General features: G+C 73.9%; 105 protein-coding genes, 1 tRNA gene and 4 riboswitches (2 of these 110 only partly in view). Of the genes, 34 read left to right on the top strand and 72 right to left on the bottom strand.

Going from position 1 to position 112,899, the window contains the following annotated elements:
* Positions 1-177 carry the beginning of a hypothetical protein gene (locus NP048_RS01305; RefSeq protein ID WP_227577168.1) on the bottom strand. The gene continues 462 nt to the left of window position 1, outside the view, so 177 of the gene's 639 nt are visible here — the first part of the coding sequence; the start codon lies at positions 175-177; its stop codon lies beyond the left edge, outside the window.
* A 76-nt stretch (positions 178-253) separates the two neighbouring features.
* On the opposite strand from NP048_RS01305, the gene NP048_RS01300 reads away from it, so the two are divergent.
* Positions 254-1,357: a GNAT family N-acetyltransferase gene (locus NP048_RS01300; RefSeq protein ID WP_227577167.1), complete on the top strand. Its 1,104-nt coding sequence runs from the start codon at positions 254-256 to the stop codon at positions 1,355-1,357.
* A 60-nt stretch (positions 1,358-1,417) separates the two neighbouring features.
* Here NP048_RS01300 and NP048_RS01295 read toward each other — a convergent pair whose 3' ends face one another.
* From NP048_RS01295 to NP048_RS01280, 4 genes are read right to left on the bottom strand one after another with little or no spacing between them, the layout of a single operon-like run.
* Complete coding sequence (locus tag NP048_RS01295; protein WP_227577166.1) at positions 1,418-2,179, bottom strand: SRPBCC family protein; 762 nt, start codon at positions 2,177-2,179, stop codon at positions 1,418-1,420.
* Positions 2,180-2,233: 54 nt separating this feature from the next.
* Complete coding sequence (locus tag NP048_RS01290) at positions 2,234-3,325, bottom strand: ABC transporter ATP-binding protein (protein ID WP_227577165.1); 1,092 nt, start codon at positions 3,323-3,325, stop codon at positions 2,234-2,236.
* Entirely contained in the window at positions 3,322-5,052 is a 1,731-nt protein-coding gene (locus tag NP048_RS01285) for an ABC transporter permease (RefSeq protein ID WP_372456816.1), read from the bottom strand. The genes NP048_RS01290 and NP048_RS01285 overlap by 4 nt, the downstream gene beginning before the upstream one ends.
* A 2-nt stretch (positions 5,053-5,054) precedes the next feature.
* Positions 5,055-6,155 (bottom strand): thiamine ABC transporter substrate-binding protein, encoded by a 1,101-nt coding sequence (locus tag NP048_RS01280; protein WP_227577164.1) that lies wholly within the window; start codon positions 6,153-6,155, stop codon positions 5,055-5,057.
* 77 nt (positions 6,156-6,232) lie between these two features.
* A riboswitch (TPP riboswitch) is annotated at positions 6,233-6,356 on the bottom strand.
* Positions 6,357-6,501: 145 nt separating this feature from the next.
* Here NP048_RS01280 and NP048_RS01275 point away from each other — a divergent pair.
* Together NP048_RS01275 and NP048_RS01270 are read left to right on the top strand one after the other, a co-directional pair.
* Positions 6,502-6,771 (top strand): DUF4235 domain-containing protein, encoded by a 270-nt coding sequence (locus NP048_RS01275; protein WP_227577163.1) that lies wholly within the window; start codon positions 6,502-6,504, stop codon positions 6,769-6,771.
* A gap of 17 nt (positions 6,772-6,788) precedes the next feature.
* Complete coding sequence (locus NP048_RS01270) at positions 6,789-8,249, top strand: phytoene desaturase family protein (protein ID WP_227577162.1); 1,461 nt, start codon at positions 6,789-6,791, stop codon at positions 8,247-8,249.
* 19 nt (positions 8,250-8,268) lie between these two features.
* On the opposite strand, the gene mnhG is transcribed toward NP048_RS01270, so the two are convergent.
* From mnhG to NP048_RS01240, 6 genes are read right to left on the bottom strand one after another with little or no spacing between them, the layout of a single operon-like run.
* On the bottom strand, positions 8,269-8,655 hold the full coding sequence (gene mnhG, locus NP048_RS01265) for a monovalent cation/H(+) antiporter subunit G (protein ID WP_227577161.1): 387 nt from the start codon (positions 8,653-8,655) through the stop codon (positions 8,269-8,271).
* Positions 8,652-9,203, bottom strand: coding sequence for an MrpF/PhaF family protein (locus tag NP048_RS01260; protein ID WP_227577160.1), 552 nt, complete (start codon positions 9,201-9,203; stop codon positions 8,652-8,654). The genes mnhG and NP048_RS01260 overlap by 4 nt, the downstream gene beginning before the upstream one ends.
* Positions 9,200-9,775, bottom strand: coding sequence for a Na+/H+ antiporter subunit E (locus tag NP048_RS01255; protein WP_227577159.1), 576 nt, complete (start codon positions 9,773-9,775; stop codon positions 9,200-9,202). Before NP048_RS01255 ends, NP048_RS01260 begins: the two co-directional genes overlap by 4 nt.
* Positions 9,772-11,373, bottom strand: a complete 1,602-nt coding sequence (locus NP048_RS01250) for a Na+/H+ antiporter subunit D (RefSeq protein WP_227577158.1) — start codon at positions 11,371-11,373, stop codon at positions 9,772-9,774. Before NP048_RS01250 ends, NP048_RS01255 begins: the two co-directional genes overlap by 4 nt.
* The gene (locus NP048_RS01245; protein WP_227577224.1) at positions 11,370-11,897 is read right to left on the bottom strand and encodes a Na(+)/H(+) antiporter subunit C; all 528 of its coding nucleotides are present in this window, start codon (positions 11,895-11,897) and stop codon (positions 11,370-11,372) included. Before NP048_RS01245 ends, NP048_RS01250 begins: the two co-directional genes overlap by 4 nt.
* Before the next feature lie 11 nt (positions 11,898-11,908).
* Positions 11,909-15,037 carry a Na+/H+ antiporter subunit A gene (locus NP048_RS01240; RefSeq protein ID WP_227577157.1) on the bottom strand — a complete coding sequence of 1,043 codons (3,129 nt, stop codon included), beginning with the start codon at positions 15,035-15,037 and terminating at the stop codon, positions 11,909-11,911.
* A 400-nt stretch (positions 15,038-15,437) separates the two neighbouring features.
* Between NP048_RS01240 and NP048_RS01235 the strand changes: the two genes are divergently transcribed.
* From NP048_RS01235 to NP048_RS01215, 5 genes are all read left to right on the top strand, one after another.
* Positions 15,438-17,741: a (Fe-S)-binding protein gene (locus tag NP048_RS01235; RefSeq protein WP_227577156.1), complete on the top strand. Its 2,304-nt coding sequence runs from the start codon at positions 15,438-15,440 to the stop codon at positions 17,739-17,741.
* A 288-nt stretch (positions 17,742-18,029) separates the two neighbouring features.
* Positions 18,030-18,836 (top strand): hypothetical protein, encoded by an 807-nt coding sequence (locus NP048_RS01230; RefSeq protein ID WP_227577155.1) that lies wholly within the window; start codon positions 18,030-18,032, stop codon positions 18,834-18,836.
* Positions 18,837-19,026: 190 nt separating this feature from the next.
* Entirely contained in the window at positions 19,027-19,998 is a 972-nt protein-coding gene (locus NP048_RS01225) for a squalene cyclase (RefSeq protein ID WP_227577154.1), read from the top strand.
* Positions 19,999-20,113: 115 nt separating this feature from the next.
* On the top strand, positions 20,114-20,494 hold the full coding sequence (locus tag NP048_RS01220) for a helix-turn-helix domain-containing protein (protein ID WP_227577153.1): 381 nt from the start codon (positions 20,114-20,116) through the stop codon (positions 20,492-20,494).
* A gap of 4 nt (positions 20,495-20,498) precedes the next feature.
* A complete protein-coding gene (locus NP048_RS01215) occupies positions 20,499-21,074 on the top strand; it encodes a PIN domain-containing protein (protein ID WP_227577152.1) in 576 nt (191 codons plus the stop codon).
* 36 nt (positions 21,075-21,110) lie between these two features.
* Here NP048_RS01215 and NP048_RS01210 read toward each other — a convergent pair whose 3' ends face one another.
* Positions 21,111-21,629 (bottom strand): SRPBCC family protein, encoded by a 519-nt coding sequence (locus NP048_RS01210; RefSeq protein WP_227577151.1) that lies wholly within the window; start codon positions 21,627-21,629, stop codon positions 21,111-21,113.
* A complete protein-coding gene (locus NP048_RS01205; protein ID WP_227577150.1) occupies positions 21,626-21,952 on the bottom strand; it encodes an ArsR/SmtB family transcription factor in 327 nt (108 codons plus the stop codon). The genes NP048_RS01210 and NP048_RS01205 overlap by 4 nt, the downstream gene beginning before the upstream one ends.
* A 149-nt stretch (positions 21,953-22,101) precedes the next feature.
* Here NP048_RS01205 and NP048_RS01200 point away from each other — a divergent pair, with 149 nt between their 5' ends.
* Complete coding sequence (locus NP048_RS01200) at positions 22,102-22,959, top strand: alpha/beta hydrolase (RefSeq protein WP_227577149.1); 858 nt, start codon at positions 22,102-22,104, stop codon at positions 22,957-22,959.
* Here the strand turns inward: NP048_RS01200 and NP048_RS01195 are convergent.
* The 7 genes from NP048_RS01195 to NP048_RS01160 form a co-directional block, all read right to left on the bottom strand.
* Positions 22,956-23,570, bottom strand: coding sequence for a GNAT family N-acetyltransferase (locus NP048_RS01195; RefSeq protein ID WP_284439715.1), 615 nt, complete (start codon positions 23,568-23,570; stop codon positions 22,956-22,958). The genes NP048_RS01200 and NP048_RS01195 overlap by 4 nt on opposite strands.
* The gene (locus NP048_RS01185) at positions 23,567-25,753 is read right to left on the bottom strand and encodes a penicillin acylase family protein (RefSeq protein ID WP_284439714.1); all 2,187 of its coding nucleotides are present in this window, start codon (positions 25,751-25,753) and stop codon (positions 23,567-23,569) included. Before NP048_RS01185 ends, NP048_RS01195 begins: the two co-directional genes overlap by 4 nt.
* Positions 25,753-27,627 carry an IucA/IucC family protein gene (locus NP048_RS01180; protein ID WP_227577148.1) on the bottom strand — a complete coding sequence of 625 codons (1,875 nt, stop codon included), beginning with the start codon at positions 27,625-27,627 and terminating at the stop codon, positions 25,753-25,755. The genes NP048_RS01185 and NP048_RS01180 overlap by 1 nt, the downstream gene beginning before the upstream one ends.
* A complete protein-coding gene (locus tag NP048_RS19335) occupies positions 27,624-28,253 on the bottom strand; it encodes a GNAT family N-acetyltransferase (protein ID WP_227577147.1) in 630 nt (209 codons plus the stop codon). The genes NP048_RS01180 and NP048_RS19335 overlap by 4 nt, the downstream gene beginning before the upstream one ends.
* Positions 28,250-29,620 carry a lysine N(6)-hydroxylase/L-ornithine N(5)-oxygenase family protein gene (locus NP048_RS01170; protein ID WP_227577146.1) on the bottom strand — a complete coding sequence of 457 codons (1,371 nt, stop codon included), beginning with the start codon at positions 29,618-29,620 and terminating at the stop codon, positions 28,250-28,252. The genes NP048_RS19335 and NP048_RS01170 overlap by 4 nt, the downstream gene beginning before the upstream one ends.
* Positions 29,617-31,071: a pyridoxal phosphate-dependent decarboxylase family protein gene (locus tag NP048_RS01165; RefSeq protein WP_284439713.1), complete on the bottom strand. Its 1,455-nt coding sequence runs from the start codon at positions 31,069-31,071 to the stop codon at positions 29,617-29,619. Before NP048_RS01165 ends, NP048_RS01170 begins: the two co-directional genes overlap by 4 nt.
* Before the next feature lie 152 nt (positions 31,072-31,223).
* Positions 31,224-32,183: a helix-turn-helix transcriptional regulator gene (locus NP048_RS01160; RefSeq protein WP_227577145.1), complete on the bottom strand. Its 960-nt coding sequence runs from the start codon at positions 32,181-32,183 to the stop codon at positions 31,224-31,226.
* An 81-nt stretch (positions 32,184-32,264) separates the two neighbouring features.
* On the opposite strand from NP048_RS01160, the gene NP048_RS01155 reads away from it, so the two are divergent.
* Positions 32,265-33,017, top strand: a complete 753-nt coding sequence (locus NP048_RS01155) for an alpha/beta fold hydrolase (protein WP_227578781.1) — start codon at positions 32,265-32,267, stop codon at positions 33,015-33,017.
* A gap of 294 nt (positions 33,018-33,311) precedes the next feature.
* Here NP048_RS01155 and NP048_RS01150 read toward each other — a convergent pair whose 3' ends face one another.
* From NP048_RS01150 to NP048_RS01140, 3 genes are all read right to left on the bottom strand, one after another.
* On the bottom strand, positions 33,312-34,079 hold the full coding sequence (locus NP048_RS01150) for an alpha/beta hydrolase (protein ID WP_227577143.1): 768 nt from the start codon (positions 34,077-34,079) through the stop codon (positions 33,312-33,314).
* A gap of 135 nt (positions 34,080-34,214) precedes the next feature.
* Positions 34,215-35,300 carry a DNA glycosylase AlkZ-like family protein gene (locus NP048_RS01145; protein WP_227577142.1) on the bottom strand — a complete coding sequence of 362 codons (1,086 nt, stop codon included), beginning with the start codon at positions 35,298-35,300 and terminating at the stop codon, positions 34,215-34,217.
* 20 nt (positions 35,301-35,320) lie between these two features.
* Positions 35,321-35,773, bottom strand: a complete 453-nt coding sequence (locus NP048_RS01140; protein WP_227577141.1) for a VOC family protein — start codon at positions 35,771-35,773, stop codon at positions 35,321-35,323.
* Positions 35,774-36,034: 261 nt separating this feature from the next.
* On the opposite strand from NP048_RS01140, the gene NP048_RS01135 reads away from it, so the two are divergent.
* Entirely contained in the window at positions 36,035-36,265 is a 231-nt protein-coding gene (locus tag NP048_RS01135; RefSeq protein WP_227577140.1) for a hypothetical protein, read from the top strand.
* A gap of 61 nt (positions 36,266-36,326) precedes the next feature.
* Here the strand turns inward: NP048_RS01135 and NP048_RS01130 are convergent, their stop codons facing one another.
* The 5 genes from NP048_RS01130 to NP048_RS01110 form a co-directional block, all read right to left on the bottom strand.
* Positions 36,327-36,974 carry a hypothetical protein gene (locus NP048_RS01130; RefSeq protein ID WP_227577139.1) on the bottom strand — a complete coding sequence of 216 codons (648 nt, stop codon included), beginning with the start codon at positions 36,972-36,974 and terminating at the stop codon, positions 36,327-36,329.
* A 105-nt stretch (positions 36,975-37,079) separates the two neighbouring features.
* Positions 37,080-37,649, bottom strand: a complete 570-nt coding sequence (locus NP048_RS01125) for a small multidrug efflux protein (protein WP_227577138.1) — start codon at positions 37,647-37,649, stop codon at positions 37,080-37,082.
* 209 nt (positions 37,650-37,858) lie between these two features.
* On the bottom strand, positions 37,859-38,221 hold the full coding sequence (locus tag NP048_RS01120) for a hypothetical protein (protein WP_227577137.1): 363 nt from the start codon (positions 38,219-38,221) through the stop codon (positions 37,859-37,861).
* A gap of 19 nt (positions 38,222-38,240) precedes the next feature.
* Positions 38,241-38,999, bottom strand: coding sequence for a MerR family transcriptional regulator (locus NP048_RS01115; RefSeq protein ID WP_227577136.1), 759 nt, complete (start codon positions 38,997-38,999; stop codon positions 38,241-38,243).
* 133 nt (positions 39,000-39,132) lie between these two features.
* Positions 39,133-39,717, bottom strand: a complete 585-nt coding sequence (locus NP048_RS01110) for a hypothetical protein (protein ID WP_227577135.1) — start codon at positions 39,715-39,717, stop codon at positions 39,133-39,135.
* A 273-nt stretch (positions 39,718-39,990) separates the two neighbouring features.
* Between NP048_RS01110 and NP048_RS01105 the strand changes: the two genes are divergently transcribed.
* A complete protein-coding gene (locus NP048_RS01105) occupies positions 39,991-40,866 on the top strand; it encodes a metal-dependent hydrolase (protein ID WP_227577134.1) in 876 nt (291 codons plus the stop codon).
* A gap of 53 nt (positions 40,867-40,919) precedes the next feature.
* Here the strand turns inward: NP048_RS01105 and NP048_RS01100 are convergent, their stop codons facing one another.
* Positions 40,920-41,528: a MarR family winged helix-turn-helix transcriptional regulator gene (locus NP048_RS01100; RefSeq protein ID WP_227577133.1), complete on the bottom strand. Its 609-nt coding sequence runs from the start codon at positions 41,526-41,528 to the stop codon at positions 40,920-40,922.
* Positions 41,529-41,674: 146 nt separating this feature from the next.
* Here NP048_RS01100 and NP048_RS01095 point away from each other — a divergent pair, with 146 nt between their 5' ends.
* Together NP048_RS01095 and NP048_RS01090 are read left to right on the top strand one after the other, a co-directional pair.
* Positions 41,675-43,534, top strand: coding sequence for an ABC transporter ATP-binding protein (locus NP048_RS01095; RefSeq protein WP_227577221.1), 1,860 nt, complete (start codon positions 41,675-41,677; stop codon positions 43,532-43,534).
* A 52-nt stretch (positions 43,535-43,586) separates the two neighbouring features.
* On the top strand, positions 43,587-44,558 hold the full coding sequence (locus tag NP048_RS01090; RefSeq protein WP_227577132.1) for a carboxylesterase family protein: 972 nt from the start codon (positions 43,587-43,589) through the stop codon (positions 44,556-44,558).
* A 36-nt stretch (positions 44,559-44,594) separates the two neighbouring features.
* Here the strand turns inward: NP048_RS01090 and NP048_RS01085 are convergent, their stop codons facing one another.
* The 5 genes from NP048_RS01085 to NP048_RS01065 form a co-directional block, all read right to left on the bottom strand.
* On the bottom strand, positions 44,595-44,924 hold the full coding sequence (locus NP048_RS01085; RefSeq protein ID WP_227577131.1) for a DMT family transporter: 330 nt from the start codon (positions 44,922-44,924) through the stop codon (positions 44,595-44,597).
* 12 nt (positions 44,925-44,936) lie between these two features.
* A riboswitch (guanidine-III (ykkC-III) riboswitch) is annotated at positions 44,937-45,008 on the bottom strand.
* A gap of 62 nt (positions 45,009-45,070) precedes the next feature.
* Positions 45,071-45,538, bottom strand: a complete 468-nt coding sequence (locus tag NP048_RS01080; RefSeq protein WP_227577130.1) for a ribose-5-phosphate isomerase — start codon at positions 45,536-45,538, stop codon at positions 45,071-45,073.
* A complete protein-coding gene (locus tag NP048_RS01075; RefSeq protein ID WP_227577129.1) occupies positions 45,535-47,328 on the bottom strand; it encodes a dihydroxyacetone kinase family protein in 1,794 nt (597 codons plus the stop codon). The genes NP048_RS01080 and NP048_RS01075 overlap by 4 nt, the downstream gene beginning before the upstream one ends.
* A complete protein-coding gene (locus tag NP048_RS01070; RefSeq protein ID WP_227577128.1) occupies positions 47,322-48,209 on the bottom strand; it encodes an NAD(P)-dependent oxidoreductase in 888 nt (295 codons plus the stop codon). The genes NP048_RS01075 and NP048_RS01070 overlap by 7 nt, the downstream gene beginning before the upstream one ends.
* On the bottom strand, positions 48,206-49,171 hold the full coding sequence (locus tag NP048_RS01065; protein WP_227577127.1) for a sugar phosphate isomerase/epimerase family protein: 966 nt from the start codon (positions 49,169-49,171) through the stop codon (positions 48,206-48,208). The genes NP048_RS01070 and NP048_RS01065 overlap by 4 nt, the downstream gene beginning before the upstream one ends.
* Positions 49,172-49,355: 184 nt before the next feature.
* Here NP048_RS01065 and NP048_RS01060 point away from each other — a divergent pair, with 184 nt between their 5' ends.
* On the top strand, positions 49,356-50,381 hold the full coding sequence (locus NP048_RS01060; RefSeq protein WP_227577126.1) for a LacI family DNA-binding transcriptional regulator: 1,026 nt from the start codon (positions 49,356-49,358) through the stop codon (positions 50,379-50,381).
* Between the two features lie 22 nt (positions 50,382-50,403).
* Here NP048_RS01060 and NP048_RS01055 read toward each other — a convergent pair whose 3' ends face one another.
* On the bottom strand, positions 50,404-50,955 hold the full coding sequence (locus tag NP048_RS01055; RefSeq protein ID WP_227577125.1) for an NUDIX domain-containing protein: 552 nt from the start codon (positions 50,953-50,955) through the stop codon (positions 50,404-50,406).
* A gap of 20 nt (positions 50,956-50,975) precedes the next feature.
* On the bottom strand, positions 50,976-51,431 hold the full coding sequence (locus tag NP048_RS01050; protein ID WP_227577124.1) for a hypothetical protein: 456 nt from the start codon (positions 51,429-51,431) through the stop codon (positions 50,976-50,978).
* Between the two features lie 189 nt (positions 51,432-51,620).
* On the opposite strand from NP048_RS01050, the gene NP048_RS01045 reads away from it, so the two are divergent.
* The 3 genes from NP048_RS01045 to NP048_RS01035 all read left to right on the top strand — a co-directional run bounded on the left by NP048_RS01045 (position 51,621) and on the right by NP048_RS01035 (position 53,349).
* A complete protein-coding gene (locus NP048_RS01045; protein WP_227577123.1) occupies positions 51,621-51,848 on the top strand; it encodes a DUF6458 family protein in 228 nt (75 codons plus the stop codon).
* 190 nt (positions 51,849-52,038) lie between these two features.
* Positions 52,039-53,079 carry a chymotrypsin family serine protease gene (locus NP048_RS01040; protein WP_227577122.1) on the top strand — a complete coding sequence of 347 codons (1,041 nt, stop codon included), beginning with the start codon at positions 52,039-52,041 and terminating at the stop codon, positions 53,077-53,079.
* 42 nt (positions 53,080-53,121) lie between these two features.
* Entirely contained in the window at positions 53,122-53,349 is a 228-nt protein-coding gene (locus NP048_RS01035) for a hypothetical protein (RefSeq protein ID WP_227577121.1), read from the top strand.
* Positions 53,350-53,417: 68 nt separating this feature from the next.
* On the opposite strand, the gene NP048_RS01030 is transcribed toward NP048_RS01035, so the two are convergent.
* Positions 53,418-54,590 carry a lytic polysaccharide monooxygenase gene (locus tag NP048_RS01030; protein ID WP_227577120.1) on the bottom strand — a complete coding sequence of 391 codons (1,173 nt, stop codon included), beginning with the start codon at positions 54,588-54,590 and terminating at the stop codon, positions 53,418-53,420.
* A gap of 228 nt (positions 54,591-54,818) precedes the next feature.
* Between NP048_RS01030 and NP048_RS01025 the strand changes: the two genes are divergently transcribed.
* A complete protein-coding gene (locus NP048_RS01025; RefSeq protein ID WP_227577220.1) occupies positions 54,819-56,258 on the top strand; it encodes a GGDEF domain-containing protein in 1,440 nt (479 codons plus the stop codon).
* Positions 56,259-56,333: 75 nt separating this feature from the next.
* Here the strand turns inward: NP048_RS01025 and NP048_RS01020 are convergent, their stop codons facing one another.
* The 3 genes from NP048_RS01020 to NP048_RS01010 form a co-directional block, all read right to left on the bottom strand.
* Positions 56,334-58,256, bottom strand: coding sequence for an NHL domain-containing thioredoxin family protein (locus tag NP048_RS01020; RefSeq protein WP_227577119.1), 1,923 nt, complete (start codon positions 58,254-58,256; stop codon positions 56,334-56,336).
* 217 nt (positions 58,257-58,473) lie between these two features.
* A complete protein-coding gene (locus NP048_RS01015) occupies positions 58,474-59,559 on the bottom strand; it encodes a lytic polysaccharide monooxygenase (protein ID WP_227577118.1) in 1,086 nt (361 codons plus the stop codon).
* Between the two features lie 304 nt (positions 59,560-59,863).
* Positions 59,864-61,165, bottom strand: coding sequence for an MFS transporter (locus tag NP048_RS01010; RefSeq protein WP_227577117.1), 1,302 nt, complete (start codon positions 61,163-61,165; stop codon positions 59,864-59,866).
* A gap of 98 nt (positions 61,166-61,263) precedes the next feature.
* Here NP048_RS01010 and NP048_RS01005 point away from each other — a divergent pair, with 98 nt between their 5' ends.
* Entirely contained in the window at positions 61,264-62,460 is a 1,197-nt protein-coding gene (locus tag NP048_RS01005) for an ROK family transcriptional regulator (protein WP_227577116.1), read from the top strand.
* A gap of 107 nt (positions 62,461-62,567) precedes the next feature.
* Here NP048_RS01005 and NP048_RS01000 read toward each other — a convergent pair whose 3' ends face one another.
* Both NP048_RS01000 and NP048_RS00995 read right to left on the bottom strand, forming a co-directional pair.
* Positions 62,568-63,719 (bottom strand): class I SAM-dependent methyltransferase, encoded by a 1,152-nt coding sequence (locus NP048_RS01000; protein WP_227577115.1) that lies wholly within the window; start codon positions 63,717-63,719, stop codon positions 62,568-62,570.
* 119 nt (positions 63,720-63,838) lie between these two features.
* On the bottom strand, positions 63,839-64,444 hold the full coding sequence (locus tag NP048_RS00995) for a TetR/AcrR family transcriptional regulator (protein ID WP_227577114.1): 606 nt from the start codon (positions 64,442-64,444) through the stop codon (positions 63,839-63,841).
* Between the two features lie 169 nt (positions 64,445-64,613).
* Here NP048_RS00995 and NP048_RS00990 point away from each other — a divergent pair, with 169 nt between their 5' ends.
* The 3 genes from NP048_RS00990 (at position 64,614) to NP048_RS00980 (ending at position 67,698) form a co-directional block, all read left to right on the top strand.
* Positions 64,614-65,936 carry a GAF domain-containing protein gene (locus NP048_RS00990; protein ID WP_227577113.1) on the top strand — a complete coding sequence of 441 codons (1,323 nt, stop codon included), beginning with the start codon at positions 64,614-64,616 and terminating at the stop codon, positions 65,934-65,936.
* A 239-nt stretch (positions 65,937-66,175) separates the two neighbouring features.
* The gene (locus NP048_RS00985) at positions 66,176-66,733 is read left to right on the top strand and encodes a DinB family protein (RefSeq protein ID WP_227577112.1); all 558 of its coding nucleotides are present in this window, start codon (positions 66,176-66,178) and stop codon (positions 66,731-66,733) included.
* 56 nt (positions 66,734-66,789) lie between these two features.
* Positions 66,790-67,698, top strand: a complete 909-nt coding sequence (locus tag NP048_RS00980; RefSeq protein ID WP_227577111.1) for a hypothetical protein — start codon at positions 66,790-66,792, stop codon at positions 67,696-67,698.
* 33 nt (positions 67,699-67,731) lie between these two features.
* On the opposite strand, the gene NP048_RS00975 is transcribed toward NP048_RS00980, so the two are convergent.
* The gene (locus tag NP048_RS00975) at positions 67,732-68,658 is read right to left on the bottom strand and encodes a transglutaminase family protein (RefSeq protein WP_227577110.1); all 927 of its coding nucleotides are present in this window, start codon (positions 68,656-68,658) and stop codon (positions 67,732-67,734) included.
* A complete protein-coding gene (locus NP048_RS00970) occupies positions 68,655-71,288 on the bottom strand; it encodes a circularly permuted type 2 ATP-grasp protein (RefSeq protein WP_227577109.1) in 2,634 nt (877 codons plus the stop codon). The genes NP048_RS00975 and NP048_RS00970 overlap by 4 nt, the downstream gene beginning before the upstream one ends.
* 255 nt (positions 71,289-71,543) lie before the next feature.
* Between NP048_RS00970 and NP048_RS00965 the strand changes: the two genes are divergently transcribed.
* Entirely contained in the window at positions 71,544-73,787 is a 2,244-nt protein-coding gene (locus tag NP048_RS00965; protein ID WP_227577108.1) for a fibronectin type III domain-containing protein, read from the top strand.
* 62 nt (positions 73,788-73,849) lie between these two features.
* On the opposite strand, the gene NP048_RS00960 is transcribed toward NP048_RS00965, so the two are convergent.
* On the bottom strand, positions 73,850-74,551 hold the full coding sequence (locus NP048_RS00960; protein WP_227577107.1) for a hypothetical protein: 702 nt from the start codon (positions 74,549-74,551) through the stop codon (positions 73,850-73,852).
* Between the two features lie 353 nt (positions 74,552-74,904).
* Positions 74,905-74,992: riboswitch (glycine riboswitch) on the top strand.
* A 1-nt stretch (position 74,993) separates the two neighbouring features.
* Positions 74,994-75,086: riboswitch (glycine riboswitch) on the top strand.
* 47 nt (positions 75,087-75,133) lie between these two features.
* Here NP048_RS00960 and NP048_RS00955 point away from each other — a divergent pair.
* Entirely contained in the window at positions 75,134-76,291 is a 1,158-nt protein-coding gene (locus NP048_RS00955; RefSeq protein WP_227577106.1) for a DMT family transporter, read from the top strand.
* On the opposite strand, the gene NP048_RS00950 is transcribed toward NP048_RS00955, so the two are convergent.
* The 21 genes from NP048_RS00950 to NP048_RS00850 form a co-directional block, all read right to left on the bottom strand.
* Positions 76,278-76,811 carry a hypothetical protein gene (locus NP048_RS00950; protein ID WP_227577105.1) on the bottom strand — a complete coding sequence of 178 codons (534 nt, stop codon included), beginning with the start codon at positions 76,809-76,811 and terminating at the stop codon, positions 76,278-76,280. The two genes, NP048_RS00955 and NP048_RS00950, sit on opposite strands and share 14 nt — an antisense overlap.
* Before the next feature lie 350 nt (positions 76,812-77,161).
* Positions 77,162-78,655 carry a vWA domain-containing protein gene (locus NP048_RS00945; protein ID WP_227577104.1) on the bottom strand — a complete coding sequence of 498 codons (1,494 nt, stop codon included), beginning with the start codon at positions 78,653-78,655 and terminating at the stop codon, positions 77,162-77,164.
* Between the two features lie 227 nt (positions 78,656-78,882).
* Positions 78,883-79,779 carry a TolB family protein gene (locus NP048_RS00940; protein ID WP_227577103.1) on the bottom strand — a complete coding sequence of 299 codons (897 nt, stop codon included), beginning with the start codon at positions 79,777-79,779 and terminating at the stop codon, positions 78,883-78,885.
* A gap of 77 nt (positions 79,780-79,856) precedes the next feature.
* Positions 79,857-81,254 (bottom strand): GH1 family beta-glucosidase, encoded by a 1,398-nt coding sequence (locus tag NP048_RS00935; RefSeq protein ID WP_227577102.1) that lies wholly within the window; start codon positions 81,252-81,254, stop codon positions 79,857-79,859.
* Between the two features lie 40 nt (positions 81,255-81,294).
* Positions 81,295-81,759 carry a VOC family protein gene (locus tag NP048_RS00930; protein ID WP_227577101.1) on the bottom strand — a complete coding sequence of 155 codons (465 nt, stop codon included), beginning with the start codon at positions 81,757-81,759 and terminating at the stop codon, positions 81,295-81,297.
* Complete coding sequence (locus NP048_RS00925) at positions 81,756-82,118, bottom strand: tautomerase family protein (RefSeq protein WP_227577100.1); 363 nt, start codon at positions 82,116-82,118, stop codon at positions 81,756-81,758. Before NP048_RS00925 ends, NP048_RS00930 begins: the two co-directional genes overlap by 4 nt.
* A 37-nt stretch (positions 82,119-82,155) precedes the next feature.
* On the bottom strand, positions 82,156-83,118 hold the full coding sequence (locus NP048_RS00920) for an aldo/keto reductase (protein WP_227577099.1): 963 nt from the start codon (positions 83,116-83,118) through the stop codon (positions 82,156-82,158).
* Positions 83,115-83,894, bottom strand: a complete 780-nt coding sequence (locus NP048_RS00915) for a VOC family protein (RefSeq protein WP_227577098.1) — start codon at positions 83,892-83,894, stop codon at positions 83,115-83,117. The genes NP048_RS00920 and NP048_RS00915 overlap by 4 nt, the downstream gene beginning before the upstream one ends.
* Before the next feature lie 110 nt (positions 83,895-84,004).
* On the bottom strand, positions 84,005-85,237 hold the full coding sequence (locus NP048_RS00910; RefSeq protein ID WP_227577097.1) for an ROK family transcriptional regulator: 1,233 nt from the start codon (positions 85,235-85,237) through the stop codon (positions 84,005-84,007).
* The gene (locus tag NP048_RS00905; protein WP_227577096.1) at positions 85,234-86,046 is read right to left on the bottom strand and encodes a substrate-binding domain-containing protein; all 813 of its coding nucleotides are present in this window, start codon (positions 86,044-86,046) and stop codon (positions 85,234-85,236) included. Before NP048_RS00905 ends, NP048_RS00910 begins: the two co-directional genes overlap by 4 nt.
* Positions 86,047-86,127: 81 nt before the next feature.
* Positions 86,128-86,916 carry a carbohydrate ABC transporter permease gene (locus tag NP048_RS00900; RefSeq protein WP_227577095.1) on the bottom strand — a complete coding sequence of 263 codons (789 nt, stop codon included), beginning with the start codon at positions 86,914-86,916 and terminating at the stop codon, positions 86,128-86,130.
* Positions 86,909-87,886: a carbohydrate ABC transporter permease gene (locus tag NP048_RS00895; RefSeq protein ID WP_227577094.1), complete on the bottom strand. Its 978-nt coding sequence runs from the start codon at positions 87,884-87,886 to the stop codon at positions 86,909-86,911. The genes NP048_RS00900 and NP048_RS00895 overlap by 8 nt, the downstream gene beginning before the upstream one ends.
* Before the next feature lie 35 nt (positions 87,887-87,921).
* Positions 87,922-89,313: an ABC transporter substrate-binding protein gene (locus NP048_RS00890; protein WP_227577093.1), complete on the bottom strand. Its 1,392-nt coding sequence runs from the start codon at positions 89,311-89,313 to the stop codon at positions 87,922-87,924.
* A 225-nt stretch (positions 89,314-89,538) separates the two neighbouring features.
* Positions 89,539-90,873, bottom strand: coding sequence for a hypothetical protein (locus NP048_RS00885; protein ID WP_227577092.1), 1,335 nt, complete (start codon positions 90,871-90,873; stop codon positions 89,539-89,541).
* A complete protein-coding gene (locus NP048_RS00880; protein WP_227577091.1) occupies positions 90,870-91,937 on the bottom strand; it encodes a zinc-binding dehydrogenase in 1,068 nt (355 codons plus the stop codon). Before NP048_RS00880 ends, NP048_RS00885 begins: the two co-directional genes overlap by 4 nt.
* Positions 91,934-93,016: a Gfo/Idh/MocA family oxidoreductase gene (locus NP048_RS00875; RefSeq protein WP_227577090.1), complete on the bottom strand. Its 1,083-nt coding sequence runs from the start codon at positions 93,014-93,016 to the stop codon at positions 91,934-91,936. Before NP048_RS00875 ends, NP048_RS00880 begins: the two co-directional genes overlap by 4 nt.
* Positions 93,013-94,557 carry a xylulokinase gene (locus NP048_RS00870; RefSeq protein WP_227577089.1) on the bottom strand — a complete coding sequence of 515 codons (1,545 nt, stop codon included), beginning with the start codon at positions 94,555-94,557 and terminating at the stop codon, positions 93,013-93,015. Before NP048_RS00870 ends, NP048_RS00875 begins: the two co-directional genes overlap by 4 nt.
* Positions 94,544-95,452 carry an SIS domain-containing protein gene (locus tag NP048_RS00865; RefSeq protein WP_256769395.1) on the bottom strand — a complete coding sequence of 303 codons (909 nt, stop codon included), beginning with the start codon at positions 95,450-95,452 and terminating at the stop codon, positions 94,544-94,546. The genes NP048_RS00870 and NP048_RS00865 overlap by 14 nt, the downstream gene beginning before the upstream one ends.
* A gap of 2 nt (positions 95,453-95,454) precedes the next feature.
* Positions 95,455-96,387, bottom strand: coding sequence for a phosphoglycerate dehydrogenase (locus NP048_RS00860; RefSeq protein ID WP_227577087.1), 933 nt, complete (start codon positions 96,385-96,387; stop codon positions 95,455-95,457).
* Positions 96,384-97,340 carry a shikimate dehydrogenase family protein gene (locus NP048_RS00855; protein ID WP_227577086.1) on the bottom strand — a complete coding sequence of 319 codons (957 nt, stop codon included), beginning with the start codon at positions 97,338-97,340 and terminating at the stop codon, positions 96,384-96,386. The genes NP048_RS00860 and NP048_RS00855 overlap by 4 nt, the downstream gene beginning before the upstream one ends.
* The gene (locus NP048_RS00850; RefSeq protein WP_227577085.1) at positions 97,337-97,942 is read right to left on the bottom strand and encodes a glucose-6-phosphate isomerase family protein; all 606 of its coding nucleotides are present in this window, start codon (positions 97,940-97,942) and stop codon (positions 97,337-97,339) included. The genes NP048_RS00855 and NP048_RS00850 overlap by 4 nt, the downstream gene beginning before the upstream one ends.
* 187 nt (positions 97,943-98,129) lie before the next feature.
* Between NP048_RS00850 and NP048_RS00845 the strand changes: the two genes are divergently transcribed.
* Positions 98,130-99,083, top strand: coding sequence for a phosphotriesterase family protein (locus NP048_RS00845; protein WP_227577084.1), 954 nt, complete (start codon positions 98,130-98,132; stop codon positions 99,081-99,083).
* A gap of 222 nt (positions 99,084-99,305) precedes the next feature.
* Here NP048_RS00845 and NP048_RS00840 read toward each other — a convergent pair.
* Positions 99,306-99,379, bottom strand: a tRNA-Gly gene (locus NP048_RS00840).
* 125 nt (positions 99,380-99,504) lie between these two features.
* Here NP048_RS00840 and NP048_RS00835 point away from each other — a divergent pair.
* Positions 99,505-100,104, top strand: a complete 600-nt coding sequence (locus NP048_RS00835; protein ID WP_227577083.1) for a GNAT family N-acetyltransferase — start codon at positions 99,505-99,507, stop codon at positions 100,102-100,104.
* A gap of 328 nt (positions 100,105-100,432) precedes the next feature.
* A complete protein-coding gene (locus tag NP048_RS00830; protein ID WP_227577082.1) occupies positions 100,433-100,798 on the top strand; it encodes a YibE/F family protein in 366 nt (121 codons plus the stop codon).
* 73 nt (positions 100,799-100,871) lie between these two features.
* Here the strand turns inward: NP048_RS00830 and NP048_RS00825 are convergent, their stop codons facing one another.
* On the bottom strand, positions 100,872-101,879 hold the full coding sequence (locus NP048_RS00825) for an aldose epimerase family protein (protein WP_227577081.1): 1,008 nt from the start codon (positions 101,877-101,879) through the stop codon (positions 100,872-100,874).
* A gap of 46 nt (positions 101,880-101,925) precedes the next feature.
* Entirely contained in the window at positions 101,926-104,394 is a 2,469-nt protein-coding gene (locus NP048_RS00820) for a glycoside hydrolase family 94 protein (protein WP_227577080.1), read from the bottom strand.
* Positions 104,395-104,760: 366 nt separating this feature from the next.
* Between NP048_RS00820 and dcd the strand changes: the two genes are divergently transcribed.
* Together dcd and NP048_RS00810 are read left to right on the top strand one after the other, a co-directional pair.
* Entirely contained in the window at positions 104,761-105,336 is a 576-nt protein-coding gene (gene dcd / locus NP048_RS00815; RefSeq protein WP_227577079.1) for a dCTP deaminase, read from the top strand.
* Positions 105,336-106,484 carry a hypothetical protein gene (locus NP048_RS00810; RefSeq protein WP_227577078.1) on the top strand — a complete coding sequence of 383 codons (1,149 nt, stop codon included), beginning with the start codon at positions 105,336-105,338 and terminating at the stop codon, positions 106,482-106,484. The genes dcd and NP048_RS00810 overlap by 1 nt, the downstream gene beginning before the upstream one ends.
* A 51-nt stretch (positions 106,485-106,535) precedes the next feature.
* Here NP048_RS00810 and NP048_RS00805 read toward each other — a convergent pair whose 3' ends face one another.
* A complete protein-coding gene (locus NP048_RS00805) occupies positions 106,536-106,865 on the bottom strand; it encodes a PadR family transcriptional regulator (RefSeq protein ID WP_227577077.1) in 330 nt (109 codons plus the stop codon).
* Positions 106,862-107,848, bottom strand: coding sequence for a hypothetical protein (locus NP048_RS00800; RefSeq protein WP_227577076.1), 987 nt, complete (start codon positions 107,846-107,848; stop codon positions 106,862-106,864). Before NP048_RS00800 ends, NP048_RS00805 begins: the two co-directional genes overlap by 4 nt.
* A 236-nt stretch (positions 107,849-108,084) precedes the next feature.
* On the opposite strand from NP048_RS00800, the gene NP048_RS00795 reads away from it, so the two are divergent.
* A complete protein-coding gene (locus tag NP048_RS00795; protein WP_227577075.1) occupies positions 108,085-108,978 on the top strand; it encodes a hypothetical protein in 894 nt (297 codons plus the stop codon).
* 25 nt (positions 108,979-109,003) lie between these two features.
* Here NP048_RS00795 and NP048_RS00790 read toward each other — a convergent pair whose 3' ends face one another.
* A complete protein-coding gene (locus tag NP048_RS00790) occupies positions 109,004-111,115 on the bottom strand; it encodes a S9 family peptidase (RefSeq protein ID WP_227577074.1) in 2,112 nt (703 codons plus the stop codon).
* A gap of 156 nt (positions 111,116-111,271) precedes the next feature.
* Here NP048_RS00790 and NP048_RS00785 point away from each other — a divergent pair, with 156 nt between their 5' ends.
* The 3 genes from NP048_RS00785 to NP048_RS00775 form a co-directional block, all read left to right on the top strand.
* Positions 111,272-111,709: a VOC family protein gene (locus NP048_RS00785; RefSeq protein WP_308054105.1), complete on the top strand. Its 438-nt coding sequence runs from the start codon at positions 111,272-111,274 to the stop codon at positions 111,707-111,709.
* Positions 111,706-112,086, top strand: coding sequence for a VOC family protein (locus tag NP048_RS00780; protein WP_227577073.1), 381 nt, complete (start codon positions 111,706-111,708; stop codon positions 112,084-112,086). The genes NP048_RS00785 and NP048_RS00780 overlap by 4 nt, the downstream gene beginning before the upstream one ends.
* Before the next feature lie 62 nt (positions 112,087-112,148).
* A protein-coding gene (locus NP048_RS00775) for an ABC transporter ATP-binding protein (protein WP_227577072.1) crosses the window boundary here: on the top strand, positions 112,149-112,899 show its 5' portion. Its footprint extends 158 nt past the window's final position; the window shows 751 of its 909 coding nt (coding positions 1-751); it begins with the start codon at positions 112,149-112,151; the stop codon falls past the right edge of the window.

Genomic DNA, 112,899 nt, shown 5'->3' with positions numbered 1-112,899 from the left:
GACGGCGATGGCACCGTTCATCGCGGCGAACGCCCAGATGCCGAACATCGCGTTGTACGCCGTCGCCAGGACGGCACCGACGAGGTTCATGACCCGGAACCGCCACACGCGTGCCTGCATCAGCGACACGACGACCAGCACGGACCCGGCCCACCCGACGACTTCCCACCACGGCATGTCCGCAGGCTAGGCCCCGGCCGTGGAACGTCGAAAAGACGTCGACGTGCGGGTGCGCACCACGGATCGTGGGGGCATGACGACGTGGTCGATCCGTGAGCTGCCCGTGCCGACGTCCCTCGACTCCCCCGGCGCGTGGCTGCTGCACGGCATGGTGGACGCCCAGAACGAGGCGATCCGCGCGGCGTGGGGCAGCGACGACTTCGCGACCACGCCGCTCCGCGCGCTGTCCCAGCTGCAGCACCAGGTCGACAGCCGGCGGCTGCGGTTCGTCGCGGTCGACGAGTCCGCGGACGCCGCCGACCCCGGCCGCGTCCTGGGCTTCGCACGGCTGGACCTGCCGCTCGCGGACAACACCCACAGGGGCTGGCTGGAGATGGGCGTGCGGCCCGGGCACCGGGGCCGTGGCATCGGCGACGCGCTGCACACCGCGGCGTGCGACGCCGCCCGCGCCGAGGGTCGCACGCGTCTGATGACGGAGACCGAGCAGGCCGTGGAGCCGCCCCCGGGCCCCGGGACGCTGGCCGCGCCCACCGGCGAGGGGCTCGTGTCCGGCACCGACGTGCCGGTGCGGTTCGCGCTCGCGCGCGGGTGGACCCTCGAGCAGGTCGTGCGCCACTCGCGTCTGGACCTGCCGCTCGACCTCGCGGTCCTCGAGGAGCACCGCGCCCGTGCCGCCGCGGCCGCGGGCCCCGACTACCGCCCGGTGACGTGGGTCGACGCGACGCCCGCGTCGTTGGTGGAGCAGATGGCCGCGCTGCACGTCAGCATGAGCGAGGACGAGCCGTCCGGGGCGCTCGACGTCGAGCAGGAGGTGTGGGACGCGGCCCGCGTGCTGCGGGACGACGCCCAGACGCTCGGCCGCGGCGAGCACCTGCTGACCACGGCGGTGGAGCACGTGCCGTCGGGCCGGCTCGTCGCGTACTCACAGCTGATGATCCCGCCGCACACCGACGAGTTCGCCGGGCAGGGGGACACGCTGGTCGACCGGGAGCACCGCGGCCACCGGCTCGGCATGCTGGTCAAGGCGGTCCAGCTGCAGCGGCTCGTCGAGCAGCGGCCGTCGGTGCGGCGCATCAGCACGTGGAACGCCGAGGAGAACCGCTGGATGCTCGCGATCAACATCGACCTGGGGTTCCGGCCCGCGGGCGGCTGCGGGGTGTGGCAGCGCAGCCTGTGAGCCGTGGGGTCGGTCGACCCGTGGGGTCGGTCGACCCGTGGGGTCGGTCGAACCGTGGGGTCAGTGCGCGGACGCCGTCGGGCGGCCCAGCGCCCACCAGCCCGACCAGCGCTGCCGCGCCTCGCTGAGCACCGCCTCGTCCAGGCCGTACGTGGACAGCGTCGCGTCGACGGTGCCGTGCGGCGGCCGTTCGACGGCGGGGCGCATGACGAGGACCAGCAGCGACTGCGCGATGCCGTGCAGGTGGATCCCCACCTGGTACTCGCCCTTGTAGAACACCGTGCCGCCGACGCGCGACCCGTCGGGGCGGGTCGCCGCGACGTGACCACGGACCGGCAGGCCGCGCACGCCGTGCAGGCCCGCGCGGAACAGCAGCGGGTCGCTGCGCGTGCCGGCGTCCATGCCGTGCGACACGAGCGTCACGCGGTCCTGGCCCGGGTGCACCTCGAGCGCGAACGCGAGCTGGTGGACGAACTGCATCCAGCCCTCGTCCACCTCGTCGAAGACCCCGTCGAACGTCGACAGCCCGTCGTGGCTGGGCCGCGTCACCGCGACGTGCGTGCGGGCGGGCTCGTCGTCGCGGGCCGTGACGGTCAGCCGGTCGTGGTTGCGCCACGACAGCGAGCGCGTCGTGCGCCCTTCGGCGTGGTGGTGCACCTCGTGCGCGTCGTCCACGAAGATCTCGCGGATCTCGGCGTCCAGCCCGTCGTGGTCCCAGCCGAACCACCTGCGGACGAGGCGCGGGTCGCGCAGGTGCTGCCACACGGTCGCGACGGGGGACTCGATGTCGACGGAGACGACCTCACGACGCTCGAAGGCCATGGCGTTCACCTCGCTGCTCTCGGTGGGACGGGACTCCGCTGTCCCTTCCCGACGTTAGCCGGGCAGCCCCGCCACCGCAGCGGAATCGACGCGCAGGGGGACGCGTGTACCGGGTGCGCACGTCCACCCGGCGGGCGCGAGCGCGCTCAGGCGTCCGACCGCGTCGACGTCGACGACCACCTCGGTCCGCCCGCGTCGCGAGCGCAGCACCTCCACGACCCCCGTGACGCCCGGGCCGGCGTCCCCGGACGCCGCGAGGCGCGGGGACGCCTCCGGGGACAGGTCCGGGGCGACGACGAACGCACCCGCCGCGAGCGCGAGCACCCCGCCGGCGGGCAGCAGCGCGACGCCGGCGTCACGCGCCGCGTCGACGAGCGCACGCACGGCGGTCGGCACGTCCGCGCCGGGCGCGGGCACGTCGACGAACGCCTCGTACCCGAGGAACGCCGCGACGCGCCGGGACGCCGGGCGCGCCCACAGCGCACCGGGTGCGGCGACCTGCAGCAGCCGGCCCGCATCCATCACGGCGACGCGGTCGGCGACGGCGAACGCCTCGTCCTGGTCGTGCGTGACGAACAGCGCGGTCGTGCCGGTGGCGACCAGGACGTCCCGCAGGTCGAGCGCGAGCCGCTCGCGCAGGGCGCGGTCGAGCGCGGACAGCGGCTCGTCGAGCAGCAGCAGGCGGGGCCGGGGCGCCAGGGCACGCGCGAGGGCGACGCGCTGGCGCTCGCCACCGGACAGCGTCGCGACGTCCCGACGCTGCGTGCCGGGCAGACCGACGAGGTCGAGCAGCTCGGCGACGCGGGCCTCGCGCGCCGCGCGGTCACGCCGCTCGGGCAGGCCGTACGCGACGTTGCCGGCCACGTCCCGGTGCGCGAAGAGCTGCCCGTCCTGGAACAGCAGGCCGAACCCGCGCCGGTGCACGGGCACGTCGACGACGGACACCCCGTCCCACGCGACGTCGCCGCCGCTCAGCGGCTCGAGCCCCGCGACGGCGCGCAGCAGCGAGGACTTGCCGCACCCGGACGGCCCGAGCAGGGCCACGACCTCACCGGTCGGCACGGCGAGGTCCACGCCGTCGACGGCCGGCCCCGCCGCACCCGCGTACCGCACGACGACGTCGGCGACCTGCAGACCGTCGCTCACCACGCACCTCCGATCCCCGGGCGGCGCAGCCGCTCGCACACGGCCACGACACCCGCAGTCAGGGCGGCCAGCAGCACGGACGCCGCGAGCGCGGCCCCGTAGTTCTCGGCGCCGGGGCGGCCCAGCAGCCGGAAGATGACGACGGGCAGCGTCGGCTCCTGCGGTCGCGCGAGGAACGACGTGGCACCGAACTCCCCCAGGGACACCGCGAAGGCGAACCCGAGCGCGAGGCCCACGGCCCGCAGGGCGACCGCGAGGTCCACGGTGCGCAGCACGCGGCCGGGCGCCGCACCGAGCGTCGCGGCGACCTCCCGCTGGCGCGGGTCGATCGCGCGCAGCACGGGCAGCACGGTCCGCACGACCAGCGGCACGGCGACGACCGCCTGCGCGACGGCGACCAGCACGGGTGAGGCGCGCAGGTCCACCGGCAGGCCCAGCGGCGCGTCCATGGACACGAGGAACCCGAACCCGACGGTCACGGCCGACACCCCGAGCGGCAGCATGAACAGCGCGTCGAGGCCGGCGACGGCGCGGCGGGCCGACGGGGTGCGGGGGCGCCGCGACACGACGAGCGCGACGAGCCCGCCGACGACCAGGGCGATGAGCGTCGCGTCGACGGCCGTGCGCACGGACGTGCCGGCGGCCTGCCACGCGGACACCGCGAGCGTGTCCTGCGGGACGCCCAGCGCGGCGTAGTTGTCGAGCCCCCAGCCGCGCGGCGTGCGCAGGGAGCGGATCACGAGGTTGAGCAGCGGCAGCGCGAGCAGGCCGCCGGCGGTGACGACGGTGACGACGACGGCCACGGCGTCGAGCGGGTCGCGCAGCCGCACCGGGTGGGCCGTCACGGACGGGACCCCGAGCGTCAGCGCACGCTCCGTCCGGGCGCGCGCGCGGCCGGCGAACGCCAGGGCGCCGACCACGACGACCAGCTGCACGACCGACAGCACGGCTGCGGCCCGCAGGTCGAGGAACTGGGTGGTCTGGATCCAGATCTCCGTCTCGACGGTCCCGTACCGGCGTCCGCCGAGGACGAGGACGGTCCCGAACGCCGTTGCGCAGAACAGGAAGACCAGGGACGCGGCCGACGCGATCGCGGGGCCCAGCGCCGGCAGGGTGACGGTCCGCAGCACGCGCCACGGGGACGCCCCGAGCGCCCGGGCCGCCTGCTCGGCGCGGGGGTCGAGCCTCTCCCACATGCCGCCGACCGTGCGCACCACGACCGCGTAGTTGAAGAACACGAGCGCCAGGACGATCGCGGCGAACGTGCCGTCCAGGCCCAGCCCGCCGAGCAGGCCGCCGTCGACCAGCAGCGAGCGGAACGCGACACCGACCACGACCGTGGGCAGCACGAACGGCACGGTGACGAACGCGCGCAGGGCGCCGCGCCCCCGGAACCGGCAGCGGTACAGCAGGTACGCGCCGGGGATCCCGAGCAGCACGGCCCCGGCCGTGCCGAGCGCGGCCTGCGCGAGCGTCTGGCCCACGACGCGCCACGTGCGCGGGCGCGCGAACACGTCACCGAACCCGCCGAGGTCGAGGCGGCCGTCGGTGAGGAACCCCCGCCCGACGATCTCCAGGACCGGCCACACGAAGAACGCCGTGAGGAACAGCAGCGGTACCCCGACCGCGAGCGCCCACCCCGCCCGGCCCGGCCACCGCCGGGGCGGGCGCGCCGACGGACCCGCCGCGGTGCGCGCGGCGGGTCGGTCGGCGAGGGCGGTCGGCACGGTCAGCCGATCACGGTGTCGGACCACTGCGTGAGCCAGCGCTCCCGGTGGGTGGCGATGTCCGCGGGCGCGACGTCGAACGGCGCGTCCGCCAGCGGCGCCCAGCGCGTCCAGTCGTCGGGCAGCTCGACGGCCGAGCTCACGGGGTACATGTACATCGACGCGGGGACGTCCGCCTGCACCTCGTCGGACAGCAGGAAGTCGAGGAGCCGTGCGGCACCCTCGGGGTTGGCCGCCCCGGCCAGCACCCCGGCGTACTCGACCTGCCGGAAGCACGTGTCGAGCAGGGCACGGGTCGTGGGCGCGTCGCCGCCCTCGGGGACGGTGAACGGCGGCGACGACGCGTAGGACACGACCACGGGACGCGGCCCGTCACCTCCGCCGGCGGTGAAGTCCGTGTAGTACGCCTCGGTCCAGCCGTCGGCGACCTTCAGCCCGTTGTCGCGCAGGCCGGCCCAGTAGTCGACCCAGCCCTCCTCGCCGAACGCCCCGACGCTCGCGAGCAGGAACGCCAGACCCGGGGAGGACGTCACGGGGTCCGGCACGACCACGAGGTCGCGGTACGCCGGGTCGAGCAGCGAGTCCAGGGTCGTCGGCTCGGGCACGCCCTGCTCCGCGAACCACGCGGTGTCGACGTTGAGGCACACGTCACCGAAGTCGATCGCGGTCAGCGCACCGGCGTCGTCACCCGGGACGGCGTACGCGGCCGCGTCGGTGGCCGCGGGAGCGGTGAGCTCGGACGCGACGACGACGCCCTCGTCGAGCGCGCGCGACGCGAACGCGTTGTCGATGCCGTAGACGAGGTCGCCCAGCGGCGCGTCCTTGGTGAGGACGAGCTGGTTGACCAGCGCGCCGGAGTCGGCCTGCTGCACGACCTGCACGTCCAGGCCGCTGTCCTCCTCGAACTGCTCGAGCAGGCCCTCGGAGAGCGCGAACGACTCGTGGGTCACGAGCGTCACGGACCCGGCGCCGCCGGGGGTCGCGTCGGGCGTCGCACCTCCGGTGGCGGAGCACGCGGTCAGCGTCAGGAGCGCCGCGCACGTCGCCGCACCGAGCGCAGCGCGGCGGACGTCCGGGGACCTGCGAGGGCTGGGGGTGGCCATGTGGTGGTCGTCCTCCGTCAGTCGTCGGAGGGGTCCCGTACCGCCACCCGTGGCGCAGCCACAGGTGAGGGCACGGGAGGAGAGAAAGCCCGACTCCCTACGCCGGTATCACCCGGATCAGGTTCGAGGGTCTGCGGCGGTCCGCACTCTCAGCGTCCGTCCCGCCGTCACCGGCGGGTCGACGCTCCCCTGTCGTTCGCGACGATCCTAGCCCCGGACCGCCCTTCCCGAGGGCGGTCCGTCGACGGCGCCGCGGAGCGGGTGGACCGATCTCGAACGCCCCGTCGACCTGTGCGTTCGGCTCGCGACCGGTAGCGTCGTCCCGGACCCACACACAGGAGGTGCCATGTCGGACGACGGGCAGAAGCAGTCGATGACGGCGAAGATCGTCGGTGCGGGTGTCACCCTCATCGCGGCGTGGGCCGTGCAGAAGATCATCAACGCGGCCTGGAAGAAGGCGAAGGGCCACGAGCTGCCCTCGCCCGACTCGACCGCCGACGACATCAAGTTCAGCGAGGTCGCCGCCGCCGCCGCGATCAGCGGTGCCGCCATCTCGCTGTCCCGCGTCCTCGCGACGCGCGGCGCCGCGAAGCTCGCCGGGCGCGCTCGCCACTAGCGCTCCGGCGCCCCGCCATGGACGTCGTCGTCGTCGGTTCCGGCCCCAACGGTCTTGCCGCTGCGGTCACGATGGCTCGTGCGGGCCTGTCGGTCACGGTGCTCGAGGCCCAGCCGACCGTGGGCGGCGGCGCCCGCACGCTCGATCTCGGCCTCGCCGACGGCGTGGTCCACGACGTGTGCTCCGCCGTCCACCCCATGGCGTGGGCGTCGCCGTTCTTCCAGGCGTTCGGGCTCGAGCGGCGCGTCGACCTGCTGGTCCCCGAGGTGTCGTTCGCGCAGCCGCTCCCGGGCGGCCGCGCCGGCCTCGCCTGGCACGACCTCGACCGGACGGTCGCCGACCTGGGTGAGGACGGCCCGGCGTGGCGCTCGCTCGTCGGTGAGCTGTCGCGACGCAGTCCCGACGTCGTGCGCGCGGCGCTGTTCGACAAGCGCACCCTGCCCGCCGGGCTGCTGCCCGCCGGGCTTCCCGGTGCGCTGCGGTTCGGCCTCGGCGTGCTCGAGCAGGGGACACCCGCCTGGGGCGCACGGTTCCGCGGCGACGTCGCCCCGGCCCTGCTGACCGGGGTCGCCGCGCACGCGATCTCTCCCCTGCCCAGCCCCGCGGCCGCCGGGACCGCGCTGCTGCTGGCGACGCTCGCCCACGTCGGCCAGGGGTGGCCCATCCCGCGGGGCGGGTCGGGTGCGATCGTGCAGGCGCTCGTCGACGACCTCGCCGCGCACGGCGGCACGGTCGTCACGGACCACCCGGTGCGCTCGCGCCGGGACCTGCCCCCGGCCGGCTGCTACCTGTTCGACACGACGCCGCGCGGTCTCGTGGAGGTCCTGGGCGACGAGCTGCCCGCGCGCCGTCGCGCGGCGCTCGAGCGTTACCGGCACGGGAACGCCGCGGCCAAGGTCGACTTCGTGCTGGACGGTCCGGTGCCGTGGGCGCACCCCGACGTGGGCCGGGCGGGCACCGTGCACGTCGGAGGCACGCGGACGGAGATGGCCCGCGCCGAGGCCGACGTGCACGCGGGGCGGCACGCCGAGCTGCCGATGGTGCTCGCGAGCGACCCGTCCGTCGTCGACCCGGGCCGCGAGCACGCCGGGCTGCGGCCGCTGTGGACGTACGCGCACGTGCCCGCCGGGTCGGACGTGGACGTGACGGAGGGGGTCACGCGGCACGTCGAGCGCTACGCGCCGGGCTTTCGCGACGTCGTCGTCGCGTCGCGGTGCGTCCCCGCCTCGCAGATGTCGCACCACAACGCCAACTGGGTGGGGGGCGACATCGCGACGGGGGCGGTCGGCCTGCAGCAGATGTTCGCGCGGCCCACGGCCGCGCTCGACCCCTACGCGGCCGGCGTCGCCGGGGTGTACCTGTGCTCCGCCGCGACCCCGCCGGGTCCGGGCGTCCACGGTCTCGGCGGGTGGTTCGCCGCGAGCCGCGCGCTGCGCCGCGAGTTCGGGATCCGCGTGCGATCGGTCTTCGCGAGCTGAGGCTGCTCGGACGACCCGCTCAGACGTCCTCGTCGCGGCGCGGTCCGCCCGACTGGGTGTCGTCCAGGTCGCGCGACAGCTCGTCGACCACCAGCAGATCGTTGCGGACCTTCCCGGTGCGGAAGCCCGCGCGCCCGACCATGTGCGCGGCGACCGGCGCCGTCAGCATCTGGAAGACCGCGACGAGCACGAGCGCCCACACCGCGCCGCCCTCGCGCAGGCGCAGCGCCAGCCCGATCAGCACGAGCACCAGGCCCAGCACCTGCGGCTTGGTCCCGGCGTGCATGCGCGCCAGCAGGTCGGGGAAGCGCAGGGCACCCACGCCTGCGGCGAACGCGAAGAACGCACCGCCCAGCAGGCAGATCACCGAGACGACGTCCGCCGCCGTCTCCCACACCGGCGTCATCGCGCCTCCTCGTCGGCCGGACCACCGTGGTGCTCGTCGTCCGGCTCCGCCTCGATGGTGTCCCGCGAGCTCGGGGCCACGGCGTCCTCGGCCGCACGGTTCTCGTCCTCGACCGCCCGCCGCTCGTCCTCAGCCGCGCGCCGCTCGTCCTCGGCCACGCGCACCTCGTCCTCGACGGCCCGACGACGCCGGCGGCGAGCCTCCTCCTCCTGCTGCTCGAGGCGGCGCTTCTCCGCCTCCTCGGCGGCGACCTCCTCGCGCGTGCGGACGCGGCCCTCGCCCTCGGGCTCGACGGCCGCGAAGCGCGCGACGGTGACCGACCCGACGAACCCGACGAGCGAGAGCACCACGAGCAGCGGCACGACGTCCGCGCGTCGGAAGTACGCGGCGTACAGCGCGACGCCGGCGATCATCGTCGTGACGACGATGTCGAGCGCGACCGTGCGGTCGAGGATCGACGGGCCCTTCTCCGCCCGCACGATCGCCAGGGCGGCACCGAGGGTCAGCAGCACGCCGCCGACCACGACGACCACGTCGATCGGGCTCATCGTGACGCCACCTCCCGGTCACGGCCCCGGCGCTGCAGACCGGCGTCCGCCAGCTCCTCGTCGGACGCGAGCGCCCGCAGCACCCGCGCCTCCTGGTCGAGGACCGACTGCCGGGCCTTCTCGACCCCGCCGCTGGTCTCCACGTCGAGGACGTGCACGTACAGGCGACCCGTGAGGCGGTGCGCCTCGACGATGATCGACCCCGGCACGAGGGACACGAGCTCGGCCGTCATGGTCAGGTACAGGTCGGAGTGGCTGCGCAGCTGCACGCAGATGACCGCACCCCGCGGCGTGTACCGGGGGCGCAGCGCGACGATGCTGACCTCGAACGACGCCCTGACCAGGTCGAGCGCGAACCGTCCCAGCAGGACCAGCAGCCCGAGCGGGTGCACGCGTCCGCGGAAGTCGACGGGAGTCATCCGCAGGCCCACCGTCACGAGCAGGCCGAGCAGGGCGCCGTTGACGATGTTGCCCCAGGTGACGTCGCCCCACAGCAGCACCCACACGACGGTGAGCCAGGCGATCGTCGCCCACTGGAAGCGCCAGCCGGTGCGGCGCGGGTGCAGGCTCATCCGCCGACCTCCGCGTCCTGGGGCGCGTCCTCGGTGGTGTCCTCGGTGGCGTCCTCGGTGGCGTCCTCGGCCGCGCGCTGCGACTCGCCCTCGCCGCGCTGACCGTCGGGCAGGACGGCCTCGATGTACGGCCAGCGGGACTGCAGCGTCTGCGCGGCGCGGCCCGTGTACGCGTACAGCGGACCGGCGAAGACGGTCAGCGCGAGGCTGAACACGACGAGCGCCGCGGTCGGCGCGACCATCATGACGGGCACGCGGTTGGCCGGCAGCTCCTCGGGCGGGCTCTGCCAGAACGCCTTGTTCCACGCCTTGATCAGCGCGTACAGCGTCAGCAGCGACGTGACGACGGACCCGGCGACGAGCGCGTACGCCACCGGCGTCCCCACCTCGACACCCGCCTCCAGCAGCCCGACCTTGCCGAGGAACCCGGAGAACGGCGGGATCCCGCCCAGGTTCATGGCGGGCACGAAGAACAGCACGGCCAGGACCGGCGTCATCTTCGCGAGGCCGCCGAGGCGGTCCAGCGACGTCGTCCCGCCGAAGCGTTCGACGAGGCCGACGACGAGGAACAGCGCCGTCTGCACGGTGATGTGGTGCGCGACGTAGTAGATGGCCGCGGTCCAGCCGTGGACGCTGCCGAGCGCGATGCCGAACATCATGTACCCGATGTGGCTCACCAGGGTGAACGACAGCAGACGTTTGACGTCGTCCTGCGCGACGGCACCGAGGATGCCCACGAGCATGGTCGCCAGCGCGACCCACAGCAGGATGTCGTCGAGCTGCCCGCCGGGGAACAGCAGCGTCTGGGTGCGGATGATCGCGTAGACGCCGACCTTGGTGAGCAGGCCCGCGAACACGGCCGTGACGGGTGCCGGAGCCGTCGGGTAGGAGTCCGGCAGCCAGGACGACAGCGGGAACACGGCCGCCTTGATGCCGAACGCGAGGAGCAGCATCGACTGCAGCACGAGCCGCACGCCCGGGTCGATCTCCTGCAGCCGGATCGCGAGCTGTGCGAGGTTCACCGTGCCGACGGCCGCGTAGATCGCGGCGATCGCGACGAGGAACAGCACGGACGACAGGATCGCGACGACGACGTAGATCGTGCCCGCGCGGATGCGCTCCGTCGTGCCGGACAGCGTGATGAGCACGTACGACGCGGCCAGCAGGATCTCGAAGCCCACGTAGATGTTGAACAGGTCCCCCGACAGGAACGCGTTCGCGACGCCCGCGGACAGCACGAGGTACGTGGGGTGGAAGATCGAGATGGGCGCGAAGCGCTCGCCGTCCTCCCGGCCCTGTGCCAGGGAGTAGACGAGGACGCACAGGATCACGACCGACGACACCGTGAGCATCAGCGCCGACAGGCGGTCCGCGACGAGGCTGATCCCGACGGGCGCCGCCCAGTCGCCGACCTCGACGACGACCGGCCCGGCGTCCGCGATCACGAGCAGCGTGGCCGACACCGCGGCCACGAGCGTCAGCGTCACGAGCGTGACGATGCGCTGCAGGCGCGGGCGGCGGTACAGCGCGAGCGCCAGGCCCGCGGCCGACAGCGGCAGCACCACGGGCAGGGGGACGAGCCAGCTCCAGTCGGTCATCGTCCCTCCTCCCGGTGCGTGTGGTCGGTGCGTGGCGGCGGCGGCTCTGACGGTGCGTCGTCGAACGCGCCGCCCTCGTCCATCTCGTCACGCGCGGTGGCGGCCTCCTCGTCGAGCGTCTCGCCGTCGGACTCGGTGTCGGCGTCCTCGAAGGCGCGCTCGTCGCGCGCCGCGAGGCGCACGATGCGGCGGTCCTCGACGTCGTCCTGCACCTCGTCGTGACGGTGCAGCTGCCACGACCGGTAGGCCATCGCGAGCAGGAACGCGGTCAGCCCGAGCGTGATGACGATCGCCGTGAGGATGAGGGCCTGCGGCAGCGGGTCGCTCATCGGCCGGTCGGACGCGACCCCGATGATCGGCGGCGCCCCCGCGGCCCCGCCCGCGACGAGGATCAGCAGGTTCGTGCCGTTGCCGAGCAGGACGATGCCCAGCAGGATCCGCGTCAGGCTGCGCTCGAGGACGAGGTAGACGCCGACGGTGAACAGCACGCCGATCGTCACGACGAACACGATGTTGGGGCTCATGACGACGTCGGTCACGGGACCACCCCCGCGTTCGTGCCGCCCCGGTCGGTCGGCGGGCCGGAGCCGTCGCCCTGCCCCCGCGCGACCACGACGTGGTCGTAGCCGCTGACGGCGTGCTCGGCGACGTCGTCCTCCCCGGTCTCGGCGCGGCGGTCGATCTCGGCGCCCACGCTGCGCAGGATGTCGAGCACGAGCCCGACGACCACCAGGTACACCCCCACGTCGAAGAACAGGCTGGTGACGAGCTTGACCTCCCCCCAGATCGGGAGGTGGAACTCGAGGATCCAGGACTCCAGCACGTTGCCGCCGACGAACAGCGCGACGAGGCCGACGCCGGCCGACAGGAACAGGCCCGTCCCGAGCAGCACGCCGGGCTGCACGGGCGCGGCCTCGCCCAGCTCGTAGCGCCCGCCGGCGAGGTAGCGCACGGCCAGCGCGATGCCCGTCACCAGGCCGGCGGCGAACCCGCCGCCGGGCTGGTTGTGCCCGCTGAACAGCAGGAACGCGGAGTACACGATCATCGTGTGGAACAGCAGCCGTACGACGACCTCGAAGATGACCGAGCGACGCTGCGGCGCGACCGTGCGCCCCGCACGCAGCCACTCGCGGGCGCGTGACCCCACGGCCCGGTTGGTGCCACGCACCGGCGTCGTGGGTGCCTCGACGTCGGGGGCGGCCTGCGCCGGCGCACTGCTCGGGCGGCGCAGCGAGGCCATCGGGTCCGGCGTCCCGCCCCACACGGCGCGGTCGGCGGGCGCCTCGCGCTCGCGGAAGATCCGGCCGCCGCGGGCGGACAGGAAGACCAGGGAGGCGACGCCGGTCGCGGCCACGAGCAGCACCGAGATCTCACCCATCGTGTCCCAGGCGCGGATGTCGACGAGCGTCACGTTCACGATGTTCTTGCCGCCGCCGAACTCGTAGGCCTCGGTCGCGAAGTCCGCGGACACGGGCGCGTGGATGCGGGCCGAGGGTGCGACCAGCGCGACCCCGGCGACGACGAGGCCGACGGCCAGTCCCAGCCCGAGCCGCAGCCACCGGGACGTCGCCAGCGGGCGGTCCGAGAAGTACGGGGGGAGCCGGCGGAGCACGAGCACGAACACGACGAGCGTGATCGTCTCCACGAGCACCTGGGTGACCGCGAGGTCGGGGGCGCCGTAGAGCAGGAACATGCCGGCGATCGAGTACCCGCTGATGCCCGCGAGGATGACCGCCTTGAGGCGCCGGCGGGCGCGCGCCACGAGGATCGCCGAGACGATCGCCGCCCCCGCGAACACCGTCTGCGCCGCGTAGTCCCACGGGCGGACCTCGGTGGGCAGCGACGTGCCGACGATCAGCGCCGACCCGACCGACACGACCCAGGTGAACAGGATGACGCCGAGGTACAGGGGCAGCGAACCACGCTGCGTGACGGCCGTGACGTCGGCCGCGAGGTCGTCGAGCTTGCGCATCGCCCGGCGGTAGGTGTGGTCGGCCTCGAGCAGGTGCGGCACGCGCGCCTGCCACCGCTCGACCTTGTCGCGCACGAGGAACAGCAGGCCCCCGGCGCCGAGGATGCCGACCGTGAGCCACAGCACGAGGCCGAAGCCGCCCCACAGCAGCAGGTGCCCGGGCTCGCCGACCGGGTACGTCGCCGCGTACGGCGCGAGCAGGTGCTCACCGAGCTGCGGCAGCAGCGCGACGGCCAGCCCGAGGAACGACAGGATCAGCGCGGGCCACGTCAGCACGAACGACGGGCGCGTCACGGGCGCCGGCTCGACGGACTCGTCCCCGCCGGCGGCGAGCGACGTCGTGGTGGCGATGCCCTCGGAGTCCTGCGTCTTGGACTGCGGCACGAGCGCGTCCTTGGTCGCGAACGCGCCCCACCAGAACCGCAGCCCGTACGCGACGGTCAGCGCCGACCCGACGACGACGGCCGCCAGGACGATCCAGCCGACCGTGCCGTCCTCGAGGTGGGCGACCCCCTCGAGGCCGGCCTCCTTGGCGACGTACCCCGCGAACGGCGGCAGCCCGATCATCGACGCGGTGGCCAGGCCACCGGCGAGCGCGGTCCACGGCAGGGCACGCCCCACGCCGGACAGGCGCCGCAGGTCACGGGTGCCGCACGCGACGTCGACCGTGCCGACGACGAGGAACAGCGCCGCCTTGAACATCGCGTGGGCGCCGAGCATCGCCAGGCCCGCGAGCGCGGTCGCCTGCGTGCCCAGGCCGACGAGCAGGATGATCAGGCCGAGCTGGCTCACGGTGCCGAACGCGAGCACGAGCTTGAGGTCGTGCTGGCGCAGGGCGCGGTACCCGCCGAGCAGCAGCGTCCCGCAGCCGAGCACCACGATCGTCCAGCGCCACACCGGCAACTCGGAGTACGCGGGGGCGAACCGGGCGACCAGGTAGACGCCGGCCTTCACCATGGCCGCGGCGTGCAGGTACGCGCTCACGGGCGTCGGCGCGGCCATGGCCGCGGGCAGCCAGAAGTGGAACGGGATCAGCGCGGACTTGGTCGCGGCGCCCGCGAGCAGGCACGCGACCGCGGCGACCACCGCGGAGGACGCCGCCGGGGGGTCGGCGATGACCGCCGACATCGAGTACGTGCCCGCCGCCTGGCCCAGGATGACGACGCCGACGAGCATCGCCAGGCCGCCTGCGGTGGTCACGATGATCGCCTGCATGGCGGCGCGACGGCTCGCCTTGCGGTCCGCGTAGTGCCCGATGAGCAGGTACGACGTGACGGTCGTGAGTTCCCAGAACACGAACATCAGCAGCATGTCGTCGGCGGTGACGAGGCCGAGCATCGAGCCGGCGAACGCGGTGAACACCCCGCCGAACCTGCCGAGCCCGGACGCGGTCGGCGAGAAGTACGCCGCGCAGTAGACCAGGACGAGCGCGCCGACGCCCCCGACGACGACCGTCATGAGCCACGACAGCGTGTCGAGCCGGAAGCTCAGGTCGAGGCCCAGCGCGGGCACCCACTCGACGAGCTCGGCCGGGCCGTTGCCGGACTGCACCTCCCCCGTCCACGACAGCGCCCACACGACCGCCGACGCGGGCGCCAGCGCCAGCGCCCAGAACGCGCGACGCCCCCACCAGCGGAAGAGCACGGGCGCGACGAGGGCCGCTGCGAGGTGAATCGTCAGCAGCAGCAGCACGTCCGGCTCCGTCCGTGTCGGGGGCGGGTGGTCGGTCGGTCAGGTCCTGTGTGGTCCGACCCGACGACGACGACGGGCCGGGGGCGCGGTCCGAACTCGCTCACGCGAGACCCGGGGCCGCGGCCCGAAGTTGGGAAGGTGCGACCACGCGCGGCGCCGTCGACCCTGCAGGCGGACCCGGGGCGCTGGCCGTCGGGTTCCCGCTGGTCGGGAGCGTCGTGGTGGGTGCTGGGAACGCGTCGATATTACCAACCGCTGAGCGTGCTCCCCGGTCACGGCCCGGCATGACGCGGTGTGCGCGACACCACGCGCGCCGCGGCCTGCCGATCCCGCACGGGTCGTCGTGACCGCGGTCCGGGCGACCCACGTGCGCGCCGGGCCGGGACGTTAGGTTGGCCGCGTGGACGCGTTGCAGGTGGTGGCGGTCGTGCTGGCGGCAGTGGCGACGGTGGTGGGTGTGGCGGTGTTCGCCCGGGGCGTCGTCGCCATCGTACGGACCGTGCGCACGGGCCGTCCGCTGCCGGGACGCTGGGCGCCCGTCGGGCCGCGGCTCGCGACGCTCGTGCGCGAGGTGCTCGGCCACGGGCGGTTCCAGCAGCGTCCGGCCGTGCGGGCGGCGCACTGGGTCGTCATGGTGTCGTTCCCCGTGCTGGTCGTCACGCTGCTGACGGGCTACGGGCAGCTCGTGGACCCGCGGTACGGGCTGCCGCTCGTCGGCCACTGGGCGCCGCTCGAGTGGGCGGTCGAGGCGTTCGCGTGGCTGGGGCTGCTGGGCATCGGGTACCTGATCGTGCTGCGGCAGCGCGTGCGTCCGCGTGCGGACGAGTCGGAGGTCACGCAACGGCGGTCCCGGTTCTTCGGGTCCAACCAGGTGTGGGCGTACGTCGTCGAGGCGACGATCCTGCTGGTCGTCGTCGCGGTGCTGGTGCTGCGTGGGCTGGAGTACGCGCTCGGGGTGCAGGACGGCGAGGCGTGGGCCACCGCGCTGCACTTCCCGCTCACCGCGTGGTTCGGGTCGGCGTGGACGTCGGCGTCGCCGGACGCGCTGGCGACGGCCGTGGTCGTCGTCGCGCTGGTGAAGATCCTGGTGTCGATGGCGTGGTTCGTCGTCGTCGGGATGCTGCCCACGATGGGCGTGGCGTGGCACCGGTTCCTCGCGATCGTCAACGTGTACGCCCGCCGGGAGCCGGACGGTGCGCCCGCGCTGGGCCCGCTCGTGCCGCTGCGGGACGCCGCGGGCGAGCCGCTCGACCTCACGGCCGTCGACGACCTGCCCGAGGACCTGCGCCTGGGCGTCGGCGCCATCGAGGACCTGCCCTGGAAGGGGCTGCTCGACGTCGCGACGTGCACCGAGTGCGGCCGCTGCCAGGACCAGTGCCCCGCGTGGGCGACCGGCAAGCCGCTGAGCCCCAAGCTGCTGACGCTCGCGCTGCGCGACCACGCGGCCGCCACCGCGCCGTACGTGCAGGCGGCGCGCGCCGCGGGGGCGTCGGCCGACGCGCTGGCGGACCCGCACCTGGGCGTCGACCTGGTCGCGTCCGGCGTCATCGACCCCGACGTGCTGTGGGCGTGCACGATGTGCGGCGCGTGCGTGCAGCAGTGCCCCGTCGACATCGAGCACGTCGACACCATCGTCGACATCCGCCGCTACCAGACGCTCATGGAGTCGGCGTTCCCTGCCGAGCTGGGCGGCACGTTCACCAAGATGGAGCGGCGCGGCAACCCGTGGGGCCTGCCCGCGCGCCAGCGCCTCGACTGGGCCAAGGGCCTGGAGTTCGACGTGCCGGTCGTCGGGGTCGACCTGGAGTCCACCGCCGAGGTCGACTGGCTGTTCTGGGTCGGCTGCGCCGGAGCCTTCGAGGACCGCGCCAAGAAGACGACGCGCGCGGTGGCCGAGCTGCTGCACGCCGCTGGCGTCACGTTCGCGGTGCTCGGCGACGGCGAGACGTGCACGGGCGACCCCGCCCGGCGCGCGGGCAACGAGGCGCTGTACCAGATGCTCGCGGCGCAGAACGTCGAGACCCTGAACGAGGTCGGCGCGCAGCGCATCGTCGTCACGTGCGCGCACTGCTTCAACACGATCTCCCGCGAGTACCCCGCGATGGGCGGCCGGTACGAGGTGGTCCACCACACGCAGCTGCTCGACACGCTCGTCGGCGAGGGGCGGCTGCGGTTCGCGCCGGGCGTGGGCGAGGACGCCGACGGGACCACCGTGACGTACCACGACCCCTGCTACCTGGGCCGTCACAACCAGGTGTACGAGCCGCCGCGCGAGCTGCTGGCCGCGGCCGGCGTCACGCTCGCCGAGATGCCGCGCAACCGCGAGACGTCGTTCTGCTGCGGTGCGGGCGGCGCACGCATGTGGATGGAGGAGACGATCGGCGAGCGCATCGGCACGGTCCGCGCCGCCGAGGCCGTCGCGACAGGTGCGAGCGCCATCGCCACGGCGTGCCCGTTCTGCACGGTCATGCTCAGTGACGGCGTCGCGGCGCACGCGCGGGCGTCGCACGACGACGCGCCGCAGGACGGGACGACGCCCGTCAACCGCGGCACGCGTCCCGCCCCCGGCGCTGCGACGACCGGTACGCAGGAGCCCGCCGGACCACGTCGGGCTGCTGCCGCCCCGGCGCAGCCGCAGGTCGGGGTCCCCGAGGTCGCCGACATCGCCGTCCTGCTGCGCGACCGGCTGGCCGACCGCCGCTGACGTCGGCCGTCGACGGCTCCGTCAGAACCCGTCGACCGTGATGGACCACGTCGACTCGGCGGGCACACGCACCGTCGTCGCCCGCGCGGACGTCACGGCCGGCGTCGACACGACCGTGCTCGACCGCCTGCGCGGGATCGGCGGCGTCGAGTGGGCCGCGGCGGCTCCCGCCGCCCGGACCGGACCGTCAGCCCACCCGGTGCTGCCCCGCGCCCCTCGACCGGCTCGTGCTCGACAGCAGACCACTTCACCACTTCTGCGGGTCGGTACGGTCGCTACCGTTTCACGATGGAGCCAACCGTGACGGACTGGATCGGCGCAGCGACTGGAGTACTGACGTTCGTGGCGGCCGCGGTCGCGGGCTACTTCGCAGGACGCGCTGCCCACTGGACGAAGAAGCAGGCTGAGGCCTCGACCAGACAAGTCCAGCTCACAGAGGGTCAGCTGGATGTTGCCAGACAAGAAGCAGACCGGGCGCGCGCGCTAGGTGAGGAACAGAGACGCGACGTCACTCTCGCTGTCCGTCGCGCCGCGGAGCAGCGAGTCGACGCGACGATGCCGACCGTGCTCATCAGGGCAACCCCGGGGGCAGCCAAAGAAGCGTTCATCCAAGAACTCCTTCCCCTGGACGCCGGTCGACGCCGATGGGGCGACCTCGACGAAGCGCAAGACGTCTCGGATTTCCAGCGCGAAGGCCAGGTCTTCCGAGTCCACGTAACGATCCACCTGGAGAATCCGTCGGACTACATTGCCCGGGTCGCCCTGGTCGACGGAGCAGGTGGCGAGTTGCACGGCCTCGATGCGGACGGAGTCGTGGTCCGCCCGCGCGCCGAGACGACCTTGACATGGACCAAGACACTCCCAGCACATGAACTCGGCACCCCGCGTGCGGTTCATCTCCTGACAGGCAACGTCAGGTTGAGGTGGCGGGTGCGCGACATCGCTCTCAACGCGTACGACGAGGTCGACCTCGTGCTGAACCTCAACAACTTTCTCAGGGACAGCTTCTCCCTGCGCGTGCACCCGCACCCCACGTGGCAGGAGAGTGTCGGAGTGCTGGTTCCCGGGCGGGTCTACGACCGTCTCGATGGCTGAACTGTCGAACTCAGGGTGTGACGTGCCCCGCGGACACGCGGACGGGCCACGAACTCGGGGCTCCCGCACCACCCGGAGGCCGCACCTGATCAGTGCACCAGGTGCGTGGCGGGTCGTCAGCCTCCAGGTCTGATGTGACGCCGCTCGGGTCCTCACCCCTCCGTGTCACCGTCCCTCGCTACCGTGGACCATGGCCCTCGAACCCACCTTGCTCGACTGGCTCCTCGACTCCGATCCTGCGTTGCGGTGGCAGGTCGAGCGTGACCTCGTCGGTGCGCCCGAGGAGGTCTGGCGGGCGACCCGGGCGCGCGTCGCCACCGAGGGGTTCGGTGCCCGGCTGCTCGCGCTGCAGGACGACGACGGCCAGTGGGCGGGCGGTGCGTACTTCCCGCGCGGCTTCGACTTCGAGGGGCCCGAGGCGCAGCCCGGCGCGGGTCAACCGTGGACCGCGACGACGTGGACCCTCAACACGCTGCGCGACTGGGGGCTCGACGCCGGTGTGCTCGCGGGCACGGCCGAGCGGCTGCAAGCGAACAGCCGCTGGGAGTACAACGACGAGCCGTACTGGGTCGGCGAGGTCGACTGCTGCATCAACGCCTTCACGCTCGCGAACGGGGCGTGGCTCGGCGCGGACGTCAGCGGGCTCGCGGCGTGGTTCCCCGAGCACCGGCTGCCCGACGGCGGCTGGAACTGCGAATGGGTGGAGGGTTCCACGCGCTCGTCGGTGCACTCGACCCTCAACACGGTGAAGGGCCTGCTGTCGTACGAGGCCGCGACCGGCTCCGACGCGCTGCGCGCTGCCCGGCACGCCGGTGAGGAGTACCTGCTCGAGCGCCGGCTGCTGCGCCGTGTGACCGACGGTGAGCCGCTCGGCCCGTGGGTCACGGTGTTCTGCTACCCGTTCCGCTGGCGGTTCAGCACCCTGAACGCCCTCGACCACTTCCGAGCGGCGGCGCTGCACGACGGCACCGCGCCCGACGCGCGCCTCGCGGAGGCGGTCGAGACCGTGCGCGCCGCCCGGCAGCCCGACGGCACGTGGCTGCAGGAGCACCGCCTGCCGGGGCGCGCGTGGTTCGAGGTCGACGTGCCGCCGGGCGAGCCGTCCCGGTGGCTGACGTTCCACGCCGCCCGCGTCCTGGCGTGGTGGGACGGCGAGGCCTGAGGAGCTCGGACGTCGACGTGACCGTGTGCGGCGCGGTGTCTGGCGGTCGTGGGCACCCCACTCACAGCACGCACCACGTGGTTGCTGTTATTGCAGATGCGCCTACAATCGACGCATGGCGGCACACGCGCACTCCACGACTCTCGACCCTGCGGACCCGGTCATCCGGTCCGGCGCCAGAGAACTGGCGGACCGACTGGTGGGCGACACTCCGGTCGAGGCGGCCATGCGCGCGTTGCTCGATGATGTCGCGCACGGTGCGCGCGTCGTGGTGCTGCGCGCCGAGGACGAGGTCAGCCCCGCGAAGGCGGCACAGATACTCGGTGTGACACGGCAGTTCGTCGACCGCTTGTGCGAGGACGGCGTCCTCCCCTTCCGCCGCCTTCCCGGCAGCCGACACCGCCGCATCCGCGTGCAGGACGTCGTGGATGTCGCCACCGAGCGCGAAGAGCGCCGGACCGGCGCCGACGCGATCCGCGCAGCTCTCGGGGCATAGGTAGGTGGCCCGCCTCCCACGGGTCTTCATCGACACGAGCGAGCTGTTCCCGTTCACGATCATGGACGTCCTGCTCACCCTGGCCGAGGATCTCCTGTTCACCTGGGTGTGGACCGATGAGGTCCTCGCCGAGTGGGAGGACGTCATCGTCCGTGAGGGCCGACGCACGACAGAGTCTGCGGCGTCGGTCAGCGCTGCCGTGCGCCAGCACTTCGGGAGGTACCGCATCGACCCTGCCCTCTACCGGGACAAGATCACCGACGACCTCTCACCCGACCCTGACGACCGCGCGCACGCAGCGGCAGCGATCCACGGTGACGTCGACGTGCTGCTGACCCGCAACATGAAGCACCTGCGCACGGAGCCCGTCCTCGCCGCCGGCGTCGCGGTCATCACCTCGGACGAGTTCCTGGTCGACCTGCTCGCGCGCCGACGCCGCGACGTCCTGGAGGCGTTCGGCCGCACCGCGGCGAGCAAGAAGAATCCGCCGGTCACCGCCCATGACCTGATCGACAGGATCGCTACTGCGGGCGCACCCGAGTTTGCCGAGCGTCTGCGCTCGCTTCGTGCGGGAGAGTGATGGCGGGACTGGGCATCGAGCCGATGACGGACCGGATCAGCCGGCCGTTGCAGTCGCAAAGTCCTCCAGCAGGCCGCCCCACCCGCCGGGCGAACCGAGGGACGCGCGCATCTCCACGGCCCGCTTCGCGTACGCCTCGAGACCGCAGTGCTCGAAGTCGACACGTGTCGTGACGGCGCCGTCCGCGCCCGTCATGCCCGTGAACCGCACCTCGACCTCGGTGAGCAGCCCGGGGTCGTACGCCCAGTCGGAGCCGATCTGCCACGCCAGCACCAACCGACCCGGCGGCTCCCAGGCGAGCACGCGGCCCCACGTGCACTCGGCCCCGTCGGCGTCGCGCTCGTACCAGCGACCGCCCTCGCGGGGCTCGACGACGACGTCGACGAACGGCTGGTCGCCCAGGTGGTAGTCGCCCTTCCACCAGCGCGCCATCCCGGCGGTGAAGACGTCGAACGCGCGCTCGGGGGACGCGGCGACGGTGAGGGTCCGGACGATCGGCGCGGTGTCGCCCGCGGGGACCGGGCTGGTGGTGCCGACCTGCTGCTCGGTGCTCATGGTCTCTCCTCGGGTGCGGCGGGGTCCTGCTCGACTGCACGGGCGTACGCGGCGAGCGAGTCGTCCCAGAACCGGTCCAGGTAGGCGCGCAGGGCCGCGACGCCGCGGGTGTCAAGCCGGTAGACGCGCTGGGTCCCGACAGCGGTGTCGGTGACGAGGCCGGCGTCCTTCAGCACGCGCAGGTGCTGCGAGACGGCCGGCCGACTCACGGGCAGGCGTGCGGCGAGCTCGCCGACCGGCTGCGGCCGCTCCGCGACCAGCTCCAGGACGCTGCGACGCGTCGGGTCGCCCAGCGCGTCGAGGACCGTTCCGTAAGTCGTCACGAACGGTAAGTTACGACTGACGGAGAAGCCGGTCAAGAGGGACGGAGCCCGCCAACCGCGATCAGGTGGTGCCTCCTCTCCTTGCCCCAGGAAGCACCCGTCCAGCACGCTAGCGTCGAACCCGTCGCCGCCGATCGAGGGAGGCCGTCGTGAGCCGCGTGGGTCGACGTCAGGGGTCGACCGAGGCAGGCCGGCGCCCGGCCTGGCTCCTCCTGACGGTGCTCGCCGTCGTCGCGCTCGTCGTCACACTGGTCACCGTGCTGCAGCGCGCCCTCATCTACTTCCCGGACCGGGCCGACGCCGGCACGGTCGCCGACCGCGTGCCCGGCGCACGTGACCTCGTGCTGCGGACCGATGACGGCCTGGACCTGGCGGCGTGGCTCGTGCCGCCCGCGGGTGAGGACCGGGAGGTCGCCGTCCTGTACCTGCCGGGCAACGGCGGCAACCGGCTGGGTCGACTCGGTGTCGCGCAGCAGATCGCCGCCAGAGGGTTCACGGTGCTGCTCCTGGAGTACCGCGGGTACGGCGGCAACCCGGGGCGACCCAGCGAGCAGGGGCTGGCCAGCGACGCCCGGGCGGCGGCCGCAGCGCTGCGCGGCGAGGGCTTCGAGCCGACGCGGACGCTGTACGTCGCGGAGTCGATCGGCACCGGCGTGGCGGCGCGGCTGGCGACGACGGACCCGCCCGCGGGCATCCTGCTGCGGTCCCCGTTCACGTCGCTCGTGGACGTCGGGCGCGCGCAGTACCCCTTCCTGCCCGTCGGGCTGATCCTGCGTGACCGCTTCGCGAGCGCCGAGCACCTGGAGGGCAGCGACGTGCCGGTGCGCGTGCTGTACGGCACCGCCGACGACGTCGTGCCGTCGCGGCTCTCGGCGGAGCTCGCGGCGCGCGTGGGCAACCTGCAGGGCGAGGTGGTGGTGCCCGGAGCCGGGCACAACGACGCGATCTGGTTCGGGCCCCGCCTCGCGGACGAGGTGGTCGAGCTCGCGCAGGCGGTCGCCGGCTAGCTCACCGACGGCTGGGGCGTGACCTCGTAGAACGTCAGGCGCGCTCGCTTGGTCGGCAGGTCGACCTCGGGGCCGAGGGTGAAGCCGACCCGTTCGACCACGCGCAGCAGAGCGGTGTTGCGGGCGTCGGGCTCGCCGACGATTCGTGTCGCGCCCGTGCCGTCCGCCAGCACCTGGCACATCTCGCGCAAGAGCCGCGCGGAGTAGCCCGTGACCGGCCGCGGGGGCCGGGCACCGACGAGCACGTGCGCGCCGAGGTCGCCGGGCTGCACGTCGTACACCTCCCCCACCGGGTCGTGCGCGGGCTCGTACGCCTGCACGAGCGCAACCGGCGCACCGTCGATCCGCACGAGCAGCGCGTGGTGGTGCGCCATCGCGTCGACCACCGCGTAGGTCTCCCGGAGCTCGTCGACCGACAGCCCGCCCAGCCCCCAGAACGCCGTGCCGCGGGCCGTGCACCAGGCGTGCAGCGTCGGGATGTCGGCATCGAGGTCGAGCACCGCGGTGGTCAGCACGCCGAGGCCGTCGACGGACCGCTCGTCGAGCACGGACCCGCCGGGGCGCCCGGCCCACGCCGCCGTCAGGCCCACCGCGCCCGTCCCGACGCTCACTCCCCCTCCCCCGCCGGCGGCTCGGGGGTCAGCCGCGCCCAGTCGGTCACGACCTCGACGGTCCCCGCCACCGCCCACGTCGCGTGCTGGTCCGCGAAGTGCGGGCTGCGCGGGTCACCGCTGCTGCCGAACGGCACTCCCCAGCGGCTGCGCGAGCGGTCCTGCAGGTCCCACACCCACCGGGCCACCGAGCCGCGGAAGGCGCCGTCGGTCACGCCGGGGACCGTCCCGGTGCAGCGCACGGTGTCCTGGTCACCGCCGAGCGGCAGCGCCGGGACGACGGGCACGGCCGCCCCCGGCACGTCCGCCAGCAGGTGGGCCGGGAGCACGGTGTGCCGCGCGCCCCAGGTGCCGCCGTCCGCGAGCGCGGCGACCTCCTCCAGCGCGGCCCGCACGTGCGCAGGCCCGTCGATGCCCAGGTCGGCACGTCCGAGCAGCGCGGGCAGCGCCGCCCCGACCCGCCCGCGCAGGCTGAACCACGCGTCGAACGCCGGGCCGGCGAAGTGCGAGGCCCCGAGCGCGCTGACGGCCGGCTCGTCGACGAGGCGGGCGACCAGCACGGCGCGCAGGTCCGCGAGCAGCGCGGCCTGCGGGGACTCCGCGGCCATGTGCAGGTCCCACGCCAGCAGCCCGTCACGGACGGCGGCCGCCGCCGGGCTCAGATCGTCGAGACCCGCGACGTGCCGCAGCAAGCGTCCCGCCCCCGCCCAGTGCGTGTCGCCGTGGACGTCACCGAGGTCGCCGACGTGCCACGCCGCCCGCCCGGCGAGCAGGTCGGCGATGCGGGCCGCGCGGTCCGGTGCGTAGACGCTGCCGTGGTCGCGGTCCGCGGCGGCCGGTCGCTCGTTCGCGTCGACGGCGACGTCCGTGACCTCGCCCGGCGCGGCCAGGGCGCGCCACGGACGCGGGGCGTGCGTGGGGTCCCACGCGCGCAACGACAGCAGGCGGTCGTCCGGCGCGCGGTCGGCCACGCGGCCCGCGTCGAACGTCAGCACCGTCCCCGTCGAGTCGGCGGCCAGGACGCGGTTGACGGGGTCGACCCAGCCGGTGAGCGCCGCGGCGACGTCGTGCGCCGTGCGGGCGCGCAGCAGCGGGCGCAGGCACGCGAACCCGAGGTCCGCGTCGACCTGCGCCTGCAGCCGCACGGACCGCGCCTCCTCGAGCCCGGCGCGCGGCAGCGCTCCGGTGACGACGCCGTCCTGGTCGACGGGACGTCCCGGCGGCATGCCCCGCACGACGACGGGCCCGCGGGCGGTCTCCAGGACGTCGACCGTCAGCGGCTCGCCGCCACGTACGCGCACGTGCACGGTGTGGGAGGTGACGGGCTCCACGCCGTGCGGGCCGAACGCCTGCCACCCGTCGTCGTCGCGCAGCAGCAGCTCGCGGTACAGCTCGGCGGCGTGCGCGGCGGCGTTGGTGATGCCCCACGCGGCGGTGCCGGTGTGACCGAAGTGCGGCAGCCCGGGGACACCGGGGAACGCGAGCCCGAGGACGTCGTACTCGGGGCACGCGAGGCGGATCTGCTGGTACGGCCCGGGCAGCTCCAGGACGCGGTGCGGGTCGCCCGCGAGCAGCGGCACACCCGTCGCGGTCCGCGAGCCGTGCAGGGCCCACGCGTTGGACCCGCTGGTCGGCCCGTCGGCGGCAGGGTCGAACAGCCGCACGAGGTCCAGGGGGTCGACGTCGGCGAGCCCGGGGTGACCGGAGTACCGGGCGGCGCGCACCAGGTGGTCGTGCCACAGCACGCGCGGGAACGTCGAGAACAGCGCGTGGTTGACGAGGAAGACGCCCAGCGGCGCCCACGCGGGCCACGGGTCGTCGGGCGTGGTGCCGCCGAGCACCCTGTCGAGCTCGTCGACCTCGACCGGCGGCGACGACGATGCGAGCCCGGCGTTCACCCCGGCCGTGTACGCGTCGACCCACGCGCGGTCGTCGTCGCCGAGCGCGGCGTACGCGCGTTGCGCCAGGTCCGGCAGCCGCAGGCGGTGCGCGACGACGTCCCACGCGATGCCGCCGTCACCGAGGTGCTCGGCGAGCCGGCCCTCGGCACGCCAACGGTCGGCCTGCACCTGCCACGTGCGGTCCCGCGCGGTCACCCAGCCCTGCCCGTACGCGAGGGAGTGCTCGTCGGACGCGCGCACGTGCGGCACGCCCCAGTCGTCCCGGAAGACCTCGAACGCCATCACGCACCGCCGTCGCGCGCGACCGGGTTGGCCAGCGTCCCGGCGTAGATGAGGGACGACGACTGGTCCGCCAGGTCCACCATCTGCAGCGTGTTGCGCAGCTGCAGGCGGTTGAGGCACGAGTGCGCGAACCGCGGCGCGCGCAGGTCGACCCCCGACGGCAGGTCCGGGTGGTCGGCGTGGTGCGCGTCGATCGTCTCGGCGACGACGCCCCAGAACGTGTCCTCCGCCAGCACGCCGTCGGTGACGAGGATCGCGGCGAGGTGCCGCAGGACGCCGTCGAACACGTCGGTGAAGATCGCCAGCGCCTTCTCGTCGTCGTCGACGACGGCACGGACGCGCTCGACGTCCGGCGGCAGCGGGCGCCTCGACAGGACGGCGACCTCCTCGCCGATGTCCTTGAGCAGCGCGCCGACCGGCACGTGGTCCTGCCACACGATCAGCACGTTCTCGCCGTGCGGCATGAACGCCAGGTCGTGCGCGCGCAGGCAGTGCACGAGCGGACGCAGGTAGACGCGCAGGTAGGCGCGCAACCAGTCGGCCGGGTCGAGGCCGGACGCGCGGACGGCCGCGGTCGCGTAGGCGTCACCGGACGCGTCCCGGTGAAGCAGCGCCGCCATCGTCGTCGCGCGCTGCCCCGGCGCGAGGAACGCGAACGGCTGCTCACGCCACAGCGCAGCGAGCATCTTGCGGTGCGCGTTGGGCCGCGGGGTGCGGTGGTAGACGTCGCCGGTGTAGCCGATGGACGCGCGCTCGCGCAGCACGCGCACCCCGCAGGCGACGAGCTCGGGGTCCGTGTCCACGAGGTCCGCGACCCAGTCGTTGATCGCGGGCGTCGCGCGCATGTACGCCGGGGACAGGCCGCGCAGGAACCCCATGTTCTGGATCGCGACGGCCGTCTTCACGTAGTGCCGGTCGGGGCGGTCGACGTTGAGGAACGTGCGGACCGACTGCTGCGCGCGGTAGACGTCGTCGGACTCGCCCAGCAGGACGAGGTCGCGACGGGCCACGTCGGGTGCGAACGTCACCGCGACGCGGTGCTCCCACTGCCACGGGTGCACGGGCAGGTAGCGGTAGTCGGCGGGGTCGAGGCCCAGGCCGTGCAGGTGGTCCGTGAAGCGCTCGCGCGTCGACTCGTCGAGCTCGTGCCGGTACAGCGCGTCCTCGGTGAGGCCCGCACCGGTCGCGACGTGGCTGACGGCCCGCCGCACGGCGAGCCACACGAGCCGCACGGGCCGGCCCGCCTCGGGGGCGTACGCGTCGTGCTCGCTCACGCCGTACCCGATGCGGCCGTTGTTCGCGACGAACGACGGGTGCCCCTCGGTCATCGCCTGCTCGACGGTTGCCAGGCCGGCGTCGAGCAGCTCGGCGCTCGTCGGACCGCCGTGCGCGCGCCGGTACGCGGCGCTCGCGAGCGTCGACGACAGCTCCTCCAGGTACAGCGCCAGCAGGTCGTCGGGGATGCGCAGCAGCGGCTGCAGCTCCAGGACGAGGTCGAGGACGTCGAGCGGCACGGCCCGCCCGTCGACCTCGCGCGTCAGGCTCGCGCGGTCGATCGCCCAGTGCTCGAGCGCGAGCCGCCGGGCGCGGAACCGGTAGACGGTGCGCGCACCGGACGGGGCGTCGAGCGCGACGGTGTACGCCCGCTCGTCCTGCGGCGACGCGTCCCCGGCGCCGGTGGTGCGGTCGAGCGCCGGTGCGAGCAGGCGCTCGTGCGCGAGCTCGGAGAGCGCCTTGGTGACGAGGTGGCGCTGGGCCGCGTCGAGGCGCTCGGGGGTCAGGTGGTCGGCGGGGTGCGGCGGGCGGTGCGCCGGACGCGGGCCGGACGACGGTGGCGCGGCGGGCGCCGAGACGGGCAGGTCGGTGAGCGTCATCGGTGATCCTCGTGGATGGTCCGGGCGCCGAGCCGGCTGCTCGCGAAGTCGTCGCGGGAGCACACCGACAGCGCGGCACGCTTGCCGGGCAGGTCGATCTCGCGCACCACGCGGAACCCCGCGGCGGCGTTCTTGGCGGCGATGGCGGTGTTGCGCACGTCGGGCTCGACGACGACGCGCTGCGCGCGCAGCGTGCCGAAGCAGAACCGCATGGTCGCGGCCATGACCGCGTCGGTGAGGCCGTGCAGGCGCGGGCCGTCCGGCGGTGCGACGAGCAGGTGCATGCCGACGTCGCCCGCCCGCGCGCGGTAGACGCCCTTGAGCAGGACACGCGCCGGGTCGTACGTCTCGACCATGAACCGCGGGCGCCCGGCGACGCGGCCGATCCACGCGTGCTCGTCCGTCGACTCCGCGAGGCGCTGCTGGTACGCCAGGACGTCGTCGAGGCCGAGCTCGGTCATCTGCCAGAACGCCGACGCGGGGTGCGTGAGCCAGTGGTGCAGCGTCAGCGCGTCACGTTCGGGGACGACGCGGTCGAGCCGGACGGGACCGATGCGCTTCCAGGCCTCCTCGCGGACTGTCTGCGCGGACAGCGGCTCGGTCGCCTGCGTGCGCCAGTCCGTCACGGGTGCGCCTCGTCGGCGAGCGCGACGGCACCGGCGGCCCGCACCGTGCCTGCGGGCGCCGGGTGCGTCCCCGTGGGCACGCCGAACTCCTGGAACGCGATCCGCTGCTCACGCGGGTAGACGTCACGCCCGCACACGGCTGCGAGGATCGCGGACGACCGCCACGGGCCGAAGCCGAGGTCGGGCGCGGTGAGCCCGTGCGTGTGCTCCTCGCCGTTCTGCACGAAGACCCTCCTCCGTCCGCCGTCGACCGAGTAGTCGCGGGCGACGTCCAGCCGTCCGCGATCGTCCCACGCGAGGCGGTGCGCGATGCCGAGGACGACGTCCGGCACCTGTGCGGCGTAGCCGGTGGCCAGGACGAGGGCGTCGGTGGTGCGCTCGTGCTCGACGCCGGTCGCGTGCCGCAGCCGCAGCGTGTACCGCTCGCCGTCCCACGTGGCGCCGAGCACCTCGGTGCCGGTGAGCAGGGTCGTGGGCACGGGGCCGGTGGCGCTCTTGCGGTACAGGGCGTCGTAGATGTCGTCGACGAGGTCCGCGCTGATGCCCTTGTACAGGTGGCGCTGCTCGCGCGTGAGGCGGTCGCGCACGTCCACGGGAAGGGCGTGGAAGTGGTCGGTGTACTCGGGCGACGTCATCTCCAGCGTCAGCTTCGTGTACTCCATCGGGAAGAACCGCGGCGAGCGCGTCACCCAGTCGAGGCGCTGCCCGCCCGGGCCGGTGGCCTCCAACAGGTCGCGGTACACCTCGGCCGCCGACTGGCCCGAGCCGACGACGGTGACCGACGCGGCGGCCCGCAGCGCGTCGCGGTGCGTCAGGTAGTCGGCCGAGTGCACGACCGGCCCGTCGAGCCCGCGCAGCGCCGCCGGGACGACGGGCTGCGTGCCGACCCCGAGGACGACGTGCCGCGTCCGGTACGACTCGACACCCGCGGCGGTGCGCGCGTGCACCACGTACAGGTCGTCGTCGTGGGGGTCGACCTCGACGGACGTGACGGTCCGTCCCCACCGCAGGGCCGGGAGCTGGTCCGCGACCCACCGGCAGTACGCGTCGTACTCGGCGCGCAGCGGGTAGAAGCTCTCGCGGATGTAGAACGCGTACAGCCGCCCGGTGGCCTTGAGCCACGCGAGGAACGAGTACGGGCTGGTGGGGTCGGCCATGGTGACGAGGTCGGCGAGGAACGGCACCTGGATCGTGGCGCCCTCGAGCATCATCCCCGGGTGCCAGCGGAACTCCTCGGCCCTGTCGAGGAAGACGGTGTCGAGGTCGAGCGGTGCCGCGAGCGCCGCGAGGCCGAGGTTGAACGGGCCGATGCCGACCCCGACGAGGTCGTGGACGCGGGCGTCCGGGGCGGGTGCCGTCGCGGTCACAGCGCCACCGCCACGTCGGGGCGCAGCAGGTCGTCGCCCTCGAGCAGCGCCGCGGCCACCTGCCGGACGAGCTCGAGGACGTGCCGCACGTCGGCGACCGTCGTGTCGGGGTTGAGCAGCGTGAGCTTGAGGCACGGGCGGCCGTCGAGGGTCGTGCGGGCGACGAGCGCGCGGCCGGAGCCGAACAGCACGCGACGCACCTGCCCGACGAGCGCGTCGGCGCGGGCGTCGTCGAGGCCGTCGGGCTGGTAGCGGAACAGGACGGTCGACAGGTCGGTCGGCGCGAGCAGGCGCAGGTCCGGGTCGCCGTCCACGAGCGCGTGGACGGCCGCCGCGAGGTCGAGGGTCGCGTCGACCATCTCCCCGATGCGGTCGGCCCCGAGCGCACGCAGCGTGGTCCACAGCTTGAGGGCGTCGAACCGGCGCGTGGTCTGCAGGGAGACGTCGACCTGGTTGGGCTCGTCCTCGCCCGCGGGGTTGAGGTAGTCGTGGTGGTGCGCGACGAGCCGCAGGTCGGATGCGTGCCGCACGACCAGCGCCGAGGACGACACGGGCTGGAAGAACGCCTTGTGGAAGTCGACGGTCACGGACCGGGCGCGCTCGATGCCGTCGAGCAGGGGCCGGCGGGTGCGGCTGACGAGGAGGCCGCAGCCGTAGGCGGCGTCGACGTGCAGCCACGCGTCGGCGGTGTCGCACACGTCGGCGATGCCGGCGAGCGGGTCGACGCACCCGCGGTCGGTCGTCCCGGCCGTGGCGACGACGGCCGCTGCGTGCCGTCCGTCGTCCGCGACGTGCCGCAGCGCGATCGCCAGGGCGTCGGGGCGCATGCGGCCGCGCTCGTCGACGGGGACGAGACGGACCGCGTCGGGCGCCATGCCCAGCAGGTACGCCGAGCGCTGCACGGAGAAGTGGCTCGACGCGGTGGCGAGCACGACGAGGTCGCGCAGCGTGACGCCCGGCGCGGTGGCGAGCGCGTGCTCGCGCGCCAGCAGCAGCGCCTGGAGGTTCGACTGCGTGCCGCCCGACGTGAAGACGCCGCCGCCCGCGAGGAAGCCGATGCGCGCTGCCGTCCACGCGACGACCCGCCGCTCCATGAGGGTGCCGACGGTCGACTGGTCGTACGTGTCGACGCTGGGGTTGATCGCGGCGAGCACGGCCTCGGCGGCCACGGCGGGCAGCGCGACGGGGCAGTTGAGGTGCGCGGTGTACGCCGGGTCGTGGAACCAGACGGCGTGCTGGGCGAACAGCTCGTCGACCTCACGCAGGGCGGCGGCCGTGCCGCGACCCGGGCCGTCGAGGTCGACCGCGTCGACGAGCGACTGCAGGTGCTCGCGGCTCGCACCGGAGAACGGGCGGGTGGTGGTGCGGAACCGGGTGGCGACCCGGTCGACGGTGCCGCGCATGGCGTCGACGTAGGCGTCGGCGCTCGCGGCGGACAGCAGCTCGTGCACGCGTGGTACTCCCCCTGGACGGACACGTCCCGTCGGACGGGGCGCGAGTGAGGCTCACCTAAGTGAGGCGGGCCTAACCTACGCGAAGAGGAGGATTCGTCAAGGGCCGTCCGCAGGACGGCGGCGGCCCGGCCGGTGGACGTTCGTCCAGATCAGCGCCGCGCCGCCCCCGCGCGGAGGCGCTCCGCCAGGACGAGGACCTCGTCGCGCAGGGCGTCCGGCGAGAGCACCTCGAACTCCCAGCCGAGCCCGGCCAGCATGGCGGCCATGCCGTCGAGGCGCTCGGCCCGCGTCTCCAGCAGGACTCCGTCGGCGTGCTCGCTGAGGCGCCCCACGCTCCTCGGCAACCGCTCGCGCGCCTGCGCCAGGGTGGTCCGCAGCACCACGGTGACCTCGTGTGCCCACTGCACCGCCCCGATGCCCGCGACGACGTGCGTGCCGGCGTCGAAGTCGGCGGGCACCACGTACGAGCCGGCGCCCTGCTCGACCGCCGTGACGCGGTCCAGACGGAACGTCCGGACGTCGTCACGGCCGTGGTCGTGGCCGGTGACGTACCAGCGGCCGGAGTGCAGGACCAGGCCGTAGACGTCGACCTCGCGCCGCGACTCCCGCCCGTCCCAGGCGGTGTAGGCGATCGTGACGGTGCGTCGCGCCTGCGCCGCGGAGGCGAGCGCGAGGAGCGTGTCGGCGCCGGTCGGGGCGGCGGAGCGCGCCGGGGCGGTGAACTGCGCGGTCGCCAGCAGGCTGTCGATCCGCCGGCTCAGGGGCCGCGGCAGGACGCGCGAGACCTTGGCCAGGGCGCTCGCCGTCGCCGTCTGGCCGGTGCTCGCGAGCCCGGCGCGCTCGGCGACGGTGAGGCCCAGGACGACGGCGACGGCCTCGTCGTCCGTGAGCATGAGCGGCGGCAGCTTGTGCCCGGGCGCGAGCCGGTACCCGCCGTACCGGCCGCGCTGCGCCTCGACGGGGATGCCGAGGTCGGCGAGGTGGTCGGCGTAGCGCCGCACGGTGCGCTCGTCGACGCCGAGCCGGTCCGCGAGGTCACCGACCGTGCGCAGGCGGCCCGTCTGGAGGAGCTCGAGCAGCGCGAGCACGCGGGCGGTCGGGCGGCTCACGGCCTCCCTCCGAGCGGCCCTGCCGGACGGGCTCGGGATACCGGGCGGATTCTGTCCACAATCCACCCTAGCGTCGGATCCATGACCACCACCTACGTCCTCGTCCCCGGCTTCTGGCTCGGCGCTGCGGTCTGGCGCCCCGTCGCCGACGCACTGCGCGAGCAGGGTCACGTCGTGCACGCCGTCGACCTCACCGGCATGGGCGAGCGCGCCGACCTCGCTTCCCCGCAGACCGACCTGACGACCCACGTCGACGACGTCGTGCGCCTGCTCGAGGAGCAGGACCTGCACGACGTCGTGCTCGTCGGCCACAGCTACGGCGCGCTCGTGACCACCGGCGCGGCCGACCGCGTGCCGGGACGCGTCGCGCGACTGGTCTACGTCGACTCCGGCCCCCTGCCGGACGGCACGGCCCAGGCCGACTTCGGGGGACCTGACGCCCGCGCCGCCGACGAGCGACGGGTCCAGGGGGAGGGCGAGGGCTGGCGACTCCCGCCGCCCCCGTGGGCCGCGCTCGCCGCCGACGTGCCCGAGGTCGACGACGCGACGGTCGCCGCGCTGGTCACCGGCTCGCAGCCGCAGCCGTGGCGCACCGCGACCGAGCCCGTCGCGCTCACCGGCGCCTGGCGGCACCTGCCCCGCACGGCGGTGCTGTGCACCTTCGGCGTCGAGCAGCTGCAGCAGATGGCGCAGCAGGTCCCGCTGTTCGCGGACATGGTCGACGGCGACTGGACCTACGTCGAGCTGCCGACGTGGCACTGGCCGATGGTGAGCCGTCCGGTGGAGCTCGCCGAGGTCCTGGGTGCCGAAGGTGCACAGCACCGCCATCGGTGACCGCACCGTCCGGGACACCCGCTTGGCGGAGCCCGTCGTGTAGTGGTCACACATGTGACCACTACACGACCCCCGAGGGTGGAGATGTGACCACTTCAGCGGCGAGCGGCACCATCCACGCAGACCGAGGCGAGCCGCCGGGGGCACCGACCCCGCCAAGGCCACGAAGGTTGTGCCTCTCGCGGTGATGGTCCACAGATCCGTCCGCGCGGAGGTGCTGGACCCCCGCCTGATGCGCCGGAGAGTCGGGACGTCGAGATGGCCGACCATCCCCGGACCGCGCGGCCGACCAGCTCAGCCGCGCATCGGTAGCCAGTCGAGGACGCGCTGGACGTGCTCGTCCCAGTACGCCCAGTCGTGCCCGCCGGGGTGCAGGTGCGCGTCCACCGCGACACCCCGCGCCGCCGCCCGCTCGACGAACGCGTGCTGCGTGTCGACGAGGTCGTCCTGCGCCCCGCACGTCGCGTACAGCGCGGGCAGCGACGCCGGGTCGGCGCGATCGAGCAGCGCCAGCAGGTCGTCGTCGGTACCGGCCGGGTCCGCACCGCCCCACACGTGAGGCATGAGCTCGTCCCGCAGGTACCGGGCGCGTTCCCCGCCGACGACCAGCGCCCCGGACAGGCTCGCCGCCGCGGCGAACCGCCACGGCTGGCGCAGCGCCCACTTGAACGCCCCGTACCCGCCCATCGACAGGCCCGCGACGAACGTGTCCTCGCGCCGGTCGGAGACGCGGAAGAAGTGCTGCACGGCCCGCGGCAGCTCCTCGGACAGGAAGGTCCAGTACGCGCTGCCGTGAGCCTCGTCCGCGTAGAACGACCGCCCCACGCGCGGCATCACCACCGCGATCCCCCGCTCGGCGACGTACCGCTCGATCGACGTGCGGCGCAGCCAGATCGTCTCGTCGTCGCTCAGGCCGTGCAGCAGGTAGAGCACGGGTGGCGGGCCGGTGGTCTCCACCCCGCCCATGCCGATCTGGCCCCGGGCCGACTCGGGCAGCAGCACGGTCACGGCCGTGCTCACGCCCAGCGCCTCGGAGAAGAAGTGACAGGTCAGCAGCGCCATCGCCGGTGGTCCTTCCGTGGGGTCCCACTCGACGGTAGCCCTGCCCGGGTCACCGCTGCCGAGCGTGGCAGTCCCCCACCGGGGCTCAGGTGCGGGGCCGCGCAGCGAGGGGCCCCGGCAGTCGGACCGCTCGCGCTACCCCGCCTCGACGGTGACCCGCAGTGGACGACCGAGGCCCACCGACAGCCGGTCGACGCCCTCGTCGAGCGCGCTCCGCGCCGCCGGCCCCTCGCCGTCCCACCGCACGGTCAGGTCGCCGTCGCGCTCGGCCCACGTCCCGACGACCACGCCGCCGGCGACCACCAGCGGTGTCCCGCGGGTCGCGGCGGTACGCCGCGCGGGCGGGACGACGTCGCGGTCCGCCGTGCCGGGCCCGAGCACCCACTGGTCGTAGCCGGGCAGCAGCCGCACCGCATCGGTCGGCTCGGCGGCGAGCAGGTCGTCGAGGTCCTCGCGCAGCACCAGCGCGTCGCGGCCGCCGACCTGCACGGTCGTCAGCCTGTCGGCCGCGTCGGCGGTCCACTTCGCCAGCCGCCGTCCCGCGCTCAGCCCGCTGCCGAGCCAGTACTGCAGGCCGTCGGGCGTCGCGGGGCCGTACGCGCGGACGTACGCCATGACCGCGCGGCGCCCGGCGTCGTCGAGGTCCGGGATGCCCGGCCACCCCGGCACGTGCGCGAGCGTCTGCAGCGTCGTCCGACGGTCGCGGGTGGGTCCCAGGCAGAGGTCGCCCTGCCAGGCGAGCGCCTTGAGCAGGGCCCACGCGCCGCCCTCGACCGCCTGCTCGAGGTGCCGGTACGCGGGCCGTGCGGTGAGCGCCGCGACCAGCTCGTCGTGGGTCAGCGGGCCGTCGTCGAGGATCTCGCGGACGGTCGCGCGGAAGGCCGGCCAGTCCTCGGGTTCGAGGCCGTAGTGCTCGCGCCAGCTCCGCAGCTCCCACTGCCGGCCGGAGCCCCGGACCGCCAGGTGCACCGCCGCGTCGTCCGGCGTCATGACGTGCACGCTGCCGCGGAAGGTGAACGTGCGGATCAGCCGGCCGTCCGCGAGCGCCGCGGCGACCTCCCCCTCCGCCTGTGCCGCCTGCCGCGTCCGCACCGCGAGGTCGACGTCGGACTGCGCGGCGACCGCGACGAGCCCGCCCACCACGTCCTCGGCCGTGGCCGCCCCGGGCTCCAGCAGGCCGTGCCGCCGCAGCCGCCAGGCGAGGGCCTGCGGCACGGTCACGGCTGGCCGCGTCGAGTCGCTCACAGGAACAGGCAGAACGGGTGGCCGTCGGGGTCGAGCATGACCCGCACGTCGTCCTGCGGCTGGGGCGACGCCTCCCGTGCGCCGCACTCCAGCGCCCACGCCACGGCCGCGGGCAGGTCGTCGACCTGGACGTCCAGGTGCTGGGTCGAGCGCTGCTCGCCGGGCCGAGCGGGCCACACCGGTGGGCTCCACTCACGCTCGTGCTCGAGGTTGATCGTCATGCCCACGTCCCCCGGCAGGGGCTGGACCTGGGCCCAGGTGATGCCGTCGGGGTCGTCCGGCGCCGCGTCGTCGAGCACGGTGATCCGCCCGCCGAGCAGCCTTGCGTAGAACCGCGCGGCCTCGTGCGGACGGGGGGTGCTGATGCTGATCGACGTGGCGCGCAGGCGGGGAGCGCCGCTGGAGACGCGCTCACCGGGCGGGATGGTGCCGAAGGTGTCGTCGCTCATCCCCCGATGCTGGCACCGGGGTGGGACACCTGCACCCAGACCGGACCCGGCGGGCCGTGGCGCCATCGACCGGACCTCGAGCCACGGAGGGACGTGCGCCTTTCGTCACCTTGGCGTTGACGCCCGGTCTCTCAACCCCTGAGGATGCTGCCGTGCTGTTCACAGCACAGGACGCCATCCCGACCGGTCGACGCCCCCCGTCCAGGCCGGGTGTCTCTCAGATCGCTGCCCTCGCAGCGACGGCCGCCTCGAGGAGCAGTCATGACGATCGACGTCGACACCACCGAGGGTCGGCTGATCCTCCTCTCGGCGGGCGGCCTGCTGTTCTTCTTCGGCCTGGAGGACCTGCTTGCCGGCGGGGAGTCATGGCTCCGCACCGTCCTGACGGTCGCTCAGGTGGTCGCGGGGGCTGCCTTCCTGCTGGCTGTCACGATCTCGGTGATCCGTCACCCGCGCGGACGCAAGCCCTCGGAGCGACGCGTCGAGGCGTGACCCGCCCACAGGACGACGGCCCGGCGGGCAGCGCCACCCGCCCTCGGGCGGGAGGTGGTCGCTACTCGTCGCCGCCGAAGAACCCGCCGTCGAGGATGCGGCTGTAGCGCAGCCGCAGCGCACGCTCGGTGCTCGCGGCGATCGTCGCGACCACGAGCGCGATGTTCGCCGTCTCCGACAGGCGGAACGGGCTGGTCCACGCGCCGACGGCCTGCGCCACGGGCGGGATCGCGGTGAGCTGCTCGACGACCTGCGGGACGCCGAGCACGAGCGCGACGACCAGCACGCTTGCCGACGCGAGCGCCAGCGCGCGGCTCAGCGCCGGGTGGGTCCGGTCCAGGCGGGCACGCCACCCCTCGGCCGAGGCCGGGTCGGGCACGAGCTGGCGCACCGACCCGTCGTGCCGCACGTGGTGGATGCGCCGCATCCCGTACCCGCTGGACGCGACATCGATGGTGCCGTCCGGCACTCCGAACGCCGCGGGGAGCTTCGCGGTGGCGTGGTGGAGGCCGTCGACGTAGAGGTCGGCTCGCGCCTCGCCGTCGGCGTCGTCACCGCCGTGCCGGACGTCGACGGACCAGGTGCGCGGTGCGCCGGCCGGGTCCGTCAGGTGCAGGTGGAACAGGGAGCGGGTGAGCAGCTGCCAGGGGCGGTAGGGCGTCAGCGCGTGCCCGTCGCCGGGCTGCACCGTCGCGGTCCTGCGTGTCATGGGTCCTCCTCGTTGTCCTCCGGTTCGGGTGTGCGGGTGCCGCCGCGGCCACGAGGGCCGCGACGGCGACATCGCTGCGAGGTCTCGAACCGGGGTCTCATGTCGTCAGACCTTCACGACGTAGGTGAGGGCGAGGTAGAGCGACACCGTGGTCACGGTCGTCCAGAGCACGATGGCCACGGCCTGCCAGAGCAGGACCCAGCGGCGAGGGCTCCCGCCGGCGACGAGGATCGCCGCGGTGAACTGCGTCGGGATCGCGAGCGGGCCGAGGATGCTCGCCCCGGGGACGCCGAAGCGGTTGAGCCACGTGAGGACGCGCTGGCGCCCCTTCGACAGCGGCTGGGCGGGCTCCGGCTGCCCGAACCCGTCGACCGCGTGGACGTCCGGGGTCGCCGGGCCGCCGACGGTCGCCTTCACGCGCGTCCGGTGGACGACGGCCGTGCGGGCCCGTGCGGTGAACGCGACCACGAGGGCCACGGACAGGAAGTTGCCGGTGGCGGCGGCGACGCCCGCGACGACGGGGTTCAGTCCGCCGACGAGCCCGACCATCGCGCCGAGCTCCCCCTCGACGAACGGGATGGCGCCGGCGAGCATGACGATGAAGGGCTGGAAGAACTCGGGCACGTGGGCCACGAGCTCCTGGAACCTGACGATGAGCTCCTGTAACGGGGTCATGATGTCGTCTCCTTGCGAGTCGTGGATCGAGCGGTTCTCGATCACGACCCGAGGAGACACCGTGTTCTCGGAACAGGGTCAAGGGGTGGGTGGGCGGGCGCGGTCGAAGCTCGCGGACGCGCGCTTCACCGGGGTGTGGCGACAGGCTCGCATGGCCCCGGCCTGGCCTGTCACTCCAGGGCGGTGCCCGAGTCCCTGGGCTCGGTCAGCTACAGGCCCAGCACGGAGCCGGCATCGCTCGGCGCACCCAGAGCGTGGAGAGCTTCGTAGAGCGCGTCGTCAGGACTCCCTCCGAAGCGCGACAGTGCGTAGGCGTTGACCGCTCGCGCCCTGCGGAAGGCGGTCTCGTAGGCGCCCGCGGGCGCCGTGTCATCGTCCTGGATCTGCCAGGCGATGACGTCGAGCTGCTGAAGCTGGGCGGTGACCGCCTGCTCGTCACCCTCAGGCGTGCCGAGGCCCACGACCTCGAGCGCGTGAGCCGCCGCCCGCGCTGCGACGCGACGGCGCTCGACCGCATCGAGCGACGCAAGTACTGCCGCCATGTCGGGCCACTGCCCCTGAAGACGATCCACCTCCCGAACAGTAGGAGGTTCAGCCGTCGGCGTCGTCGCGCGCCGCCAGGACCTCCTGCGCCATCTGGTACCCGAGGAGGGCGGCGCGCGTCAGGACGTCACGCTGCGCCGGGTTGTACAGCGCCGTCACGGCCTCGACGAAGGTCTCCTGCACGACACGCCCGCTCTTCGCCTGGTGCGTCGCAGGGTCGCTGAGCCACGGGTAGTCGACGAGGTTGCGCGCGATGCCCTGCGCGAGCTTCTCGGCGGCGCGCTGGCGCGTCGGCTCGTCCGCGTCGGGCGGCAGCGCCTCGAACTCCTTGTCGGTGTCGCCGAGGTCGGCGTCCTCCTGGACCATGTCCCGCAGGTCTGCCAGCGCGCTCTCGTCGTAGAGCCGGGAGTAGATGTGGATCACCGACCTGTCGACCTCCGAGAGGTGCTCCGCCACCGACGCGAACCCCGCGGGGACGTCGGGCGGCGCGTTGTTGCTCAGGATCGCGGCGATCTCGGCCCGCGCCTGCTGCAGCTGCTCGATCTTCGCGGCGAGGTCGGCGTCCACCTCGCGCAGCCGGTCCGCCGTGTCCGCGCTGTCGGCCACCCCGTCGACCTCGGAGAGCGGCACGCCCAGCTCGGCGAGGCGCCGGATCCGCAGCAGCCGCACCAGGTGCGGCACTCCGTACTTCTTGTAGCCGTTGTACCGGCGGTCGGGCTCGTCGAGCAGCCCGAGCCGGTGGTAGTGCCGGATGGTGTTCACGGTCGTCCCCGCCAGGTGGGCGAGCTCGCTCGTGCTCCAGGCCATGGCTGCTCCTCGTCTGCCGGCGACGCCGGAGGGGCCCCGGTCGGCTGCCGCAGGCCCCCCCTCGACGAAGCCTGTCACGAGCCGCATCCCGAACCGGCCCCGCCGCGACGCCCGTCGCGCGCGGGCCGCCCGGTCAGACGGTCTGCGTGCGCGTGATCCGCGCGGCGTCGCCCACAGTGACGACGGTGATGCCGTGCCGCGCCGCGGCCTCCTCGAGCGGCTGCATCGTCAGCTTGTGGACGAAGCCGTCCGCCGTGAAGCGCATCTCACCCGCGGGCGCGGTCACGACGTACTGGTAGCTCGTGCGCAGCTGGTGCGTGGCCGCGATCTCGACGGTCTCGCCGCGACGCACCACCAGGCCCTCGTGCCGGGCACCGAGACGGCCCGCGAACAGGGTGATGCCGTCGGGCCGGTCGAGCATCTCGACCATCGACCACCCGCGGTACCAGGGCGCCTTGCGTGCGCGCAGCAGCAGGGCGCCCGCACCGACGACCACCATCAGGAGCCCCACGAGCCACGCGGGCAACGTCGCGCTTCCCCGCTGCATCGAGCCCTCGAAGCCGGTCGCGGCCTCGACGGCGATCCACGCGACACCGGCGATGATCGCGACCACCGCGAGGCCGGTGTTCATTGCCGCACCGACGCGCGCACCGCGTCCCGGGAGGAAGACGGCGGGGGTGGGCGTGGTCGCGGCGTCGCCCCGCGGGCTGATGATCACGCGCGCAACGTAGCGCGGTGCCTGCAGCGGCGTACCACGTTCGGCCGGAGGTCACCCGGGAGGGTGGCGTCGCCTCGCGGCGCAGCGACGACACGCCGGGTCGTCGGACGGACACGCCGCACGAACACACCGCAGGTTTGACGCCCCGTCACCCGAACGGCTGAGGTGGACGGCGCCCGCACCGCTGACCTGCACAGGAGCTCCCGCCGTGCCCCCCGCCGATCGCCACCGTCCCCGCGACCGTCAGACGCGCGCCGGCGTCCGGACCGCTCGGTGAAGGGCGCGCACCACGCCCTGTGCGGGGCGGCGGCATGGGTGGCCGTGGCGTCGACCGCGCCGTACACGCTCGGCTGGTACCCCGTGTCGTCGCTCGGGATCGTCACGGGCGCGCTCGTGTGCGCGGGCGCGGCGCTGGCACCCGACGCCGACCACCACGACGCGACCATCGCGCACTCCCTGCCACCGGTGTCCGAGTGGGTGTGCGACCTGGTCGGGCGCCTCGCGGGCGGGCACCGCAACGGCACGCACTCGGTGCTGGGGATCGCCGTGCTCACCGGCATCGCGTGGGCGGCCGGGACGGTGACCATGCACTCGGACGTGCTCGGGGACCTGGCGGTCGGGGCCGGGACCATGTCGTTGCTGCTCGTGGCGTTCGCGGCACGCGCCCTGCGCCTCGCGCGGCGCCGGCTCGACGCGTGGGCACTCGCGCTCGCGCTGGCCGGGTTCATCACGGTCGCCGCCCCCACGGAGTGGGACTGGCTGCCCGTCGCGGTCGGGCTGGGCGCGGCCGTCCACGTGGCGGGCGACATGCTGACGGGCGGCGGCGTCCCGCTGCTGTGGCCCTGGGAGCCGCGACCCCCGCGCTGGTGGCGGCGGACGCCGGTGCTCAACGACCTGTGGAGCAGCGGCGGCAACTTCGCCTTTCCGGTCCTGGGCACGACGGGCTCGTGGCGCGAGCGCCTGCTGGTCGCACCGCTGACCGCCTACGCGGCGTACGGGATGGGCGCCGCCGTCGTCGTCGGCTCGCTCACGGCCCTCGGCCACGACCCGGACGTGGTGATGGACCAGGTCTGGGACGCCGCGAACGTCCTGGTCGGGACGGCGACGGTGGTCGGCACGATCGCCCTGACGACTCCACCCCCGACCTGACCCCCCGACCCCACCGGATCCGCCGAACTCGTCCTTGCGCGGCTTCAGGTCGGTCAGTCGCCGCCGAACGACGAGTTCGGCGCCGGGGACGGGGGTGGCGGTGCGACGGCGTCGTCGGGGGCCAGGGCCACTCGGCGCAGCAGCTCGAGCAGCGTGCGCTGCTCGTCGGCGTCCAGCACCTCGAGCCGCGCGCGCACGCCCTCGTGGCGCTGGGCCGAGACCGTCTCCAGCAGGTCGTGGCCCTCCTCCGTGAGCTCGACGAGCGTCGCGCGGCGGTCGCGCGGGTCGGGGACGCGCCGGATCCACCCGTCGGCCTCGGCGTGGTCGACCTTCGACGTCACGGACCGCGGCGCGACGTCGAGCACCGCCGCGAGCTCTCCCAGACGCTGCGGCCGCCCGAGCCGGTCGAGGGTCCGCAGCAGCCGCAGCTGACCCGGCGTGATGTCGTGGCCCAGTCGCTCGGTGGCGTCGCGGCGGACGGCGCGCAGGACGTCGTGCAGGAGCTCCAGCAGCTCCTCGGAGGGCGGGGGACGTCGGGCCGGCTCGCGGCGCTCGCGCGGCCGGTCGTCGTGTCCCACCGTGAAGGGAGGAGGATCGGACGGGGCACCGGACGGTGCGAGGTCACGCTTGCCGTCGGTCACGTCGTCCGTCCGCTGCTCCACGCCTCCGAGGTTACCGGGGGAATAACTCGGAGGTGAACGTTGCTCATCGTGAGGTAACCTCAGCATGTTGCGCGGCTCGGTCCGCGCCCTCCGACCCCTGGAGGTCCCCCTTGACCCACCCCGGACCCGTCCCCGGCGGCCGCGGGATGCGCGGCTTCAGCCAGGACCGTGACGTCGCGCGCCAGCGCCTCGCCCCCGGCACCCTGCGCCGCATCCTCACCTTCGCCCGGCCCTACCGCGCCCAGCTCGCGGTCTTCCTCGTCCTCATCGCGCTCGGCGCGGCCGCCGGCGCCGCCACCCCCTGGCTGTTCCAGCGGCTCATCGACGACGGCATCGCCGCGGGCGACACCCGCACGGTCGTCACCATCGCGATCATCGTCGCCGTCCTGGCCGTCGTGTCGGCCGCGCTCGGCGTCGGCGAGCGCTGGGTGTCCGCGCGCATCGGCGAGGGCCTCATCCACGACCTGCGCACCGCCGTGTTCGACCACGTGCAGCGCATGCCGCTCGCGTTCTTCTCCCGCGCCAAGACCGGCGCGCTCGTCCAGCGCCTCAACGGCGACGTGCTGGGCGCGCAGCAGGCCTTCACCGCGACGCTGTCCAACGTCGTCAGCAACTCCCTGACCATCGTCTTCGTGCTCGCCGCGATGCTGTCGATGTCGTGGCAGCTCACGCTGCTCTCGCTCGTCCTGGTGCCCGTGTTCGTGCTGCCCGCCCGGTGGTTCGGCCGCAAGATCGCCGGGATCACGCGCGAGTCCTACGAGCTCAACGCCGACGCGTCCCAGACGATGACCGAGCGGTTCAACGTCGCCGGCGCGCACCTCGTCAAGGTCTTCGGCGACCCCGCCCGCGAGTCCGCGGCCTACGCCGAGCAAACGGCCCGCGTGCGGGACATCGGCGTCAAGCGCGCCCTGTACTCCACGTGGTTCCGCATCGGCCTGACCACGGTCGCGGCGATCGCCACGGCCGTCGTCTACGGCGTCGGCGGTCTGCTCGCGATCCGTGGCGAGCTCACCGTCGGTGTCGTCGTCGCGCTCGCCGCGTACCTCGGCCGCCTGTACGGCCCGCTGACGGCGATGTCGAACGTGCAGGTCGACGTCATGACGGCGCTCGTGTCGTTCGAGCGTGTCCTCGAGGTCCTCGACCTGGAGCCGACCGTCTCCGAGAAGCCCGACGCGTCCGACCTGCGCGCGGCCGTCGCGACGAACGGCGCGACCCTCGAGCTCGACCACGTCGGGTTCCGCTACCCGTCGGCCGACGAGGTCTCGCTGGCGTCCCTGGAGTCGGTGGCGACGCTGAGCCGCGACCCCGTCGCCGACACCCTGCACGACGTCACGTTCAGCGTGCCCGCGGGGTCGATGGTCGCACTCGTCGGACCCTCCGGGGCCGGCAAGACGACGATCTCGCAGCTCGTCACCCGCATGTACGACCCGACGCGCGGTGCCGTGCGCATCGCGGGGCAGGACCTGCGCGACGTCACCGCCGCGTCCCTGCGCGACACCGTGGGCATCGTCAGCCAGGAGGCACACCTCTTCCACGACACCATCGCAGGCAACCTGCGCTTCGCGCGCCCCGACGCCACCGACGACGACATCGAGCGCGCCCTGCGCGGCGCCCACGTGTGGGACCTGGTCGCGTCCCTCCCGGACGGCATCGACACCGTCGTCGGGGACCGCGGCTACCGCCTGTCCGGCGGCGAGCGCCAGCGCCTCGCGATCGCGCGACTGCTGCTCAAGGCCCCCGACGTCGTCGTGCTCGACGAGGCCACGGCGCACCTGGACTCCGAGTCCGAGGCCGCCGTCCAGGCCGCGCTCGACGAGGCGCTCGTCGGGCGGACGTCGCTGGTCATCGCGCACCGCCTGTCGACCGTGCGTCAGGCCGACCTCATCGTGGTCGTCGAGGACGGACGCGTCGCGGACACGGGCACGCACACCGAGCTGCTCGCACGCGGCGGCCTGTACGCGGACCTGTACCGCACGCAGTTCGCGCCCGCCGCCGCGGCCGTCTGACGCCGCGCGCGACCGCCGCGCGCGTCGTCGACCCCAGACGTACCGTCGACAGATGGGGGCGACGAGGATCAGGGTGGGCACCGCCGTGTGCCTGCTGGGTGCGGTGACGCTGGTCGCCGGTGCGTGCACCACGGGCACGCCGGAGGAGACGGCCTCGGCGAGCGCGCCGAGCGCGAGTCCCCCGGCCGCGAGCGGCACCAGCACCCCCGCCGCGAGCCCGTCGCTGGAGACCCTGCAGCAGGACGTGCTGCCCCTGTTCGAGGAGCGCTCGTTCGACGAGCCGGAGGCCGACCTGCCCGTCGGCTACAACCTGTTCCTGCCCGAGGGGTTCGACTCCGAGCAGTCGTACCCGATGGTGCTCTTCGTCTCCGACTCGACGCGTGTGGGCGACGCGGTGCCCGCCCCGTCCACGCAGTACGGCGCCCTCGTCTGGGCGAGCCCGCAGGTGCAGGCCGAGCAGCCGATGATCGTCGTCGTCCCGCAGTACCCGGACCTCGTCGTCGCCGACCTCGAGGGCCGCGGCACGACCGACTACGTCGACCTGACGGCACGGCTCGTCCGCGCCGTGCAGGAGGACCTCCAGGTGGACAAGGACCGCACCTACGCCACCGGGCAGGGGCTCGGCGCCGCGACGGTCCTGCAGCTCGCCGCCCAGGAGCCGGAGCTGTTCTCCGCCGAGCTGCTGGTCGGCGGCCAGGGCGGCACCCCGGACGCCGGGGGGCTCGCCGAGCAGACCTTCGTGTCGGTCGCGACGGACGGCGACGACGGGGCGCAGGACCAGCTCCGCTCGGCGCTGGACGCGGCCGGCGAGACCTACGGGACGGCGTCCTGGGACGCGACCTGGCCGTCCGACCGTCTGGCCCAGGCCGCGACCGAGCTGCTCACCGGCGACGACGACGCGTACCTCGTGACGATCGAGGGCACCCCGACCGCGACCGCGACGGCCGGCGTCGACGCCCGGCCCGCGTTCCAGCAGGTCTACGAGATCGGCCCGCTGCGCGACTGGCTGCTCGCGCAGGACTGACGCCCACCGCGCGCGGTCACCGGGCGGCGGCGGAGCTCAGTGGACGAGCTTGAGCCCCACCACGCACGCGACGATCCCGAGGATGAGCAGGATCTTCACCAGGCTCGCGGTCTCGGCACCCGTCGCCATCGCGAACGCGACGGTCACGGACGCGCCGATGCCGACCCACACGGCGTACGACGTGCCGGTGGGCAGCTCACGCATCGCGTAGGCCAGACCGCCCATGGAGACCAGCAGCGCGAGGCCGAAGACGACGGTGGGGCCGAGCCGGGTGAACCCCTCGGACCGGCCCAGCGCGGTGGCCCAGACGGCCTCGAACATCCCGGACACGACGAGCACGACCCAGGCGAGCGACGTTGGGGACACGGGTGACCTCCGGTGGCTGCCGTCTTGTCGCTCTCCGGGTACGGCGCCCCTCGTCCGGGAGCCCGCGCTGACGTCGGGCCCGCCACCATGCTCGCACGCGCGCGGCGCACGCCGGGTGGACGGTGGCCGACGTCACCGCACGAGGCTCAGCAGCTCCCCTCGGCCTCGTACCCCCGGATCACGTCGACCTTGGCGGCCGACGCAGACGTCGTGTCGAACTCGTGGTCCAGCCACTCGCGGACCAGCCCCTTCGCGACCTCCAGGCCGATGACGCGCTGCCCCAGGCAGAGCACCTGTGCGTCGTTCGACAGCACCGAGCGCTGCACCGAGAAGGTGTCGTGCGCGGTCACGGCACGCACGCCGGGCACCTTGTTGGCGGCGATCGCCATGCCCAGGCCCGTCCCGCACACCAGCAGCGCGCGGTCGGCGCCGCCCTCGGCGACCTTGCGCGCGGCCGCGACGGCGACGTGCGGGTACGCGGTGTCGTCGTCGGCGTGCACGCCGACGTCCTCGACGACCTCGACGCGCGGGTCGGCACGCAGCAGGTCGGCCAGGGCGTCCTTGTACGTCAGGCCAGCCTCGTCGGCACCGACCACGATCCTCGCGACGCTCATGGGGTCTCCTCCCCCTCGGGTACGACGGTAGACCGGACGGCCGCGACGATCGCGGTGAACGACACGGCTCCGGGGTCGGGTGTGCCCACGCTGCGCTCGGCGAGCGGACGTGCGCGCCCCAGACGCGGGCGCAGGTCCGCGGTCGCCTGCGCCGCCGTGCGTGCCGCCTGCAGCGCGGTGTCCCACGCGGCCGCGGGCGCCTGCCCGGCGGACGCCGCCTGCTCGAGGGCCGCCGCGAACGGCTCGGCCGCGTCGACCATGGTCTTGTCGCCCGGCTGGGCCCCGCCCAGCGCGACGACGGCGGCGACGCCCGCGCGGACGGCCGTCGCGGCCCGCGTCGAGGGGTCCGCGACGGGACGCGCGGCCAGGGCGTGCGCGACTGCGCCGATGCCCGCACCCCACAGCACGCCGGACGTGCCACCGGCCTGGTCGGCCCAGGCACGGCCCGCGTCCCGCAGGCACGCGACCGCGCCGTGACCGGCGTCGGCTGCTGCGGCAGCGGCCGCCGCGGCGGCCGTGGACCCGCGCAGCATGCCGCGGCCGTGGTCGCCGTCGCCCGCGACCGCGTCGAGCCGTCCGAGCTCGGTCTCCAGGTCCGTCAGGACCGCGTGCACCTGGGCGAGCGCGGCCACGACGACGGGCGCCTCGGAGGCGTCGGTCGCGTCGACGACGCGGGCGGCGCTGCCGGCGGCGTCGCCGTCCGACGAGCCCGCCCACGTCGAGCCCGACGGCTGCGGCGCGTCCGCCGCGTCCGTGCCCGGCGCGTCCGTGACAGGCGCAGCGACCGCTCCCACCTGACCGCGCCGGTACGCGGGCGTGTGCGCCGGTGCGCACCACCACCGCTCGAGGTCCTCGTCGAGCCACACGAGCGTCAGCGAGCAGCCCGACATGTCGAGGCTCGTGACGAGCTCACCGACGTCGGGCTGCACGGCCTGCAGTCCCGCCGCGTCGAGCAGCGGGCGCACGGCGCGCCAGAGGACGAACAGCTCCTCGTACTTGGTGCGGCCGAGCCCGTTGAGCACGACGCCCACGCGCGGACCCGCATCGGCGGGCTTCTCGCTCAGGAGCCGCTCGACCAGGAGGGCGGCGAGCTCGCTCGCGGTACAGGCGGGCATCTCGCCGATCCCGGGCTCCCCGTGGATGCCGACGCCCAGCCCGACCGTGCCCTCAGGCACGGTGAACAGCGGCTGCTCGGCACCCGGCAGCGTGCAGCCGTCGAACGCGACGCCCAGCGTGCGGGTGCGGTCGTTGGCGTGCCTGGCGGCGGCGACGACCTCGTCGAACGACGCCCCCTCCGCAGCCGCGGCCCCGGCGACCTTGAACACGACGTGGTCCCCCGCGATGCCGCGGCGGCGGTGCACCTCCTCGACGGACGCGGACGCGACGTCGTCGGTGACGACGAGGTACTCGCACGCGATGCCGCGCTCGCGCAGCTCGTCGCGCCCGAGCGTGAAGTTCATGACGTCGCCCGCGTAGTTGCCGGTCAGCAGCACGACGCCCGCGTCACCGGCGGCCGCCGCACCCACGGACACCACGTCGGCGGTGGACGGCGACGTGAACACGTTGCCCACCACCGCGCCGTGCGCGTACCCCGGGCCGACCACCCCGTAGAAGGCGGGGTAGTGACCCGAGCCCCCGCCCACGACGACCGCGACCTGCGACCGCGGCGCCGGCACGGCCCGGACGACCCCGCCCGGCACGCGCCGCACCTGGTCCGCGTACAGGTCGACGAACCCCTCGACCGCGTCCTCGACGAACCGGGCCGGGTCGTCGGCCAGGGGCCTCACCACGTCGGCTCCTTCGCGAGCATCGTCGCGACCACCGAGTCGTCGGACGCGTCGAGGCCCGCGGCGGCCACGGTCCGGTACAGCTGCTCCGCCGCGGCGGCGACGGGCGTCGCGACCTTCAGCTGCCGGGCCAGGTCGCCCACGATCCCCATGTCCTTGCCGATGACGTCGAGGCGTGAGCGCAGCGGCGGGGTCTCGCCGCGCAGCTGGGCGGCGATGCGCGGGCCGCGGTCGGCGAACATGAACGACGCGGCCGCACCCTGCGAGAGCACCTCGATGCACGCGTCGAGGTCCAGCCCCAGGCGGTGGGCGAGCGCGAGCGCCTCGGACGCCGCCGCGGTGTGGATGCCGCACAGCAGCTGGTTGACGGTCTTGAGCTGCTGACCTGCGCCGATGCCACCGACGACGGTGAGGGACGACGACAGGGCGTCGAGCACCGGGCGGGCGGCGGCGAGCGCCTCGTCGTCCGCGCCGACCATGATGAGCAGGTCACCGGTGCCGGCGCGCACGGGACCCCCCGAGACGGGCGCGTCGACGCAGCGGATGCCGCGGGCGGCCAGGGCGTCGGCAACGGCACGCACGGCCGCCTCGCCGACGGTCGAGGTCACGACGACCACGGCGCCGGCGGGCAGCGAGTCGGCGACGCCGCCCTCCCCCAGGACCAGCGCGTCGAGCTGGGCACCGTCCCGCACCCCCACGACCGCGACGTCGGTGCCGCGGCACGCGTCGGCGACGCTCGTCGCGCCCGTGGCCCCGGCCTCCACGGCCAGCGCGACGCGCTCGGGCGCGACGTCGAACCCGACGACGTCGAACGGCCCGGCGAGCGCTGTCGCCATGGGCAGGCCCATGGCACCCAGGCCCAGGACCGCGACGCGCGCGGTCACCGGGCGGCCTCGGCGGCCCGCAGGACGCTCTCGCGGGCCTCACCGGTGGCCACCGCGAGCATGCGGCGGATGTACCGCGCGTTGCGCGCGGAGACCGACAGCCCGTCGCCGCCGTAGTGCTCGACGCAGAACGGCCCGGTGAAGCCGGCCTCGACGGCCGTGCGGATGGCCTTGCGGTAGCTGACCGACCCCATCTCCATCGGGGCGGGCATGGCGACGTAGGTGCCGGCGGCGCGGTCCTCGTCGCGGAAGTAACTCTTGACGTGCCAGTAGTTCGACACCGGCAGGCACGCCTCGACGGCGGCCTGGAAGTCCTCGATCGGCCGGTGCAGGCGCACCAGATTGCCCAGGTCGGGGTTGAGGCCGACGTTGTCCTGGCCGATGTCGTGGACCAGGCGGACGGAGGACTCGGCGGTGCCCAGCAGCGTGTCCTCGTACATCTCGAGCGACAGCTCGACGCCGACCTCGGCCGCGTGCCGCCCCAGCTCGCGCAGCCGCGTCACCGCGAGCGCCCAGGTGTCGGCGTCGGTGGCGTCGACCGGGCCCTCCTCGGTCCAGAACCAGAATGCCTGGCGCTGCGCGGGCAGCAGCGGGCGGTGCAGCCCGAAGCTGACGATCTTCGTGCCGAGCGCGGCGGCCGCGTCGATCGTGCGGTGCGAGTAGGCGAGGTTGTCGTCACCCATCTCAGGGTCGATCACCGAGCGGCGGATCGCCGACAGGGCGACGGGGTCCAGCCCGACGGTGGCCAGGGCCTCCCGGAGCTCCTCGATGCGCGCCGGGGTCAGGTCACCCGGTCGGATCCAGCAGTCCGTGAGGTCGACCTCGGTGAACCCCTCGAACGCGACCTCGGCGAGGTGGTCGACCCAGGTGTCCGCCGGCGCGTCCTGGGACGCGGGGAACGGGAGCATCGCGACGGCGATGGGCCACTGCTCGGAGGTGGGGCGAGTGTCGGGCGTGCTCATGCGAAGGTGTCCTCGTCTTTGAAAACTTTTCGAGTCTTGCGTGGTGTTCGGTCACGCTAGTTTTCGTTCCGTCGTGATGTCAACGCCCGTCGCGAGGCGTGCATCCGCCGTGAAACCCCGGAGAGACACCTTGAGTTTTTCGGTAGTGGAGGGCTAGTTTCACCCCGACATGAAGGGGACACGGATGCCTGCTGCCGCGCGTCGTCCGACGCTCACGGCCGTCGCCGAGCGCGCCGGCGTGTCGATCGCCACGGCGTCGAAGGTCCTCAACCGGCACGACGTCGCACCCGCCACCCGCGAGCGCGTCGAGGCTGCCGTCGCCGAGCTCGGGTACCGCACCCCGGGCGCCCGCAACATCGAGGTGCGCCCCACGGTCGAGTTCCTGGTCGACAAGCTCGACAGCCCGTACGCCATGGAGGTCCTGCGCGGCGTCACCCTCGCCGCCGAGGAGGCGGACGTCGACGTCACGGTCTCCCGCCTGCGCCGCGGCGGCGGCGACCGGCCCGAGGCGGCGTCCACGTGGACGCGGCGCCTGGTGGCGGCGCGACGCACCGGAGCGATCGTCGTCACCGGGCAGGTCACCGGCACGACGTACGCGAGCATCGCCCGCGCACGCCTGCCCGTCGTGGTCGTCGACCCGTTGCACCTGACCACCCCCGAGCTCGTCTCCGTCGGGTCGACCAGCTGGACCGGTGGACGCACCGCCACCGAGCACCTGCTCGGGCTGGGACACACGCGCATCGCGATGATCGGTGGCCCGGAGGCGTCCATCAGCGCCGTCGCGCGCGTCGACGGCTACCGCTCGGCGTGCCAGCGCGCGGGCGTGGCCGTCGACCCCGCGCTGGTCCGGCACGTCGCGTTCGACCACGACGCCGCGCTGCAGGCCGCCGACGCTCTGCTGCGCCTCGACGACCCACCCACCGCGCTCGTCGCCAGCAGCGACGCGCAGGCGTTCGGCGTGCTCGAGGCCGCGCGCCTGCTCGGCCTGGTCGTCCCTCGCGACCTGTCGGTCGTCGGGTACGACGACACGTACGTCGCGGCCTGGGCCAACCCCCCGCTCACGACCGTCCGCCAGCCGCTGCAGGACATGGGACGCGTGGCGCTGCGCACCGTCGTGGCCATGGCCGACGGGCGCCTGCCCGACGCGCACCACATCGAGCTCGCGACGTCGCTCGTCGTGCGCTGCTCGACCGCCCCTCCCGCCCGCTGACGGCCCGCGGCGGGACGACCCCTCAGACCAGGCGCCCCAGGTGCAGGGCCGCGAGGGCGAGCGCCGCGACGGTCTCGCCGTCGCGGATCTCGCCCGTGCGGACCATCGCGAGGACGTCGACGAACGGGACGGTGCGGACCGCGGTGATGCCCTCGGCGGCCTGCTCCTGAGCCGTCCCGGCCGCATCCGTGACCGGTGCCAGGCCGCGGGCGACGAACACGTGCTCCACGGCGCGCGCGACGCCGTTGAGCGCGTCGAGGACCCCGACGCGCGTCCACTCCCGGGCGGTCAGCCCGGTCTCCTCCGCCAGCTCGCGGCGCGCGGCGACCAGCGGGTCCTGGCCGTCGGTGCCACCGGCGGGGACCTCCACGGAGCCCGGCCCGATGGTGTAGCGGTCGGTCGTCACGAGCACGACCTCGTCGTCGTCCGTCAACGCCACGACGAACACGGACGGGCGCACCTCGACGACGCCGTAGACGCCCGACCGCCCGTCGGGCGCGAGGACGTCGTCCTCCCGCACCGTGATCCAGGGGTTCTCGTACGCGACGCGCGAGCTCACGGTCTGCCAGGCCATGGCCCCACCGTAGGGCCCGGTCAGTGCGCGAGCGCCCGCGCGGTGGTCAGCACGACGACGTCCTCGACGAGCGCGGCGCGCACGTCGGGCCGCAACGCGTCCGGCCCGTCGTCCGCGGCCCACTGCCGCCACGACGCCCCCGCGACGGAGCCGGCGAACGCACCGGCACCTCCGGCGAGCGCCGCGACGACGACCGCGGGGAACCGACGGCCGTCGACCACCGCGAGCGCGGCGGCACCCGTCGCACCCGCGACGAGCCGACCGGCGATCTGCGGTGGCACGAGCCGGCTCGGGGTGGCGGGGAGCTTGTCGACGACGCACTCACCCAGGACCGCGAGGGTGGCGAGCCCGCGCAGCACACGCGCCGCCGGGCCGTCGTGGCCGCGTGTCGCGGCGTGGACGGGAACGGCCAGGGCGACCGACGACCGGCCTCCCGCAGCGAGGCCGAGGACGGCAGACCGCGCGATGACACCCATAGGAGGTGTCTACCGGGGTGGCGTGGCACCGGCATCTCGAGGCGCCTGACGGGTGCCGTCGCGGGCCGCTGCTGCCGGACGACCGTCCGGGTCGCGCGGGCGTTCGACGTGCGGGACCTGCCGACGGGCACCAGACTCGCCAACCAGTGGGCCGCTGTGGCCCCCACCGACGCACGACGAAGGAGCGACATGGGTATCGGTACCGGCATCGCACTCCTGGTGATCGGGGCGATCCTCTCGTTCGGCATCTCCGACCGGCTCGAGGGCATCGACCTGACGGTCATCGGCTACATCTGCATGGGAGCCGGCGTCCTGGGCCTGATCCTGGCGATCGCGCTCAACGCCCAGCGCACCAACACCACGCACCGCCAGGTGATCGAGCACCGCGAGGAGCCGCCGCTCCCCCCGACGGCCTGACGCCTGGCTCGCCCGCGCGCTCGACGCCCCGCCCCGGACCACCGGTGCGGGGCGTCGTCGTGTCCGACGCCGGTCCGGGCGCGTCCGTACGCCGGGCACGACCAGCACATGTCGGACGGGACGGACACAATGGGCGCCCGCGCACCGAGCAGGACGCGCGGCGCCAGGGGGCGACGACGAAGGGGGACGCATGGACCAGGACGAGGCTCGCGAGGCCAAGGCCCACGCACTGGAGGTGGCACGCACGCTCTCCGAGGCCGTGCTGCGGCCGTCCACCACGACGGCGAGCGTCGTCCCGCTGTCCGTGGGGCTCGCGCCGTGCCACGACGGGAGCTACGGCATCGCCCTGCGCTACCGCCTCGGCCTGCCGGAGGTCCGCTCGATCGCACGCCAGGTCGCCGCGCAGATCGGCGAGGTCGGCAAGGTCGTCGACCTGCGCCGCACGGGCCGCATCCGCGCCCTCACCGGCGGTGTCACGCCCGGGACGGACGTGGGCACCGAGGGAGCAGCGGTCCCGGGGCCGCGCCCCCCGGTGGTCACCGCCCAGGCGCTGGGCGAGACGGGCCGGGTGCGCCCGCTGCGGCCCGGGGTGTCCATCGCGCACGTCGACGTGACGGCGGGCACGCTCGGTGCGTTCGTGCTGGCGGGCGGCGCGGTGCACGCGCTGTCGAACCACCACGTGCTGGTCGGCTCCCCGTCGGGCCGTCGCGGCGACGACATCCTGCAGCCCGGCCCGGCCGACGGCGGACGCACCCCCGGGGACCGTGTCGGCACGCTCGCCGCCTTCGTCCCGCTCGAGTCCGGCCGCACGGCGAGGGTCGACGCGGCGCTCGCCCTGCTGGACGACCAGGACGTCGACGCGACGTACCCGGTGGGCCGCGTGACGACCACGGCCCGCGCCCGGGGTGGTGAGCTCGTCGGCAAGATCGGGCGCACGACGTCCGTCACGACGGGCCGCGTCACCGCGATCGAGCTGGACGACGTCGTCGTGGGCTACGGCGAGGAGCTCGGCAACCTGCGGTTCGACGACCAGGTCGAGATCGAGGGGATCAGCACCGCGCCCTTCTCCCGCGGTGGCGACTCCGGGTCGCTGGTCTACCGCGAGGACGGGGTGGCCCTGGGACTGCTCTTTGCCGGGTCGGAGGTCGGGGGGGACAATGGCCGTGGGCTGACGTACGTCAACCCCATCGATGCCGTCCTCGGGGCGCTCGACGCGACGCTGCTCGCCTGACGCGAGCACCGCGCGGGTCCCCGGCGACGCGGGAGGTGCGCAGTGGCCGATCTCGACGAGGCACGCAGAGCCAAGGACGAGCTGAAGACCGCACTGGCAGGCCGTGCCGGCGTGACCGCCATCGGGATCGCCCCCGACGACGACGGCTACGGCGTGCTCGTGCGCGTCCAGGACGACGCGGTCCGCGCCCGGCGCGCCGACGTCCCGACGAGCGTGCGGGGCGTGAACGTCCACGTGCGCACGTCAGGTCCCATCACCGCCCAGGCCTGACCCCCGGACGACGGACGCGCCCGCACCCCGGAGGGTGCGAGCGCGTCGCGGACGTCAGCCGCCGGACCTCAGCGGACGATGCAGGGGTTGCCGTTGAGCGTCGCCGCGGTCACCGGCGCCGGCGTGCCCGCGCCGATGAAGCCGAACGTCACGGCGTTGTGGTGCGCGATCGTGGGGTTCCACGCCGCGTTCTTCGCGGTGACCGTCGAGCCGGACTGCGTCGTCACGCTGCTCCACGACTGCTGGACCTGCTCGCCGTTCGCGAACTTCCAGCTGACCTCCCAGCCGTTCACGGGCTCCATCGTCGCGTTGAAGACGGTGACGTTGCCCTGGAACCCGCCGGGCCACGAGCTCGACGTGTCGATCTCGACCTCGCACACCGAGTCGTCCGGCACGGTCGGGGTCGGGGTCGGGGTCGGGGTCGGCGTCGGGGTGGGCGTCGGCGTCGGGGTCTGCGTCGGCGTGACCGACGGCGTCGGCGTCGGGGTCTGCGTCGGCGTCGGCGTGACCGTCGGCGTGACCGACGGCGTCGGGGTCGGCGTCACGCCGCCGCCACCACCGAAGTCCACGTCCACGCAGTTGTAGAACGACTCCGGGCTGTCCGTGCGCTCCCAGATGTTGAACAGGACGTGCTTGCCGCTCTTGTTCGACGGCAGCTTCACGTTCCACCAGTACTCGGGCCCGGCGACGCCGCCCTCACGCAGCGGCGGATTCAGGACGCGGTCGAACGGCGCGGCCTCGAGGTCGTCCCAGCCGATCGCCTCGTTCTGGTTCCAGCCGTCCTTCGTGATCCACGTCGTGAAGTACCCGGGGTGACGTGCGACCGCGGCGTACTCGAACGTCATCGTCTGACCGGGGGTGACCTTGGTGGTCGGCCACGCGGAGGACGGCGTGTTGAAGGCGGCGAACTTGGAGTCCGGACCGCAGAGCTTGCCGTCAGCGATCGTCTCGTGGCGGCCGTTGATGGTGCCGAGCAGGTCGCCGAACCAGTTGTAGAAGCCGTAGCTGTTGTCGGCGAAGGCGTTCTTGCAGGCCGCGTTGGTCGGCCGCATGTTGCCGGCCTCGCCGGCTGCCTGGCCGCCTGCGAGCCCGTCCTGGTAGCAGACCCACGTGCGGGTCGGCGGGTTGGTGAGGCCACCGTGCGCCTGCGCGGCGGTCGGAATGGCGACGAGGGCGGTCGCGACCAGCGCTGTGGCGGCGACACCGCCCAGTGTGCGGCGGGTGGATCTCGGTCGAGGCATGCGGGGGGTTCCCTCTCGCGCGAGCGGCGGTTCGGCCGCAGGGGGCAGGGCACCAGCTGGTGCGGTGTGGCCTCAGGGTGAGGACCGCGCAAGGTCCGAACAACCCATCTAAACGTTTCCAGCACGTGGGACGCCCCGGACGGGATGCGGTCAGAGCGCCACGCGGACGAGTGATCTCACGGACCTCTCACAGCCCGCACTCGGCGGATCGGGGGTCGAGGCCCGATGATGGGCAGCGTGACGCGCAGGGACTCGACCGCCAAGGGTGCGCACCGAGGTGGTCTCTCGGCTGCGGACCTCGGTGGCGTGCGCGGGCTCGCGGTCGCCGCGCACCGGTTCGACGCCTGCCGGAACGTCGAGGAGGTCGTCGCTGCGGCCGCCCAGACGGCGGTCGACGTGCTCGGCGCCGACGCGTGCGCGGTGGCCCGGATCACGCAGGAGACGTGCCGCGTCGTGCACCTCGAGCCGCCGAGCAACGACCCTCGCTGGCACCAGTTCCTCAGCACCACGTACCGCGCGGACGAGCGTCCCGCCCTGCGCGCGCTGCTGCGCAACCGCGAGAGCTGGGTGGCGCACGCGTTCGACGCCCAGGGCCGGTCCGTGCGCCCGGGCGACACGTCTGCGGGCGACCGCGTCGAGGTCGAGCTGCTGCGTGAGGTCGGGGCGGCCTCCGCGCTGACGTCGCCCGTCGTCGTCAACGACGCGGTGTGGGGCCAGATCACCGTGGTCCGCGACTTCGACGCGCCGCTGTTCCACGCCGACGACGTCGCGACGGCCGAGGTGCTCGGCGCCCTGGCCGCCGGTGCCATCGCGCGCGTCGACCTCGAGCAGCAGATGCGGCACATCATCGCGGACGACCCCCTCACGGGCCTGGCGAACCGGCGGACGGCCGACCAGGCCGCGGAGGTCGCGCTCGCGTCCGGGCGCGAGACGTGCGTCGTGATGTGCGACGTCGACGGCCTCAAGCGCGTCAACGACGAGCTGGGCCACGACGCGGGCGACGACCTGCTGCGTGCGGTCGCGGACGTCCTGCGCCGCGCGGCCGACGCCATCCCCGGCGCCACGGCTGCCCGCATCGGCGGCGACGAGTTCTGCCTCGTCACGACCGACCAGCCGCGCGAGCTCGTCGCGACGACGATGGCGACGACGGTCGCCAAGTTCCCGCTGCCGCACGGCGCCGCGATCTCCTACGGCATCGCGTCGACCGCCGTCATGGGATCGGTGGAGGCCCGGCACCTGTTCCGCCGCGCCGACCAGGCCCAGTACCAGGCGAAGCGGCGCCGGGCCCGCGCCCGCGCACGCACCACCCCGCCGATCGCCGACCCGCTGCAGGCGGTCGAGCGGCTCACGGCGAGCGGTGCCGTCGCGATCGGCGCGGCCGCTCCCGCTGTCGTGCCGCGGCTGTGCGCGTTCGCCGCCGCGGCGACCGAGACGCTCGGCGGCGACTCGTGGGCGGTCCGCGAGCGCATGCCCGGGTCCGAGACGTTCACGACGGTCGCCCGCGGTGGCAGCCCGGCGGACGTCTCCGAGACGCGGCTGCTCACGGTCGAGCGCGACGAGTGGGTCGTCGAGATCGCGGTGGCGGCGGCCGCGTCGACGGGCCGCCAGGTACAGACGGCCCTGAGCGCGCTGGTCGCCATCGCGGTCCTGGACGTCGCGACGCCCTGAGCCCGTCCCGCGGGCGCGGGCGCAGGTCGGGGATCTGCCGTCGTCGGACGGCGGAGCCCTCGCGCCCTGGCGCGGTCAGCCGTGGAGCGGCAGGACGAGCGTCGCCGGGCCGCCGGCGACGACACGCACCGGGACACCCCAGTCCTGGGCTGCCAGATGGCACGCCGGGTGCTCGATGGCGGGGTCGGCGTCGCAGCTCGCGGCCCGCGCGGTCACGTGCAGGACGCCCTCGCCGACGCCCGGGTCCAGCCGCAGGGTGCGGCTGAGCGCGACGTCGTCCCCGGCGCCGTCGAGGAGCAGCCCGGGCGGCGTGGCCGAGACCTGCAGCGACGTCGACGGGCCCCACCGGTCGTCGAGCTTCTGCCCGGCCGCCGGGTGGAAGACGACCTCGAGCGCGACGTCCGTCCCGATCTCGGTGACGGGGCGCTGCGTGCGGTGCGCGCCGCCGTCGACCTGCGTGCCGGCGCCCGCGGGCAGCGCGACCCGCGTGAGCCGGTGCGCGGCGGACTCGACGACGAGCACGTGGTCCGGGTCGCCTGCGGGGAGCACGAGGCCGCTGGGCTCGGCGAGGTCCGTCGCGAGCGTCGAGACCGTGCCGCCGTCGTCCCCCGGGACCCAGCGGCGCAGTGCACCGTTGTAGGTGTCGGCCACGAGCACCGAGCCGTCGGGCAGCGCCACGACGCCAAGCGGGTGCTGGAACAGCGCCTGGTCGGCGGCCCCGTCGCGGTGGCCGAAGTCGAACAGGCCCGTCCCGGCGACGCTGTGCACGTGCGCGTCGGCCGGGTCGAGCCGGCGCAGGGCGGACGTCTCGGCGTCGGCGAGCCAGAGGCGCCCGTCGGCGTCGACCGACAGCCCCGACGGCTGGGCGAACCACGACTGCTCCGGCCCACCGTCGACGAGGCCCTCGTTCATCGTCCCCGCGAGGTGCGTGACCGAGCCCTGCTCGGCGTCGAACGTCCACAGCGTGTGGTTGCCCGCCATGGCGACGACGAATGCGGCGAGCTGCGCCGACCACACGACGTCCCAGGGCGAGGAGAGCTTGACCTGCCGCGCCGGCCACCGGTCACCGACGCCGGCCTCGACGGGGCTCGACGTGCCGCCCGCGGACGGGGTGACGTTGTCCACGGCGCCGACCATGTACTGCTCGCCCGTGCCCGCGACGGTCGTGACGTGCCCGTCGGCCAGGCGCACACCGCGCAGCGCGTGGTTCACCGTGTCGGCGACGAGCACGTCGTAGCCGAGACGCTCGCGCAGGTCGTCCGGCACGAGGCACAGGCCGTTGGGCTCGCTGAAACGGGCGACGTCCGGACCACCGTCGACCAGCCCGCGCTCGCCCGACCCGATGCGCCGCACGAGCGTCTCGCCGTCGGCAGCGACCTCCGTGAGCGCGTGGTGCCCGGCGTCGGCGACGAGGAAGGTCCCGCCCGGCAGCTCGAGCGCCTTGGCGGGGAACCGCAGCGTCGTCGGCTGCGGCGTCGGTGCCACGTACGGGCCGTCGCCGCGGTGCAGCGTGCCCTTGGCCTCGTGCTCGGCGACGAGCTCGTTCACCAGCGTCTCCACCGCGTGCGCGTGCCCCTCGCCCGCCATCTGCGCGACGACGTACCCCTCGGGGTCGATGACGACGAGCGTCGGCCAGGCGCGTGCGGTGAACGCCTGCCACGTCACCAGGTCCGGGTCGTCGAGCACCGGGTGGTGCACCTCGTACCGCTCGACGGCCGCCGCGAGTGCCACCGGGTCCGCCTCGTGGACGAACTTGGGCGAGTGCACACCGATGATCACCAGGACGTCGCGGTGCCGCTCCTCGATCTCCCGCAGCTCGTCCAGGACGTGCAGGCAGTTGATGCAGCAGAACGTCCAGAAGTCGAGGACGACGACCTTCCCGCGCAGGTCGGCGAGGGTCACGTCCTTGCCGCCGGTGTTGAGCCAGCCGCGTCCGACCAGCTCGGACGCGCGGACACGGGGCAGGCGCGGGGCGGAGGTCGACGTCACGCCGCACATCATTCCCGACGCGCCACGCGCTCCCCCGCGCTGGCCACCAGCTGGGAACCCGTCCTCGGGCGCGCTGTCACCCGCGCTCGGCGTCGGGGATGGACGCGAGACGGCCGGGCGCAGCCGAAGGGGTGGCTGTGCCCGGCCGTCAAGCCGTGCTTCCCGCGGGTCGTGCCCCCACGGGGGTCGTGCACCGCCGGCGGGGGCCGGCGGGGTCAGTGGTGCGTCAGGACGCCGCGCAGGTGGCCGTCAGCGACCCGGGCGCGCCCGAGGCGATGAAGCCGGCCGTGGTGCTGGCACCGGCGCCGAGCTTGCCGTTCCACTCGGCGTTGGTCAGCGTGCCGGCGCTGTACGAGCCGCTCCACGCCTGCGTGATGGTCGCGCCGCCGACGGCGACCTTCCAGCCGTTGATCGCGCTGGAGCCGGCCGTGACGACGACCTCACCCTGCCAGCCGCCACCCCACGTGTTGGTGGCCTTCACCGTGGCGCTGCAGGCACCGTTCCCGGGCTGGGGGCCCGGGGTGGTCGGCGCCGGCGTCGTGGGCGCAGGCGTCGTGGGAGCGGGCGTCGTGGGCGCCGGCGTCGTGGGCGCAGGCGTCGTGGGTGCCGGCGTGGTCGGGCCGGGCGTCGGGGTGGACGCCGTGCCGTTGATGTTGATGTCCGAGCAGATGTAGTACGGCTGGTCGAGGTGGCTCGCCTGCCAGATCGTGAAGAGCACCGCGCGGCCCGAGCGGCCCGCCGGGATGGTGACGTCGGTCTCGTACAGGCCCGTGGTCGGGTAGCGACCGGTCTCCTTGATGAGGTCGATGTCGTCCCAGCCGAGCGCCTCGGTGGTCGGGTCGAAGCCGGCCTTCGAGACGTAGATCCGCATGTAGTCGGCACCGTGCATGGCGCCGTCCGTCAGCGTGAGCTTGAAGGTGTTCGGGACCGTCTTCATGATCCACGGGCCGGGGGTGTCGAGCGACGCGTACAGGCCGTTCTGCGTCTTGCCCGCCGAGCAGAGCTGACCGTTCGGGATGACCTCCTCGTGACGCCCGCCGACGCCCTCACGGAAGTTCCCGTTCCAGTTCCACATCGTGTTCGGGTTCGCCTGGAACGCCTGCCAGCACATGGGGTCGCGCTGGGCCATCGCGGGGTCCATGTGCGTGCCGCCCTCGCGGTCCCAGCAGCCGTAGTTGCGGGACGGCGGGTCGGTGACCGACCCGTGGGCGGACGCCGACGTGGCGACGAGGCCGGTGGCCGCGAGCGCAAGCGGGATGGCGAGGGCGAGCCTTGCGAGGCGACCCAGCCGGCTGCTGGTACGTATGGACATGCATGTCTCCTGGGGGTCGGTGACGACGAGCTCCCGTCCGCGCACGCCCGTCGGGTTCGCATCGATGCGATCGACGGGCGACGGTGAGCGCGAGGGCGTGACCACCGTGCGGCCTGCCCCGCCGTGGCGCGAGGGTGCTAACCGTTTCAGCAGGACCTGCGACCCCCGGTCAGGTCGACGCCCGTCTGGGACAGACCGGTCGTCGGTCAGGAGGCCGTGACCCTGGGCAGCTGCATGTCACCTTCCGTGGACTCGGCCCCGACCTCGAACCGGTGCGGCGCGCGGGAGGTTCTGCTAGTCGGGGTCAGGCGGCGTCCGTGGGAGCCGGTCCGGTGGCCCCCGGTCCGACGGGGACAGCGTCCGTCGTGCCACCTGCACAGCGTCCGTCGTGCCAACCTGCGTCGGCCCCTTCGGCGGCGTCGTCCTGCGCGCCGCTGCGGGAGCCGACGGCGAGGGCACCGGCGACGGCCACGAGCCCGGACGTGAGCACGGCGACCAGGACGAACGAGGCGGACAAGGAGAACAGGCCTGCCACACCACCGACGACGGCTGGGGCGATGAGGTTGGAGCTGTACGTCACCGTGGCGACACCGGCGATGGCATGGCTGGGGTCGGAGCTGGCGCGACCGACCGCAGCGAACACCAGGGGCAGCACCACAGCGACACCGATCCCGAGCAGCACGAAGCCGACAGCCGCCGGCAACGGGTTGCGCGAGACGGCGACCAGCACCGCCCCTGCGGTCGCGACCGCACCACTGACCCGGACGGTGCGCACCGGGCCGATGCGCCGGACCACCATGTCGCCGAGCACCCTGGTGGCGGCGATGGCCACGGTGAAGCACGTGTAGGCGGCGGCGGCGACGGCGTCCGAGGCGTCGGTGATGTTGGTCAGGTAGACCGCGGTCCAGTTGCCGGCGGCCCCCTCGGCGAAGACGGCACAGAATCCCACCAGGCACAGCCACCAGGTGGCTCGCGGCGGGAGCGCGAAGCGCGGAGGGGCCTTCGCTCCGGCGACGGGCCGTGCCGGCAGGAGTCGACAGCACGCGACCAGGACGACGCCGGCCAGGACGAGCGCGGCCGCCCCGAAGTGCACGCGGGTATCGAGTTCGGCTCGTGCCGCCAGCGTCCCGGCGATGCCCGCGATCAGCGTGCCGACGCTCCACGCGCCGTGCAGGCTGGACATCACGGACCGGCCGAGTCGCTTCTCGATCACGACCCCCTGCCCGTTGATCGCGACGTCGGCCATCCCGGAGGTGACACCGAACAGCACCAGGGCCACGAACAGCGAGCGGAGGTCCTGGCTCAGAGCGGGGAGCAGGAGGCCGAGGCACCACAGGAGCATCAGCAGGCGGACGGCGCCCCTGCCGCCGAGGCGGTGGACGACGCGTCCGGCCATGGGCATCGCGAAGGTTGCACCGATCGCCGGCGCAGCGAGTGCCAGACCGAGCTCACCGGCACTCAGGCCCGCCTGCTCCTGGATCCACGGGATCCGGGTGGCGAAGGTCCCGACGGCGGCGCCGTGCGCGGCGAAGATGACGGTGAGGGTCCACCGGGCCCTGCGCAGCGCGAGGGAGTCCGGGGCGTCGGTGTCCGGGGTGGCGTGCACGCCCTCACCTCCAGTTCTGCTGCCGCGGGTAGGCGCTGCCGTGAGGGGATAAATTATCAGGAACCCTACCTGATAGATGTCTGCCGCATAATGCCTCGATGGAGTCCAGCCGTCCGGCCCGACCGAGCCACACGCGCGTGCACAACGACCGGCTGGCACTGGAGCTGCTGCTGGCGCGTGGCCCCTTGACCGCTCCGGAGCTGGTCGCCGGCACCGGCCTGTCGCGACCGACGATCGCCGACCTCGTCGGTCGCCTGCAGCGTGCGGACCTCATCGAGGTGGTCGGCGAGGATGACCGGGCACGTCGCGGACCCCGAGCCCGGCTCTACGGCATCGCTGGACGACGCGCCCACGTCGTGGGCCTCGACCTGCGCGCCGACGGCATCCACGTCGCGGTGTCCGACCTCTCGGGAACCGTCGTCGCCGAACGCGCGGCGCCGCTCGAGCCGGCCACCCTCGACGCGATCACGGCCGCCCTCGCGGTGATCGACGACGCGGTGGACGAGGTCGGTGCCGACATGCCGCACACCATCGCGGTAGGCGCCCCCGGCCTCGTCGACCCGGCCACCGGCCTCCTCCGCCCGCGTGGCGAGGCCGCCTGGCACGCCGAGCTGATCGACGCCCTGCGCCTCCGTGCCACCACGGTGCTGGTGGAGAACGAGGCGAACCTGGCGGGGATCGCGGAGCTCGAGGCCGGCGCCGGACGGGACACCTTCGCCCTGCTGTGGCTGGGCGACGGCGTCGGAGCGGCCACCGTCCTGGACGGCGCACTGCGGCGCGGGGCGTCCGGCGGTGCGGGAGAGCTGGGCTTCCTGCCCGTCCCGGGTACCGCGGGCCGGCCCAGCGCCACCGCCTGTGGCGGCGGGTTCCACGACCTGGCTTCCGGCGGCGCGGTGCGAGGGCTCGCCGCGCGCCACGGGGTCACCGCTCGCGACGACGGCCAGGCGCCCCGCGACGGACACGGTCCGGCCGCACCCGCGGCCCTGGTCCGGGCCGCCGCCACGGGCGACGCGGGCCCCGGGGGCGGCGCGTTCCTCGACGCCCTTGCGGCCAACGTCGCGCTGGGCGCCGCGGCGATCTCCGCGGTCCTCGATCCCGGATGCGTGATCCTCGGCGGACCGGTGGGCCGTGCCGGTGGCACCGAGCTCGCCCACCGGGTGAGCGACCACCTGCGCTCCCTCTCACCGCTGCCGACCGAGGTCCTCACCAGCGCAGTGGAGGGCAACGAGATCCTGCGCGGCGCGGTGCAGGTCGCGCTCGCGGCCACCCGTGGCGCGCTGTTCGACGGCGACTGACAGCCGGCAGCCCGGAGCACGACGACGGTCGGGACGCGCCTGCGCCTCCGACAACCTCACCGCCGAACCGGCGTCGGCCGGCGCGGTGCCGACGAGCACGCGACGCGTCAGCGGCGCTCGAGCACGTGGATCCGCGGATGGTGACCCTTGGCGTACACGCGCGTCACGGACCGCGGCTCCCACAGGCCGGACGCGTCGCGTACCACGCGTTCCATCACCTTCACCTCGTGCGTGAGCACGACGAGCCGCGCACCCGGAGCGCTCACGGCGTGCGCCGCGCGCAGCAGGCCCGCGTGCAGGCGAGGGGCGTCGGCGTGCGAGCCGTGCAGCGTGCCCCACGGCGGGTCGGCGAGCACGACGTCGGCGAGCCCGCCCAGCGGCTCGGTGACCGCGGCCCGCAGCGCGTCGGCGTCCGTCGCGTCCGCACGCAGCAGCACGGGCCGGGGCGGACGGGCGAGCAGCCGCGCGGCCTCGAGGTTGGCGCGGGCGGCCTCGAGCGCGGACGCGTCGAGGTCGACGCCCACCGCGGCGGCGGCCGGCGCCGCGAGCAGGCGCTCGACGAGCAGCGTCCCCGACCCCGCCATGAGGTTGAGCACGCGGTCGTCGGCCCGCAGGCCGGCCAGCCGGGCGACGGCCGCGGCGATCGTCGCGTTCGCCGCACCGGGGAAGTCCGCGACCCGCCACGTGCGCGCCGACAGCGGGCGGGGGCCGACGCGCACGAGCACGTCCCAGCCCGGGTCGGCGTCGCTCGGAGCGGGTCCGCGGCGCGCGCCACGACCCGCGCCGTCCTGCGGCCCAGCCACCCGCGCGCCGCGTCGCACCCGGATGACGAGGTCGCCCGCGTCCGGGTCGTGCTGCAGACCCGTCGCCTCGTGCAGCATGCCCGCGAGCCGCGCGAACACCGCGGAGTCGGCACCGGCTGCCTCGAACCGGAACGTCGAGGAGCCGCCGACGCGCAGCGAGGCGTAGACCGCGTCGACGATCCGGCCCATGTGCTCCGGGCTGGCGAACGACTTGGGCCGCGGCACGTCGAGGTGCACGAGGACCCACGCGGCGACGGCGGTGCGCAGAGCGGTGACCGCGGCGAGCGGCCCGGGGAGCGTCAGCGCGAGCGCGTCGTCGCGGCCGGGGACGTCGCGCACGCTGCGGGCGTCGGGCAGCAGCTGCGCGACCTCGTCGGCGAGGACGTCGCGCAGGCCCGGCAGGTAGGTCAGCTCGACGGGTGTGGACGGGACGCGTGCGGGCGAGGGCCGCCCCACCCCGCCGCGGGTCCCCGCCGCGCGGCGGCCGGTCTGCCGGTCGCGCCACGCCCTGCTCGACGCGGAGCGGTGGTCACCGCTGCCGCGGGCCGGACCGGGCCGGCCGCCGCGATGCGCGGTCAGGCCGCCACCGGGACCCGTGCACCGACGGCGCGCAGCACGAACGCCTCGGTCTGCTCGATCGCGTGCTCACGGTCCGCACCGTCGTCGGGCAGGCCCCGACCGGTGAGGCACGCGTTGACGAGGGGGACGATCGTGTCCAGGTCCTGCTCCGGGAACGCACCGGACGCGATGCCGGCGTCGAGGATGCGGCGCAGGACCTGCTCCACGACGACCACGTGCTCGCGGACGCGCTGCTGGGCCCCGCGGGAGAGCACCGTGCGCAGCTCGGGCCCGGGGGCGACGTGGTAGACGCTGGTGAGCGACGCCTGGGCGCGGACGTAGGCGCGCAGCTGGAGGACCGGGTCGTCGATGTCGTCGAGGGACGCCTGCAGCCGGGCCGCGTACTGCTCCGTCTCGTGCGTGATGAACCCGAGGAGCAGCGACTCCTTGTCGGAGAAGTGGTTGTACACCGCCGTGCGCCCGACGCCCGCGGCGGCGGCGATGTCGGCGAGCGTGATCACGTCGAAGCCGCGCTCGTTCATGAGCGTGGCCAAGGCGTCGAACAGGCGACGGCGGGTCTGCTCGCGGTGCTCGTGCAGCGACGCTCCGATGATCTTCGGCATGCTGACATGTTCGCACAGGATGTCAGGAAACTGCCCGGGCCGGTGCGGGCCCCCGTGGCGCGGTCGGGCGAAGCGATGAGAAGTGTGACATTAATCACGCCGGTTCGTCGCTTTCGCCTACAATGGCGTGACGGATCCTGAACGCCCTCACCACGGAGCCACCGAAAGCATGAGCCGACACGCCCACGGGGCCCAGGACGGGGCCTCTGCGGGCCTCGCCCGCGTCGCCAGCGTGCCCGGCCCCATCCCGGCATCCCGGCCGGGCGACTGGCGCGCCGACGAGTCCGGCGAGTGGCCGACCGCGGCCGTGCGCGCCGCCCATGAGCGCTTCGTGACGTCGGGAGTCAACCCCGGGCGCCAGGTGCGTCCCGTCGTGGCCGACTCCTGGCGGCGCAGCCGACGCGTGGGCGTCGACCCCGAGCTGCCGACACCACCGGTCGACATCGGCGGCTCCGAGCTCGCCGCGCTGCGCAGGTCGCACCCGCTGTCCGGTGCCGTTCCCGTCGTCCGTCGGCTGCTGGTCGAGCCGCGGGCGGGGTGGGTCGCGGCACTCAGCGACGAGGCCGGCCGGCTGCTGTGGGTCGACGGCGACCACGACCTGCGTCGTCCGCTGGACGACGTCGGCTTCGTCGAGGGCGCCGCCTGGCGCGAGGACGCCGTGGGCACCAACGCGCTCGGCACGGCACTGGCGACGCGTCGTCCGCTGCAGGTCATCGGCACCGAGCACTGGGCGCGCGTCGTCCACCCGTGGAACTGCGCCGCCGTGCCGGTGCACGACCCGCTCGGGCGGTTGCTGGGGGTCCTCGACGTCACCGGTCGCGACGACGCAGCGTCCTGGATGGCCCTGGCGCTCGTGCGTGCGACTGTCGCCGCGATCGAGGCGACCATCACGTCCTCGACCGACACCGCACCCGCCGCACGGCTCTCGGTGCTCGGCACCCACGGCGGCACGCTGCACACGCCGGCCGGCCGCCGCCGGCTGACCTGCCGCCACGCCGAGATCCTCCTGCTCCTCGCGGAGCACCCGGCCGGGCTGCGCGGCGACGAGCTCGCCGTGCTGCTCTCGGAGTCCGAGCTGTCCGAGGTCACCGTGCGTGCCGAGATCTCCCGCCTGCGCCGGCTCGTCGGGCCGCTGCTCTCGGAGTCCCGGCCGTACCGCCTCACGGCACCGCTGCAGACCGACGTCGACGCCGTGCGCGGGGCGATCGCCCTCGGTGACGTCGCCGGTGCGCTCAGCACCTACGCCGGGTCGGTGCTGCCGCGCTCGGCCGCCCCGGGCGTGGCCCGTGTGCGCGCGGCCGTGGAGGGCGAGATCCGGGCCGCCACGCTGGCATCCGGCGACCCCGACCTCGTGGCGCGCTGGACCGCGAGCGACCAGGGTGCCGACGACTGGCAGGCGTGGCAGACCCTCGCGCGCGTCGCACCCATCGGATCGGCCGCTCACCTGCGTGCACACACGCGTCTCGCCCAGCTCGACCGCACCCTGCGCTGACCTCGGCGGGCGGCCCGACGACGGATCTCGTCGTGCAACGGTCGTGCAACGGTCCGCGGACTACCGTCTGCAGCGGTGGCATCGACGGCGACGCCTCTCGTGGGAGTCCGTCGCCCTGGCTGCCCGGTCGGGCGGCGCGCGGGAGGGGGCGCGTCGCCCGACCACCACTCCTCGTGCGCACGGACCCACGGGCCTGGCGTCCGGTTCCCACGGACGGGCACCCCCGCTAGCGTGGCGCCGTGGACACCGACCCCCGGCCTGCGGCGACCACGACGCCGCCCGCGATCGAGCCGGACGGCAAGGACTGGACGTGGGTCGTCGAGGCCCGCTGCCCCGAGTGCGGGTTCGCCGCGTCGGACGTCGACGCCCAGGGCATCGGCGGCACGGTGCGCGACCTCGCACCCCGGTGGGTGGCGGTGCTGCACCGCGACGACGCCCGCCGGCGCCCGCAGCCGCACGTGTGGTCGGCGCTCGAGTACGGCGCCCACGTGCGCGACGTCCTGCGCCTCTTCGACGAGCGCGTGCAGCTCATGGTCGAGCAGGACGACCCCGTGTTCGCCAACTGGGACCAGGACGCCACGGCCCTCGCCGAGCGGTACGACCTGCAGGACCCCGCCGTCGTCGCCGACGAGCTGGCCCGCGCGGCGGCCGCGACCGCCGACCGCTTCGACGCCGTCGCGCCCGGGCAGTGGGACCGCACCGGGCTGCGCAGCAACGGCTCGGTGTTCACCGTCCGCACGCTCGGCCAGTACTTCCTGCACGACGTCGTGCACCACCTGCACGACGTCCGGGCCTGACCACCGACGCCCAGCCGCGAAACATGCGCGCAGCAATCGCTGTGTACGTTCCCGCCATGACCGCACCGTCGGCGGCACCTGCCGCCCTGGACGGCAGCCACGTGCTCGCCGTCCCGCACGGCACCTCGCTCCTCGACCTGGCCCGCGCGTGGTTCCCGACGGCCGCGTGGTCGCGCGAGCCCGCGACGGCGGCGCAGGCCGCGGCCGCGCGTCCCATGACCGGTGCCCGGTTCCGCGGCATCGCGGTCGCTCCGCCGGACCCGGCGGGCGTGCTGAGCCTGGACGGCGTCGTGGAGGTCGTCGGGCCGTACGCCGTGGGTGCGGCCGAGGCACGCGCGCTCGCGCTGCCCGCCCAGGACAGCGACCTGTACGGGCTGCCCGCCGCACCCGTCGCCGGCGCGACGGTGCACCCCGGCCTGGTCACGGGCTGGGCGACGGCCGTCGCCCGGCGCACCGGCGGGGGCATCCTGCCCGCCGCGCGGGACCGGGCGCTCGTCCCCGACCCGGCCGCGGTCGTCGACCTCACGCTGTGGTCGGCGGTGCCGCTGCGTCCCGACGACGCCCTGCCCCTGGTGCGCCCGGCGCTGTCCGGCAGCCGGCTGGCCGCACCCGCGCCGCCCGCCGGCGGTGCCCCCGAGGGCTTCGCCCTGGTCGCGAGGTACGAGTACGACGGCGAGGTCGAGGTGCGCTGCGCCCACTCGCGCGAGGTGCCGGTCGTGCTGTCCACCCTGGACTGGCGCGAGCACGGACCCTGGGGCTACCACGTGACGTGGCACCCGCCGGACCCGCTCGAGCTCGAGGTCCCGCAACCCTCGCAGCTGCACGTCATCGCACGCCAGCGTGTCGCTCCGAGCATCGCGCGGGCCGTCGCGACGCTGTGGCGCACGGTCGGCGGGACGGTCGTCGACGCGGGCGGGTTCGTCGTCCCGCACGAGGAGGTCGACGCCCGGGCGCGCCCGCGCTGAATCCGCGTCGGCAGCACCCCGGGCCCCGAGCCGTCAGACGAACGGCTCCGAGCCCGCAGGCACCAGGTCGACCTCGACGCGGGGTGTCGCACCGCCGCCCTCGGTGAAGATGACCCCGCGCAGCGGCGGCACGTCGTGGTAGTCCCGCCCCCAGCCGAGCACGACGTAGCGGTCGTCGACGAGCTGGTCGTTGGTGGGGTCAGCGTCGAGCCACCCGTACCCCGGGAGCCACACCGACACCCACGCGTGCGACGCGTCGGCGCCGCGCAGCTTGGCACGCCCCGGCAGCGGCCGCGTCTCGATGTACCCCGACGCGTACCGGGCCGGCACGCCGTGCAGCCGCAGCGCCGCGATCATGAGGTGCGCGAAGTCCTGGCACACGCCCGCGCCCTGCGCGAGCAGCTGCGCCTGGGTCGTGTGCACGGTGGTCGACCCGGACCGGTACGTCAGCTCGGTGCGGATGCGGTGCAGCAGGTCGGTCACGACGTCGGCCAGCGGGCGCTCGTCCGCGAACGACGGCGCCGCCCACTGGCGCACCTCGTCGACGAACGTGACGTGCGCCGACGGCAGCACGGCCTCCCGCAGGGCGACGACGCCCGCCGCGTCCGTCCACAGGACACCCAGGTCTGCGGCGCAGACGCCCCGCGCCACGGCCCGCCAGCCCGTGTCGGGCAGGTCCGCGCGGGCCGGGGCGACCCGGCTCACCTCGAGCGTGGACCGCGCCGTCACGACCAACCGCGTGTGCGGCCGTGTCACCCCGAAGTAGGTCGTGGTGTTGCCGAACCAGTCGACGTGCCGGCCCGTGTCGGCCGGCTCGGGGTCGATCGTCAGGGACGTCGCCAGCACACGCTGGTCGGGCAGGTCCCGTGGCGTCAGCGTCGTGCGCCCGTAGGAGTCGGTGACGGGCTGCGCGTACTCGTAGGTGGTGCGGTGCACCAGGTCGTACGCCCGGCCGTTCACAGTGCACCCCCGTCGTCCGGCTCGCCGTAGCCCGAGCCCCACAGGTCGTCGAGGGCCTGGCTGGGCGCGGGCCGCGCGAAGTGCGCGCGCTCGATCTCGTCCGACGCCTCGCGCAGCCGCCACAGCATGGACTCGAGCGCGTCGGCGAGCCGCACGCGCCGCCCGTCGTCGGACACCTCGTTGCCGACGACGACGGTGTCGAGCTCCGCCACCAGGCCCGCGACACCGTGCAGCAGGTGGTCGCGCTGCGCGGCGGAGTGCGGCGCCGGGACCGACTCCAGGTCCACCAGCAGCCGGTCCAGCGCGAACGCGAGGGACCGCGGGTTGGTGCGGTCGTGGACGAGCAGGTCCAGGACGCTCGCGACGTCCGTGCGCGACTGGTGGCGGCGACGGTAGGTGATCGCCGACTCGGTGGCCAGCAGGACCGACTCCAGCAGCAGGTCCTCGACCTCGGCGGACCTGTGCTCGACCAGGGTCGCCTTGAGCACGGCGACCAGACGTTGCGCGCGTTCCAGCCGACGACCCGCGTCGAGCAGGTGCCAGCCGACGTCGCGGGTGAGCCCCTCGGCCGCGATCCCCGAGATCGCGAGCAGGCTCTCCAGGACCCGGTCGAGCGTCGGGCGCAGGCCCGCGGTCACCGAGCCGGGCGGCAGGGGTCCGACGTCGAGCAGCTCGCCGCTGTGCTGCCGCGTCCGCACCCGGGTGCGCTCGTCGCGCAGGGTCCGCTCGATGCGGGCGAGGGGCCCGAACGTGTCGGTGGACAGCTGGTCGCGCACGGTCGCGGCGGCGGCCCCCAGCCGGCGGACGGCGCGCGCCACCGACCCCGGCGTCCGCTGGTCCAGCAGCAGGTCGCGCAGTGCCGGCACGCGGGGGCCGACGTGCTCGACGTCGGGCCGGGCGGCCGCTGCCTGGCCGCCGTCGGGCAGTGCCGCGGGCGTCAGGGTCTGCAGCAGCACCGCGAGCGCCTGACCACCCGCGGTGTCGGGCGTGCGGTGGTAGTCGTCCCAGCGGTCGGCGACGGCCCGCAGCATGCGCACCCCGTCCTCGGCGCGCTCGGCGTACCGGCCCATCCAGTACAGGTTCTCGGCCGCGCGGGGGGAGATGCCGTACGCGGCGGTGCGTGCGACCCCCGCCTCGACGTCCTCCCGCAGCGCCCCGACGGCGGCCGTGGGCGCGGACGTGAGCACCCAGACGTCCTTGGCGCGCGCGCCCGCGGCCGACGACGTCACGACGTGGTCGTCCGCGACGCGCGCCAGCCCACCGGCCATCACCGTGTAGGAACCCGCGTGCGCCACGGCGAACGTCCGCATCACCGCGGCGCGCGGCCCGAGGTCGGCGGGTCCGACGCCGGACACGCCCGGCCGGTCGGTCGCGACGCCCGCGGTGGCGTCCGCCGACTCGGCGCTCGGCCCCACGTGCTCCTGCCCGACCCACCGCCACGGCTCGGCCGCGATCCGCGCCGCCAGCTGCTCGCGCTCCGCGGCCGTCAGCCGCCAGCCGAGCACCGTGGTGCTGCGCGGCCCGTGGACGACGGGCTTGAGGACGAGCTGGTCCAGACGCGCCAGGACGTGCCGCAGGGCCCGCTCCTCGCCGCACCACCACGTGGGCACGGACGCGAGCGTGAGGTCCTGGTCGAGCACGGCCCGCGCGAGACGCGGCAGGTAGCCGAGCAGCGCAGGGTTCTCCAGCACGGACGCCCCGAGGGGGTTCACGACGCTCACCGACCCCTGCCGCACGGCGTGGACCAGCCCGGGGACCCCGAGCCGCGAGCCGGCGCGCAGGTCCAGCGGGTCGCACCAGTCGCTGTCGACGCGCCGCAGGACGACGTCCACGGGCTCGAGACCGTCGATGCCCTGCAGATGGACGCGTCCGGCACGCACGACGAGGTCGCTGCCCTCGACGAGCGGCAGGCCGAGCATCGAGGCGAGGTACGCCTGGTCGAACGCCGTCTCGCTGCCCGGCCCGGGGGACAGCAGCACCGCCCGCGGGTCCTCCCCCGCGGTCGGCGGCGCGACCTCGCGCAGAGCCTTGCGCAGGGCGTGGAAGAACGGCCCGAGCCGCGCGATCGACGCCTGGCGGTACACGGGGGCCAGGACCTGCGCGGTGACGCGCCGGTCCTCCATCGCGTACCCGGCGCCCGACGGCGCCTGCGTGCGGTCGGCGACGACGCACCAACCGCCCGACGCGTCCCGTACGAGGTCCGTCGCCGTGAGGACGAGCTCGCGGCCGCCGGGCAGGCGCAGGCCGTCGACGGCCCGCAGGAACCCGGGGTGCGCGAGGACGGTCGTCGGCGGCAGGATCCGGTCGTCGAGCAGGCGCCGCGAGCCGTACAGGTCGTGCAGGACGGCGTCGAGCAGCTCGGCGCGCTGGACGAGCGCGGCGTCGAGGCGGGCCCACTCGGGCTCGTCGACCACGACGGGCTGCGGGTCGAGGCGCCACTGCTGGTCCCCGTCCGCGTGGTGGGCACCGTACGTGACGCCGTGCTCGGCGAACAGCTGCTCGGCCTGGCGCGCGGCGCGCACCAGGTCGTCGTCGGTCGGCACGGCCCCGGCCGGGAGCCACGTCCAGTCCGGCCGGTGCGTGATCGTCCCGTCGCCCAGGGGGCGCGGCGACGAGAGCAGGTCGGTCACCCCGGCAGTCTGACGCACCGGACCGTCACCGCGCCCCGGCTGACCAGCGGCGCCTGCCAGGGCGCCCGGCCCGTCGCCCGTTCGCCACGCGCGTCGCCCGTGACTCGTCACCCGTGACGGTCGTTTCGTGGCCCGCCGTCGTGCACCGCACGCCCGCGCAGAGCCAGGACCAACGTCCCGTGCCGGCACCGCCACGATGACCGCCAGGCGGGGGCAGCGCCGACCGACCGCCCGACCCCCCACCTGGAGTCCCCTGTGCGCCCGACGCCCCCCCATCACGCATCCCCGCCACGTCCCCGAGCGGCGCGGCCCCACGCGCGCCGCGCCCTGACGACGCTGCTCGCCGCGGCGTTCCTGCTGGTGGGGCTGACGCCCGCGCAGGGCGAGCCCGTCGGCGACGCCCCGACCGCTGACGGCAGCTCGTTCTCGAGCCCGCTGCCGCTGCCGCTGGACGTCCTCGACGGGACCTTCGCCGTCTCGAACGTCGGCCTCACCACGGGGACCGGCTCGGGGCCCACGACGCCGCCGAAGTACCACAACGGCCGGTGGTACGAGTTCGTCGCGCCCGCCACCACCTCCGTGGTCATCACGCTCAACAGCGCCTTCGACAACGCGCTCGAGGTCTGGACGGCGGACGGCGGGCTCGTCGGCGTCAACGACGACGGTGCCGGCTACCCGAACGCGCGCCTGACCGTGCACCTCACCGCGGGCACGGCCTACCGGTTCGCGTTCGCGGCGGTGTCCCCCGGACGCACCGGCGCCGGCACGGTGACGATCCGCCCCGCCGCCGTCCCCTCGGCGCCGACCGACGTCGTGGTGACGCCCGCCGACCGTCAGCTGGACGTCAACTGGACGGCACCGCAGTCGATCGTCGCGGGGTGGGACGTCTACTGCGCGGCGTCGGGAGGCGCGGCAGCGCCCTGCGGCACCGCGGGCGCCGCCAGCACGTCGACGACGATCACAGGCCTGACCAACGGCACCACGTACGACCTCACGATCGTCGGCCGGAACTCCCTCGGGGCAGGTCAGGGCAGCACGCCGGTGTCCGCCACCCCGCGCGCGACCACGGACGTGACGCTGGCGACCGATCCCGTGTCCCTGGTGAGCGGTGAGCCGTTCGACGTCGCAGCGACGTTCACCCGCTCCGACGGCGTCCCGGTCACCGGCACGGCGACCTTCTCCATCGGCGACGCGACCTACGGCGTGACCATCGAGGACGGGACCGCGAGGATCGTGGGCCTCGAGATGCCCGCCGGCGCCTGGCCCGTGTCGGTGAACCTGCCGGCGGCGGACGACCGCACCGCGGCCACCACGAGCGGGTCGCTCGTCGTCGACCGTGCGGCACAGACCGTCACGCTCGACCCCATCGGCTCCCTGACGTACGGCGACGCGCCGGTCACCGTGGCGGGCACCGCCACCTCCGGCGGAGCGCTGACCTTCACCGGCACCGGCGCCTGCACCGTCGACGGGACGACCCTGACCGTCGTGGCCGCCGGCGACTGCACCGTCACCGCCGCCCAGGCCGGCACCACCGAGATCCACCCCGCGACCGCGGACCGCACCGTGACGGTCGCGCAGGCGCCGCAGAGCATCTCCCTCGAACTCCCGGCGCTGGTCTACGACGAGACGGCCCCGGTCGTCGTGTCGTCCTCGCTCGACCTGCCCGTGGACCTCACGGCGTCCGGCGCGTGCGTCCTGACCGACGGCGACCTCACCGCGACCGACGTCGGCCCGTGCACCGTGACCGCCACACAGGCGGGGACGGACGACGTCGCCGCAGCCACGCCCGTCACGCTGACCACCGAGGTCGGGCGTCGCCCGCAGGAGGTCACGATCGCGCCGATCGCCGACCTGCTGTTCTCCGTCGGCCCCGTCGCGCTCACCGCCTCGTCGTCGCTCGGCCTGCCGGTCACACTCGTGGGCGAGGGCGCCTGCGTCGTCGTCGACGGGGCGTTGCACACCATCGCCTCGGGCGAGTGCACGATCACGGCCGAGCAGGCCGGGGACGCGTACACGCTGCCGGCCGTCGCCTCGACGACGATCCGCGTCGTGGGGACCGGCACGTCGGCCTCCCTGCAGCTCGACGCCGGGCTCGGCGCACCGGCGGCCGGCGCGTCGGCCACCGTCCGGGCGGTCGGCATGCTCCCCGGCTCCGAGCTCGTCGTCACGGTCTACTCGACCCCGCGCGAGCTGGCCCGCGTGACCGTGGGCGCCGACGGCACCGCGGGCGCGACGGTCGTCCTGCCCGCCGGTCTCGAGGCCGGCGACCACCGGCTCGTCGCCGCGGGTGTCGGGCTCGACGGCGCCGCGGCCTCCGCCGAGCTGGGCTTCGCTGTCGACGCCTCCGGCCGGCTCGTGCGGATCGGCGACAGCGTGCTCGTCCGCGCGGCCGCCCTGGCCGTGACGGGGACGGACGGCACCCTGCCGGTCGCGACGCTCGCCGTCGTCTGGCTGCTGCTCGGTGCCGCGCTCGTCGCGTGGCGTCGTCGCGTCGCGTGATCACGCGGGAATGACGACAGCGGGTGCCGGGCGTCACGCCCGGCACCCGCTGTCGTTCGTCGTCAGGACGGCTGCACGACCACGGCGCCGTAGCCGAACAGCGCGGGAGTGAGCTCGAGCGCCACGTCGCCCGGCTCGGCGACCGCGAACGCGATGTTGAAGTGGATGCTCGCGCCGGCGGGGATGCTGACGTCGGGCCCGGTCAGGGCGACCCCCTGGTCGGGGTCCCAGACGGCCGTCGCCGGCTGACCGGCCGACGTCGCGCTCACCTGCAGCGTGTTGGGCCGGAACGCCTCGTCGGTGCGGTTGGTGATGACGACCTGCATCTTGACGGGGACACCCGCGTCGACGCCCGTCGCGTTGTCGCTGGGCGTGTACCGCTGCGGCGCGTTGACGGCGACCTCGAGGCCGTCGCCGTAGGAGTGCGGGTCGCCGTAGCGGACGACCGTGCCGGGCTGCTCACGGATCTCGGTGATGGTCCGGTCGGCGGTGCCCTCCCCGGCGCTGGACGTGGGGGTGGAGGGCACGATGATCCGGAAGGCGACGAGCGCCGCGACCACGGCGACGACCGCGAGCAGGGCGCCCACGATGAGAACGGCGCGGCTGTGCCCGTCGGGCTCGTCGGCCAGGGACGTGGCGGTCGAGGGCGGCGTCGCGATGGCAGAGACGCCGAACCCGGCGGTCGGCACGCCGGAGCGGGGGGTGGGGACGGCGCTGAACGTGGGAGGTCGGGCACTCCTGGCGTCCGGACGTTCGGTGGTCACGCGTCGTCTCCCTGGCTCGGCGGCGACGGCGCTGCCGAGCGGTCCGGCGCGCCGTCAGGACGGGGCCCTCCGGGTGAGCCGCGGCAGGCGTGGCTGTGCAGCTCGAGACGGTCGGAGGGAAGGCCGAGACGCTCCGCGTGCGTCGTCGACCGGGCCGAAACTAGCGCCCGGATTGTCCGAAACTTCGCCCTAAACGCTTCGGACGGCCGGACTCACATCCCCCTCTCACGAGGTGACATCGCTCCGTGGCTCCAGTCGTCGCGCCCTGCGGCCGGGCGGCCGCCGCTGGGCGGACGGCGGGCGCCCGTCCCGCGGCGAGCGGATACAGTCGTCCGGACAACTGAAGACGCCGACGAGCTGTGGCGGGAGAGCCCGCCGGAGCGGGCGCCGAAGGAGCAACCTCCCCGGGAATCTCTCAGGCCACCGAACCGCCGCAGCAAGGCAACTCTGGAAAGCGACCCCACGGGGTCCACCGACGGTGCAGGCGAGCCCACGGCTCGCGAAAGCTCTCAGGTCCGATGACAGAGCGGGGAAACACCGCCCGCTCACGCGACCCGTCGCGCTGGCCTCCAGGAGCCCTTCGTGGCCGTCGTCACCCCGTCACGCCCGCACGCGCCCGCCGTCCTCGCCCCCGCCGTCCTCGCCCCCGCCGTCCTCGCCCCCGAGGTCCGCGCACCCGACGCCCTCGTCCCCGACGTCCGTGCACCGCGCCCGCACCGCCGGTTCGGCCTGGTCGCCATCGTCGTGTCCGCGGCCGCCATGGGGACCGCCGGGATGTTCGGGCGTCTGGCAGCGCCGCCCGGCGCGGTCGTCGGCGAGGCGCTGACGCTGGGTCGCATGGTGGTCGGTGCGCTCGCCATGCTCGTCGTCCTGGCCGCCACGCGGCACCTCGGCAGGCTGCGCCGCACCCGCGTGACCCCGTCCGTCGTGCTCGGCGGCGTGCTGCTGGGCCTCTCGCTCGCGACGTACCTGTCGTCGGCCGTGCTCGTGGACCTCACGCTGGCCGTCGTCCTGCACTACCTCGGCCCCGTCGTGGCGACCGTGCTCGCGGTGACCGTGCTCAAGGAGCGCGTCGGCCCGGCCGACGTGGTCTGCCTGGTCGTCGCCTTCGCCGGGATGCTGCTGGCCGCGGGGCTGGTGGGCGGCACGCCCCGGTCGGCGTCCGACGGGTACGCGCTGGGCGTCGGGCTGGGCATCGCCTCGGGCGTCCTGTACGGCGGGGCGCTGCTGTGCTACCGGTACCGCACGGACATGCCGTCCGACGTGCGCAGCTTCTGGACCTTCGTGTTCGGCGCCGTCGGCTCCGGCGCCATGGTCGCGGTCACCCGGCCCGACGTCTCGGGCATGACCGCGACGCACTGGGCGTGGGCCGGCGCGTTCTTCCTCGTGTGCGGCGTGCTGGCGCTCAGCCTGCTGGTCGTCGCCGGCAAGCACCTGCGCGCCGTCGAGCTGTCGTCGATGTCGTACCTGGAGGTCGTCGTCGCGGTGATGGTGGGTGCCGCGGTGTTCGGTGAGACGGTCTCCGCGCTCGCCGCGGCCGGCGTCGTGCTCGTCGTCGCGGCGGCGCTGCTGCCGCTGCTGACCTCGGCCCTCGGGCGACGTCCGCGGGGCAGGGACGCCCGGGTCGCCGCTCCGGGGCGTCGCCGCCAGCACGGCCGCAGGGGCGGCACCGCTGCCGGTGCCGCCCCTGCGTTGTGCGCGCGCCTGTGCGGGCGCGCGGTGGAGGTCAGGGCGCGGTGAAGACCAGCGGCTCGTAGCCGGCGATCGCCGGGACGAGCGTCAGCGTGACGTCGTCCGGGTCCTGCACGACGAACGCGAGGTCGAACGCGACGACGTCCGCGCGGCCCAGGGCGTGGCCGGGGCCGGTGAGCTCGACGCGGGAGCCGGGGTCGAGGATCTGCGCGGCCTCCTCGCCGTCGGAGACGACCGTGACCTCGAGGGTGTTGGGGACGAACTCGCCGCTCGTGCCGTTGACGACGTAGACGCGGACCTTGACGGGCTCGCCGTCGACGCCCTCGGCGCCGTCGGCGGACGCCGAGGGGACGAACGCGGTCGGCTTCTCGACCTCGACGGCCAGGCCGTTGCTGTACGCGAACGACTGGCCGAACGTCGTCTCCCCACCCTTGTAGGTGGTGCGCTCGGCCGGCTTGTCGCTGCCGCCCGCGCTCGCGGTGGACGTGCAGGCTGCTGCGGCGAGCAGGGCTGCCGCGGCGACGGCCACGACGACGGTTCGACGACGGGCAGGGGTCGAGCTGGTCACAGGTGCTCCTCGGGTCGGCGTACCGGACGCAGCCGGGCCGACGCACGAGTTACCCGCGCACCGGACGACGCGCGGAGCGCGACGACCACGACCCGGCGCGGCGGTGCGGGGGGCGCGACACGTGCCGGCGTCGATCTCCCCCTGGGCCGTCGCCAACGTAGCATCGCCGGTTCGGACGCCGATGGCCTGCGAGAAACGCCGCGAAAGTCTCGTGACCTGCGCCGACACTGTCGTCTTCGCGTCCGGACCCCCTGCGTGCTGGGCCGCCTGGGTGACGCCCGGAAGGTCCCCTCGTCACAAGATCTTCACACGCTGTCCAAGTAATGGGACGAATCGCGTCCGTGGCTCGCTCACCGGGTCACCCGGTCGACGAGCTCGACGAGCTGAGCCACGTCCCGGTCCCCGTCCAGCACCCCCAGCAGCGCCCCGGCCTCGGCGCGCAGGTCGGCCGCGCTGACCACCGTGGACCACGGCCCACCCAGGAGCCGGTCCGTCAGCAGCGCGACGACCAGGTCCTGACGCAGGCGGGGCGACGCCTCGCGGGGCGACGCGGCGTCGGCGGACCGGGCCAGGGTCCCGGAGCGCTCGACCGGCTCGCCTGCGTCGTCGAGGTAGCGCACCGTCGCCGTGACGAAGGGCCGCTCGGACCGGCCCTCGCGGAGCGCCACCTCGTACAGCGCGGTCGTCGCGTGACCCGCGAAGACCTCCCCGCCGTCGATCGCGTCGTTGCGGAAGTCCGCGTCCGCGACCGCCCGGTTCTCGTAGCCCAGCAACCGGTAGCCGGAGACCTGCGCCGGGTCGAACTCCACCTGGGCCTTCGCGTCCTTCGCGGCCACGACGAGCGAGCCGGTGAGCCCGGTGGCGAACACACGCTCGGCCTCGGCGTCACCGTCGATGTAGACGTGCCACCCGTCGCCCTGGTCCGCCAGCTGCTCGAGCAGGTGGTCGTCGTAGGTCGTGATGCCGACGCCGACCGAGATGAGGTTGATCCCCGACTTCGCCTCGGTGCTGATGCGCGCCAGGATCCCGTCGGGGTCGGTCTCCCCGACGTTCGCGACCCCGTCGCTGATGAGGACGACCCGCGTCATCCGCCCGTCGGTGCGCATCGACATGGCAACGTCGTAGCCGAGCGCGAGGCCTGCGGCGGCGTTGGTCGACTCCTGGGGCGTGAGCGCGTCGACGGCCGCGAGGACGCCGGCACGCTCGGACACGCGCGTCGGCTCGAGCACCAGGTCGGCCTCGGTGGAGTAGCAGACCATGGCCACCCGGTCGGTGGGCCGCAGCGCGGACACCAGCGTGCGCAGCGCCGCCTTGGTCGTCTCCATCTTCCCGGCGTCGCCCATCGAGCCCGAGCAGTCGACGACGAGCGCGAGGTCCGCGTCGTCGCGGGAGGCGCTCGACGTCGGGGCGCTGCTGATGCCCACGCGCACGAGCCGGTGCCCGGGCCGGAACGGCAGCGTCGTGGCGTCGATGCTGACGCCGAGGCCGCTCTCCGGGGTGCGGTAGTCCTGGTCGAAGTAGTTGACGAACTCCTCGGTGCGGACCTCGCTCGGGTCGACCGCCATCCCCTGGGAGACGGCGTCGCGGAACCGCGTGTACGAGCCCGTGTCGATGTCGAGCGCGAACGTCGACAGGGCGTCCTGCGTGGGGTCCGTCATCGCGAAGTCGGGCGCGGGCACCGAGGGGCCCGGCTCCGGGTCCGGGGGCACAGCCACGTCGTAGCCCGGTTCGGAGACGCCGCTGGCGTCGGAGTAGCCGTCGCCCGCGCTGCAGGCTCCCAGTGCCACCGCGACGACGAGCGCAGCGCCGGCCAGACCTGTCGTCCTACCGTGGTTCGTCCTCATGGCTGCCCCGTCTCGTCGTCACCGTGGTGTGGGCGCCGACGTTAGGGGCGAGGCCGGTGGCGCGGGGTAGGAGTTGCCGGCTCGTGATGGGAACGATGGCCTTCCGTGGCCGGGAAGGCCCCAGCGTGGCCGCGCCGTGACCTGGCCTTGTGCGGTTCGAGACCTGGGCGACGAGGGCGGCGGAGGTCTCGAGCCGGCCGTTCGAGGGTGTCGCCGGCGGCGCGGTCTCAGGACATCGGGTAGGCGACGTAGGCCAGCCGACGGCTGTCCGAGGCCCAGCTCGGGACGTTGATCGTCCCCTGGCCCCCGAAGAGCACGACCAGGTCCCGCACCGTCCCCGGCGCACCGTCGGCGTCGTAGGGCTCGAGGAGACGCAGGACGACGTCGAGGTCGGCCGGGTGCCCGAGCGTCCCGGGCGGGAAGCTGATGTAGGCGAGCCGGCTCCCGTCCGGGGAGACGTGCGGGAACCAGTTGACCCGCTCGTCGAACGTGAGCTGCTCGACCGACGAGCCGTCCGTGCGCATCCGGAACAGCTGCGCGTGGCCCGGCTGGGTCCGTGCCCGCTCGGAGTTGAACAGGACCCACCGACCGTCGGGGCTGAACTCGGCGCCGTCGTCGGGGAACTCGTCGTCGGTGAGCTGGACGTCCAGGCCGCCCGCGGTCGGGATGGTCCAGACGTTCGTCGTGGCGGTGCCGTCGGCGTGCGGGACCAGGCCGATGTAGGCGAGCGTCGCGCCGTCGGGCGAGATGCCGTGCAGGTAGTGGTGGAACGCCCCGCGGTCGTTCGAGACGCGCCGCGGAGCGCCGCCACCCTCGAACGGCACCGCGTACAGGTGCCCGTCCTCGGCCGACACGTAGACCGTCGCTCCGTCGGGGCTGAGCACGTGGTCGTTGTTGATGTCCGGCACGTCGCCGAGCGGCACCTCCTCCAGCTCCCCGCCGTCGGCCGGCAGCCGGAACAGCCGCCCGCCGCCGTTGACGACGAGCCACCGCCCGTCCGGCGACCAGTTGGGCGCCTCGAACAGCAAGCTCGAGGATTCGTGCACCAGCCGGTCCTCCCCGGTGACGACGTCGATCACGTGCAGCTCGGCTCGCTGGCCGGCGCGCAGGGCGCGAGGGGGCATGGTCGTCTCCGGTTCGGTCGGGCGGGGAGGTGGAGGGTGTCCGGGTCGTGCTCGGTGGTGCAGGTGGTGCGGGACGGTCAGGCGTCGCCGGCCGCGCCGCCGAGGAAGCGGGCGAACCACTTGCCGCTCCGCTTCACGGTCCGCTTCTGGGTGTCGTAGTCGACGTGGACGAGGCCGAACCGCCGTGAGTAGCCCCAGGCCCACTCGAAGTTGTCCATGGACGTCCAGGCGAAGTAGCCCTTGAGAGGCAGGCCCTGCTGCAGCGCGGCCGAGCAAGCGAGGACGTGCTGCTCGAGGTAGCGCCGCCGCCCCTCGTCCTCGATCTCGCCGTCGACGACCTCGTCGGGGTACGCCGAGCCGTTCTCCGTGATGTACAGCGGCAGGTCCGGTCGGCGACAGTGCGCCATCTCGAGCACGTCGACCATGCCCTCGGGGTGGATGGGCCAGCCCATCTGCGTGCGCGGCGCACCGGTGTCGACCATCTGCACGCTCTCGCTGCCGGGCCAGGCGAGACCCGCGGCGGCGGCTCCGGGGAGCGCGACGCCGAGCGGCGGGGCCGCGACGACGTGGCGGCTGTAGTAGTTGATGCCGAGGAAGTCGATCGGCGCCGCGATGAGCTCGGCGTCGGCCTCGTTCTGCGCGAACCACTCGGTCTCGCCGAGATCCTCGAGCACGTCCGCCGGGTACCCCTCCCCCAGCAAGGGCTCGAGGAAGAAGCGGTTCTGCAGGCCGTCGACCCGGCGCGCCGCGTCCTGGTCGGCCGCGCTCTCGCTCGCCGCGCGGACCGAGTACAGGTTGAGCACGACACCGGCCGTGGCCTCCGGGCGCGCGGCCCGGATCGCCTGCATCCCGAGCCCGTGACCGAGCAGCAGGTGGTGGGCCGCGCGCGCCGCCTGCGACCCGAGCCGCCGGCCCGGCGCATGCACTCCGCCGGCGTACCCGAGGAAGGCCGAGCACCACGGCTCGTTGAGCGTCGCCCAGTGATCGATGACGTCGCCCAGCTCGTCGACCACGAGGGCCGCGTACTCGCCGAACCGCTGGGCGGTGTCGCGCTCGAGCCAACCGCCGCGGTCCTCGAGCGCCTGCGGCAGGTCCCAGTGGTAGAGCGTCACCCACGGGGTGATGCCGCGCTCGAGCAGCGCCTCGCTGAGCTCACGGTAGAACCGCAGGCCCGCGGGGTTGGCCGGGCCCGTGCCATCCGCCTGGATGCGCGGCCACGCGATCGAGAACCGGTAGGCGTTCGTGCCGAGGTCCGCCAGCATCGCGACGTCCTCACGGAAGCGCCGGTAGTGGTCGTCGGCCAGGTCCCCTGTCCGCCCGTCGGCGATCGCCCCGGGCACCCGGGTGAAGGTGTCCCAGATGCTCGGCCCCCGACCGTCGACGTCGGTCGCGCCCTCGACCTGGTAGGAGGCGGTGGCGGTGCCCCAGGCGAAGTCCTGGGGGAAGCGGCTGCGGTCGGCGGTCACGGTGGTCACACGTCCTTCACTTGAGGTGGGTGGTCTTGTGCCTGGGTGGTCAGGCGTGCGGCTTGATGTTGAGGTTGACGCCGAGCACGTCCTCGGTATCGACGATGGTCCAGCTGCCGTCGTCGTACACGCCGACGGTCCGCAGGGCGTGACCCGTTGCCTCCAGCTCGCCGACGACGGCGTCGCGCGCCTCGCCGACCTGGAAGCCCAGGTGGTGCACGCCGTTGCCGTGCCGGTCGAGGAACTCCCGGAACGTCGACGGGTTCTCGTCGGGCTCGTGGAGCTCGACGACGAAGCCCCGCTCCGGGCAGTCGAGGACGGCCAGCTTGAGCCCGTAGGCCGCGGTCTCGCCGCGGTAGGTTTCGTTCGGGTTCGGCGCCGGGCCGGTCTCCCGGACCTCCGGCCGGGGCAGGTCGAGCAGCTCGCACCAGGCGTCGAGCGCTGCCTCGATGTCCTCGACGACGACAGCGACCTGGATGAACCCCGTCAAGGGCACGGGGTGGCGCACGCTCACGCCTCCTTGGCGGGCGCGAGCCAGTCGCCGTCCCCGTTCTCGGTGATCGCGATGAGGACGTGGTCGCGCGGGATGCCGAGGGCCGCGAGGCGGTCGACCACGAGCGCGGCGCCGCGCTGCTTCACCTCGGGGGTGTACCCGTTGTACGCGAGGATCTGGATGATGACGACGTCGCTCCGATCGGCGTCGGGGTACGTCCGGCTGAAGAACAGGTCGCCCGGCGCGTGCAGCCGGAAGACGTGGAACAGGTCGTCCGCCGGCATCCCCCAGCCCTCGACGAGGGCGCTGTGGATGGCCTCGCTCATCGCGGGGCGCAGGTCGGCATGGTGGTCGTGCAGGTCGACACGGACGAGCGGCATGGCTTTCCTCGGTCTCTTCGGTGGTCGGAACGTCGGCTCAGGCGTTGCTCGGGTCGTCGGCGTCGAGCCAGTTCTCGGGCGAGGGCACGAGCTCCTCCACCCGAGCCCAGAACTCCTCGGGCAGGTCGGCCGACGCCGCCGCGAGCGTGGAGGCGATCCGGTGGCGCTTGCTGATCCCGACGATGGTGGTGGCCACGCGCGGGTCGCGCGTGGAGAACCGGATGGCCGCCGTCGCGAGGTCGGTGCCGAACTCCCGGCACAGATCCCGCAGGGCGGCGACGGCGGCGAGCGTCGCGGGGCGCGCCGGCCGGTACCCGTAGGTGGTGTTCGAGCCCGTCGGATCGGCCAGGATGCCGCCTCCGAGCACCGCGGCGTTGACCACGGCCATGCCGCGCTCCTGCGCGCGGGCGATGAGGTCCCCCGCGCTGCGGTCCACGAGCGTCCAGCGGTTGTGCACGAGGAGCACCTCGAACACGCCCAGCTCGACGTAGCGGGCCATCTGCCGCACGTCGCCGCCGGCGAGCCCGATGTGCCCGACCTCGCCCCGCTCGCGCGCCGCGACGAGCGCGTGCACCGCGCCGCCCGGCGCCGTCATGGCGTCGAAGTCGTGGAACTCCGGGTCGTGCAGGTGCACGAGGGGCAGCGGGTCGATGCCGAGCCGCTCGCGGCTCTCCGCGAGCGAGGCGCGCACGCGGTCCCCGCTGTAGTCCGAGCCGCGCGGGTCCACCTTGGTGACGACGACGACGTCGTCGGGCAGGCCGCCGTACTCGGCGATCGCGCGCCCGATCCGCTCCTCGCTGCGACCGCCCGAGTAGCCGTTGGACGTGTCGATGGTGCGGATGGGGCTGTCGAGGACCGCCGCCACCAGGTCGACGGCGTCCCGCTCGGCCACCTCGTAGCCGAAGTTCTCGGGCATGCTGCCGAGCGGGCCGCCCCCGAGCGTGACCTGGCTGACCGTCAGCCCGGTCGAGCCCAGCGGGTTCATGACCGGGGCCGTCACGCCTGCACCACCGCGTGGACGAGGCCGTCGGGGTCGGCGACGAGCTCGGTGCCGAAGGCGGTGCCGACGGGCGTGGCGCCCACGGGGGCGGCGTCGCCGTCGAGCACGACGGCGGCGAAGCCCGGGCCACCGACCTGCGGCTCGCGCGTCGTCTTCTCACCGCGCTCGAACGTGAAGATCTCGAGCGAGCTGTCGCCGTCGCGCAGGAAGGCGATCTCGAACCCCCGGGAGTCACCCGGCTGGTGGATCCCGGCCATGAGGCGGTACCCGAGCGCGCCGTAGTACTCCTGGGTGACGCCGAGGTCGGCGACCGTTTCCCCGACGTGGTCGAAGCGCGGGCGCGACGGCGTGCCGAGAGCCCAGTCGGCATCGACCAGCTCGCGGTCGTAGACCTCGTGGTACTGCAGCGGGCCCTCGACGAGCTCGACCATCGTGCCGTCGGGGTCGTAGAAGAAGGTGAGCCGCACGTCGCCCTCGGCGTTCAGCGGCTCGAGGTGGAACGGCACGTCCGCCTCGTGGAGCGCGGCGGCGCGGGCGTCGATGTCGGCGACCTTGAAGCCGATGTGGCGGAACCCGCGCTGCAGGTCGTCCGTCACGAAGGTCGACTCCTCGGCGCGCTCGGGGTCGAGCCGCTCGAGGCGCAGCGTCGCGGTGACGGCGTCGAGGACGGCCGCCTCCTCGGACTGCTCGAGCACCTCGACGCCCAGGTGGCGCCTGTAGAAGTCCACCGAGCGGTGGACGTCGGTGACGTTGATCAGGATGGATCGGATGGCCACGGCGTGGTCCTCTCTGACACGGCCGCGCGACGTCGCGCGGCGATTACTAACGATACTTAATTTAGATATTAGTGGCGATGGTGGTGGTCTTGTGCGACACCGGTAGGGGGCTAGGAGCGGGCCGGTTCCCGGCGGACCCGGGCGTGCGGCATGAGCACGTGCTGGAGCGCCAGGGTCGCCGCCCCGGAGGCGGCGGCGTCGGCCCCCGGCGTGGACAGCTCGACCGTCACCGAGTGGATCGCGCGGATGCGGGCGACCCGCGCGACGCGCTCCCGAATGTGGCGGACGTAGATGGCGCCGGCGTCGACGAACCCTGGTCCGGCGAGGTAGAGCAGGTCGAGGTCGAGCAGGTTGACGACGGACAGCACCGCCGCCGCGACGTAGCGCGCCGAGTCCTCGACGAGCTCACGCGGGCGCTCGCGTCCCTCCGCGGCCGCGCGCGCGACGGCGTCGAAGTCCTGCCGGACGTGCGCCTCGTCCCCGGAGAGACCGAGCTCGGCGGCGAGCCCCGGGGACCCGAGCGCGCGCCGCACGACCGCTCGCGGGGCGGCGAGCATCTCCAGGCAGCCGCGGGAGCCGCACCAGCACTCGGGCCCATCGATGTCGACGACCATGTGCCCGAGCTCCCCCACGTTCGAGGAGGCCCCTCGGCTCACGCCGCCGCCGACCATCAGCCCCATCCCGAACCCCAGCGACATGTAGAGCGTCGCGAAGTCCTGCGTCGCCGGGATCCGGCCGGTCCAGTACTGCCCGAGGGCGGCGCACGCAGCGTCGTTGTCCCGGACGACCGGCAGGCCCACCCGCTTCTGCAGCGCCTCCTGGACGGCAAAGGAGTCCCACTCGTCGGTCGTCGCCGACCAGCCGTCGACGCCGGTCCCGAGGTCCAGGCCCGCGCCCGCCACCCCGACGCCGACGATGTCCTCGACGGGCAGGTCGACCTGGCGGAAGAGCATCTCGAGCTCGTCGGCGATGCGCGGGACCGTGACGCTCGGGGTGGACTGGCCGATCCCCGGGGAGACGAGCTGGCCGACGACTTCGCCCCCGAGGTCCACGACCACGTAGCTGAGCCGGGCGACGTCGAGAGAGAGGCCCACCGCGTAGCGTGCCCGCGGGTTGAGCTCGAGCAGGCTGCGCCGCTTGCCTCCGGTCGGGTCGCCGTAGCCGGTCTCCACGAGCAGCCGGTCGTCGAGGAGCGACTTGACGAACCGGGTGATGGAGGCCGCCGTCAGGCCGGACATCTCCGCGAGCTCGATCCGGCTCACCGTGCCGCTCGAGCGCACCATGTCGAGGATCGCGCTGCGCGTCCGCGCGGCGGACGGACCCAGCGATCGCACCGCCCTCATGTCGTCTCCCCGAGGACGACGAAGGGCGCCGGCGCCCGGTCCTGCGTCGTCCGGTCCCCCGCCAGCGCGCCGAGCATGCGCTCGCCGAGCATGGCTCCGATCTCCACGCCGCGGCGGTTGAGCGCGGTGATCGACGGCGTCGTGCTCTGGCACAGCGTCGAGTACGTCCAGGACACGATGGCCACGTCCTGCGGGACGCGCAGGCCGCGCTCGCGGAACGCGGCGAGCGCCGCCGCCGCGTGGACGTCGCTGTGGAACACCAGGGTCGCCGGGCCTGCGGCGAGCGCCGCCGTGGCCGCCGTGACGACCGCTTCCCCGCCCTGACCGGCGTGGACGACCTCGAACGAGTCGTCCACCTCGCCGTCCTCGAGCACCGCCGCGCCCTCGACGACCGTGTGCCAGGGGGCGTCGTCGCGGTCATCCTGGGCGACGACGTAGACCGTCCGGCGCTGGCCGCGCCCGGCGAGGAAGGTCCGCAGCGCCGCGACCGACCCCTCGACATCGACGACGACGGCGGGGAAGCCGTTGCCGTGGCTCGCGTGGGCGACCGCCGCCACGGGCAGGCCCAGCTCCGCCAGAGCGGGGAGGCGCGGGTCGTCCGTCCGCACCCCCAGGAGCGCGACCCCGGTGATCCCGCCCATGCTGGCCCAGTGTCGGTAGAGCTGCTCCTCCGCCTCGTCGTCGCGCACGACGCGAGTCATGAGCGAGGTGCCCTCCTCGACGAGCCGGCCGGCGAGCGCTCCCACCAGCGCCGTCACGAAATGGTCCTCCGAGATGCGCGCCGGAACGGCGAGGCCCACGGCACTCACGTCGTCTCCCTCATCTGCGCTCCTCCACCGTCCCGGTCGGACCGTTCGGCCCCGCCGCCCCCCGGGCGGCGGGGCCGAACGCTACTTGATGGCACCCGCAGCCATGCCGCGTTCGAAGTGCTTCTGCAGAGATATATACGCGATGATCGTCGGCAGCGCCGTGACGACGGCAGCGGCGAGAATCTTCGGGGTGTCGTCGTTGTACTGACGGCGGAAGAACTCCGGCAGCATCGTCACCACGCCCATGCCCTCGTCGATGAGGAAGACCTTGGGCAGCAGGTAGGCGTTCCAGGCGTGGATGAGCACGAGGACGACGAGCGCCACGGCGATCGGGCGGGCGAGCGGCACGAGGATGTGCCAGAACATCCGCCACGTGTTCGCACCGTCGAGACGCGCGGCCTCGAACAGCGAGTCCGGGATGCCGTCGACGAACCCGCGGGCGATGAGCACCGTGAAGGGGATCTGCAGCGCCGCGATCGGCAGGATGACGGACCAGAAGGTGCCCAGCAGTCCGAGGTTGACCGCCGTCGCGTACAGCGGGGCGATGAGGACCACCTCGGGCAACGTGAGCGCCACCATCATCATCCAGAAGTAGACCTCCTTGTTCCGCACGTGCAGCTTCGAGAAGCCGAACGCGGCCATGAGGGTCGCCAGGTAGATGATCACCATCGAGCCGCCGGCCACGATCGCCGAGTTCATGAAGAACCGTGCGAATCCCGGGACCGACAGGACAGCGGTGTAGTTCCCCCACCCCGCCCCGGAGAACGAGCGCGAGACCATCGCGTACAGCGGGATGAGGAACGGGATGACCGCGATCGTGACGAGGATCTGCAGAGTCAGCCTCGACCGCAGCGTGCGGGTCTCAAACACGGGGGGCCTTCTTCCCAACGACGGGCGTGCGCTCGCGGCTGCGCAACTGGATGACGACCGACACCGTCACCGCGATGACCAGGAGGATGACGGACAACGCCGCGGCGTATCCGAGGTTGCGGGAGGATCCAGCCGTCTCGGCGTAGATCATCGTCCCGAGGAACTCCGACGAGTGCGACGGCCCGCCCTGCGTGATCAGCCAGACGCTGTCGAACAGCTTCAGCGCGGTGATGAAGTTGAGGATGGCGAGCGAGACCGTCGTCCCCTTGAGGTTCGGCAGGACGACCGAGAACAGCAGCCGGATGTTGCCGGCGCCGTCGATCCGCGCTGCCTCGACCATCTCGGGTTCGATCTGGGCCATGCCGGCGTAGTAGAGGATGAAGCCGAACCCGATCGAGCCCCAGCAGCCGACGAGGATGATGACGAGCAACGACGTCGTCGACTGCCCGAGCCAGCCCTGCATGAGGGAGTCCAGGCCGAGCGCGTCCAGGATCGCGTTGACCGTCCCGTTCGTCTGCCACACCTCGATGTGGGCCGGGGCGAGGACGGCCGGGGCGACGAACACCGGCGTGACGACGATGACCTTGTAGACGTTGGCCAGAAAGATCTTCGAGTGCATCACCGCGGCGAAAAGGACCGCGCCGACGACCTGGACCGTGAACACGACGACGAAGTACACCAGCGTGTTGCGCAGCGCCGTCCAGAACACCGGGTCGGAGAACGCCTCGACGTAGTTGTCGAAGCCCGCCGGGATCATCGGCCGGCGACCACCGCCCCAGTCGAAGAACGACAGGTAGCCGGAATAGATGATGCTGTAGTAGATCAGCCCGACGGACAGGATGAAGCCTGGAAGGATCCACCGCAGGCCGCCCGGGACGAGGCGGGGGGCGCGTGCGCGCCTCCCGCCCCGCCGCGGTGCCCGAGGAGCGCCTTCGGAACCGACGGTGACCGGGCCCGTGGTCGTGACCATCGTGAAACCTCTCGCCTCGCTCGGGTGCTCTGCTGTCAGTCCTCGACGCCGACCGTGCTGTCCTCCGCGCTCGCCTCCATGTCGGCGGCGATGTCCTCCACCGACCGGTCCACGGTCGGGTCGAGGACCTGCTGGATGGCCAGGATGATGGCGTCGAGCGCGGACTCGGTCGTCTGCCACTGCCGCGACTGCGTCGTCTCGGTGCTGTCCTTCATGAGCTGCTCGATCGCGGGGCGCTGCACCTCGTTGTCGACGAGCTCGATGGCGTCCCAGTCGGGGGTGACGCCCTGGAGGGCGGGCAGCAGGTCCATCGCGTTGACGACGTTCTGCTGGCCGGTCTTGGTCATCGTCATCCACGTGAGGAAGGTCTTGGCCGCGGCGATGTTCGGGGAGTCCGCGTTGATCGCCAGGCCGTAGTCGACCTCACCGAAGTACACGGAGCCGTTGCCCTTGCCCGCGACGTCCGGGAACGGCGCCGGGAGCTGCACGAAGCACTCCGGGTTGCTGACGGCCGCGGCCTCCATCGCGGCGACGCAGGACTCGGCGCCGGCGTACTGGGTGTACCAGAAGCCCATCTGGACCATGGCGGCATCGCCGCGCATGAACTCCTCGTTGGCGAGCGGGTACTGGGTCGAGTCGAGCGCGTTGGAGGCGATGATGCCGTCGTCGCGCATGTCACTGATGATCTGGAGGACCTCGATGCCCTGCGGGTCGTCCCACTTGGCCTGACCCGTGGCGGCCTTGATAAACCACTCCGGGTCCACCGAGTTCGCGATCGAGTGGTACATCTCCGACGGGAACGTGTCCGACCCGCCGGCACCCATCGTGAAGCAGCCCTTGCCGATGGCGGCGATGTCATCGCAGGCCTTCACCCACGAGTCGTAGTCGGTCGGGACCTCGGCCCCGGCCTCCTCGAAGATGTCCGCGTTGTACCAGAGGAAGCCCGCCGCCATGCCGCCGAGCGGCATGGAGACCAGGCGGCCCTCGGAGTCGCGGAGCTGGTCGAGGTAGCCGCCGCCGAACGCCGACTCGTAGTCGTCACCCAGGACGTCCTGCGCGATGGGCTCGAGGTCGAGCGCGTAGCCGCCCCACGTGTCGGGCGAGCCGCCGGCGGGCGAGAGGTTGAAGATGTCGGGGCCCTCACCGGAGTCGAGCGCCGGCGCGAGCGTCGTGCGGAAGTCGACGTTCTCGAAGTTCCGGTAGGTGACCTCGATGTCGGGGTACTCCTTGTTGAACTCCTCGATGTACCGCTCCGCGACGGGAGTGTCAGGAGTCCAGCCCCACCACGTCACCGTCCCGGACTCGGCGGCCTCGACGGCTGCCGCTCCGCCCTCCTCCTGCGCGTCTCCGCCGCTGCTGCACGCGGCGAGGCAAAGCGTCATCACCGCGGCGGCCGCCGCGGCCTTCGTGTACCTGGACGTAGCCACTGGTCGTTCCTTCCGTCACATCGTTGTGGTGGGTACTTCGAGATCCAGGTCCGACCGCCCCGTCAGACCGACTGCTCCGGCGCGCACCTTCGCCCGCCGACCTGCCTTGGTAGTGAGACTACATCCGCACCGAATACCTGGCAAGTTCTTACATTACTTTCTAAAATTGGCTCGCCGAATACTTCACGTTCCCGGAGGGGCCCCCGCCTGGGAGGCGGTCCGGGTCTAGATGTGCTCGACTGCGAGGCCCATGACCCCGGCCACAAGCTCGGTGCGGCGGGCCAGGTCGCCCGTGGCGAGCACCGTGTGGTGGGACGGGATCGACTCCACGAACCGGTAGCCGTCCTTGACGCGCAGCACGCCGCCGTTGAGACAGTCGGAGTTCTCGTACTGGACGTAGCCGGTGAGCTCGGCAGAGGCGACCGTGAGGGTCCGCATGTCGCTCGCGATCTTCACGAGCGTCGTCGGGCCCTCGGGCAGCCGCGCGTCGATGGCGTGCGCGTTCTCGTCGACGATCGCGAGCACGGGCGGGCGGCAGGCCCACTCCGAGGCGCACGACTGCGGCACCTCGCCGAAGTAGCCGCAGTGCGCCACGAGCACGTGGTCCTCAGGCCTGCCCTCGACCTCGGGGAAGTACGGGATGCCCTCGTGCTCGAGCGCGGCCCGGCCCATGAGGAACGGGTAGAGGTTGGTCATCATGACCGGCACGCCCAGCGACCGGTGCACGATCGTCTCCGTGAGCATCGAGGTCAGGTCCGCCTCGCAGCCCCACAGCAGGCCGCGCTCCTCGAACAGCAGGTCGAAGGCGAGGCACGGCGTCGTCGTCGATGTCGCCGACTCGTTGAGGCAGTTGATCCCGGTGGCGACGACGTCACCCGTCTCGTCCACCTCGTCGCTCAGCGCAAGGTAGAGCCGCAGGGCGTCGGACTGCGCGCACGGGCTCAGCCCGGCCATGGGCACGGTGCCGGCGATCCGGCGTCGGGTCTCCTGGACCCGCGCGTCGGGCACGGCGTTCGCGCGGGCCACGAGCTCGCGGTAGCTGCGCCGCTCGACCTTCACGCCGAACTGGCGCTCCATGTCGCGGACGCACTCGTCCTCCCACCAGAAGAACCGCTTGAAGATGTCGGGCTGCATGCCCGCACCCAGGTCGTCCTGGTAGGCGAGCATCGTCGAGCTCGCGAGCACCTTGGCCGTCGCGAGCGCACGGCACACGTCCTCGCACTCCTGCAGCGACGTCGGGGCCACGGTCGTGACCCCGCGCCGGCGCAGGTGGTCCCGGATCTCCCAGTCCCACATCGAGACCGTGCCGAACTCCGAGGTGATGAGCAGGATCGGCACGGTGATGCGGCGGAACGAGTCGACCATCCGGTAGGCCCGCCCGTTGAGGTCGGGCACGACGACAGCGCTGATCCCCTCCGGCACGGGTCGGTCGATGTGCGCGGGCTGGGCCCAGTCGACGAGATGCTCCGTCAGCCGGCGCAGGTGCCCGAGCTGGACGGTGAAGGCCTCGGCCGGCTCGGGGTCGAGGTGCACCGGGAGCAGGACAGGCTTGCTGATCATGAGGGGGACCTCTCCGGACGTGGCTTGAGGATGACCTTGAGGGCTGACGCGTCCTGGACCTGCGCGACCGCGCGGGCGGCGTCCTCCAGGGCACAGACGTGGGAGACCATCCAGTCCAGGTCCACGGCGCCCCCGCTCACGAGCTCGGCGGCGCGCCGGCAGTCGGTGAGGTTGGACGCCGTCGTCCCGGCGACGACGAGCTCCTTGTAGTGGATGAGGTTGGTGTCCATCTCCACGGTCGGGCGGCTCTTCGGCAGGCCGCCGAACAGCAGCACGCGCCCGCCGACGGCGGCGATCTCGAGCGCCTGCCGCTGCAGGGCATGGACCGGCGCGGCCGTGACGACGACGTCCGGCCCGCGGCCGCCGAGCGCATGCGCCACTGCGGCGTGGAGGTCCTCGGCCGTCGGGTCCACGACGACGGCAGCGCCTGCCCGGCGCGCGGCCGCGCGGCGCTCGGGCGAGGGCTCGGAGCAGATCACGAGGCGCGCCCCGCGGCTGACGGCGAGCGCGACGTGCAGCAGGCCGACCGGCCCGCCGCCCGCGACGAGCACGGTGTCACCCTCCCGGACGCCCACCTTGTCCTGCCCGCGCAGCACGCACGCGAGGGGCTCGATGAGGACCGCCGCGTCGGGGCTGCTGCCCTCCTCGAGGCGGATGAGATTGCCGGCGGCGACCGCGCGGGCGGGCACGACGAGCGAGTCGGCGAAGCCGCCGTCGAGCGTGATCCCGATGCCGTCGGTCGCGGGGCACAGGTTCTCGTCGCCCGTGGCGCAGAAGGCGCACTCACCGCAGCCGAGATTCGGCGCGACGAAGACGAGGTCGCCCACCGCGCAGCCCGCGTCGGTCGCGGGGGCGATCTCCGCCACGCGGCCGACGACCTCGTGGCCGGGAACGCGCCCCACCACTCCGGCGTAGGCGGAGTGCTCGCCCTTGACGATGCGCACGTCGGTCCCGCAGACGCCGACGCTCTCGACGGCGACGCGGACCTCCCCCGCCGCCAGAGGCGCCTCGGCCCGCTCCTCGACGACCAGGTCGTGCGGGCCCCGGTACGCGACGGCCCTCATGACCGCGCCTCCGCCGCCGCGGCCTGCCACGACGGCACGAAGTCGGGGCCCGTCACCTCGGCCACGCGCACCGGCCGGCCGTCGAGGATCGACAGGGTCCCGGCGAGGACGAGCGCGACGGCGCGCGTGCCGTCGGCGGCGCCCACCCGCACGGGTGCGCCGTCCATGACGTCCAGCAGCGCGAGCATCTCCTCGACGTAGGCGTCGGCGAACCGGTCCCGCCAGGACCGGAAGACGGGACGGGAGTGCTGGTGGTTCCCGGCCGGGAGGACGGACAGCCCGCCCGGACCCGTGTCGCCGACCTGCACCATGCCGCCCGTGCACGTGACCTCGACGCGCGCGTCGTAGCCGTAGTCGGCAGGGCAGACGCCCGCGACGCTCGCGAGCGCCCCGGACTCGAACGTCACCGTCGCGAGCAGGGTGTCGTAGAAGTGCTCGCTCGTCACGCCGCGGTCGGCACCCTTGTGGTTCGCGACGGTGGCGTGGATCTCCACGGGCTCCGACGCCGCGAACCAGCTGATGGTGTCGAGGTCGTGGCTGTTGACCTCGGCGAGCATGCCGTTGGACGTCCGGATGTCGTTCGCCCACGCGGGCGGCAGCCCCGGGCCGTGCGTGAGCGACTTGATGATCATCGGGTCGCCGATCTCGCCGCTGCGCAGCAGCTCGGCCGCGTCGACGAAGTTGCGGTCGAAGCGCCGCATGTAGCCGAGCTGCAGCGCCACCCCGGCGCGCTCGGCCGCCCCGGTGATCTCCCGGCACTCGACGACGTTCATCGCCATCGGCTTCTCGAGGTGGACGTGCAGCCCGGCCGCGAGCGCGGTCAGGGCGAGCGCGTGGTGGGTGAACGTCGGAGTGGTGATGACGACGCCGTCGTACACGCCCCGCTCGAGCGCCTCCTCCAGCGAGGAGCAGACGACCTCGACGCCGTAGTCGCGCGCCAGCTCCTCGGCGACCTCGCGGCTCGGGTCCACGATCGCGGTGACCCGGGCCCGGTGGCCGAGCCGCTCCATGATGCTGCGCGTGTGGAGCCGGCCCACCCGTCCGGCCCCCACCATGCAGATCCGCTTGCTGACGCTCACGCGTCCTCCCCACCTCGTCGTTCGCTGATGTCCTCCGCGCGCAGGCGGTAGCCCTGGACCAGGCGCTCCGTCCACCAGCGGTAGCCCTCGTACGCGGCCTCGTACGCCGCCGTGTCCGCCGGGTCCGGCAGCTCGACCTCGCCGACGGCCGACGCGTCCAGCGGCGGGACGTCGTGGCCCAGCGAGACGAGCCCGACGATCGCCGCACCGCGGGTGCCCGCCTCGATCCCCCGCACGGGGGCGTACGCCACGCCGAGCACGTTCGCCTTGATGCGGTTCCACACGGCGCTGCGGCTACCGCCGCCCGAGCCGGTCACCGACCGCAGCGTCAGCCCCGGCACGGAGGCCCGGGCGGCGTCGGCGTAGCCGCGGTACTCGAAGGCGATGGCCTCGAGGACGGCGCGCGCGAGGTGGCCACGGTGGTGCTCGGTGCCGAGGCCGACGACGGCGCCGCGGGTCGCCGGGGCGACGGGCGCGATCCGGCCCGAGAAGTGCGGCACGAGCACGACGCCGTCGCTGCCGGGCGGGACCGTGGCGGCCACGGCTGCGAGGCCGTCATAGGCGCCCGAGTCCATCGTGGCGCTCCCGAGCACCTCACGGCCGACCCATTCCAGGACCTGGCCGGCGCCGCCGACGTACGCGAGGGAGTACCACCGGCCCGGCAGGGCAGCGCGCATCGTCAGCAGCGCGCCGCCGGTGTCGGGGGCGAACGCGGGAAGGCACACGCCGAAGACCGCGGCCGTCCCGGCGACGTCGAACGCGTGCTCCGGCTCGGTGACGCCCGCGCCGAGCGCCCCCGCGGCGGTGTCGCCGCACCCGGCGGCGACGGGCACCCCGGGCGGCAGCCCGAAGTCGTCGGCGGCCTCGGCGGTGAGGACGCCGACGACGTCGGTGCTCTGGGTGATGCGGGGCAGCAGCCGCGGGTCGAGCCCCAGGTCCGCGACGAGCGCGTCGTCCCACGTGCCGGCGCCGACGTCGGCCACCGCGGTGAAGTGCAGGTGCGAGGGGTCGATGAACGCCTCGCGGCCCGCGAGGCCGGCGGCCCGCCCGGCGACGTAACCGGCGGCGGTGACGAAGGAGGCGGCCTTGGCGCACAGCGCCGGGTGGGTCCGCTGCCACCACAGCATCTTCGGGCCGATGCTCAGCGTGGGCGCGCAGCCGGACGTGGCGGCGATCCGCTCGCCGTGCCGCGCCGCGAGCTCGTCGACGACCGGCCCGCAGCGCGAGTCCAGCCACGAGTCGAACGGCGCGAGCGGCCGGTGGGCGGCGTCGACCAGGCCGACCCCGGCCATCTGACCGGCGACGGCGACCGCGCCGATGCGGGCGGGGTCGAACCCCGAGTCCGCGAGCGCGGCGCGCGTGGCGGCGGCGGCTGCGGCGTAGAACTCGTCCAGGTCCTGCTCGACGTGGCCCCCGCCCAGCCGGCGCAGCGCGACCGGGCAGGACCCCGCGGCGCGCTCGACGCCGTCGGCCGTGTAGACCCCCGCCTTGACGACGCTCGTGCCGAGGTCGATCCCGAGGACGGCGTCAATCGACCTCATCGGCCACCTCGGTGGACACGTGCACGGCGTCGGGCGCGGCGCTCCCTCGGAACGTCGACAGCGCCTCCTTCATCTCCTGGAGCCGCTGGAGGTGCTCCGGCCCGCGGCGTACCGCCACGGCCGTCGCGAGGATGTCGATGAGGACGAGCCCCGCCAGCCGGCTGACGGTCGGCGTGTAGATGTCGGTGTCCTCGAACGTGCGCAGGACCACCCCGACGTCGCTGAGCTCCAGGAGCGGGCTCGGCGCGCCGACCACGGCGATGACCGTCGCGCCCTTGCGCTTGCCCTGCGCCGCGATGTCGATGATCGAGCGCGAGCGGCCGGTGTTGGAGATGGCGACGACGACGCTGCCCGGCCGCAGCATGGACGCGGCCATGAACTGCTGGTGCAGGTCGATGGGTGCGCTGCACGCGACGCCGAGCAGCATGGACTGCTGCAGCGCGTCCTGGGCGATGATCCCGGACGCGCCGAGCCCGACGAACAGGACCTCCTCGGCCGCGAGGAGGTGCTCGACGGCGGCCGCGACGGCAGCGGTGTCGAGCGAGCGCCGGGCCCGGTCGAGGCTGCTGACGGTGTGGTCGAAGATCTTGATCGCGATGGCCTCGACGGCGTCGTCCGGGCTGATCGCCGAGTGCGTCACGGGCAGGCCGATCGCGAGCGCCTCGGCGAGCGCGATGCGGAAGGAGTGGAACCCCTCGAACCCGAGGCCGGTGCAGAAGCGCATGACGGTCGGTTCGCTCACGCCCGCCCGGGCGGCGAGCGTCGCCATGCTCAGGTGGACGGCGGCGGCGGGGTCCTCGAGGACGACGGCGGCGACCTTGCGCTCCGACGGGCGCAGCCGGTCGTCGGCGTGGAGCAGGCGCTCCATCAGGGGAGCTGCATCATCGGCGGTCACGGTCATCGTTCCTCCAGGGCACCGACGAGGTTGGTGACTGCCATAGTGGTGGCACGGCGCACGCTGGGCCCGGTGTACCCGCCGAGATGAGGCGTCGCGATCACGCGCCGGTGTGCAAGGAGCGGCGACGGAGCGGGCGGCTCGGTGTCGAAGGCGTCGACGGCGTACGCACTCAGCCGGCCCTCCTCGAGGGCGGCGAGGATGGCGTCGTCGTCGACGAGCGCGGACCGGGCGGTGTTGACCAGGACTGTCCCCGGCACCATCGTGGCGACCTCGTCCGCCCCGAGGAGAGGACGCCCCTCGGCGGGCGGCGGGCAGCTCAGGCTGACGACGTCGCACGTGCGCAGCAGCTCGTCGAGCGGCACGACCGGGACCTCGCCCCCGGTGACGTAGGGGTCGTACGCCACGACCGGGACGCCGAGGGCGCCGAACATGGCGGCCGCGCGCCGGCCCACCTCGCCCAGGCCCACGAGTCCGACGCGGCGCTCGGCCAGCTCGGCACCCTGCAGGCGCTCCCACCGGCCGCCGCGCAGCACCGTCGACGTGACGACGACGTGCCGCAGCGCACTCATGGTCAGGGCCAGCACGAGCTCAGCGACACCCTGGGCGTTGGCGCCGACAGCGCGCACGACGGGCACGCCCGCGCGCGCCGCGGCGTCGAGGTCGATCGCGTCCGTCCCGGCGCCGTTGCGGCTGATGACGCGCAGGTCCGGGGCGTGCGCGAGGAGCTCGGCGGTGATCGGCTCGACGCCTGCGAGCCACCCGACGCAGCCCGGGAGGAGGTCCCGGAGGTCCTCGGCGGTCGGCATGCGTCCCGGCTGCGGGCCGACGAGCTCGTAGCCGCGCTCGCGCAGCGGCTCGAGCTCGGGGACGTCGGCCAGACCCGCCGCAGTCAGGGACCGCGGCGTCACGAGGACGCGCCGGGCGGTGCTCATCGCCGGTTCCCCGCCGCGATCTCGCCGAGGGCGTCGAAGCGCGGGCCCGACGTCGGCATGTCGAGCGCGAAGACCTCGGCGATCACCTGCGTCCACCCGTGGAGGAAGTACACCCACCCGTCCTCGACCCGGACGCCCGCGCGCCGGGCCTGGTCGAGGAAGACGAGGTCGCCGCGGTAGTTGAGGTCCCAGGCGACCGCGCCGTCGGGGAACCGGGCCGCGTCGGTCAGCGGCGAGCCCGGTCCGTCCTTGCCGAGGCCCGTCGCGTTGACGACGAGTGACCCGGCCGCGAGGCCCGCGAGGACGTCGTCGTTGTCGGTCGGCTGCGGGGCGTGGACGAGCTCGACCGGCACGTCGGTGCCCAGCTCGGCGTGGACGGCGCGGACGTGTTCGAGCCGGGCCGCGCTGCGGTTGGACACGACGATGCGGGACGGGCGGTCCGCGCCGCGGTGGGGCCGGCTGAGGAACCAGCTGATGGCGATGGCGGAGCCGCCCGCGCCCATGAGGAAGACCTCGGCACCCGTCTCCTGCCAGTAACCGGCCGGCAGGAACGCGTCGATCGCGAGGCCGGAGGAGATCGGGTCCTTGGCGTGGCAGACGAGCCTGCCGTCGCGCTTGGACAGGCAGCTCGTCTCGCCCATGAGCCGGGCGAGCTCGTCCACCTCGTCGAACAGGTCGACGCATGCGGCGTAGAGGTCGATCTTGTGCGTCGTGACGAGGGCGCCGACGCTGAGCGGGTCGCCGGCGATGAACTCCACGACCCGGCGGTAGCTCTCACGCGGGGCGTGCAGAGGCAGGTCGATGCCCTGGAGCCGCACGTCGCCGAGACCGAGCTCGGCCGCCCAGCGCGGGAAGACCGTCTGGATGGACGACTTCCCGGTGGTCACGCCGATGAAGTAGAGGGTGGGGACCCGGGCCGGCGCCGGCAGGACGACAGACGACGCCGCGTTCACGCCGCGCTCCCGTAGCCGGTGTGGCGGGGGTTCGGGCGGGTGATCCAGCCGTCCGCGCCGTCGGTCACGACGAGCTGGGACATGCCTCCCGCGTCGGAGATCAGGTCGTAGTCCTGGCCGGCGTCGGCGGCGTAGCAGAAGAGCGTGACGAACGGCTCGTCGCCCACATTGACCGTCCGGTGCACCCAGTGCCCCGGCACGTGCACGGCGACGCCGGGGGTCATGGGGACCGCCTGGCTGCGCCCGTCGACGGTGTCCATGAGCATGACGCCGCGGCCGCTGAGGCAGTGGTAGAGCTCGGCACGGTCGGCGCGCGCGTGCAGGTGGCCGCGCGTCATCGCGAACTCGTCTCCGACGCGACCCGGCAGCAGCGTGCTCGTGCCGACGATGAGCGCCCCCGGGTCCGAGCCGTACCGATGCTCGTCGACGTGGTAGGCGAGGCGGTCGTGGCCCTGGGCTGCGACCGCCTCGGCGAAGGCGCCGTCGTTCAGGTACACCCCGTCGAGGTCGCCCAGGAGCTTGTCATACGCGCCGGTCGCACCGGACATCACGCCGTCGACTCCGATCGTCAGGGCGATCGGCCACGCCAGGTCGGTTGTCATGTCTCCCTCTCCGCTGAGCGATGTTGTAAGGCTACAACATGCCGCCGGTGTGAATGCAAGTTCTCGCGAGGCGATGCGGCTGAGCCCGTCGCAGAGCGCGCATTCTGGTGGTACTACTACATGCATGGCCAACACACGCGCCGCCGCGGCCGCCCTGCCCCCGCCTGGGAGCCCCACCGTGCGAACGGTGCTCGGCGACAGGCCGACGGAGTCACTCGGCCGGTGCGACTACCACGAGCACCTCTTCCAGGTCTCCCCACTGCTCAGTGGGGACGAGCTCGATGACGAGGCGGCGAGCGGGGACGAGGCGGCGCTCCTCGTCGCGGCCGGAATGGGCGCGATGGTCGAGGCGACGCCGACCGGCCTGGGCCGCGACCCCGCGGCGGTCGCCCGGATCAGCGCGCGCACGCGGCTCGCCGTCGTGCACGCGAGCGGGGCACACCGCGAGGAGCACTACGCGGGCGACCACTGGCTGCGCGCCAGCGGCACCGCCGACCTCGTCGAGCGCTTCACGGCGGACGTGCGTCACGGCCTGCCGGCGCGCGACACCGCCGACCGCGGGGACGTCGCCGTGGGCCCGTCGGGTGAGCCCGTCCGGGCGGGCATCCTCAAGGCGGGGATCGGGTACTGGCGGATCTCGCCGTTCGAGCGGCGCGTGCTCGCCGCCGTCGCCGAGGTGGCGCGCGCGACCGGGGTCGCCGTCATGGTCCACCTCGAGCACGGGTCAGCCGCGTGGGAGGTGCTCGCCGCGCTGGCGCGCGACGGCCTGCCCGCGGACCGCGTGGTACTCGCGCACGTGGACCGCAACCTCGACCCCGGGCTGCACGCGGAGCTCACCCACGCCGGCGCGTACCTCGGCTATGACGGGATGGCCCGGCACCGCGAGGCCCCGGACGCTGCGATCCTCGACTGCCTCGAGGCGACGCTCGCCGCGGGCGACGCGTCCCGGGTCGTGCTCGGCGGCGACGTCGCGCGCCGCAGCCGCTACCGCGCGTACGGCGGCCTCCCTGGCCTGGAGTACCTGCCGGCCCGCTTCCTGCCGCGGCTCGCCCGGCGGGTCGGGGGCGATGTCGTCGACCGCCTGACGATCGACAACCCGGCCGCCCTGCTTGCTCTGACGGAAGGCAGCTCGCAGGGGTGAGCTCCAGCATCGGGAAGGCAGCCTCGGATGGCCGGGCGACGGCCCTGGGGAGCCCGGTTGCGGTCGCCCCGCCGTCGTGCGTCAGAGGATCCCCACCAGGGAACGTCCCGAGCGCTCGCACGGCGGAATCGGGCCCGGTCGTCGCTGTGGCACGAGCCGACCGGCAGAAGGGTCCGAGGTCCGCCGACAGAGCCTGCGTGGCGTCGTGCACTGCGGAAGCGATGGAGCGGGTGACGAGAATCGAACTCGCGCTATCAGCTTGGGAAGCTGAAGTTCTACCACTGAACTACACCCGCGCGGCGCTCTCGCGAGCGCTGCGCCAACGATCCTACCCGGTACCCGGCGTGGTCCTTCAACCCCGGACGTGCCGCCGTCCCGCCGGCTCTGGCCCCCGCGGGCCCGTGGTGGCAGGGTCGGGCCGGTGACCGCGTCGATGCGCCCGTTCCACCCGTCCGACCTGCCCGGCATGTACCGCGTCTGCCTGCTCACGGGCGCGGCGGGCCAGGACGCCACGCCGCTCTACCGGGACCCGGACCTGCTCGGCCACGTGTACTGCGGCCCGTACCCGGTGGCGGACCCGGGGCTGACGTCCGTGGTCGTCGATGACGAGGGCGTGGGCGGGTACGTCGTCGCGACGGCCGACACCGAGGCCTTCGCGGCGTGGTGCGAGCGGGCGTGGTGGCCGGTGCTGCGCGCGCGCTACCCGCGGCTCGTCGACCCGCGTGACGGGACGGAGGACCACGTCCTGCGCGCGCTCGTCCACGACCCGGCGCCCGCGCCCGTGCCCGCGTCGGCGCCCGCGCACCTGCACATCGACCTGCTACCGCGACTCCAGGGGCAGGGCTGGGGCCGCCGGCTCATCGAAGGCGTGGCGGACTCGCTGCGATCGCGTGGGGTGCCCGGCGTGCACCTGGGCGTCGACGGGCGCAACACGCGGGCGGTCGCGTTCTACGAGCACCTCGGGTTCCGGCGCGACGAGTCGTTCGAGTGGGGCCACCGGATGGTGCTCGACCTGGACTGATCGGCACGGCGCCCCCCATCGCCGTCACCGACGACGGCGGCGTCCTCACCGGTGAGGTGTCCGCACCACGACCCTCGACGTCGTCCCCGACGAGATGGCCATCGCCACGGGAGACCCGCTTGACACCCCCCTGACGACCCACCGCGGTGCTGGATTGCACTCTCACCAGGTCGTGAGAGAGCAATCCAGTCACCCCCCCAGGTGGTGAGAGAGCAATCCAGTCACCCCCCAGGTGGTGAGAGAGCAATCCAGTCACCCCCCAGGTGGTGAGAGAGCAATCCAGTCACCCCCCAGGTGGTGAGAGAGCAATCCAGTCACCCCCCAGGTGGTGAGAGAGCAATCCAGCACCACGCCCTACCTGGCCCACGGGGTGTCGCTGCGCACCACGACGGCCCTGGCCGGGACGCTGCTCGGGCTGGCGATGGTCACCGGGCTGGGCCTGCTCGGGGCCCACGCCGCACGTCTGGCGCACGTGACTTCGGAGGACACGTTCGCGTTCGCTCGTGTCCTGGGCGCGGACGGCGTCGACGTGCTGCGCGGGGTGTTCCTGTGCGGCGTCGTCCTCGCCGGCGTCGGCGTACTCAACGACGTGACGATCACGCAGGCGTCGGCGGTGTGGGAGCTGCGCGCCCCGGACCTGTCGGCGTCGTGGCGGACGACGGTGGTCGCGGCGGTCGCACCACCTGGGGGGTGACTGGATTGCACTCTCACCACCCTGGGGGTGACTGGATTGCACTCTCACCACCCTGGGGGTGGGGCGGGCTCGGTCAGGTCGTGACGGAGAGGCGGAACGTGCCCGAGCGCTCCTCGCCGGGCTCCAGCACGAACACGCCCGTCCCCGGGACGCCCTGGTCGTGCAGCGTGAACCCGTCGTTCACGTTGGTCGCGGGCTCGAGCGCGAAGTAGCAGCGGCGACGCGGGGCGTACAGCACGAGGTGCCGGTACACCGGGTCGACCGTCAGCTCGACGGTGACGCCCTCGTCCGCGTAGTCGACGCACACCGGTGCGGTCGGGTCGAGCGCGGTCAGCACGTCGTCGACGAATGCCGAGCCGAGCGGACGTCGCGCGCGGAAGTCCGCGCGCGGCGGCACCGCGCCGGCGGGGCCGTCGGGGATCGCGCCGGACAACCGGTACCCCGCCTCGGCGGGCACGTGCAGGAGCGGACCGGCGGTCGGCGGGTACTCGCGGACGGGCGCACCGACCGGCAGCAGCGCACGGCTGAGGTACGGGTGGTGGCCGAACCCCGCGGGGAACGGCTCGACGTCAGTGTTGCGCACCGACGTCGTCACGACCAGGTCGTCACCGTCGACCGCGTACCGCACGGTCGCGCCGAACTGCCACGGGAAGTTGATGCCGATCTGCTCGGCCGTGTCCACCGCCAGCGTCACGGCAGTCGCAGACTGCTCGACGACGTCCCAGTGGGCGTACCGCACGGCACCGTGGATCGCGGTGCCGTCGGCGGCGTTGCGCTGCAGCTGCCAGCGTCGCCCCGCGAACGGCAGCACGCCGTCACGGATGCGGTTGGACCACGGCACCATCGGGAAGCTCGCGCACTTCTCCGGGTTCCCCGACGACGCCCGCCGGGTCGGGCGCAGCAGATCACGCCACACCCCGTCGGCCGTGCGGATCCGCCCCCCGCCGAGCGCAGCGCCCGTGCCGGGCAGCACGTCGAGCTCCCAGCGGTCGTTGCGCAGCGTGACGGCGCCCGGAGGCGCCACCCCGGTCGTGGTGACCGGGGTGGGCGCGGGCTCGGTGATCTGTGCGGTGATCGTCATCGGCGGCAGCCCCCTGCTGTCGGCGCCGGGCGCGCAGCGGCCCCGGTCAGAGCGTGACCTCGACGCGGACGGTGCTGCCCGCGGGGGCGTACGGCACGTGGTTGCCCTCGACGGGGGACCCGTCGACGACGAGCGCACCGCGCGAGCCACGGGCACCTGAGTTGGTGACCGTGATCTCGTACGTCGCGCCCCGCGCCACGCGCGTGACGGTGAACGACGGGACGTCCGGGCCGATCTGCGGGTCGACCACCAGGCCGTCGTAGTCGGGCCGGACACCCAGGAGGTACTGCGAGACGGCCACGAAGTTCCACGCCGCCGTGCCGGTGAGCCACGAGTTCTTCGCCTCGCCCGCGCGCGGCGCCTGCTTGCCGGCGATCATCTGCGCGTAGACGTAAGGCTCGAGCTTGTGGACGTCGCTGATCTCCTCGCGGTACGCCGGGGTGATCCGCTTGTAGTAGTCGAACGCCTTGTCCCCGCGCCCGACGACCGTCTCGGCGATGATCACCCACGGGTTGTTGTGGCAGAAGATGCCACCGTTCTCCTTGTAGCCCGGCGGGTACGTGGAGACCTCGCCCAGCTCGATCTGGTACGTCGTGTACGCCGGGTACTGCAGCACCAGGCCGTGCGGCGTGCCGAGCATCTCGTCGACCGCGTCGAGCGCCTGGATCGCCGGCGCCTCGACGTCGTCGGGGCCCTCGCCCACGCCGATGCCGGCCATGACGGCGAAGCCCTGCGGCTCGATCCAGATCTTGCCCTCGGGCGTGGCGTCGGTGCCGACAGGGTTGCCGTAGAAGTCGTACGCGCGCAGGAACCAGCGGCCGTCCCACGCGTGCTCGAGCACGGCCTCGCGGACCTCGCCGACGACCTTGCGGGCCTGCGACGCGACCTCGGTCAGGCCACGACGCTCCGCGAGCTCGGCGTACTGCTCGCCGTAGAGGACGAACTGCGCGGCGATGAACACGGACTCGGCGTGGCCACCGGCCTGGTTCTCGGTGGTCTGGAAGGACTCGCCGGGCTCGGTGGAGAAGCAGTTGAGGTTGAGGCAGTCGTTCCAGTCGGCGCGGCCGATGAGCGGCAGGCCGTGCGGGCCGCGGTTGTTGACCGTGAAGTCGAACGAGCGCGTCAGGTGCTCGAACAGCGGCACCTCGGAGCCGGGCTCGTTGTCGAACGGCACGGGCTCGTCGAGGATCGAGAAGTCCCCGGTCTCCTTGACGTACCCGGCGACACCGGCGATGAGCCACAGCGGGTCGTCGTTGAAGCCGGACCCGATGTCGTTGTTCCCGCGCTTCGTCAGCGGCTGGTACTGGTGGTAGGCAGACCCGTCCTCGAACTGCGTCGAGGCGATGTCGATGATCCGCTCGCGCGCGCGCTCGGGGACCAGGTGCACGAAGCCCAGCAGGTCCTGGTTCGAGTCGCGGAAGCCCATGCCACGGCCGATGCCGGTCTCGAAGTACGAGGCCGAGCGCGACATGTTGAACGTGACCATGCACTGGTACTGGTTCCAGATGTTGACCATCCGGTCGAGCTTCTCGTCGCCCGAGCGCACCGAGTACGTCGAGAGCAGCTCGGTCCAGTAGGTCTGCAGCGCCTCGACCGCGGCGTCGGCCTGCTCAGCCGTCGCGAAGCGTCCCAGCAGCGCGTGCGCCTTCTCCTTGTTGACGACCTGGTGGGCGTCGTCGGCCCACTTCTCGTCCTGCGCGTTCTCCAGGTAGCCCAGGACGTACACGAGGTCGCGCGTCTCGCCCGGGGCGAGGGTCACGCGCACCGAGTGCGAGCCGATCGGGTACCAGCCGGACGCGACCGAGTCGGCCGACGCCCCGGCGCGCGGCACGGCCGCCTCACCCAGGGAGTTGTACGCACCGACGAACGTGTCGCGGTCGGTGTCGAAGCCGTCCGCGCGGGTGTTCACGCCGAACACCGCGTAGTGGTCGCGGCGCTCGCGGTACTCGGTCCGGTGGTAGATCGCGGACCCGTGCGGGCCGTCCTGCTCGACCTCGACCTCGCCGATCGACAGGTTGCGCTGGTAGTTCGTCTGGTCGTCCTGCGCGTTCCACAGGCAGAACTCGACGAACGAGAAGAGCGTGACGGTCTTCTCGACGTCGGACGTGTTGGTGACAGCGACCCGCTGCACCTCGGCGTCCTCGCCCAGCGGCACGAAGAAGGTCGTGGCGACCCGCAGGCCGCCGCGCTCGCCCGTGATGCGGGAGTAGCCCAGGCCGTGCCGCGCCTCGAAGTGGTCGAGGTCCGCCTTGACCGGCAGCCACGACGGGGTCCACACGTCGCCGCCGTCGTTCACGTACAGGTAGCGGCCGCCGGTGTCGGCAGGGATGTTGTTGTAGCGGTACCGCGTCAGGCGCCGCATCTTGGCGTCACGGTAGAACGAGTACCCACCGGCCTGGTGCGAGAGCAGCGAGAAGAACCGCTCCGACCCGAGGTAGTTGATCCACGGGTAGGGGGTGTGGGGCGTCGTGACGACGTACTCGCGCGCCTCGTCGTCGAAGTGGCCGAACCGCATCGCATGCCTCTCGTGCCTCGTCGCACGGCCGACGACCGAGGCGTCACCGTGAGGTGCACGCCAGGTGTCAGCGACCCTGCTCAGGTACCTGGTCGTCCTACGGAACTACATCGCGGGCGGAGCCGCGCGCTCGCGCCGTCGAAGCGCATCGCCGAGCCACGGCGAGAGCGCTCCCACCGAGCAAGCGGGCACAGCATATCCCGAAGGCCAAGACCCCCGGAACGGCACGTGACCTTTCAGCACCGGTATCCATCGCGCCGACACCCCTGCAGGTCGCCGCCGCGCGCACCCGCCGTCCGTGTGAGGAAGGTGTGCGCGACGCCCACCGCGGGTCGATTCCCACCGGTTCGGCACTACGGTGTCACCGTGCTGCTCTCCGACCGCGACATCCGTGCCGAGCTCGAGTCCGGCAGGGTGGCGCTCGACCCGTACGAGCCCGCCATGGTCCAGCCGTCGAGCGTCGACGTGCGCCTGGACCGGTACTTCCGGTTGTTCGACAACCACAAGTACCCGTTCATCGACCCGGCCGCCGAGCAGCCCGACCTCACGCGCCTGGTCGAGGTCGAGCGTGGCGAGCCCTTCGTGCTGCACCCCGGTGAGTTCGTCCTCGGCTCGACGTACGAGCAGGTCACGCTCCCGGACGACGTCGCCGCACGCCTCGAGGGCAAGTCGTCGCTGGGTCGCCTCGGGCTGCTGACGCACTCGACCGCAGGGTTCATCGACCCGGGCTTCACGGGGCACGTGACGCTCGAGCTGTCGAACATGGCGACGCTCCCGATCCTGCTGTGGCCCGGCATGAAGATCGGCCAGCTCTGCTTCTTCCGACTGACGTCACCCACCGAGAACCCCTACGGGTCCGCGGCGTACGGCTCGCGGTACCAGGGTCAGCGCGGGCCGACCGCGTCGCGGTCCTGGCAGGGGTTCCACCGGACGGACGTCTGATGGCCACGCACCCGCCCCTCGTCGTCGACGACCCGATGCTGGCCGGGGTGCACCTGCTCGCGCTCCCCGAGGGCGTCGAGCCCGAGGAGATCGAGGTCCTCGCCGCCAGCAGGTTCCGGAGCGTGCGGTGGGAGGACGCCCGCACACCCGAGACCCCGACCCGCACGGGCATGCTGCCCGCGGTGACCGCGGCGTTCGGAATGCGCTCCGTCACCCGGCGGACGGCACGCCCGTCGCGCGTCCTGCGCCTCGCGCGGCTCTCGTCGCTCGCCGGGCCGTACAGCGTCGGCGCGCAGGACGCGCTCGCCCTCGGCCTGCCCGCGACGACCGTGATGGTCTGGGTGCTCGACGCCCCGCGCGAGCGCGGTGAGAAGCCCTGGCCGGGCGGTGACCGCGACGGGTTCAAGCGCGCTTTCCCCGACGGCCTGCCCGTCCGCGAGGAGGAGCGCGTCCTGCAGTGGCTGGTGGCGGCCGCGCGGCGGCTCGGCGGCGCGGTGCGCACGCAGACCGGCGTGGTCCTGACGCCCGACCCGGACGCCGCCACCGACCTCACCGTCCTGACGGACCGGTGGCTGGAGCCTGAGCAGGTGCTCGCCGTGGTCCAGCGCGTCCAGCCACGCGCGTACCTCTCCGTGGCGACCCCCGGGTCGTGGACGGGTCCGACCGTCCTGGCCGGGCGCGGGTCGCACGGCGCGATGGGCGGCGCCCCCGAGTCCGGCGGCTCCGGCCTGCGCGCGGCGCTCGAGGAGCATGGCGTGCTGGACCCCGACGACCGGCGCCGGCTCCTGGCGGAGGCCGACGCGTACGACGCGCTCATGCTCGCCGACCCGCCGCCCGCCGAGGCCTTCGGGGTGCTCGTCGACCTGGGCGTCGACGGCATGCTCGCCGTCGAGGTCGCCGCGTGCGAGCAGCTGCCGCCGCTCATGGAGGACCTGCCCTGGACCAAGGCCGGTGTCGTGTCCTACCGCGTGCGCTGGGAGCCGTTCGAGATCGAGCAGATCGAGCAGGAGCGGCCGTCGTTCGAGCACCGTGTCGCCCGCAGCCGGTCCGCCCCGCTGATCGCGACCGTCACCAAGGCGCTGCAGGCGGTGACCGGCGGCGAGGTCGCCGACGAGGCCGACTTCCTGGTGGACCCCGCCGACCTCTGACGGGATGGCGACGGACGGCGACGGGCGGGACGCCCACGACGGCGGGACGCTTCAGTGCGAGCCGTCGCCCGCGGTGACGTGCTCGACGGCGGCCACGAACGCGGACCACTCGTCCCGCAGCTCCCGCAGGCGGTCGCGGCCCGTGCTGGTGAGCCGGTAGACCTTGCGGGCCGGGCCGGACCCGCCCTCCTCCCAGTGCGACTCCACCAGGCCGTCGTCCTCGAGCCGCACGAGCGTCGGGTAGAGCTGGCCGCCCTTGACGGGCTGCAGGCCCGCGGCGACGAGCGCCTGCGAGATGCCGTACCCGTGCCGGGGCGCCCCGTCGAGCGTGCCGAGCACCAGCAGCGGCAGGGACACGCGCTGCCACGCCGACGTGCTCATGCGCGCGCCCACGGACGCGAGCCCCAGGACATGGCCAGGGCGACCACGGCGCCACCGACGAGCAGCAACGTCAGCGGGACGGTCATCCACTCCCACTTCCCGAGCACGAGGGTCTGCGCCGCGACTGCGAGCGGCACGGCGACACCGCCCGCAACGGTGAGCCACCAGCGGCGGGCGCGCGCCGTCCGGTCGGCCGCCGCCAGGCGGCGGGCCAGCACGAGGGGGTGACCGTACTCGTCCGCGGCGCTCACGCCCTGCGCGCGCAGCGTCTCCTGTACCTCCATGACATGGCCGCGCACGGAGTCGCGTGGCACGAGCCGGGCGCGCAGCGCGACGCGGAACCGTCGCAGCCACTGGTCGTCGTCCCAGTCGTCGCGCAGCCGCGGCTCGGGCAGGCTCCGCGCGACGGCGAGCAGCGCGACCCCCGGCGCCAGCATCACGGGCGCGAGCGCGAGCAACGGCGCGTCGTGGACCAGGACGCGCTCCCCGAGCGCGGAGGCCGCGGTGAGCGCGGCCACCGCGAGCGCCGCCCCCGCCACGACGGCGCCCGCCGCGGGCGCGGACCGTCCCGCGGCGCGGCACGCCCTGGCGACCCGCCAGGCGGTGAGGCCGGCGAGCACGGCCGCCGCAACCAGGACGGACGCCGCGTCGACGTCGACCGCTCCGCCGTGGCGCACCGCGACGGCGAGGACGGCGACGAGCGCGAACCCGATGAGCGAGCCCGCGATCTCCTGCAGGACGGGCCGGGCTCCGCCGCCCTCGGACCGGCGGACCGCCTCGTCGTCGGTCGCGAGCTCGGCGACGTCCTCGGCGGCGACCTCGGCGGGGTCGCCGAACACGTCGGCGGCAGGCTCGCCGGCCTCCAGCAGGGCGGCGAGCAGGTCGCACTCACGCTGCGCGAGGACGTCGGGCGGGATCTGCGCGCCGGCGACGCCGGCCCGGTAGCGGTCGAGCCACGGCCGGTCGCGGTCGGGCCAGGTCATGGGCACAGCGACTCCTATAGGTAGGTTTCTTACCTAGATCAGATCGCAGATGTGCTCGATGCGCAAGGGTGTGGCGCCGTCGGGGGTCCGTGGGAGTCCGCGGGAGTCGGCGCGCGCGGCAGGAGTCCGACGGGCGGCAGACACCGGCGCCGGGCGCACGTGGCGGCGGCGCAGCAGCGACCAGATCGCGATGGATCGGGCAGAAACCCCGCTTCCGGACCCGCTAGCCTCTCGCCGTGCGCCGACCCGCGAAGAACGCCGTCCCCGCAGGTCGCCGCGTGTTGCAGGCGATCACCCGCACCGGTTTCGCGCTGTGCGTCCCAGCGGGGGTCGTGGGGTTCGTGCTGCTGGGCGTCGCGGACGCGATGGCCGACGTGCCCGGTGACACGCCGCAGGGCGAGGCCGGATTCCTGTTGCTGTTCTTCGGGCTCTTCGGCCCCTTCGGGTTCTGGTGCGCGCACCTCGCCGTCGAGCAGTGGGTCGACGGCGAGAGCGGCCGCTTCTACGGCGGCAAGTACTCCACGCCCGTCACCGTGGCCGGCACGGCCGCCTTCGGCCTGCTGAGTCTCGGCCTGTTCACCATGGGACTCTCTCCGGTCATGGACTTCCTGCCCGACGAGGGCGGGGGTTCCGCCGCGGGCATCCTGATCCTCGTCGTGGGCTCGATCCTGCTGAGCATCCTCGTCGCCGCGGTCGCCGGAGGAATCGCGCTGTTCGGCTGGCGCGGCGCCGTGGTGGGCGTCGTCTTCGGTGTCGGGTTCGCCCTGGCCGTCCTCGGCCCGAGGCTGGTCGGGGTGGTGCTGCTGGTGCTCGGGACCGGTGGGTTCTACGGACTGCTCGCCCTGGCGAGAACCCACAAGGGCGCCGCCCGCAAGAGCAACACCCGGGAGGGCGCCGCCCGCAAGGACAACACCCGCCGAAGACCGTCGACACCCGTGGCCGACGCAGACCTCCCCATCACCGACGCGGACCCGCCCATCGCGTACCCCGCCCTGCCGGTCACCTACCCCGCCCTGCCCGTCACCGACGCAGACATCACCGACGCGGACATCACCGACGCGGACGTCACCGACGCGGACGTCACTGATGCGGACGTCGCCGACGCGGACCTGCCCGGCGCAGGCCGGTGACCACCGACCTGCACCGGGCCGGGCGTCAGCCCAGCAGCTCCGGGTAGGCGACGTCGTCACCTGCGCCCAGGACGTGCTCGGCCAGGAACGCCTGGACCGTGCCGTACCAGACCTTCGCGTGCTGCGGCTGGAGCACCCAGTGGTTCTCGTCCGGGTAGTAGAGGAACCGGTGCGGGGTACGGCCGTTCTCGTCGGCGGGCAGGCCGGACGCGGACAGCAGCTCGTACCAGAGGCGCAGCCCCTCGCCGATCGGCACGCGGTAGTCCTTGTCCCCGTGGATGACGAGCATCGGGGTGACGATGTCGCCGACGAACCGGTGCGGCGAATTCTCCAGCGCCATCTCCGGCGTCATCTCGCGCTGCCAGTAGTATGACGCGTCCGTCGTGGGACCGAACTGGTCGAGAGCCCACAGGCTCGCGTGCGTGACGATCGCGCGGAACCGGTCGGTGTGCCCGGCGACCCAGTTGGCCATGTAGCCGCCGAACGACCCGCCCATCGCGGCCGTGCGCTCCGGGTCCACGTCGTCCCGCTCGAGCGCGGCGTCGGTCGCGGCCAGCAGGTCGGTGTAGGGCGCGGCGCCCCACGCGCCCCAGCCGCGCTGGACGAAGTCCTGCCCGTAGCCGGTGGACAACGCGGGGTCGGGCAGCAGGACGGCGTAGCCCTGCGCGACGAGCAGCCACGGGTTCCAGCGCCAGGACCACGCGTTCCAGGAGCCGAGCGGACCGCCGTGGATCCACAGCAGCAGCGGCGCCTTGGCGTCCGGCCCGGCGCCGTCAGGCAGTGCCAGCCAGGCGCGCACGCGGGTGCCGTCCGGAGCCGTCGTGACGACCTCGTCGAGCCGGCCGGGCAGCGGGATGTCGGCAGCCGGGGACGGCAGCGGCTCGGCCGCGACGGGTCCCCCCGCGAGCGCGGCCGCGAGGTCGATCCGGACCGGGTGGGCCGGCGCCTCGTACGACGCGCGCAGGGCGTAGGCGGTCCGACCGTCGGGGCTGACCCGCACGTCCGAGAACGCCGCGTCGTCGCTGGTCACCCGCGTGACCGTGGCGCCGTTCAGTTCCACGTGGAACACCGGGGCGCGGCCGTCGTCGTCGGCGACGACCAGCAGCGCATCGGACGTGGGCAGCCACACCGGGCTCGTCGGCCAGCGGTCCCACCCGGTGGCCAGGCGCTGCGGCTCGCCGCCCGCCAGCGGTACGACCCACAGCTCGACGGCGGGCGCGACGTGCGGCGTCGACAGCGTCTCGCGCGCGTAGGCGACCCACTGCCCGTCGGGCGAGACGACAGGGTGGCCGATGTCGGCGGCCTCGTCGTCGACGAGGACCCGGCGCTCACCGCTCGCGACGTCGATCGCGACCAGGTGCGTGCGCATCTCACCGCGCACGCCCGCACGGTTCCACGGCGCGACGACGGTGCTGCCGTCCGGGCTGAGGGCGGGTGACTGCTCGACCAGCTCGATCCGCGCCCCGGGTGTGACGTCCGCCAGGTCGAGCCGCGGGTCCCGCTCGCCAGCGCGCGGAGCGGCGACGTCGGTGCCGACCGTGGCGACGAACACGTGCGGGAAGCCCGGACCCAGGTCGTGGTCCCAGTAGCGCACCGGGTAGCCGGTGTGCAGGATCGCGGACACCTTGGCGTCCTTGCGCTCCTTGCGGCGGCGGTCGTCGTCGGCCGGGTCGCTCGCCGAGGGCAGGACGTCGGACACGACGAGGACCGTGGGCGCGTCGGTCGCGACCTGCACTCCCCCGAGACCGGCGCCGCGGTCCGCGACGACGCGGGCCTCGGCCCCGTCGGCAGGCAGCAGCCACAGCGCGGGCGCCGGCTCGTCGTCGGGATCCTGGGCGTCGGGGTCGGGGCGGGCGCTCGTGAACAGCAGGTCACCCGCGGGCGTGAAGGCCGCCGACGCCTCGCTCTTGGCCGACCGCGTCAGGCGGCGCGCCGGGCGCTCACCGGTGGGGTCGACCTCCCACAGCGCCGTGACGTAGGCGGTGCGCTTGCGGTCGAGGGTCTGGACGGCCGTCACGAGGCGGGTCCCGTCGGGCGAGAGCACGAGGCCCGACAGGCGCGGCAGCGCGACGTAGGCGTCGAGGTCGTGGAACGGCGTGGCGGCCGGGGTGTCGCCGCCGGGAGGTGGAGTGGTCATGCACCCGTCCTACCACCCTCGGGCGACAGGGACCGGCGTCGACACCTCGCACGTGCACCACTGCGCGCGATGCCGGCCCGGCCGATGAGTCGGCGCGGTGCCACCGGTCGGTACGTCTGTCAGCCCGCAACGGCCCCGCGACCACCTGGAGCAGCCATGACCGCCCGCATCAGCCCGTACCTCGGGTTCCGTGACCAGGCGCGCGCCGCCATGGAGTTCTACGGCGACGTCTTCGGGGCGCAGCCGGTGTTCAGCACGTTCGAGGAGTTCGGCATGGCGCAGGACCCCGCCGACGCGGGCAAGATCATGCACTCGCAGCTGGAGCTGCCCGCCGGCGGCGGCCTGCTCATGGCGTCGGACACGCCGGTGGGCATGCCGGTGCCGGACGAGTCGTCGGCGTCCGTCGCGCTGTTCGGCGGTCCGCAGGACGCCGAGGCCCTGCGGACCGTGTCGCGCGGCTCTCCGAGGGGGGCACCCCGGGCGTCCCGATGGAGGTCGCGCCGTGGGGCGACGAGTTCGGGATGTGCACCGACAGGTTCGGCGTGGGGTGGATGGTCAACGTCGCGGGTCCCGGACAGGGCTGATCACCCATGACCAGCCTCACGCCCTACCTCACCGTCCACGACGGCCGCGCGGCCATCGAGTTCTACGCAGCGGCGTTCGGTGCGGTCGAGACCGGTGAGCGGTACGAGGAGGGCGGTCGCATCGGGTTCGCCGCGCTCACCATCGACGGAGCACCGCTCTACCTGTCGGACGAGGCGCACGAGTACGGCGCGTGGGCACCCCGCAGCGTGGGGCACGCGACGGCGGCGGTCGCTCTGGACGTCGCGGACGTCGACGCGACGTACGTGCGGGCCGTGACCGCGGGCGCGACCGCCGACCGGGAGCCCGAGGACCAGGGTGACGAGAGGCGAGGGTGGCTCGTCGACCCCTTCGGGCACCGGTGGGTGATCAGCTCGCCGCTCCCCTGACGCCGGGCGCAAATCGCCCGTGACCGTAGCGTGACTGCGATGATATGTAGTACACCTACTATATGGACCGGATCGAGAACACCGCGGTGCACGTCGAGGGCCTCTGCATGGCGTACGGCGAGCGCACCGTCCTCGACGACGTCGGGTTCGACGTCGCGCCCGGCGAGGTCGTAGCCCTGCTGGGGCCCAACGGCGCGGGGAAGACGACGACCGTCGAGATCATCGAGGGCTTCCGCCGCCGCGACGCGGGCGACGTCCGGGTGCTGGGCGTGGACCCGGAGCGCGGCGACGACGCGTGGCGGGCCCGGATCGGCGTCGTCCTGCAGTCGTGGCGCGACCACCGGCGCTGGCGCGTCCGCGAGCTGCTCGGACAGCTCGGCGACGCCTACCGTCCCTACTCGACGCCCGGCACGACGCGTCCGCGCGACGTCGACGACCTCCTCGCGCGCGTCGGGCTCACCGACGCCGCCCACCAGCGCATGTCCACCCTGTCCGGTGGTCAACGCCGTCGCTTCGACGTCGCCGTCGGGCTCGTCGGCCGGCCGGACCTTCTCGTCCTGGACGAACCGACCGCAGGCCTGGACCCGGCCGCGCGCCGCGAGTTCCACGAGCTGGTCCACGAGGTGGTCGACCATGACGGCACGGCCGTCCTGCTCACGACGCACGACCTCGCCGAGGCCGAGACCGTCGCCGACCGCATCCTCCTGCTCGCGGGCGGGCACATCGTGGCCACCGGCAGCCCGGAGGCCGTCGCGCGCGACGTCGCCGGGCCGTCCGAGGTCCGCTGGACCGCCGGCGGCACGCGCCACGTGC

It is taken from the genome of Cellulomonas xiejunii (assembly GCF_024508315.1).
Taxonomy (GTDB): domain Bacteria; phylum Actinomycetota; class Actinomycetes; order Actinomycetales; family Cellulomonadaceae; genus Cellulomonas; species Cellulomonas xiejunii.
The sequence above is the reverse complement of the archived record's forward strand: the minus strand, read 5'-3'. Positions and strand labels throughout refer to the sequence as shown.

Excerpts from the sequence above, each read along its gene's own strand:
- NP048_RS01300 (WP_227577167.1), top strand. The coding sequence starts at position 254 with ATGACGACGTGGTCGATCCGTGAGCTGCCCGTGCCGACGTCCCTCGAC.
- NP048_RS01295 (WP_227577166.1), bottom strand. The coding sequence starts at position 2,179 with ATGGCCTTCGAGCGTCGTGAGGTCGTCTCCGTCGACATCGAGTCCCCC.
- NP048_RS01280 (WP_227577164.1), bottom strand. The coding sequence starts at position 6,155 with ATGGCCACCCCCAGCCCTCGCAGGTCCCCGGACGTCCGCCGCGCTGCG.
- NP048_RS01275 (WP_227577163.1), top strand. The coding sequence starts at position 6,502 with ATGTCGGACGACGGGCAGAAGCAGTCGATGACGGCGAAGATCGTCGGT.
- NP048_RS01270 (WP_227577162.1), top strand. The coding sequence starts at position 6,789 with ATGGACGTCGTCGTCGTCGGTTCCGGCCCCAACGGTCTTGCCGCTGCG.
- mnhG (WP_227577161.1), bottom strand. The coding sequence starts at position 8,655 with ATGACGCCGGTGTGGGAGACGGCGGCGGACGTCGTCTCGGTGATCTGC.
- NP048_RS01260 (WP_227577160.1), bottom strand. The coding sequence starts at position 9,203 with ATGAGCCCGATCGACGTGGTCGTCGTGGTCGGCGGCGTGCTGCTGACC.
- NP048_RS01255 (WP_227577159.1), bottom strand. The coding sequence starts at position 9,775 with ATGAGCCTGCACCCGCGCCGCACCGGCTGGCGCTTCCAGTGGGCGACG.
- NP048_RS01250 (WP_227577158.1), bottom strand. The coding sequence starts at position 11,373 with ATGACCGACTGGAGCTGGCTCGTCCCCCTGCCCGTGGTGCTGCCGCTG.
- NP048_RS01245 (WP_227577224.1), bottom strand. The coding sequence starts at position 11,897 with ATGAGCCCCAACATCGTGTTCGTCGTGACGATCGGCGTGCTGTTCACC.
- NP048_RS01230 (WP_227577155.1), top strand. The coding sequence starts at position 18,030 with ATGGAGCCAACCGTGACGGACTGGATCGGCGCAGCGACTGGAGTACTG.
- NP048_RS01225 (WP_227577154.1), top strand. The coding sequence starts at position 19,027 with ATGGCCCTCGAACCCACCTTGCTCGACTGGCTCCTCGACTCCGATCCT.
- NP048_RS01220 (WP_227577153.1), top strand. The coding sequence starts at position 20,114 with ATGGCGGCACACGCGCACTCCACGACTCTCGACCCTGCGGACCCGGTC.
- NP048_RS01210 (WP_227577151.1), bottom strand. The coding sequence starts at position 21,629 with ATGAGCACCGAGCAGCAGGTCGGCACCACCAGCCCGGTCCCCGCGGGC.
- NP048_RS01185 (WP_284439714.1), bottom strand. The coding sequence starts at position 25,753 with ATGGCGTTCGAGGTCTTCCGGGACGACTGGGGCGTGCCGCACGTGCGC.
- NP048_RS01180 (WP_227577148.1), bottom strand. The coding sequence starts at position 27,627 with ATGACGCTCACCGACCTGCCCGTCTCGGCGCCCGCCGCGCCACCGTCG.
- NP048_RS01155 (WP_227578781.1), top strand. The coding sequence starts at position 32,265 with ATGACCACCACCTACGTCCTCGTCCCCGGCTTCTGGCTCGGCGCTGCG.
- NP048_RS01150 (WP_227577143.1), bottom strand. The coding sequence starts at position 34,079 with ATGGCGCTGCTGACCTGTCACTTCTTCTCCGAGGCGCTGGGCGTGAGC.
- NP048_RS01140 (WP_227577141.1), bottom strand. The coding sequence starts at position 35,773 with ATGAGCGACGACACCTTCGGCACCATCCCGCCCGGTGAGCGCGTCTCC.
- NP048_RS01135 (WP_227577140.1), top strand. The coding sequence starts at position 36,035 with ATGACGATCGACGTCGACACCACCGAGGGTCGGCTGATCCTCCTCTCG.
- NP048_RS01130 (WP_227577139.1), bottom strand. The coding sequence starts at position 36,974 with ATGACACGCAGGACCGCGACGGTGCAGCCCGGCGACGGGCACGCGCTG.
- NP048_RS01125 (WP_227577138.1), bottom strand. The coding sequence starts at position 37,649 with ATGACCCCGTTACAGGAGCTCATCGTCAGGTTCCAGGAGCTCGTGGCC.
- NP048_RS01115 (WP_227577136.1), bottom strand. The coding sequence starts at position 38,999 with ATGGCCTGGAGCACGAGCGAGCTCGCCCACCTGGCGGGGACGACCGTG.
- NP048_RS01095 (WP_227577221.1), top strand. The coding sequence starts at position 41,675 with ATGCGCGGCTTCAGCCAGGACCGTGACGTCGCGCGCCAGCGCCTCGCC.
- NP048_RS01090 (WP_227577132.1), top strand. The coding sequence starts at position 43,587 with ATGGGGGCGACGAGGATCAGGGTGGGCACCGCCGTGTGCCTGCTGGGT.
- NP048_RS01080 (WP_227577130.1), bottom strand. The coding sequence starts at position 45,538 with ATGAGCGTCGCGAGGATCGTGGTCGGTGCCGACGAGGCTGGCCTGACG.
- NP048_RS01065 (WP_227577127.1), bottom strand. The coding sequence starts at position 49,171 with ATGAGCACGCCCGACACTCGCCCCACCTCCGAGCAGTGGCCCATCGCC.
- NP048_RS01060 (WP_227577126.1), top strand. The coding sequence starts at position 49,356 with ATGCCTGCTGCCGCGCGTCGTCCGACGCTCACGGCCGTCGCCGAGCGC.
- NP048_RS01055 (WP_227577125.1), bottom strand. The coding sequence starts at position 50,955 with ATGGCCTGGCAGACCGTGAGCTCGCGCGTCGCGTACGAGAACCCCTGG.
- NP048_RS01050 (WP_227577124.1), bottom strand. The coding sequence starts at position 51,431 with ATGGGTGTCATCGCGCGGTCTGCCGTCCTCGGCCTCGCTGCGGGAGGC.
- NP048_RS01045 (WP_227577123.1), top strand. The coding sequence starts at position 51,621 with ATGGGTATCGGTACCGGCATCGCACTCCTGGTGATCGGGGCGATCCTC.
- NP048_RS01040 (WP_227577122.1), top strand. The coding sequence starts at position 52,039 with ATGGACCAGGACGAGGCTCGCGAGGCCAAGGCCCACGCACTGGAGGTG.
- NP048_RS01030 (WP_227577120.1), bottom strand. The coding sequence starts at position 54,590 with ATGCCTCGACCGAGATCCACCCGCCGCACACTGGGCGGTGTCGCCGCC.
- NP048_RS01025 (WP_227577220.1), top strand. The coding sequence starts at position 54,819 with ATGGGCAGCGTGACGCGCAGGGACTCGACCGCCAAGGGTGCGCACCGA.
- NP048_RS01020 (WP_227577119.1), bottom strand. The coding sequence starts at position 58,256 with ATGTGCGGCGTGACGTCGACCTCCGCCCCGCGCCTGCCCCGTGTCCGC.
- NP048_RS01015 (WP_227577118.1), bottom strand. The coding sequence starts at position 59,559 with ATGTCCATACGTACCAGCAGCCGGCTGGGTCGCCTCGCAAGGCTCGCC.
- NP048_RS01005 (WP_227577116.1), top strand. The coding sequence starts at position 61,264 with ATGGAGTCCAGCCGTCCGGCCCGACCGAGCCACACGCGCGTGCACAAC.
- NP048_RS00995 (WP_227577114.1), bottom strand. The coding sequence starts at position 64,444 with ATGCCGAAGATCATCGGAGCGTCGCTGCACGAGCACCGCGAGCAGACC.
- NP048_RS00990 (WP_227577113.1), top strand. The coding sequence starts at position 64,614 with ATGAGCCGACACGCCCACGGGGCCCAGGACGGGGCCTCTGCGGGCCTC.
- NP048_RS00980 (WP_227577111.1), top strand. The coding sequence starts at position 66,790 with ATGACCGCACCGTCGGCGGCACCTGCCGCCCTGGACGGCAGCCACGTG.
- NP048_RS00945 (WP_227577104.1), bottom strand. The coding sequence starts at position 78,655 with ATGAGGACGAACCACGGTAGGACGACAGGTCTGGCCGGCGCTGCGCTC.
- NP048_RS00940 (WP_227577103.1), bottom strand. The coding sequence starts at position 79,779 with ATGCCCCCTCGCGCCCTGCGCGCCGGCCAGCGAGCCGAGCTGCACGTG.
- NP048_RS00925 (WP_227577100.1), bottom strand. The coding sequence starts at position 82,118 with ATGCCGCTCGTCCGTGTCGACCTGCACGACCACCATGCCGACCTGCGC.
- NP048_RS00910 (WP_227577097.1), bottom strand. The coding sequence starts at position 85,237 with ATGAGGGCGGTGCGATCGCTGGGTCCGTCCGCCGCGCGGACGCGCAGC.
- NP048_RS00895 (WP_227577094.1), bottom strand. The coding sequence starts at position 87,886 with ATGGTCACGACCACGGGCCCGGTCACCGTCGGTTCCGAAGGCGCTCCT.
- NP048_RS00885 (WP_227577092.1), bottom strand. The coding sequence starts at position 90,873 with ATGATCAGCAAGCCTGTCCTGCTCCCGGTGCACCTCGACCCCGAGCCG.
- NP048_RS00880 (WP_227577091.1), bottom strand. The coding sequence starts at position 91,937 with ATGAGGGCCGTCGCGTACCGGGGCCCGCACGACCTGGTCGTCGAGGAG.
- NP048_RS00870 (WP_227577089.1), bottom strand. The coding sequence starts at position 94,557 with ATGAGGTCGATTGACGCCGTCCTCGGGATCGACCTCGGCACGAGCGTC.
- NP048_RS00860 (WP_227577087.1), bottom strand. The coding sequence starts at position 96,387 with ATGAGCACCGCCCGGCGCGTCCTCGTGACGCCGCGGTCCCTGACTGCG.
- NP048_RS00850 (WP_227577085.1), bottom strand. The coding sequence starts at position 97,942 with ATGACAACCGACCTGGCGTGGCCGATCGCCCTGACGATCGGAGTCGAC.
- NP048_RS00825 (WP_227577081.1), bottom strand. The coding sequence starts at position 101,879 with ATGACGATCACCGCACAGATCACCGAGCCCGCGCCCACCCCGGTCACC.
- NP048_RS00820 (WP_227577080.1), bottom strand. The coding sequence starts at position 104,394 with ATGCGGTTCGGCCACTTCGACGACGAGGCGCGCGAGTACGTCGTCACG.
- NP048_RS00810 (WP_227577078.1), top strand. The coding sequence starts at position 105,336 with ATGGCCACGCACCCGCCCCTCGTCGTCGACGACCCGATGCTGGCCGGG.
- NP048_RS00805 (WP_227577077.1), bottom strand. The coding sequence starts at position 106,865 with ATGAGCACGTCGGCGTGGCAGCGCGTGTCCCTGCCGCTGCTGGTGCTC.
- NP048_RS00800 (WP_227577076.1), bottom strand. The coding sequence starts at position 107,848 with ATGACCTGGCCCGACCGCGACCGGCCGTGGCTCGACCGCTACCGGGCC.
- NP048_RS00790 (WP_227577074.1), bottom strand. The coding sequence starts at position 111,115 with ATGACCACTCCACCTCCCGGCGGCGACACCCCGGCCGCCACGCCGTTC.
- NP048_RS00785 (WP_308054105.1), top strand. The coding sequence starts at position 111,272 with ATGACCGCCCGCATCAGCCCGTACCTCGGGTTCCGTGACCAGGCGCGC.
- NP048_RS00780 (WP_227577073.1), top strand. The coding sequence starts at position 111,706 with ATGACCAGCCTCACGCCCTACCTCACCGTCCACGACGGCCGCGCGGCC.